Here is a 115,343-nt window from a genome sequence, read left to right as displayed (position 1 = left end):
TTAGTTAGGTTGTCAGCATAGCGTTTACGGTAGTCTTCGCTGTGCAGTAAACCATAGACATAGTAGAAAATATCTTCTTTGCTGATCTGCTCGTTAGGATAGGCTTTTTGAAAATGAGCCAAACCTGCATCGCTGATACCATCTTTACGTACCAACTTTGGCTGTTCACTTTGTGAATTTTGTTCTGATGATGTATTGAATAAATCATCTTGATAGTTTTGATTTTGCATTAGTTGTTCTCCTCTGTTTCGTAAAGATAGAGAGGAAAACACTGTGCATCGCCAATCAGGTGTAAGTCTGGAATCTGATCTGTAATTAGGGCAGAAAAGCTTTTGTTTCCTGTAATTGATAAGCAAATTGCTAGATTCATTGGTTGCCCCCCTCGTTCGTTTCGTACAGATAAAGCGGGAAGCATTGACCGTTGGCTTGTAACTGTACATCTGGAATGCTGTCGGATATAAGGACTGAGAATTCTCTGTTTGCCATTGTGGATATACAGATAACAAGATTTTGATTTGATTGAGTTTCTGTTGTATAATGTTGCGTTGCGTTGCGTTGCGTTGCGTTGCGTTGCGTTGCGTTGCGTTGCGTTGCGTTGCGTTGCGTTGCGTTGCGTTGCGTTGCGTTGCGTTGCTCAACAAATAATCACTAGAGCTGTCTAGTTCTTCATAAATAGATAGTGGAAAACATTGTCCTTTTGAAATCATTTCAAGGTCTGGTGTTTGATCTGTTATTAATGCTGAAAATTCTTTTGTCGCGCCTCTACCAGTTACAGAAATAACCTTGTTCGCACCACTACTATCATTGGGGAAAATTTTAGGGATTTGCCCTACACGGTGTATCAAATTATTCGAAAAATATAATTTTTGCTTGGTAAATGGACGATATAAAGCTTCTCTCACTTCAATGGGTGAAAACGTTATATGTACACCATTCTCTAGGTGTTTTTTTAAGCTTGAAGTCCAACTAATCTTCGTGTTGTCCGTATTGATGAATTTATCTATTGATAAGGATGTATCCGCAAAATTACTTAACTGCTCTTGGTAAAAATCGATCATCTTTTTAATATTATATGCAAGTTTTTTAGGGCTACTATTATAACTCCAAGCATCACGCCCACTTTCAGCACCCCGAGAGTAATTTAAGAACAAGCTAGTGTCATTTTTGTCTTTCTTATCACCTAAATTTATAAATGCGCTGAAACTATTATCACGCTGATTTAACCAATCACCATGTTCATCAGGCGTAATCTTCGACCAAGCATTTGCTTTCGTAATATTGTTCATACTCTGAAATTCAGAAATTTTATTGAGTTTTTCCTCACGACTTAGATAATCACCAATATCATGAAAATAAATCTCACCCTGTTTCTGAGAGTTTGGATTTTTCACTAGAATTGAAATTGCAATTGGCGCACGACTTCCACTACCGAAGATTTTTCCGCCTTCCTGACGTGACTTTTCTCCTGATGTTCGTTGATTTCCACGTAAGTGGAAGATGTAAAGACTACTAAACTCTTCAACTAAGCACTTACGCAAACCATCTGCTGTATTGGCATCAATCCAACCAGCATTTGTGACAAAACCTATAATTCCTTGGGTTTTTATACGATCACTTGCCCATCTAATTGCCCGAATATATGAATCATAAAGCGCATTTTTATTTGTTGCGACTGAACGCTCTGCATAAGTTTGGCGAATTTTTTCATCTAAAGCAGGGTATTTTATATTGGCGTTATTATCATTTGCAGAATCTTGACCAGCCGAATACGGTGGATTTCCAATAATCACCTGAATATCCAAAGACTTCTGACGTTTACGGCGTGCACTGTTATCTACAAGCACTTGATCAACCAAATCTTCTTTTTCATACATTTGGAAAGTATCGGTTAAACAAATACCTTCAAATGGTGTGTACTCGTCAATAATTTCGCTGTGGTATACAGCTTCAATATTGATTGCTGCAATGTAGTAGGCTAGCAATACAAGCTCATTAGCATGGATTTCATTCTTGTATTTATAGGTCAACTTCTTCGGTGGAATTAAACCGCTTTGAAGTAAACGAGAAATGAATGTCCCTGTTCCCGTAAATGGGTCAAGAACGTGAACACCCTCATCCGCAAAGCTCTTGCCGAACTCTTGTTGAAGCACATCATTGACACTGTGAATGATGAAGTCCACCACTTCAACAGGCGTGTAGACGATGCCTAGACGCTCTGTCATACGAGGGAAGGCATTACGGAAAAACTTGTCATATAACTCAACAATGATCTTCTGTTTACCTTCAGCACTATCAATACCTGATGCGCGTAGCTTCACACTGTCATAGAATCGTTGTAATGCTTCTGTTTCACTGTCGAGTTGGTGCTGATCTAAAACATCCAGAACCTTTTGCATGGCTTTTGCCATTGGGTTGTTGGCGGCAAAACTATACTCATCAAACAAAGCATCAAAGACAGGCTTAGTAATAAGGTGCTGCGCCAACATTTCAATGATTTCAGCATCCGATACCGCATTATTTAAATCATCACGGATTTCAAAAGCAAACTCTTCAAATACGGCACGTTCTTTGTTGCATTCAGGACGCTCTAGAATGTCCGTAATCAGCTTGATATGCGTTTGTGCAATCTGGGCAATATCATTCGCCCAATCTTCCCAGTGATGACGATTACCCACTTTCTGAACCACTTTAGCAACGATGGCGCGTTCAATCTCACCTGATTCAAAGCTAAAGGAGTGTTGAGTATCTTCGACTTCATCCTTTTTCTTTTTAGTTGGGGTGCCAATCGTTGAACCACCTTTACCAGCACCTTTCTTTTTAGCTTTAGCCGCTACTTTGTCTGTGATGGCAATCACTTCCATCTTCGAGCGATCAATACCTGTCAAATCCATTTTATTGATCATGGCATCAAAACGGTCATCGTGAGAACGTAGTGCATTTAGCACTTGCCAAACCACTTTATAGGTCATGTTGTCATCAAGAGCTTTGTTCGCGTCTACGTTAGGCGGAATCACGACAGGCAAAATGACATAACCGCGCTTTTTGCCTTCTGCAAGACGCATTACACGGCCAACGGACTGGACAACATCGACTTGAGAATTGCGAGGTGTCAGGAACAGCACTGCATCGAGTGCAGGCACGTCAACACCTTCCGATAAACAGCGTACATTACTCAGGACACGACAAATCGGGCGTTCTGTACCATCTTCATCTTGTTGCTGTTTAGGTATTGCCTTTAACCAATTGAGCTTTTGCTCTTTCTTATCCGCCCCCATTCCACCATCAACATGATCTGCTTCACAAATCAGGCGGTGTGATATTTCATTACCTTCTTTGATCTCGGCATTTTGATAGGCTTCAACAACAGTTTGAAAAATATTAGCTATGCGCGTTGAACTGACTTGGTGTTTTCTAGCTTTTTCGGATTGATCAATCACCTGACAGAATGCTAAAGCGCGTTGCATAGGCGCGGTATCTTCTTCAACGTCAGCATGAATACCTTGTTTTGATAAGGCTTTCCAACAGCCAACAATACGAGCTGCATCATCGACTACAATATCCTTGTTATCAGTAATTGTTGCCCCGATCTTTTCGATGATTGTGTCAGAGTCAACCGTCAATACAATGACCTTGTAATCGACCAATAGACCACGTTTTACTGCTTCGGAAAAGTTAATAGTGTAAAGCGTCTCACCAAATAACTTTTCATTGTCCATTGAAAACAAAGTATAGTCGGTCGCATTGTTCTTCACATCATCAGAGAAAATACGCGGGGTTGCCGTCATATACAGGCGTTTTTTACCCAAGATAAAGCCAGCATCATGAATCTTGACGAAGTTTGAATCATCTTCGCTATCATGTGTTGAACCTGTTGTACGATGTGCTTCATCACAAATGATCAAATCAAACTCTGCCATTTGATAATCATTTTGTGCATCAGAGACTGTATTAATCGAATGGTAAGTTGAGAATACGACAGTCATGTGTTCACTATCGTGGTGCTTTTCTACGTTCTCAGCTAATCTTGCTGCGTCTGTGGTCGCAGGGTATTGCAATTCATGCTCTAATGTTGTGACTGCATCAATCGCTGTAGAATTCTTCTTTTTACCAATTTCGTTATCAGAACATACAGCATAACTATGTAAAGGTGTGGTCGACTCTTGCGTCCATTCCGTTAATGTCTGTGACAGTAATGACAAACTTGGGACAAGGAATAATACGCGCTTTCCTTTGCCTGCACATTCTTCAGCAATTTTCAGACTCGTAAAGGTCTTGCCTGTACCACAAGCCATAATGAGCTTGCCGCGCTCTAATTGTCTATCATAAAGACCGATTCTTGTAGAAGTAAGTGCTGCTTTTTGATGGTCACGAAGATATTTCTTTTTCTTAAAAATAACCTCTTTCTTTTCCGCAAATAAAGACCAATCAATTGCGCTTTGCGCTAAAGTATCAAGGTCAATCTTGGTAACAGGTGGGTCTTGGTTCTCAAGTGTTGTGAGAGCATTATCTGACCATCCATGTGTGGTACTGACGATAATACGGCGTTTAAAGTAGGTCTTTGATGCTGCTGATAGGAAGCTATCAATTTCGGCTTTAGTAACTTTACGATCTGCATCGTATAGCTTGCACTGAATAGCATAAAATTCGCCGTCTTTAGTTGTAGCGACAAGATCAATACCCGTATCTTTACCCGACAAACCTTGTGCTTTTGCCCATTCGGTATAGGTTTGAACATCTGCAAATAAATCAGCATAGAATGGTTCATTTTTAAAATATTTAATGCAAAGCAACTCAAAATAAGTGCCTTTTTCGCGTTCCGTTTTTGCTGTTCTTCTATATTTGTTTATTAGGTCAAAAAAAGATGACATTTTTATAAAGTCCAAAGTATCCAATTGCATTCAGCTATCTTAAGTAAACAATCATAAAACTCAAGCCTAAAGTAATGAAATATACTGAGTGAGAAAATTAGATGTCTAAATTATTGGAAAAGTAACTTAACACTGCTTAAAGTTGTAATGGTATTCCCATCTTGATCAAATAGCGAAAAATTTAGTCCTGCTAAACAAATGATGTGATACAACAAATAAGATAATAAATGATAAAGATCAGATACTACTGACAACTACGAGAAAGCATTTTAAAATTAGTTAAACGTTAAGCTTGGCTGCTACAAAAAATGGATAGAAGAATTAATCAGAAAGATAATTTACCGCCAGCATTCGAAATTCATAAATATGATGAAGTCGCTAATTTTACTGCTATAGATTGGTGGTTCGCTATAAAAATGAGGATTAATCTGTTAAATACTATTAAAGAGCCATTTTTTTATAAAGAAGAGAAAACTATAGATAAAAAAGTGTTTGAGTTAGCATTTGATCAATTACTTAACAATCCATTGGAGAGTGATTTATATGTCAAATTTGAAGATGATACTTTTATTTTCTTTGATCAAGGTAGATATACGATTATAAATGATGACTATGGTTTGGCTGTGAATCATTTTCCTGATGAAATGATTGTACCAGTTGAGAATTTGCCAAAATTCATTAGAGATGAACCTCGTAGACTAAATGAGAATGATTTTTTAACCATAAAATCACCTGAGTTAACACATAAAGCAGAATGTCCTTTTGTGGTTAATATTAGTTATCCTGATAAAATTATTTTAGAGCAATTCAAATACTTTCTAAGAAAGGCAAGAGAAGAGCAGGGTTTCAAAAGTATTAGAACTATAGATGATTATGATTTATTAAGATGGGTTGATTATAAATTTTTGGCTTATATAGATTTAAAATTATGGTGTTTTTTCTGGGGTGCAAACATCACAAACAAGGAGTTTCTGAAAATTCTTTGTTTAAATAATAGGTATGATGAGGACACAATAAGAAAAACGATTGAACCATTAAGGCAAGAACTTATGGATGGCTTAACTTATGAAGATGGTGGGGAAGATAAAGATGGTTTAGCAAAGATCAACCAATTAAAGAATTTAGCGTATAAAAAACAAGAAAATATGTTGGGTGTGATCACACATGAACTAAAGAGTGAATATCCTTATAACATGATCGAACCAAAAATACAGGAGGAGCGAAAGGCTCGTCAATTAAAACAACAAGTAATAGATACATTCATGAGCATAAGAAAAAATCAAGGGAAATAGAAATAAAACTATTTACCTCCACTTAGGTAAACAAAAGATGAAAACTATTCGTAACGCCACAATACGGTAACAAACGAGATAGTTTTATGTCTATTCAAAATCAAGTAGTTCACCACACATCACCAAAATTTTATCGAATGCGTGACCTCGCTACGACAGCGGAGCGTAAGCCACGTACCTATACCACTAAAGATGGTATGACCAGAACTATTAAAGGTCGCCCAGCTCGTCAGGGTATTTTACCAATGGGCGAATGTACGATCTGGGATAAAGTCCGTGATGGTTCATTCCCAAAGCCAGTTAAACTTTCTGAGCGCGTGACTGCATGGCGGTCCGAAGATATTGACGCATGGATGGCTTCTAAGGGTTTGGAGATGTCACCATGACCCCCACCTTAAAAAATACAATCTCTTTGGTTTTGCTTGGAATACTATTACTTTTGCTTGTTGCGTCATGTAGTAATCCATCGTATGCTACGGTCGTCCAACAAAAAACAGTTGGATTAGCTTTGGTCGGCTATCAAGATTACATAGGCGCATATAGTCCGCTTCGGGCTTTTTTTATGCGTACTATCTCTATGCATTCGCATGTTATGGCGAAGCTGGAGAGGGACATCTTCGGATGTGCTGGTTTCCTATGTCACCAGTCGACCAACCCTTTACAGCTTTGCCACCCTCATTTGGTCGTGAATGGCAAAGCTCTCATTAAGCATATAGGAGAGCATGCTCATGCCTAACTCAATAAGTCTTGTTCGTGCAACAGTGACAACTCACCGTAGTAATAGTGCCGCATCATTTTTTGATCGTCCGCAGGATGCAACACCACAGGATTGTAAGGAAATTTCAGGCAAACTCATTTGCCAAGCCCAAGCGATTTTAGGTGGTATCAATTTAAATACTGATCAGGATATGACTCGTTTACAGTTGGAAACGATTACGAATTTATTGGTACAAGCCAACTATGCCAATAACATGATTAATATTGCTCAAGCTGTTCTTATGGCACAACGTGAGGAGGTTTAATCATGGAGAATTTAACAACAGTTGAACTTGTCTGTAAATCAGGGACATATCTTAATCATGTATCGGCATGTTTGCTGCGTATTAATACTAGCTATGGTGTGTGTGGAGTAGAAGATCACAAGATTAAAGCTATGTTGGCTGTATGCTTGCTGCCCATATCTAATGCCTTAAAATTATTAGAACAGGCTCAGCAACAAGAACTAGAATTAGATTTTCAACCCGCTATAACTCTTCTTAACGGCATGCATTATATGTTAGAGGAGTTAATAACTTTAGATTTGAATCGCGAATATAACGCTGTCTGTATAGATGCACTTATGCATGTTGCTCAAAATTTTGTTGAGACGTGCGTGGAAGAGTGGGGGGACTTATGAATATAAAATCCTCTTGGGATACAACCCCTGATATGTTTAAGGAATCCCAAAAACACAAATGCTCGTCTGAGGGGACGAGCATTGATGCAAGTGAACAAATAATTGAAGCACTTGAAGATAAAACAGCCCCATTATTTAACAACAATCTATTACATGGTGCAATGGTTAATATGATGGGTGGTTGCCCACCTGAAATACGCCGTTCAGTGATTGATAATGCCACCCAACATGGTGAAGCTGATGATAATGCCCTATATGGTTTAGCAGTATTCGATCTATACAGCGAAAATTTATGCCCTATTGGTGCAGTGTTTACCAATCCTATAGTGAATGGATTTAAAGACATTGTGTTCGGGCAGGGGGGCTTGTATTTCAATCGGTCAAAGCTAGAACAATTACCATTGCTTGTGACGGATGATATTCACCTTGCATTTAAAACGGCGTATCCAATTTATGCACCGTATAGTGACAGCAAGATTAATGTCTATACCCTCAAAGCATTGATGAAAGCACATCCTGATTTATGTGTGATAGCTCCATTGCATCAACAGGATGATATACAACGCCGTTACACTGACCTTGATGTAAAAATGGCATTTATCCCTGAACCACCTAATCTTGCCATGCCACAAGATGAATTGGATAACATGATTCAGGTGGAAATAAGTAAGGCGAATGTTGCTGAATGGGGGAAGATTATTCCATTGGAGAACACAACCACCAGTAAAGCAACCCTCTACCCAATACAGGCATTACCACCATTATTACAAGATGCAGCGCAGGCAATTGCTGAATATGTACAAGCCCCAATTGCTATGACAGCGCAATGTGTTATCGGTGCAATTTCCCATATTGCCCAATCCCATGTAAATGCACCGCATCAATTCAATACACTGGGTGAGCCATGTAGCTTGTTTCTACTGACAGAGGGACAAAGTGGCAGCCGTAAAAGCACCAGTAAAGGACTGGCAGATAAAGCCATTATGGAGCATGAGCGAGAAGCTTATGAACAGTATAAGGGTGCTATGCAACAGTGGAAAGCCCAGCAGGCAGGGCTACCCAAAGCAGATCGAGAAGCATTCCTTGCAGAGAATCTACCGCCTACTGACCCTAGCACTATGTTTAGTGATGGCACACTTGAAGCGATTGCAGGCTTACTCATTGATGGCACATTGAGAAATGCATCCATATCGAGTGATGAAGCAGGACAATTCTTTGGTGGGCATACCATGAAAGGTGACACCCGAACCCAAGCACTAGGCAGCTATACCAAGCTCTTTGACGATGGTTCTATTCAACGTACACGTTCTAAATCGAACCTTAACGGCAGTGGGCGGGCTTATGACGTTCGGCTCACATTCAATTTACAGGGGCAGCATGAGGTGCTATCCGATGCTCTGAAAGATGATGTATTGAGAGAGCAAGGATTCTTGCCACGCTTTATTTTAACTGTTCCTGAAAATTTGGCAGGTACACGTCTACAGTGCGCTGAATTTGAGCAAAAGAACGCAAACCTAGACTATAGGCTTATCGCCTACTGGGAGCGCTGTAGAATGCTATTAGATCCTTGTCCTATGGTATTAGTGGATGGGCAGAAAGTAGATCAACGCCGTGTTATACATTTGAGTGATGAAGCCTGTAAGATCAATCTTGCTTTCTATAATGATTGTGAAATTGAACAAGCCAAAGGCGGTAAATATGAACACATACAGCCCTTTGCGAGCCGTGCAAGTCAATTAGCGCGCCGTTTAGCCACTGTCTTTGCATTCTTTCAAGGTGAGTCTGAAATATCTGCCCAGACCATGCAGGGAGCGTGTGACATTATCCGACATTCATTAGGTGAATGGTTACGTTATGCAGAGATTGAGAGCAAAAAGGAAAGTGATGCACAGCGTTTATTGAATTGGTTAGTGAAGAAGTGTATCGACCAATGTACGGATAAAATTCAATATTCGACCATGCAGACCTCATGTCCTAGACCAATGAGCAAAAATAAGCAGCTATTGGAAGCGACAGCACAGCAACTTGAGGACACGAATCACATCCGTATAGATGCCCTTATTAAAAAGCGTCTAGTTGAATTAAATCCTATTTTACTAGGAAAAGTGTCTAAACGTCTAAATGACACTTAAAAGCCCTGTACTGTATAGCTTTAGCTTGTTTAGACACTATTTTAGACGTGTCTAAGTGTCTAAATAGGCTTGAGGGATAAATGATTTTGTTTAGACATTTAGACAGTTTATAAAAAGCATCTAACTAAACTAAGAATCTTATATAACAATTCTTTCAGACCGAGTTTAGACAATTAGACGCTTTTCTAGTGAAGTATATATTTAGTCAGTTTTTGGAGAACATAGAATGAAATGTGGTGCGAAAACAAAATTTGGTAGCAAGTGCCAACATGTTGCAGGGCATCGAACCCATCATAAAGGTACGGGTAAATGTTACCTACATGGTGGTGCATCGAAAGGTGCGTTAAAGGGCAATAAAAATGCTTATAAACATGGTCGTTATGCGAAAATTGTATCGAATGATGTACCGTTACCGTTTGAAGATATATCTAAGCTACAGGAAATAAAGGAATCTAACACCATTGAACCTGAATTAGATCTATTCAATGAAATGTATCGGTCACGTTCAAAACCAGCTTGATGGTTACAAAGAAAAAGGTCAGCACTTAATAAACGCCTTTGGACTTCAATTGTCCTCAAAGCTGCGTTGATGATGCTAACCTTTCTTATGACAATATAAAACAAATATGGATTTAGTCAACTAAGAACATTAACTAGAAAGTATCTCTTCGATGTAATCCAACTGGATGCATGTTAATAGCATAAACATGTGAAAATGAAAATATTTCCATATCGAATTTCGAATAAGATTTAATCATTTCTGTAATAAAATGCCAATAAAAAGACTCGAAAACTCAATATTTGAAACGATTCATAGAGCTGTATTTTGATGATTTTAGGATGTAATAAAATGTCAGTTAAAAATTGATGAAAATAAGCATTATTATTAGCTGAAAATAAGCAAAGTTTTGAACAATATATTTTGAGGATAGTTGCTATGGCACTTAAATGTGAAGCCAAGAAAAAGGATGGTGGGCATTGTCAGAACTCCGCAGGGCATGGGACAGATCATGTTGGCACTGGTCGATGCCGTTTTCATGATCGGGGCGCAAAGGCAAAAAATAAGAATGCACAAAAGCATGGTATGTATGCTCGTGTTTTTTCAGATACAGATATTCAAGAAGCATTAGAATTGCAAGGTAATTTGAAATATGAACTGGCAATTACTCGGTCACAACTGATTAATCTATTAAAAGCCCAAAAAGAAAATAACCAACAGGGACTTGTACTGGAAGAAATCAGTGAAAGAACAATTGCACATGAAAATAGTGAAAATGCGGTAAAGGAAAGCCAGCCATTTGAGCGTAAGCGTATATTTAAACGCCTTGATTTTACTAATGAATTTTGTCGTTTGGTGTCATTGATTACCAAGTTGGAAATCGCAATTTTGGATATGCAGTTGAAGCAGTTGGCGATTGATGAATTGAAACGCCGAAAAGAGCCTAAGCAGGGGCAGAATGATCTTGATCACATGACGGATCGGGAATTGGATGAGAAAATTATGGAGTTATTTTCTTAGTTTTGTCATCGTTAAAATGTAAAAGGTCAGCACTTTATTACTTACTGATGGCTTCAATTGCCAAAGGTTTTACATAACGATGCTGACCATTCTACCTTTCATATAAAGAATGAGGGTCTAGTTAATCATTGGATTGAGAAACTACCTTTACTCTTCAATTACATAGATTGCTGTGCCTGATACCACAGCATCATTGGCTCTGCTAGTAATCACGGTATTGCCAATGATCTGCCCCACTCCAGTATTTGCAGCTACGCTGTTAGCAGATTGAAGTAATATTCCATTTGCACCTAAAGCAGCAGCTTCTTTCCTCATACGCTCTATAGCTGCATCCATTCTTGTTTGTTCACTTACAAAAGCATGACTAGCTTTACCTGATACTAGTCCTAATGTTCTATAGTTTTTGGGTGATTGACTATAGAGTTTTACTTGCTCACTTGTCATTTTTGGCATCATTTCGCCAGTACGAATATGAGTTCCCGATTTAACGATGCATCCACTTAAAGTAATTGCTATGCTTAAAATTAGTATTTTCTTCATATTTACCTAAAATTCAGATTTATATAATCATTTATATTTGAGAGTATAAATTTAACATAGCTTCATAATTTTTCGTTAAACTAGGTTTAATAAAAAAATATAGTTTTTCATTTTGCTATTTTGGCAACCGCAACTGACAAGATGCTAGCAAATGCTAGTTTAATTTAACTTCTTGCTGACTGAGGTTTGCTATGTTTTTTCATATCTTTAATTCCACGATATATTTTTTTGAGAGGTATTTTTCTTCTAAAAAAATATTAGATCAACCTAAACTGATAGTTACTTTTCCTCAGTTCTTCTTTGTTGGGGAGGACTCATCATGTCTTGGGTAGCGGCAGGAGTTGGGGCAGTAACAGTAGTTGGTGGTCTTGTAAGTGGTAGTAAAGCCGCCAAACAACAAAAAGCTGAGATGGGATTACGCCGTGAAGCTTTGGATTTTAGTAAGCAACGTTACAACGAAGCTAATTCACTGTATGGTGATTCAATTAATGGGCTTGTCTCTTTAGCGAATCAGGATATTAAGCCTGATCTAGGTGGTGTCACCAGTCGTGCATTAGCTGATGTGACGACTCAGTTTGGAAATAGTCAAGAAATTATTGAGCGTAATAATGCACGAATGGGTGTAAATCCAAATAGCGGTGTAATGCAAAGTCAAATGAGGCGTGCTTCATTATCTGAAGCTTTAGCTAAGGCTGGAGTTACTACGGCTGCAAGAGAACAAGAGCGTTTAAATGTTGATAATAAGCATTGGAATCGTTTAAATACAGTCGCAACGCTTGGGGTGAATCAAATGAATGGTACTGCTGCTGGAATAGGTCAGGCTACGGGTGATTTAGCGAACTCATATGGTCGTAATGCTGATTATCTTAATAATGCTGCAAGTAATGCGATAGGTAGTGGTTTGGGGATGCTGGCAAGTGTAGATTGGAGTAAATTCAATACACCAAAAAATACAACAACCCCTACCAACTCACCTAATGCCTTTAATACACCTCAAGGGGCATTATTTGATAATGCTCCTTTAACAAACTCAGGTACTTTATTAGGTTAGACGAATGGAGTAGAAAGGAAACTTTTGTTTTAAGGATAAGTAAAAAAGCCAGCATAATCACTACCTTTAGGCTTCAATTGCCGCGGGATTTTACGTGATTGTGCTAACTTTTCTTATTCCTATGTTAGCTGAAAGATGAACTAAGTCAACTCAAGGCTATAATGGTTTTTGATTTGACAAAATTGCTAAGCACAATTACGCTCTGATTAGAGGCTAAAATATTTTGCACCGCACCTAGCAATTGGTGTGTGGGCGATCGTGTAAGTTTTTAGCTTTTATAGAAAGCTTTGCCATGTACTACTCCCACAAGGGTTATTTCTGATTACCCTAAGAGGTGGGGAAGCGTATTTGTGATGCTTTTAACAAACCCTACGATCTACTACTCCTTGCAATTGGTGCGGGGGAAGCGTCAGATTATAGGGTTTTTCTTTATCTGTATTATGTTTCTTAATAATTAGCGAGGGGGCTATAGGATAAGTTCTTATCTTTCATATCCTCACAAAGTCATCCCCATGTTTTTCGTTTAATTGGATGTTTACCCAGTTTTAGTGAAGGTGATCAGATTATCATTATCAGGCTTAAATACTGATACATCACCACCTTGTCTCAACGTATCAAGATAATCTGCCCATAATTGCATGAGTTGACGGCGGTGACGTAAAAAACTGGTACGGTCATATGCTGTGCCGTTTGCATCTTTAACTTTATGCGCCAATTGATGTTCTACAGCATCCTGCTTGAATTCAATTTCTTCTTTTAATATTGTTTTCGCTGTGGCTCTAAAACCATGCGCAGTGTGTTCACCACCATAGCCAATACGTTTTAATGCCTCACCAATGGTACTGTTACTCATAGAGTTATCAGCACCACCTTTGGCAATTGGGAATACATATTTAGATGTTGTGCGTAAAGCTTCAAGTTGTTTAAGAATGTCATAGGCTTGACGAGATAGGGGAACGATATGCTTTTGATGAGTTTTACTTGCCACGAAATTTAATTGTGCATTGTCAAAATCTACGGACTCCCATAATAAGCCCCGTACTTCATTAGGACGTTGGAAAATATAGACAGACAGTTTTAACGCAAGCTCGCTTTGAATCCTTGCTTGTGGGAAGTCTATTTTATACCGCCACATTTTTTTTAACAGTTCGGAAAGTTCAGCTTCATGTACGATTGCATTGTGATTCCCTTTAGTTGGTTGAGGGGTCGTCACGTCATAAGCTGGGTTATGGGAAATAATGCGCTTCTTACGTGGCAATTCTAAAATCATTCCCATAATAGATCGAACACGTCTAGCGGATTCTAATGCCCCACGGCCTACAATACGGTTTGTGACTTGATCTTCCAGCAATTCAACGGTCAGGGAATTTACTGGCATGTTTCCGATAAATGGCAAAATATCTTTGTTTAGTCTACGAATATTTTCACTATCAACTTTGTTTTCAAGCTCTCTTAAACGCAGCCATTCTTCAGCGAACTTTTTAAAAGTATTTTCAGCATTGGCTCTATTTTGCTGTTTGGATTGGTTGCGCTCCTCTGCTGGATCTATACCATCAACAAGCATCTTTTTTACTTCATCACGCTTTATACGTGCTTGTTCGAGTGTAATTTGAGGATACATACCAAGAGCTAAGGTATTTCGTTTCTGAGTGATTGGACGGCGGTAATCCATACGCCAGTATTTCGAGCCATTTTTATGGGTAAATAAATATAATCCACCACCATCCGAATATTTATTGCTTTTATTTTCATCAAACTCTAAGTTTTTTACAGTTTTAGCCGTTAATTTATTAGATTGCTTTGCCATGAGACGCTCCTCATTGACGGTATAATTTTTTGTTTTCAGAAAATTTGTTGCCGAGACATGCAAAATTTGGCTTATACCGACATATATACCGCCAAAGTTGTCGGTATACTATTGTAGTTCTCCGTAGTGCATAGTGCAATAAAAAAGGCTTAAACCTAATAGATTCAAGCCTTTGATACTGCGATAAACTACCGTGAAAGACGAATGTGGCGGTGAGAGAGGGATTCGAACCCTCGATACGCGCAAACGTATACACACTTTCCAGGCGTGCTCCTTAAGCCACTCGGACACCTCACCAAGGTGTGCGATAGTAACTAAAAAAAAGCAGACTGCCAAGTTGTAGTCGAACAGATTTGCAGAAAAACTTCTTGGCTAATGATAATATTAAGGAATATAACGTTCTATATTGAAGACAATATATGCAAAGTACTGCAAAAAAAGCAGCCTTACCTGCCACTGCATTGGCAGCATTAGGGGTGGTGTTTGGAGACATTGGAACCAGTCCTCTGTACGCTTTGAAAGAATCCTTCCATGCTGCACATGGCTTAGGAATTCAACCTGAAAATGTATTAGGAATCTTGTCGATTATTTTTTGGTGTTTAATGCTGATTATTAGTATTAAATACATCGCGATTGTTATGCGTGCGGATAACAATGGTGAAGGTGGAATCATGGCTCTACTTGCTTTGAATCTACGCAAAGCAAAAATATCCGATAGTAAGAAGATTTATTTAATTGCGATTGGTTTTGTTGGGGCATCGCTATTTTTTGGTGACGGTATTATTACGCCTGCAATCTCAGTACTTTCCGCTGTTGAAGGTCTATCAATTGCCACCAATGTACTTGATCCGTTTATTGTGCCAATTGCAATCGTGATTGTAACGACATTATTTTTAATGCAAAAACACGGAACCGCGTTTGTTGGTAAATTCTTTGGGCCAATTACGTTACTCTGGTTTTTGTCATTAGGGATCTTGGGCGTCATTAGCGTCGTACAAACACCAATCGTACTTGGTATGGTTAGTCCTCATTGGGCAATTCAGTTTATTTTCACTCATCCTGTACAAGCATTTTTTATTATGGGTGCTGTTGTTTTAACGGTCACAGGTGGTGAAGCTTTATATGCAGATATGGGACATTTTGGACCACGTCCAATTCGTTTTGGTTGGTTTAGCGTCGTTTTGCCTTGCCTTGTATTAAATTATGCTGGACAAGGTGCGCTGTTACTTCGCAACCCTGCGGCGATTGAAAATCCATTCTATTTATTAGTCCCAAGTTGGGCTTTGTACCCAATGATTATCTTGGCAACGATGGCAGCTGTGATTGCATCACAGGCCGTTATTTCTGGGGTTTTCTCATTAGCCCGTCAAGCAATCCAATTGGGTTATTTACCACGTTTAGGCATTAAACATACTTCTGATTCTGAAGAAGGACAAATTTATGTGCCATTTCTGAATTGGTTATTGCTGATCGCGATCGTCATCTTAATTTTAATTTTTAAAACCAGCTCAAACCTTGCAAGTGCTTATGGCTTGGCTGTGACCTTAACCATGTTATGCGACACGATTTTGGTTGCTGTATTCATATACTATGCATGGAAATGGAGCTTACCAAAGGTGATGTTGTTGATTATTCCATTCTTTATTTTGGAATCCGTACTGGTCGCAGCAGCATCATTAAAAATGTTCTCAGGTGGTTGGGTACCGTTATTGATCGGTGCAGTCGCGGTTATGATCTTGATGACGTGGAAACGTGGGCGTGAGCTTACTTTTGCTAAGCTTGAACATGACACTCTGTCACTCGATTTATTTGTAAAAAGTATTGGGGACAATGTTCATCGAGTACCTGGTGATGCAGTCTTTTTAACAGGAACACCTAATGTTGTTCCGCATGCGATGCTACATAATATTAAGCACAATAAAGTACTACATGAGCGTAATATTTTAGTCACTGTTGTGATTGAAGATGTTCCATTTGTTCCTCAAGAGGAGCGAATTAGTGTTGAAACGTTGAATGAACATTTCTATCGCATCAAAATCTTCTACGGTTTTAAAGATGAGCCAAATGTGCCAAAAGCATTGACTCAAGCCTATGAAGAATTAGAGTTTGAATACGATCTTATGCAGATCAGCTTCTTTATCTCGCGTGATCGTATTGTACATAGCGTTGGTGATGGCATGTCACCATGGCGTGAACGTCTATTTATTTCAATGCAACGGAATACCAGCCCTGTCAGCGATTTCTACCAAATCCCAACCAACCGTGTTGTGGAGTTGGGGAGTCAGATTGAAATTTAAATAACATAAAGCGATTCAAAATGGCACTTTAGAGTGCCATTTTTATTATCTGCTGATCAAGTGAACAGTTTTGCGACATAAAGTGTCGTTCTTCGCTTTATCTGAATATACACGTGAGTCTGGAATTGCTAAGCTTCGCGCTCATATTGATTTTGATATAGTTATGGCGAAGAAAACAACTAGAAAGAGTAAAACACAATTTGCTTTTTTGAGCCAAAATGTTGGAAAAATTGTACTTGCTTTGATTGCAACTGGAAGTTTTGCGATTGCATTTGGCAATGAGAAGATTAGTAAATTAAAGCCTACAGCATCTAATCATGATGCTTGTTTACAACAGTTTTATCGTGATGTTCCTCCCTTACTGACCAAAGAAAGTTTGAAGAAAGACAGCTATGCACTGTGCTTCACTGATTTTAATGTCATGTATTCGGGTATTTCAAAAACACCACTTTGGTCAGCAGAATATCTGACGCCTGAGCGTTTAAGTGTCAAAATTAAACGTGAAGACAGTTTCCATGAGGAAACACGGGTACAGCTTGCGCATCGTGCTTTGTTATCGGACTATCGTGGTTCTGGTTATGATCGTGGGCATATGGCACCTAACGGTGATATGAATAATACTGCAGCGCAACATGACAGCTTTTCTTTAGCCAATATGGTGCCGCAATCACCCAAGAATAATCAGGAAGTCTGGCGTAAATTAGAGGAAGCAGTGCGTTCTATCGTGACTAAACAGCATAAAGATGCCTATGTTGTTACAGGACCGATCTTTGAAGATAAGCGTTTAAAAACCATTGGTAATGGCGTGATAGTTCCTACAGCGGTATACAAAGCCGTGTATTTACCTAAACAAGGTATTATTGGTGCGTATTATGCGCCGAATAATGATTCGCTACAGGTTAAAGTCGTAAGCGTGTGCTATCTAGAAGAAAAACTAGGGATTAATTTATTCCCGCAGCTTACAGAACAACAAAAGCGTAATATTTATCAATTACCAACATCAGCACAACAGGTTAAAGCCAATAAAGACATTAGCTATGTCAAATGGGATGCGCAAAGTCAGTGTGCGGAAGAAGCCACAACAGAAAGTATCCAAGCGCAACAGCAGCAATTTGCTTCAGGGCAATCACAACCGATTGAAAGTAAATTACCGCAAGTAGATGAAGAAACCAAACAGGCTTTAATCAAGCAATTGATTGAAGCATTGGTTCAGTATTTTTTACAATTATTGCGATAATATCGCAGCTATCCTAATGTGATTATGCTTAACTCAAATAGGCTAAAACAGAAAAGAACAATGAGAGGAAAAGATGTTTAAACCTTTTGAACAAGGCGATCAGTCTTCGGCAATTTATGATCTGACTTTGGAAAATCAAGTGGACTGTGTCAGTTTATATGGCAACTTACAAATTACCAAAGATCAATCAGGTTTGAAAACAGCCAAAGCATTACAAAGTTTTATCAATGATGTGGTGGCAGCATTAGAAAAACAAAGCCTACCTGAACAGATTGAACGAAAGCTTGAGCGAGAAATTGAAAACCCATTTTTTTAAATGAAAACAGCCTCTTGAAAAGGCTGTTTTTTATGGGAATGTGAGCTTAGCTTTTCTCGTTGCCGACCACTTTATAAATAAGCGCCCCAATGATTGCCCCAATAATAGGTGCAACCCAGAATAACCATAATTGGCTCAGTGCCGCAGTTTCAGCAAAAAGCGCCACCGCTGTACTACGTGCAGGGTTTACCGATGTATTGGTTACAGGGATACTAATTAAGTGAATCAATGTTAATGCTAAACCGATAGCAATCGGTGCGAAACCAGCAGGCGCACGACGATCTGTTGATCCTAAAATCACAATCAGGAAAAATGCGGTCAGTACCACTTCAATTAAAAAGGCGGAGATTAAAGAAAAATGGTTAGGTGATAAATCCCCATAGCCATTACTTGCAAAGCCGCCAGTACCTGCAAAGCCTGTTTGACCTTGTACAATAATGTAAAGTACCAAAGCTGCGATTGTTCCACCAATCACTTGCGAAATAATATAAGGTGCTAATTCTTTGGCTTGAAAGCGTCCACCAACCCATAAGCCTACACTGACAGCAGGGTTAAAGTGACCCCCTGAAATATGACCAAATGCATAAGCACCCGTTAAAACAGTTAGACCAAAAGCAAGTGCCACACCTAAGAAGCCGATCCCAAGTTCTGGAAATGCAGCGGCAAGCACAGCACTACCACAACCACCAAAAACCAGCCAAAAAGTCCCGAGAAATTCTGCTAAATATTTGTTCATTGTTATTACCCGATTCGTTATAAAAATAAAAAAGTATGCATCCAAGAATTTATTATGGATATGTGTAAGCCTTGTGAAAAAGTGTGAATTAATTCACACAGGTACATAGGCTCTTGTATAAGTGTTGTGGAAAAAATGATCAGTTGTGAAAGCGTTAGTTTGTCTCTAGTTTTATTAAGGATTGTAAGTTGTGTTGTTATTTCGCCACTGCTGCGGGGTTTGGTTGGTCCAAATTTTAAATGCACGTTGAAAAGCACTTTGTTCCGAATAGCAAAGTAGCAATGCAATTTCTTGTAGGCTCAGATGCGGATCTTTTAAGTATTCGGTTGCCAACATAAAGCGAATTTGTTGTACCCGTTCCTGAAAGGTGGTGTTTTGCTGTTGTAAGTGGCGTTGTAATTGTCTTACCGATAATCCTAATTTTTCGGCAATAAAATCGATTTGATATTGGTTTTTCTGTAATCCTGTCAAAATGGCATGTTGCAGACGTTGATCAAGTTGAGTGGAATTTGGCAGCTTGTCCAATAATGCTTGGGCTTGTTGCAATAACAGTTGTTGTAAGGTGTGATCACCTGTTTTTAATGGTTTAAAGGCTTCAGTAACGGGTAGGAGTAGTTGAGTTTTTGGCTGATCAAATCGGACTTTACAGCGAAAATATTGCTCATAAACGCTAATATTCTTCGGTGCAACATTCACAAAATGGACTTCATGCAGATTGATATTTTCACCTGACATAAATAACTTGAGGAATTGCACCATTAAGGCAATTGCAATTTCATCCGTTAACTGGGTTGGGTGGGGTTCGGGAGCTTCCCAACGGATTGATGCATAAGGATGATTAAATTCCACAACCAAGGGACTGCCATCATAAATCAGACGATGAAAATCATGATAACGTGCCAATGCTTCACCCAAGTTTTCACATGACAGTGCGAGGTAAGCAATAATTCCTAAATGTTTGGGTTGTACGTGCTCTGCAATTTCTAAGCCCAAACCTGTCTTTGGATTTAAATGATTAAGGTCTTCAAGTAGGTCTCGCCAAATCACATAATCAAAGCGTTCCAGATTTTGAACTTGTTGTAATTGTTCAGGAACAGCAATATGTTGTGCTTCACAATAGGCTTTTAATAAATGCCCCAATCCACCATAAACAGAGCCTGTATAGTTCTTGAGTTGAGACATCCTGTCTATCCTTATTTTGTCGTGTTTTGTCAATATAAATATATCGCATCGTCAATACTTCGCCTACAAAAATTTATATATTTAATAAAAATAAGGAAACATTTGGAGAAAGCCATGTTAAAGGGTTTTATTGCAGGTTTGGCTGTTGCAAACGCATTTGAATGGTTTGCACATAAATATATTTTACACGGTGTACATCGTCCAGGTCAGCCACGTTACAGTCCTGTACCAAAAAGTATGGAATCGCATTGGGCACATCATCGTGAGGTTCGTAAGCAAGAGTTTTCTGATGATTGTTATGTTGAAGGTTTGGATAGCTGGCGTACTCGAAATGAATTAATGTCATTGGCTGTTGCGGCAGGTGTAGCTAGTGTCGTGTTTTATCCCTTTTCAAAAGGGATGTCGTTGGCAGCAGTTTATAGTGCTGGAAATTATTATTATGTACATCGCCGTGCACATTTAGAACCTGATTGGGCAAAGCGTACTATCCCTTGGCATTACGATCATCATATGAATTCGAATCAAGATGCGAATTGGTGTGTAACGCGTCCATGGTTTGATTATGTGATGGGCACACGCGTGGTTTCATCGGCTGATTTAAAAGAAGCCAATCCACTCGGTTTACCTTTACCTGCACCACTTTCCAAAGTGTTAACTCAAGCGATTGAATCGGTTTTCCCAGCGAAGTGGGTTGAGCAAAAACCAAAGTTAGTGACGCCACCTGTAGCCGATGCGGAGCAACAAGAATCAGTTGCTTAGTGGAAAATGCGAAGTGTGACAATAAAGCACCAAGATTTTGACGAATCACGACAATACTTCAGTTGTTCATGTCGTGAATTGTCAATAAAATCTGTTTTTAATGTCAATATTTTTGTCTAGTTTATGGCTATTTTGATTCAAGCATTTTAGATGCTCAGAATTTGCAAAAATGACAAAATTCACGTTTACCCTCTAGCGTTGTATAAACGCAGTTTCCATACCTTGCTCCGCAAGGTATTTTTTTGTCTGATGAAAATGTTGAGTGAACAAAAAACCTCTCAAAAAATGATTTTGAGAGGTTGGTTTTTTGAGTAATACTAGTGTTTAAAGACGCATCTCAATCCCTTGATCAGCTAAATATTGTTTAGCCTCGGGAATGGTATGTTGACCAAAATGGAAAATAGAGGCAGCCAGTACCGCATCTGCGCCACCTTTCAAAATCCCGTCAGCCAAATGTTGTAAATTGCCCACGCCACCTGATGCAATGGTCGGAATATTGACACGATCATTGATCTGACGCATCAAGGCAATGTCATAACCTGCTTTAGTTCCATCTGCATCCATACTGGTAATCAGTAGTTCACCTGCACCGAAGTCTGCCATTTTCACAGCCCATTCAATTGCGTCGATGCCTGTTGGCTTACGACCACCGTGGGTAAAAATCTCCCACTTATTTTCGCCAGTTTTTTTCGCATCAATCGCCACCACAATACATTGCGCGCCAAAACGTTGAGAAGCTTCTTGAACAAACTCAGGCGTAAATACCGCTGCCGAGTTGATACTGACTTTGTCTGCACCTGCATTTAGTAATAGGCGAATATCTTCAACTTTACGGACACCACCACCTACAGTTAAAGGTACGAATACGCTTTCTGCCATACGTTCTACCGTACGGTAAGTCGTATCACGTCCATGATGGGTAGCAGTAATATCTAAAAAGGTAATTTCATCGGCGCCTTGTTCGTTATAGCGACGTGCGACTTCGACAGGGTCACCTGCGTCACGAATATCAAGGAATTGAACGCCTTTGACGACTCGACCATTATCAACATCTAAGCAAGGGATAATACGTTTTGCGAGCATAAAATTTTCCAAAAAATCGCCAATAAAGAAAGGGGTGCTACACCTTCATGGAGGGAACAGGTATTCTATCAAACTTCACAGCTATTTTTTGCAGGTTTTCCATGTCGGTTTATACCCCGTTGAGTTTAGAAGAAGTTCAAGCATTCGCTGAGCCTTATGGTTTAGCGATCATTGAGCTAATTCCAATCCAAGGCGGTATTCAAAACACCAATTATTTTCTGGTGGATCAATCACAACAACACTATGTTTTAACGGTTTTTGAAGAATTAGATGCTGAGGGGGCAGGTGAACTCGTCCCAGTACTGGATTGTTTGGGTAAGGCAGGTGTGCCTGTGGCTGTACCATTAAAATATGATGGTCAGGCGATTCACAGCATTGCAGATAAACCTGCTCAGATTGCACCGCGCTTGATGGGGGAACATCCTGAAGAAGCCAGCATTGAACAAGTACAGGCGATTGCCCAAGCGCAGGCAAAATTGCATTTGGCTTTGCAGGGCTTTCCTTTGGAACGTGATTTTAATCGCAATCATCAATACTGGTCAGAAGTAGCAAGCCAATTACGTCCTCAATTGATTCAAGCAGATCAACAACTTTTAAATCAGGTCTTTCAGTTATTTACAGTGATTACGCAAGCCTACCCAAACCGACCAACGGGCTTTATTCATTCCGATTTATTTCGGGATAATACCTTGTTTGAGGGCGATCAATTACAAGGCATTCTTGATTTTTATGAACTGAATCAAGATGAGTGGTTGTTTGATATTGCGATTAGTATCAATGACTTCTGTACCGCTTATCCACAAGCCCATTTAGACATGGAAAAAGCTGAGGCATTTTTAAGTGCTTATCAAAGCATTCGTCCACTGACATCAGATGAATTGGCTTGTCTGGATATTTTCCTAGCAATGGCTGCTTGTCGCTTTTGGAGTATGCGTTTACAGGTCGCACAGAAAAATACAGCAGAAGGGCGGACAGGTGACGATATTTCGCAAAAAGACCCCGTGGAAATGCGCATGATGTTACAAAACCGTTTACAACAAGTTTTAGGTTTAGGGTAGGAATATGCGAGATCAAGGGCGTTTAGTTGAATGGTTCGATGATAAAGGCTATGGCTTTATTCAACCCAATGATGCACATAAAGATCGTGTCTTTATCCATATCAAAGACTTTGCTCGGACAGGGCCACGTCCAATCGTGGGGTGTGCCTTGGAATATTTAGTCATTTTGGATGAGCGCGGTCGTTATCGCGCTCAGCAGGCAACTTATTTAAAAGCCTCACAAGTAATTGAACATCGTCGGAAACCGAATACGCCTTCATCATCTAAGCGTTGGTCAGCGATGCAAATTGCGATTGTGATTTATATTGTATTTATGCTGATTGCAAGCTTTAGTAAGTTATTGCCGCCGTATACTTTGCTGTTTGTTAGCTTGATGAATGTCGTTAGTTATTGGTTATATGCGCAAGACAAAGAAGCGGCACAATTGGGGAATCGACGTATTCCAGAGCAGACTTTGCATATCGTGGATTCTTTGGGTGGTTGGTGTGGAGGGTGGCTTGCTCAGCAAAAACTGAGACATAAAACACAAAAACAACCGTTTCGTAAGATTTATTTCTGTACCATAGTCTTTCATATATTGTTGATATGTTGGCTAATTTCTCCACTCAATGTGTTTTATTGATTGAGGGAGTGAGTTTTTGGAGATAAATAAAAATGAATTATTCCGTTGATCAAGATCCAAACCGTACCTTAACGTTGGTTCTCTATGTACTTTATATCATTGCGATTTTTAGTGGTGGTTTGTTGGCGATTATTGCTTTGATTATTAACTATGTAAAACGTCGTGATGTACAAGGTTCGATTTTTGAAAGCCATTTTACTTGGCAGATTCGGACTTTTTGGTGGTATTTGGCTTGGAATATCATTGCATTTATCCCCTTTTTCTTTCTGTTTTTTACAGGTGATAATGCTAATGCTTTTGCAGGTGTCGCACTGTCAAGTACGATATTTTGTGGGTTAGTGATTTTTGCTGCATGGGTGTGGATTGTATATCGAGCAATTCGTGGTTTAATTGCATTAAATGATAATCAACCTATGTATCAATAAATAGGATAAAACATGATTATTGAGCATGTACATTTAAATATTAAGCCAGATCAAAGTGAAGATTTCGAATTAGCCTTTCAAACTGCGAAAGAGATTATTTATCCAATGGAAGGTTTGAATGCTATTCAGCTCATTAAACATGTCGAAGACCAGCATCGCTATATTTTGATGGTCTTTTGGGATCGTATTGAAAATCATACTGAAGGTTTTAGGAAATCTCCTGAATATCAGCAGTGGAAAGCATTATTGCATCCATTCTATGAACAGATGCCAACGGTTGAATATTATCAGCCACAGATGTTGTTAAAAAAGAAAGCACCCTACATGATAAAAAGAGAGCTATTCAGCTCTCTTTTTTCTTTTCTAATAATTTGAATTTTAATTCACTGACTAAAACACCAAGCACCACTAAACACCCACCGAATAAAGCCAATAATGGTAATCGCTCGCCTGCGATTCTTCCAAACACACCTGCCCAAACAGGTTCACCTGAATAAATAATTGCAGCACGGGTTGGATCAACCATTCGTTGTGCCCAATTCATTACAAATTGAATCAGCGCACTGGCTAAACCTAGACTGAGTACTAGAATGCTTAATTGCCATGAAAAATCAGGAATATTGCGTTCACCAACGATGGGCATACTGACAAAAGATAAGCACGAAGCAACCGCAAGCTGAATAACTGTGACTCGTCTTAAATTGACTTTCCCTGCAAAATAACCAATCAAAATAATTTCTAGCGCAATCACAAAGGCACAAATTAAGGTTAGTGTTTGTCCATAGCTTAAACTGATATTGGAGATGCCATTTCCAGTTAAAAGCACTAATCCAATAAAAGCGAGTGCAGTCCCTAACCATGTCATCAGAGAAGGTCTTTTTGGAAAATAAGCCACATCAGAATGGGGACGAGAGGAACGTAAAGAGCAGTTAAAAAGGCAGACTCACTACTTAGAATCGTTTGTAGCGCAATGGTTTGTGTACCATAGCCAATCGCGATCACAACACCAATTGCTGTTCCTGCAAGTATTTCTTTTAAAGTTAATCCACGCATTGATTTGATTGAAATGAGCAAGATAGCTAAAGCTGCAACAGCAAAACGACAGCCCACAAAAAACATGGGACTACTAAAATTCAAGGCGTATTGCACGGCTAAGAAAGTCCCACCCCAAATCATGGTAATGAAAATGAGTGCAAATTGAGCCGCTTTGGGGGATTGAGATAAAGATGTCACAACAACAAACCTAGTAAATAAGTGCAGTATATTGCACATATTGTATTATTTGAGAGTTTTGTGCAATATATTGCACGGATATTAATTTGATTGCTAATGTAAATGAGCCAAGCTGACACTGTTCTACAATATGTAGGAAAAAATATTCGTTTTTTCCGCGATCAATCACAACTCAGCCAACAAGAGTTAGCGGATCGTGCTGGTGTTAGTCGGCGTACTATTGCTGCCTTGGAAACAGGACAAGTGAATATTAGTTTAGCTAAATTAGATGCGATTGCTGCTGTTTTGGCTGTCGATTTTAAACGTATTGTGAGCGCCCCTGAGCTGAGTGAATCGGCTATTGTGGATACGCTTGCTTGGCAAGGAAAAGATCAAGATAGTCATGCTACGCTTTTGGCTGCTGTACCAACACATACCCAAACTGAGTTATGGCGGTGGTCACTTGCGGTAGGAGAGGAATATTGTGCTGAAGCTGATTCAAAGGGTTGGCAAGAACTTATTTATGTTTTAGAGGGTGAATTAAGCCTTGAATTTGAAAATGAAACTCGTGTGATTTGTGCAGGTCAGTCGATTCTTTTTAAAAGTGATGTGCTTTATCGTTATGTTAATCGCGGCACATGCGTATTAAAATTTATTCGTAATGTGTTGTATTAAAATAATACTTCTGCAAAGAGATATTTATACAATTGAGTAGAAAATAGAAAAAATAGAGTACACTTAATCGATAAAAAATATTGAGTTATAAATACATTTTAGATCAAGGGGTAAAAATGGATGCATTGGGGTGGTATTTTCAATATTTCTCAGTTTTTGGGGTCGGAATTCATGTCATTATTGCACTCTGTTTTGCAATTCATGCGATTCGTAATGGTCGGCCTTATATTTGGCTATGGATTTTATTTATTTTCCCTTTTTTAGGAAGTATTGTTTATTTTGTTGCTGAGTATTTACCTCATTCGCGTATGCCATACCAAGTAAATACATTAAGTAAAAAAGCCTTACATGTTCTACAGCCAAATCGTCAATTAAATCAACTTAAAGAAAATTATGAGCATTTACCGAGTGTTGAAAATGCGGTTCATTATGCGGATGCTTTAGTTTCATCTGGGAAAGCGGAAGAAGCCATCATCATTCTTGAACAGAAAAATAATGGATTCTGTGCTGAAGATCCGGCATTTTTAGAGAAGTTTGCACGTGCATTATTACAAGACCAACAGTCACAACGTGTATTGGAAATTACTCAAAAAATTAGAAATCTACAACCCAATTTTCGAAGTGAAGAAATTGCTTTATTACGGGCCTTAAGCTATCACCAATTGAATCAAGAAGACTTGGCGCAACAAGAGTTTTCATTTGCGATTCGCTCTAAAAATATTTCAATTTTGAGTGAATATATTTTTTGGGCGATCCAAACAAATCAACCTTCTTTAGCACATGAAATACGTGCCGAGATGCAACGCAGTTGGGCTATTTGGTCAAAGTATGCACGACGATTGCATAAACCTATTTTTACTGAGGTCGATAAGGCTCTAAAGCAAATGGATAAAAACGTAAGAACATCGTGAAAACAAAAAAGTGAGCGTAAGAACGCTCACTTTTTACTTAAGATAAAGTCTTAAAGACGATTTTCATCTAGTAATAACTGTGCTTCACGAAGATTTAATGTGCCTTCATAGATTGCACGACCTGTAATAGCACCTAAAATACCTTGCTGACCTTTTAAGTTGCGAACATCATCGAGATTGGTCACACCACCTGAAGCGATCACAGGTAAGCCAGAGTATTGTGCTAAATGAACAGTTTGCTCAACGTTAACGCCTTGCATCATGCCATCACGTGCAATATCGGTATAGACAATGCTTGAAACACCGGCATCAGCAAAACGTTTTGCCAAATCAGTTGCCTTCACGTCAGTTACATTTGCCCAGCCATCTGTCGCAACCATACCATTAATTGCATCAATACCGACAATGATATGACCTGCAAAGCGTTTGCACGCCTCTTCAACAAACTCAGGCTCTTTTACTGCCTTTGTACCGATAATCACAAAAGATACACCCGCTTCCAAATAGTGCTCAATCGTTTCTAGTGAACGAATACCACCACCAATTTGAATTGGAAGTTCTGGTTGTGCGCGTGCAATCGCTTCGACTACAGGTTTATGAATTGGCGTACCCGCGAAAGCACCATTCAAATCGACTAAATGTAAACGACGTGCGCCTTCATCAACCCAGTGTTGTGCAGTTGCGACAGGATCATCAGAGAAAACGGTATCGTCTTCCATACGTCCTTGTTTTAAACGAACACATTTACCATCTTTCAGGTCAATTGCAGGGATGATTAGCATGCTTTCGCTCCTAGCTTCATCATAAAGTTTAAATTGGCGATATATTAACAAAGTATTGATCAATCGCTAAGCCTTGTCTGCTGAACCTTGAAGTATTCTCATGATTTGTTGCTGTAATTGCGGTGTGAGTAACTGTTGTTGATTAAGTTGTTCAAAACTGCGAAGTGCTGCATAAGCATCTGCTGCTGCGTAGCTGATTTGTTGGGGGCTAAGATTCTTGACTGCCCAATTCGATGTGCTGATTTTTTTACTTTTGACAAAATAACGTTGAAAAAGCAGTGCTATTGCCGTTTGAATGCCAACTTGATGGGTATAACCAAAACTTGAAAAACTTTTAGAAAGATCGATCATAGATTGTGGATTGATTTCTTTGCGACGAAAGCTGCTGGCGTCATTTTTTAAACCAAAACCAACTTTGAGTTGATGTTCATTTTCTAAAATAGGCTTTAAAAAATTAAGAATGTCAGGCTTTACTTGGAACAGATAGGCTTTTTCATGTGTTGAAAGTTGAATTAAATGCGGACCTGTGGATTTCTCACCGACTTTGAAGGTCGGTTTGGATTCGGTATCAAATCCGAATATAGCAATAGCGTGAAGTTCAGTTTGAATTGCCATGCATTGTTCGAGTGTTTGAATCACTAAAATATTTTCAGCACTTAGGTTTTGAAATGCAGGTAATGTACGGATTTGTTCTTTGCTTAAAAGCGCTGTTGCTTGCTGCATTTCCATTTTCTGAAACTCAAAACTTTTGCTTGAGCTTAAACGGTTTTGTGGCAATGAAAAAGCCAAGTGAGAAAACTTGTCTTTTAAATGTTATGGATTCAGTTTGATTGAACTTTATCCGATCTAGGTTGGTTCATTTTTTGAAAACTAATGAGGAGCAGACATTGATGCAAGCGACATCAGAATGTTAAGAATCAAACCTAGAGGGAATAAAACGGCATAAATCGAACCTAGGACTTTTTCCCAACCTCTGGTTTCTCGAACTGGTCCAAAATTATTAGGACCTTCTGTACCCTTGGCGCATAATAAATAGATCATAAAAAATAAATTGATGACAGGGATGATGATCAATAGCCCCAACCACGCACTTCGATTGCAGTCATGTAGGCGACGAATCAGGAAAACAATTGAAAGATATAGAATGTTAGCCCAGTAAAACCGCATATAAGCATAAATAAAACAGTATATTTAGCGAATGCATCTGGATCAAAAGAATTTGCTAAAATAAGTATAGGGATGCCTATGGCAACGAATAATATAAGGTTCATTAAGAATGACCATCCCAAATAGGACAGTCGACCAAAACGACCTAGTAGGCACAAAGGGTTATCAGCGATTGTTTGTTGAATAGATGAATTTATTGTATATAACCTAAATGAAGTGTTTTTATACGATTGTTAAAATTTAAAATATGTATTCACATGAATTATAAAAAATAAATTAGAAAATGATAGTTGTTCTTATTTGAAACAGATCAAACGGTACACGACGTTTGATCTGTAATCGCGCGATGAGTTAGATCTTCCACTCAACAAAGTTTTTTAACAATTGCAAACCAGCCGTATGACTTTTCTCAGGATGGAATTGGGTCGCGAACAAATTGTCTTTATGAATTGCAGTACAAAAGTTCACGCCATAATCACAAGTTGCCGCAGTGATGGCAGAGTCTTTTGGTTCTACATAATAGCTATGTACGAAATAGAACCGTGCATCTTGTTCAATGTTATTCCACATTGGATGGCTTGGATCAAGTTGGTGTACTTGATTCCAGCCCATGTGAGGTACTTTTAAGTTTGGAATTTCAGGAAAGTGTTTCACAACACCCTCAAAAATACCCAAAGCATCTACGCCACCATTTTCTTCAGATGTTTGTAGAAGAGCTTGCATCCCAACGCAAATCGCTAAAACAGGCTTGTTAAATGCTGCTTGATGCACCACTTCATCAATGCCTGCCTCATGCATGCCGTGCATACAATCACGCATTGCACCCACACCAGGAAATACAATTTTATCCGCTTTGGCGATCAGCTTTGGATCATTGGTCACATCAACTGTTGCACCGACATGTTCTAAAGCTTTTGCTGCAGAGTGCAAATTACCCATACCATAGTCAAGTAAAGCAATACGCGTCATTACAGGCTACCTTTTGTTGAAGCAATGGTATTTTCTGCGCGTGGATCAATCTCACATGCCATACGTAATGCACGAGCTAATGCTTTAAAGACACTTTCAATCTGGTGATGACTATTTTTGCCTTTCAAGTTATCAATATGCAATGTCATTAATGCATGATTGACAAAGCCTTGGAAAAACTCTGAAAATAAGTCGACATCGAATGTTCCAATGCGAGCGCGAGTAAATGGAATATCCATAAACAAGCCTGGGCGACCTGATAGATCAACAACAACACGAGAAAGTGCTTCATCTAATGGTGCATAAAAATGCCCATAACGACGTAAGCCTTTTTTATCACCTAAAGCTTGTGCAAAGGCTTGCCCCAAGGTGATTCCACAATCTTCAACTGTGTGGTGATCATCAATTTCTAGATCGCCATCGCAATGAATATCGATATCAAATAGACCATGGCGCTTGATTTGATCAATCATATGGTCTAAAAATGGAACTCCAGTGTTCAGTGTGCCTTGACCTGTACCATCGAGATTGAGACGAACTCGAATTTTGGTTTCGTTGGTATTTCTTACCACTTCACTGATACGTTGCGTCATGGACACGTTCCTCAAAAAACGTCAAAAATGATTGAATTAAAAACCAATATTTCGCTGTGACGAAAAAGTGACAGCATCATAGTTTGCTCAGGAGGGTTAATCAATGCCTATTACCGTACATGCTTACAGTTCTCTAGATAATCTAGGAATTCGTACTCAGCTCGAGCGACTCTACGATACCAGCCCAGAGTTTGGTGATGGGCAAGATGCAATGGAGCAACTTGCACAAAATCTACAACAATATACCACAGTTTATACTGCTGAATTTAACACCAAAATTATAGGTGCAATTTGGGCAACAGGACAAGGTGAAAGCCGAGTTTTGGAATATATTGTGGTACATCCGTCTAACCGTGGACGTGGAGTTGCAGAACGCCTAGTTGAAGAAGTTTGCCGTATGGAAGAAGAACAAGGGGTGAAGCAATTTGAGCCAGGCTGTGGTGCAATTCATCGTTGTTTATCACATCTAGGCAAAATCTAGAATTAAAGTCTGATGGGTTTGCGATTTGCATCAAAATTAGACGTTTGATAGAAAAACCCAGAAATTTGCTTGACGGGCTTAGGTAAACATTGTTTAATACGCCCACTTTGGCGCGATAGCTCAGTCGGTAGAGCAACGGATTGAAAATCCGTGTGTCCCCAGTTCGATCCTGGGTCCCGCCACCATAAATTTGTATTTTCAATCCCTGATCCCATCAGGGATTTTTTTTACCCAAAACTCATTGCATGAAAAATGGGCAATCAAATCGAAAGTTCATGATAATTATTGACTATTGGGCTGAGATACGGCTTAATACACTCCATTGGCGCGATAGCTCAGTCGGTAGAGCAACGGATTGAAAATCCGTGTGTCCCCAGTTCGATCCTGGGTCCCGCCACCATATTTGAAAAACCCTAAACTTTAGTTTAGGGTTTTTTTATGCATGAATCAAAATAGGGTGTGTTTTGATCATAAAATTTGTTTATGAATAAAAAGAATATGCTTCTCAAATTAACTTAGTTATCTGAATAAAAGAAAAACAATATACTTACATATATATTATTTTTACTGAAGATAAGTTATGCAAAATTTGCTTGGGTTTGCACTTCCTACATTATTTTTATCCGCTTTATCGTCATCAGCATTCGCGACAACAGGTTATTTCATGCATGGTTACGGGGTTAAAGCTCAAGGAACTGCTGGGGCCTCTATTGCGGCATTTAATGATGCTTTGACGATTGCGAATAATCCTTCTGGATTGGCTTGGTTAGACAGTCGTGTCGATATTGGTGCGACCATATTTAACCCTAAGCGTTCTGCTGAAATTGAAGGGAATTTGGCAGGCGCCAACGGTCAATATAGTTGCAATGGGCGTGAATATTTTGTTCTACCGGAATTTGCGGTAAATAAAAAAGTAAATGATACGGTTGCTTTGGGTTTAGCGATTTATGGTAACGGCGGAATGAATACCTCGTACAAGAAGAACCCGTATGCAGCTTTTGGGAATACAGGTGAGGCAGGGGTAGATTTAGCGCAGATTTTTATTTCTCCATCTGTGGCTTGGCGTTATAGCGAAAACCAATCCATCGGTATTGCGACCAACATTCTCTATCAAAGATTTGAAGCTAAAGGAATTTCAGGTTTTGCACCATTTTCTATTGATGGGCAAAAACTGAGTAATAATGGTAAGGACTCTGCTACAGGCATAGGTGTTAAAGTCGGGTGGAGTGCGAAGCTAAATGATGTCGTAACTGTTGGTGCAAATTATTCTTCAAAAATTAAATCGGACAAATTTGACCAATATCGCGGTTTATTTTCACAAGCTGGAGGTTTTGATGTGCCAGAAAGCTATGGCGTAGGAACAGCTTTTCAATTGACGCCTGCATTAACTGTATTAACCGATATAGAGCGTATTAATTATTCTGATGTAGATTCAGTTGGAAATCCTTTTAGCCTAGCTTCGGTGATGGCGGGTAATGGTTTTGGTTCAGAAAAAGGTCAGGGTTTTGGTTGGAAAGATATCAACGTTTACAAGATTGGTGCGGCATATCAAGTCAATCCACAAGTGACGATAAGAGCTGGATATAGCCATAATGATCAGCCAATTCCCCAAGATCAAACGTTCTTGAATATTCTTGCACCTGGTGTAATTCAGGACCATCTCAGCGTGGGGGCGACGTGGAACATTGATCGTACACAGGAGCTCAGTGTTGCATATACCTATGGATTGAAAGAAACCGTAAAAGGAAGTCAATCTATTCCTTTGAACTTTGGAGGTGGTGAAGCTAACCTTGAAATGGATCAGCATATTTTAGGTATTTCATATGGTCTGAAATTCTGATCAAAACTAAAAAGGCTGAATCAAAGAGATTCAGCCTTTTTAAAGATGTGAAGCAAAAAATTAAGCAGTTTTTGCTAATTTTTCGTTTGCTAACATATGACCAGTTTCTTCGAAGTTCGCATGCCATGACAGCGCTTCACGAAGAATATGCGGCGTATGTCCACCACGTTCACATGCACGATCAAAGTAGTCATTGAGTGCAGCTTGGTAAAGTGGATGTACACAGTTATCAATAATCACACGTGCGCGCTCACGCGGTGCTAAACCACGTAAATCAGCTAAACCAACTTCTGTTACCAGAATATCGACATCATGCTCATTATGATCAACATGGCTGACCATTGGTACGATTGATGAAATATCGCCACCTTTCGCAATGGATTTGGTTACGAAGATAGCTAAGTGCGCATTACGAGCAAAGTCACCTGAACCACCAATACCATTCATCATTTTCGTACCGCAAACATGAGTTGAATTGACGTTGCCGTAAATATCAAACTCTAGTGCAGTATTAATTCCGATAATACCCAAACGACGTACGATCTCAGGATGGTTTGAAATCTCTTGTGGGCGTAATACCAGTTTGTCTTTGTAGTGTTCCAAGTTACCAAATACACGCTCACCACATTGTGCAGAGAGCGTAATTGAACTACCTGATGCAAATTTCATTTTTCCTGCATCAATCAATTCAAAGGTACAGTCCTGTAGGACTTCTGAATACATCACAAGATCTTCAAAGTTCGAATCTTTAAGACCAGTCAAAACGGCATTGGCAATAGACCCAATACCCGCTTGTAATGGACCTAAGTTCTTCGCTAAACGACCTGCTGCCACTTCTTGTTCAAAGAATTTAATCAGGTGGTTGGCAATGCCTTGAGTTTCATCATCAGGTGCAGTGACTGTTGATGGAGAATCAGCAGTATCATTAAAAACGATACCCACGATTTTTGCTGGGTCAATTTGAATCGCCGTTGAACCGATACGGTCATCCACTTGGGTTAATGGAAGTGGAGTACGGGTTGGACGATAAGTCGGGATGTAAATATCATGTAAACCTTCAAAGTTTTCGCTGAGAGAGGTGTTGATTTCTACAATCACTTTTTCCGCAAAAATTGCAAAACTTGCTGAGTTACCTACAGATGTTGTTGGTACGATATGACCATCTTCTGTAATTGCAACGGCTTCAATAACAGCAATGTCAGGGCGTTTGAGCTGCTGATTACGCATTTGCTCTACAGTTTCAGATAAATGTTGGTCAATGAACATCACTTCGCCGTTGTTAATTGCACGACGTAATGTGTTATCAACTTGGAATGGCATACGACGAGCAAGTACACCTGCTTCGGTCAATTGTTTGTCTAAGTCGTTACCGAGGCTCGCACCTGTAATTAACGTGATTTTTAACGGATTTTTCTTGGCTTGTTCAACCAGTGCTTGCGGAACAGCTTTTGCTTCTCCAGCACGAGTAAAACCACTCATGCCAACCGTCATATCATTTTCAATAAAGCGAGCAGCTTGCTCTGCGCTCATCACTTTGTCATGTAGGGTAGCAAGGCGAATACGACTTAAAGACATCATCCATTCTCAATATACTTTTTAGTTCGATATTGATTTTAGCGTCAAAACTTGAAAAGGGAATTGGACTACGGCTAAGGTCTAATATGTGAAATTCGTGATATTTTTTTAGAGAGAAAAAGTGACATTTTGCGATGCCACTGATTGATTTAGAAATGCCCAGTGAGAGTCTGTTTGATTTTATCAAGTGTATTGCTTTGAGGTTCTTCAGGATTTTCACTATTCAGAGGGAGAGAAATAACAACCTCTAAGCCACCCTGATCTCGATTGCGAATATTGATTTGCCCTTGATGAATATCAACAATACGTTTCACAATTGCTAAACCGAGTCCACTGCCTTGAATGGTACGAGCTGAATTACCACGCACAAAAGGCTGCATCAATTCTTCCACTTGATCTGGTGGAATACCTTCACCATGATCAGCCACTGTAATCAGAATATGATCATCCACATGACTGGCAGATAACTCAATTGGCTCTGCACCATAACGCTTGGCGTTATTGACTAAATTGGCAATCAAACGTTTCAGCGATAAGCTACGAGCAGGAATAATAGGTAGTTCCTGAGCATCAAAGCGAATATCTAAAGGCTTAAATTGCACGACCACTTCTTGCAGTAAAGTGTTTATATTGGTTGGTGTAATTTCCTCATCAGATCCATCTCGCATATAAGAAATAAATTGATTCAGAATGGCATCCATATCATCAACGTCATAGATTAAACCTTCACGGAAAAACTCATCAGGGAGCATTTCTGCGGTGAGGCGAATACGAGTCAATGGTGTGCGTAAATCATGTGAAATGCCAGCCAACATGATTTGTCGATCACGTTCTGTTTGCTCAAGTGTATATACCATATGGTTAAAGGCTTGGTTTACTTGGCGAATTTCAAATGGACCATGATTGGTATCTAGATAAGGGGCTTTACCTATTTTGCTGTAATTGTTGGCAGCATTTTGTAGGCGACGTAATGGTCGATTCATTTGCCGAACTAGAATTAAAATAATGATTGAGGAGAGTATAGGAACGCCAAAAAGCCATGCGGCAATCAGTTCAACACTGTAATTGGTATAGGTTTTTAATGGCTCACGCACCCAGTTGCCATTCATTTCTGGGGTTTGAATCCAAATGCGTGGAATCGGTTTGAATTTGAAGTAAACGGTAACTTGCTGAACTCCTAACTCTTTGGCGAGTTTGGTTTCAATTTGATCAGTAAATAGCTCAGCAAGGAATTTATTTTCGATTACAGGAAATTCTTTGGGATCGGTAATGTATTCAATCCCAATTCGATTTTTGAGCCATGTATCAATATCGACTTCAGTATCACGATGCAAAATTCGAATATCAGGATTGTTGACAAGCTCTAATTCGATCGAGAGATAACGTGCATGTTGCTGTAATTCTGGTAAATATAGAGTCCGCCAAAAAAACCATAAAGACATAAACAGGCTAAAAAAAACCGTAAATAACACCAATATCGTTGTACGCATGGCGGCAGAACGCGGTTTAATTTTATCGAGAAAACGCTCCCATTTGGTTCGTGGCCTTTCAGAGTAAGCCACGAAATCAGTAAATGCTTGCGGATCAATAGGTTCTAGTTTCAACAGTTTATTTCCTGAGCTTACTCTGCACCATCTGGAACAAATACGTAACCGACACCCCAAACTGTTTGAATGTAACGGGCGCGTGCAGGATTGTCTTCAATGAGGCGGCGTAAACGAGAGACTTGCACATCAATCGAACGTTCCATCGCTCCCCATTCACGACCACGCGCCAAGTTCATCAGTTTATCACGTGTGAGTGGTTCACGTGGGTGTTGAACCAAGGCTTTTAATACAGCAAATTCACCTGTCGTTAAAGTCACCACTTGACCTTCACGGGTTAAGGTACGTGTAGAGAGATCTAACGCCCAAGGACCAAAACTGACGACTTCGACTTGTTGACTTGGCGCACCCGGCACTTCACGTACTTGACGACGTAACACGGCACGAATACGTGCTAACAGCTCATTTGGATTGAATGGCTTTGGTAAATAGTCATCTGCACCTGCTTCTAAACCTGCGATGCGGTCAGAGTCGCTGCCACGTGCAGTTAGCATAATAATAGGCGTGTCGATATTAGACTGACGTAAACGACGGCAAATACTTAAACCATCTTCAACAGGCAACATAAAATCTAAAACGATAAGCGAAAATAATTCACGTTGTAGTAAACGATCCATCTGTGTTGCATCGTGGGCTGTTTTCACCACGAAGCCTTTGTCTTCTAAAAAGCGTTGTAAAAGCGTACGCAAGCGCACATCATCGTCGACAACTAGAATACGTTCGACTCGATCTGTTTCATGATGTACGGTTTCCGTCGATTCGGCAGGTACAACTAAACTCATGATGTGCTCCTTTATCGTTTATTGTCGTCATTCATGCAATGCTTTGGAGTATACGATTCATTGCACAGTTTTGGCTATGTTATAAAGCAACAAATATTGCCAATAAAATCAAGAGATAGATACCAAATGTATACAGGTAAAATGATGACAATCAATCTATTTTTCAATATTTAGCTGAAAAAATCTTGGTATTTTATAAGTATTTATCAATTAGCATAATCTACTCGAAAAATATTCAAAAAAACAATAGTGGATTTTATAGTCACGGACTTTATAATCAGTGCTTTTAGACTTAACCCTTGTGGAATCAATCACGATGACTGACTTAGTTCAGCAGTTGGCAAATGAAATTGCCGTACGTCCAAACCAAGTAGAAGCTGCTATTCGTTTAATTGATGAAGGCGCTAGCGTTCCCTTTATTGCACGTTACCGTAAAGAAGTCACGCAGGGCTTAGACGATACGCAATTACGTCAACTCGATACACGTTTAACTTACTTACGTGATTTATACGAGCGTCGTGAAAAGGTGATCCAATCTTTACAAGAACAAGATAAATTAAGCGATGACTTATTGGCGCGTGTCAATGCAGCAGAAACCAAGAATGCCTTGGAAGAAATTTATGCGCCATATCGTCCAAAACGTACCAGTAAATCATTTAAGGCAAAAGAAGCAGGTCTTGGTGCTATTGCTGAAAAAGTGATTGCAGATCAAATTGACCCAAGCGAAGCATTGGTTGGTTTTAGTCATGAAGACTACCCAGATGTAGAAAGCCAACTTGATGCAATTCAGCATATTTTGATTGATGATTGGGCGCAAAATATTGGATTAACCACTGAATTAAAACAAATTTTCTCTAAAACAGCAGTGTTGAAAAGTAGTGTTGCTTCTGAAGAGAAAAAAGAAGTTGGTAAGAAATTCCGTGATTATTTTGAATTTTCAGAGAATTTAAATAAATTACCATCACATCGTTTATTGGCGATGTTACGTGGTCGCCAAGAAAATGTCTTAGGCTTAAAAGTTGATGGTGAAGATGATACACCTCTGTCACGTATTGAGACAGAATATAATCTTGATCAAATTCAGCCACAGACTCGCCAAGATTATTTAAAGCAAACTGCAAAATTATTTTGGCTAGGTAAGATTCGTCCGCAAATCGAGCATTCATTATTAACAGACAAACGCTTGGTTGCTGAAGCGGAAGCAATGGATGTGTTTGCTGAAAATTTACGTCATTTACTCCTTTCTGCACCTGCTGGTGGTCGTACCACTTTAGGTGTCGATCCTGGTATCCGTACTGGTGTAAAGCTTGCTGTGGTGAGCGATGCAGGTGATGTGCTTGCATATAGTACGATTTATCCATTTGCGCCAAAAGAAGATAAACAAGGTTCAATTACTGAGTTGGCTCGTTTATGTCGAGAGTTCCACGTGGAACTTATTGCGATTGGTAACGGGACTGCAAGTCGTGAAACTGAAGCCGTTGTTGCAGAAATGATGGCTGCTAATGCTGACTTGAAACTGACGCGTATTACAGTCAGTGAAGCAGGTGCATCAGTTTATTCAGCAAGTGAATTGGCTTCACAAGAGTTGCCAGAGTTAGATGTTTCAATTCGTGGCGCGGTTTCAATTGCTCGCCGTTTACAAGATCCATTGGCTGAACTTGTTAAAATTGATCCAAAATCAATTGGTGTAGGTCAGTATCAACATGATGTTAATCAAACTGGTTTAGCAAAAACATTAGATGCTGTGGTTGAAGACTGTGTGAATGCAGTTGGCGTAGATGTGAATACTGCATCTCCAGCAATCTTGGCTTATATTGCGGGTTTGAATAAATCAATTGCACAGCAAATTGTTGAATATCGTAAAGAAAATGGTCGTTTTGATAACCGTCAAGCCTTGAAAAAAGTGCCACGTTTAGGCGAGCGTACCTTTGAACAATCAGCAGGCTTCTTACGTGTGCAAAATGGTTCTGAGCCATTAGATGCATCTGCAGTTCACCCAGAAAGTTATGGTGTGGTGGAAAAAATTGTTGCGGCAAAAGCGACAACAATAAAAGACATCATTGGTAATACTGAAATCATTCGCCAAGTCAAAGCCGATGAGTTTGTTGATGACAAATTTGGTTTACCAACGATTCAGGATATTTTAGCCGAACTTGAAAAGCCGGCGCGTGATCCACGTCCAGAGTTCCGTACAGCAAAATTCCGTGAAGATATTACCGAAGTTGCTCAACTCACTGAAGGGATGCAACTTGAAGGCGTCGTTACCAATGTCACAAACTTTGGTGCGTTCGTGGATGTGGGTGTACATCAAGATGGTTTAGTGCATATCTCTGAATTAGCGAATGAATTTGTTTCTGATCCACATAAAGTTGTGAAACCAGGTCAAATTGTACAAGTACGTGTGATGCAGGTTGATGTAGAACGCAATCGTGTGAACTTGAGTATGCGTGCTGAAGGTTCTGCACCAGCGAAAGCACCACGCCAACAACAGCGCCCACAGCAAGATCGTACTGAACGTTCAGAGCGTAAACCTCAAGGTCAACGCCCACCACGTAAAGAAGGTGATTTTAAACGTCCGCAGAATAACAAGCCAAAAACTGAAAAACCACAAGAGCAAAAAATCGGTGGTTTAGGTGCATTGTTATTACAAGCAGGGATTAAAGGGTCTAAATAAGTTTTAGCGCTTTATCCTTAAATAAAAAAACCTCCATTCAGAATTGAATGGAGGTTTTTTTATTCTTTTCTATTGGACTCAATGTGCTTAAAGGCATGTATTTGCTGTTCTTTAAATTCTAATAGGACGAGGTCTTTTTCACTGGATGCCATTTTTAGAACATGAATCTCTTTTAAAATATTATCCAAAAAAGTTTGGTAGTCTTCTGGGTTGAGCATGCTTTCCACGATGAGTAGCCCATCTGTTTGTACTTTATAATTTAAACTTATTTTACGAAGTATATTTAAAGCAAAAGGTGGACATAACAAAACATCGAGTAAGAATTGGAATAATTTAGACCACGACAGTTTTAATACTTTGCGCTGTATGCTAATGGTAATGAGCGTCATTATATTGAGTAGATAAATCAAAATAATTGTAATGGCAAGAAGGGTATATCCACCTTGAAACCAAAAAATAACAGGAAGACAAAATAGCGTTAACATGAATAATAGAATATTAACGAACTGAAGGGGTTTAAGTATTTTACTGATTGTATTTATAAAGTGGATGTCATCAACATGCATCAAAAGCTCTAATTTTTTGACATTCCAAGTGCATTTGAAAGTCAAATGATGAGGTAAAAAGAGATTGGGAAGCACTAAATATCGATGCAGGAAATTTAATTTTTTGGAAGATGGTTGTGCATTAAAGTGCTTGAAAAGCCCTTTAGTCAAATTGAATTCATTATAAAAATAGAGATAAGCCGAGTCATAGATATAAAACCCGACTATCCCAATAACGACTAATATTTCAAAGGGTAAATGCATTTAAGATTTATTTCTTTTAAATAAAGAGCTAATCCATCCACCAAATGCAACAACGCCAACGGCAATAAACTTCCATGTTGCTGCAAAGAATGTAGCAATCACTGCCCAAAACCCTTTCTTGGTTGCCACAACTGCTGCACCACCAGCGATTAATGCCGCTAAACCGTATTCAGCAACTTTATCACCTTCGCGATATTCAGCATATTTTTCACCAAAGTTATAATCAAAACCTTTTAGGCTTGTCTTGAACTCATCAATGTTATGCGTAAGGCTTGTTTCATCTGAAATCAGTGTTGCACTGGTTACCCCAGTTCGTCCTAAAATCCGAATGGTATAATTGATCACTTCGGAGTTATCTTGATCGCGAACTTTTAATGCCCATTCTAAACGTTTGGTTTGGTTATCATAATGTGGCGGTACAGCCCAACCAACCGTATAAAGTTTTGGTAAACCTAAACGAGTGCGTTCTTCATTTGAAGGAGCATCAGAGTCTTTTAGTTGTTTTAATAATGCATCCGCATCAATTTTTTCATCATCTTTAACATAACCAGATGGCTCAAAATCAAAAGTTGCCCACCAACTGTTATCTGGTGCAACTAAGATATTGGTATTACCACTAGGAAGGTTTCCAGTAAATTCCAAAAATTTATCTGAATTGCTTGGATCTAAATATCCTTCATCTTTCTGTGTATTTAATGTGGCAATATTGGCGATATTCTCTTTCTTTGGTCCTATGTGCCAATCGAGTTTTGATATTGGATTTGCTTCAGCTTGAGAGGTTGAAGCATTATTCGGTACTGTTTCTTCGGCTGAGGCATATGTATAACTTGGCATGGTCATTACACCAAGCATAGCAATACTCAGTGCAATTGCATGACTTAAAGCTATTGGTTTTTTTGAAGATAAAGGATTTAACATGAAATTCTCACAATAATTATTAACTATTCGTTTTATTACAATTTATAGATAAATTATGTGTGCATTCTAAAATATTTTTATCAGAAGTGAAATTTATTTTTAAATTTATAATATTTATTTATACCATTATTTATTTTAAATTCAGATAGGGTTTTAACCATAGGTTTATATTGAAGTAGATTTTAGGGCACTAATTCTTAATAACTTTTGCTGTTGTGCAATTTTTTAGAATAGTGAGGTATGATTTTTAATAAAGTAGCAATTTTCTTCTATAAATTTCGCTAAATCACGTTAACCTGAGCAGATGCAAAAATCAAAGGAGGTCGTGATGTCGCGTAGACCTCGTGAACAAGTCGATTACTTACACCTTGAAGAGCTTGGTGGTTTGGAAATGTTGAAAGCCAGTTACTTTCAGCAGGAGTTTTCACGACACGTTCATGAAGGATTTTGCATTGGAGTGATCGAAGAGGGCGCACAACGTTTTTATCGGACAGGTGGGCATCATGTTGCACCCCAAGGCGATATTATTTTGGTCAATGCTGATGAAGTTCATACAGGTTCTTCTGCGGTTGATACTGGTTGGTGCTATCGCGCTATTTATCCCACACCTGAGATTTTTAATGAGTTAACACGTGACTTAACTACGGTAAATGGTACTGCGCCGTGGTTTAGAGATGCGGTCTTGCATGATGAAGGCTTGGCACAGCAATTTCGCTTACTCTTTGATTTGTTAGAGCAACCTAACAATACCTTACTCAAACAAACTTTATTTCTGTCAACGATTGCTTGGCTCGTATCAAAGTACAGTCAAGTCAAGCCACTCGCAACAGATCTCAGTCATGCCAAACAACGTATTCTAAATATTAAAGAATTGATGGCGAGTATGCCTGAACAAGAGTTTTCTTTGGTTCAATTGGCAGAAATCGCCAATCTGAGTCAGTGGCACTTTTTACGTCAGTTTAAAAAGCATGTAGGTCTGTCACCCCATGCATGGTTAGTGCAGGCACGTTTGCAAAAATCACAAAGATTATTAAGACAAGGATTGAACTTATCTGAGGTTTCACAACAGTGCAGCTTCTCGGATCAAAGTCATTTTAGTCGGCATTTTCGTCAAGCTTTTGGCATTACCCCAGGCGGTTATATCGCTTATCTCAAATAAAATAGCAATTTTATACAATCTTCATTTAGCAATTTTTGGCATAGTCAGAATGTCTTTGATAATAAATTGTGGTTTTGATGTTAGGTGAGAGCATAGATGACACGCCGATGAGTGAAACACGGGCATTTTTAAATGGAGTGATTAAAATCTTGCCTCTGTGTTTTGCCGTATTGCCTTGGGGCTTGTTGGCAGGTTCAATGGCAATCCAAGCAGGATTGACGACGCTACAAGCGATTGCGATGTCTGCGTTGGTTTTCGCGGGAGCGGCTCAATTAATGACGCTTGGGTTGGTGATGGCAGGAACGCCCGCGCTCACAATTATTATTTCTGTTTTTCTAATTACCACACAGCATTATTTATATGCATTGTATTTACGCGAAGATATTTCCAAACAACCATTAAAATATCGGTTGATGCTAGGTTTCTTGCTGACCGATGAATTATTTGCCGTCAGTATTAAAAGGCAACAACACTATATTTATTATCTGCTAGGTGCAGGAAGTTGTTTTTATCTATGTTGGGTATTGTTTAGCGCCTGTGGTGTATTTCTCGCATCTGCGATACCAAACTTAGATCAATATCATCTCGATTTTTCGATTGTGGCAACTTTTATTGCCATCGTGATTCCATTCATTAAAAACCTAAATACCTTGGTGGGTGTACTGGTTTCGGTGATTTTAACTGTGATCTTTCTGGGTTTAGGTTTTAAAAGTGCAGCGATCATGGCAGGTGTGATTGGGATGTTGGCAGCCACTTGTTTGCAAAATTTTCGGGAGCGTAGCGCATGAGCTGGTTTATCCTGATTATTCTGGCATTGGTGGTGTTTATGAATCGCTATATCTTGCTTGAACCTAATCTTCCTTTGCGCTTACCGAAATGGTTTCAGCAGTCTTTGCAATATTCTGCGCCGTGTTTACTGACGGCAATTGCGACTCCGATTGTGTTTATGGATGAGCAGGGGGCATTTCGTTCGACTTTACTGAATCCGTATTTTCTCGCCACGATTTTAACGATTGTAATTGCTTATAAAGTGCGACATACCTTGTTGACGATTATTTTGAGTTTGGCTTGTTTTTATGGATTGGTGTTTGTATTGAAATGAATAGATGAAATGACGTGCGTGTTGAAGTTATTGTGAAATCCTATATCAACAAAACCACAGTTGAGAAAGTAAATGTAGTTTTGTTGATACTCGATTTATTTAATGATCATGTTCCAAATATTCAGGCTTTTTCGGTAATGCCAAACTACAGAAGAAACAAATAATCAGCATGATAATCACGTAGACGAAGAAAGAGTTTTCAATCCCTGCATCTTTAAAGAGTAATGCGACAGAGGGTGCCGAACCACCAAATAATGCATTGCCTACAGCATAAGAAAAACCGACACCTAAGGCACGGACATGAGTTGGGAACATTTCAGCTTTGACTAAACCACTGATAGAGGTATAGAAGCTGAGTAACATCATTAAGAAAATGAGTAATAAGGTAATGATGACAGGTGAATCTGCAAAATTACGCATACCTGTCACCATCACTGGGTAAATAAAGATGGCACTCAGTAAGCTAAAAGCGAGCATCGAGGCGCGTCGACCAATTCGATCCGAGAGCATTCCAAAAAATGGTTGAGCAAGCATAAATACAAATAGGGCAGTGGTCATGATGAAGCCGACAGTTTTGCCATCCATACCAATATTGGTGAGATAGGTTTTTGAATAAACCGTTACCAAATAAAAGGTCAGTGAACCTGCCGAGGTATAACCGACCACCAATAAGAATGTTTTCCAGTGTTGTTTAAGTAAGGCGGTTAAACTGCCCGATTCTTCGTGTTTTGCATCTTCATGTGATAAAGTTTCTTCCAAACGGCTACGCGCTGCAAGAGAAAGTAAGGCAGCAACACCGCCAATCACAAATGGAATACGCCAACCACCATCATTCAATTGTTGTTCACTCATAAAACCGAGCAAGATCACACCAAGTAAACTCGCCAGCAATTGTCCGCCTGATAACGTCACATATTGGAAAGAAGCGAAGAAACCACGTTGTCCTTTTAAGCCAAGTTCACTCATATAGGTGGCAACAGCACCGTATTCACCCCCAACGGAGAGACCTTGAAGTAACCGAACCATAAGGAGTAAAAATGGGGCAAACATACCCACTTGCTCATAGGTTGGTAAGGCTGCGAATAAAAATGAACTGAGTGCCATTAAGCAAATTGAAATGACCATAGATTGCTTACGTCCATGACGATCTGCAATGCGTCCAAATAACCAACTTCCGATTGGGCGCATAAAGAAGCTAGCGGCAAATACTCCCCAGACATAAATTGCTTTGGTGGTGGCTTCCATGTCGGGCGCTGTGAGTGCATGGGTAAAATAAGCAGCAAAAACTGCATAAATATAAAAATCGAACCATTCCACCAAGTTCCCTGAAGCCGCACCAACAATCCCTTTTATACGGCTGGTTCTTTCTGCTTTACTATAAGTTTGATTCATCGCTACTCCTTTCTTAAGCCGTAAGATTCTGTAATTAAATCTTTACTGAATGTTATATACCGCTTAAAAAACATGAAAATGACACTAATTTTGTATGTTTTTATAGCGATATTTTTTACATAGGATGCATTTAAGTAGCGTTGGCGTAAGGGGGGAACAAGTTTGGAATTGGCAATAAGGTCACATGTCATTTCTTTAGTTTTTGAAAAATAACGAGGGCTATTGGCACTTCAGCCATGTATTGCACTGGTGGATAAAACAACGCCCCCTTATCAAATTTTAATTTAAGTCAGGGATCGGGCAATCCGTTCTGAGTGGGCATGCCTCACCTTGTGTAAATCGGCTTAACATGGTTTTGATATTCATCAACTGTTCAATTTTTTCATCAATCATATTCAGTTTGTCTTGGAAAATGTCTTGTACTTGAATGGCTGGAATTTCCCCTTGTGTGGTCAGTGCTAAAATTTGTTTAATCTCATTGAGTGAAAACCCTAGATTTTTTGCAGTTCGTATTAAGTGTAATTGTTGTAAGGTTTGTTCAGGGTAATCTTTATATCCGTTATTACGAGTGATGGACTGAATCAGCTGCATTTTTTCATAGAAACGGATGGTATCCCGACTGAGTTCGGTTTGTTTTGCGAGTTGTCCAATTAACATCATAGTACCTTTATTGTTATATAAAATTTGATTAGAAATGCCTTGACCATTGAGTGTACTCCATCCTTTAGCCTATTCCTATCTTGAAAAAATAAGGCATACACAATGGAAAATAAGCAAACAAAATTTCATCAACAACAGGTTGCTTTGGTTGCAGGCGCAACAGGATTTGTCGGTCGATTTTTAATTGCCGAATTATTAAAAAGAGGGCATCACGTTTTTGCCTTATTGCGTAATCCAATACAGCAGCAAGCTATTTTAGAACAGTGGTTGAGTCTCAAGCAGGTCTCAATTCAAAGGTTGAGCTTTATTCAAGGTGATGTGACTCAACCAAAGCTTGGAATCAGTGAGCAAGATTGGGAAAAATTAAGTTCAGTGAATACGCTGTATAACAGTAGCGCGCTTTTTGCGTGGAATCTCAGTATGCAACAAGCTCGTGCTGTGAATGTCGATGGTGCATTAAACTTACTTCGTTGCGTAGTGCAACATTGTGATCTACAGCGTGCGGTACATGTTTCAGGTTATATGCTGACGATTCTCTCGCATTTGCAACAGGCGGGTGTGTGTTTAGAACAACCTGATCGAACCAATTGGTCAGCTGTGTATCAACAGTTGGGAGCGTATGAAGCTTCCAAAATAGAGGCACATTTTGCTTGGATACAACAGGCTGAACATTTGGCGATTGATTGGACGATTATTCATCCTGCGACGGTCTGTGGTGATGCGGTTTCAGGTGAGATACCAAACAATCAACCGATTGCACAAATGATTGATCTATTGAAACGTCGGAAAATGAGCGCAATTCCTGCGACACCACAGCATTATTTACCTTTGGTGAGAGTGGATGATTTATGCCAAGTCATGGCACAAGCTGCAACGGATATAAACTTATCGAATCAGGCATTGTTGGTTGCCGCAGAACAAAAGATTCCACTTTCTCAATTGACACAGATTATTGCTCAGCAACTTCATGTTTCTGCACCGAGGCAGCATGTACCCATAGGGATCTTAAAATTGATATTGAAATGGCAATGGTTGGCGGATCAATTAGAAATGTCAGCCGAAATGTTGAGTTTTCTCAGGACAGAACAACTGGAGTTAGAGCCACTCAAACAATTTAAACAACGTTGGAATATGCAAACGGGTGATTTAAAGATGGCTATTGCTAAAACTGCGGATTGGATTAATCAGACAGCACCTTCATCGATTGTGTAACCCATAAAAAAAACAGCGTATCCATTGATACGCTGTTTTGACATTCTAACTGAATTGAAAAGATTACCAGTGTTCACCTGGGAACAAACGAGCATAAGCACGTTGCATGATATTCAATTTCTCTTGCTCGCCTACAGATGCCGTAGAACTTGGGAATAAGTTGAAGCCGATAGACATCAAAATATTATTTACATCTGGTGCAATCGCATAAGTAATTGATGCAAGACGACCTAAGTTGGTTGCAATCTTTTTCGGACGTTTCACAATCGCATAAGCAATCAAATCTGCTGCTTGTTCAGGAGAAAGCGTCGGTACATATTTATAGATTTTGGTTGGTGCAATCATTGGCGTACGCACTAACGGCATGTAAATCGAAGTGATTGCAATTTTGTGCGAGTGAACTTCAGCAGACAAACAACGACTGAATGCATCAAGTGCCGCTTTAGACGCCACATAAGCCGAGAAGCGAGTTGCATTTGCAAGTACGCCAATTGAGCTGATGTTAATGATTTGACCGTCTTTACGTTGCATCATGTGTGGCAAGATATTCAATACCAAACGTACTGCACCGAAGTAATTCAATTGCATTGTACGTTCGAAATCATGGAAACGATCAACGGATTCATGTACCGCACGACGAATTGAACGACCTGCGTTATTCACTAAAATATCGATGTGATCAACGGCAGCTAAAATCTCTTTTGAAACAGCATCAATTGATTCCATATCATTAAGATCACATGGAAATACCGAAGCCTTTCCGCCTTCAGCTTCAATCTCAGCTTTGACTTCGTCTAATTTTTCTTTAGTACGAGCAAGTAACAAGACATGAGCGCCTGCTTGAGCAAGATATTTTGATACCGTTAAACCAATGCCACTTGATGCACCAGTGACAACGATTGTTTTCCCGTCGACTTTTTGTTGAAAAAGTTTTTTGAGTTTTGCGTTCATGTAAGTTACCTACATTAATCAAGCTGTTGTTTGCAATGCTTTTTTATTGCGATTAAACACTGCACTTTATTTTGTACTAATATTAACCGATATTTTTTGTTTGTCTAGTGTAAATATTTGAAATATAATAAATTTTTTAGAGTAAAAACTCTAAAACCCAATATTGCAATAGTTGAAAAAGCAATAATATTTTTAGAGTATAGAACAAAAAAACAGCCCCTAAAAGAGAGGCTGTTTGATTTTATTCAACTTAAACTTGGGCAAGGGCTTGTTCAAGATCTGCAACTAAGTCATCAATGTGTTCAATACCAATTGATAAACGCACAAGGTCTTCGCTAACCCCTGCTGATTTGAGTTCTTCAGCATTAAGTTGTCGATGTGTTGTGGTTGCAGGATGACACGCCAAGCTTTTGGCATCACCAATATTGACCAAACGTGTAAACAGTTGTAGGGCATCAATAAAGCGTGTGCCGCCTTCTAAACCATCTTGTACACCAAAAGAAAGGATGGCTGAAGGTTTACCTTTCACATACTTTTGTGCCAAATTATGCTGTGGATGGTCGGTTAAACCTGCATAATTAACCCATTTTACTTTTGGATGTTGTTTTAAATATTCTGCAACTTTGCGGGCATTTTCAGTATGACGTTCCATTCGGAGGCTCAAAGTTTCTAAGCCTTGTAAAATGAGAAATACACTGAGAGGGCTAATCGCAGCCCCAGTATTCCGTAATGGAACTACGCGGGCACGGGCGATATACGCTGCTTCACCGAGCACTTCAACATAATTGACACCGTGATAACTTGGATCAGGTGTATTTAATGTTTTAAAACGCTCAGGATATTTGCCCCAAGGAAATTTACCACTGTCGACAATTGCCCCCCCAATACTATTGCCATGTCCGCCGATGTATTTCGTGAGGGAGTGAATGACAATATCTGCACCAAATTCAAATGGTTTTAATAGAGCAGGAGTCGCAACAGTGTTATCGACAATCACAGGCACACCATATTCATGTGCAATTTTTGCAATCGCTTCTAGGTCAATAATATTACCAAGCGGATTACCAATTGATTCAACAAAGACTAACTTGGTCTTATCATCAATAATAGAGCGTAACGCTTCGGGATTTTGATAATCAAAGAAACGTACTTCGATGCCTTGTTTTGGCAAAGTATGTGCAAATAAGTTATAAGTTCCGCCATATAAAGTGGATACAGATGCAATATTGTCGCCTGCTTCAGCAATGGTCTGAATCGAATAGGTAATTGCCGCCATACCTGAAGCTAAAGCCAGCGCACCGATACCACCTTCGAGTGCTGCAAGGCGTTGTTCAAGTACCGCAGTGGTGGGGTTCATGATACGGGTATAAATATTCCCCTGTACTTTCAAATCAAATAAGTCCGCACCATGTTGTGTATTATCAAAGGCATATGAAGTGGTTTGATAAATCGGTACGGCAACCGCTTTGGTGGTTGCTTCTGGAGAATACCCCGCATGAATCGCTAAAGTTTCATCTTTATAGGTCATGATTACATCATCTACGTGAGTTAAATAGTGACCGAGTGTAGCTTAAAAGCTATCCAAAATGGTGCATAATTTATGAGATTTATTGCGTTTTTATTCATATGAATAGAATGTCGGTCTATTTTGATTTGTCATCATGACCACATGCTTGATGGTGTAATGTCTTGAAAAATAAAATCCTTGGATTGGCGTAAACAAATATGATCTTAACTTCATGTTAATCGGGTTTTCGGCGTATAATACGTGCGATTATTTTTCGCTTTTTGCGATTTATTGGTTTTTCAATTGAGGAGTCCTGCGTGGCCCAATATATTTATACGATGAATCGAGTGTCAAAAATGGTTCCGCCGAAGCGCGAAATCTTAAAAGACATCTCTTTATCATTTTTCCCAGGCGCAAAAATTGGTGTGCTTGGTTTGAACGGTGCTGGTAAATCTACCTTACTCCGTATTATGGCTGGCGTAGATAAAGATTTCTCAGGTGAAGCACGCGCACAACCAGGAATCAAAATCGGCTACTTAGAACAAGAACCGCCATTAGATCCAAGTAAAGATGTTCGTGGTAACGTTGAAGATGGTCTACGTGAGCCGCTTGATGCGCTTGCTCGTTTAGATGAAGTTTTTGCGGAATATGCAGCGGAAGATGCAGATTTTGATGCACTTGCAAAAGAGCAAGAAAAATTAGAATCAATCATCCATGCTTGGGATGCACACAACCTCAATAACCAAATGGAACAAGCAGCAGGTGCATTAAACCTACCCGCTTGGGATGCAGATGTATCATTGCTATCTGGTGGTGAGCGTCGTCGTGTTGCTTTATGTCGTTTATTGCTTTCTAAGCCAGACATGTTGCTATTGGACGAACCAACGAACCATTTGGATGCAGAATCTGTTTCTTGGTTAGAGCGTTTCTTGAAAGATTTCCCTGGTACGATTGTTGCGATTACGCATGACCGTTATTTCTTGGATAATGTGGCTGAGTGGATTCTTGAACTTGACCGTGGCATGGGGATTCCTTACCAAGGTAACTACTCTTCTTGGTTAGAACAAAAGAATGCGCGTTTAGAACAAGAGAACAAGCAAGAAGAATCTTTTGCGAAAGCATTGAAAAAAGAACTTGAATGGGTTCGTTCAAATGCCAAAGGTCAGCAGAAGAAAAACAAAGCGCGTATGGAGCGTTTTGAAGAACTTAACTCACGTGAATTCCAACAACGTAACGAAACTTCTGAAATTTATATTCCACCTGGCCCACGCCTAGGAAATAAAGTTGTAGAAGTTGAAGGGATCAGTAAATCATTCGATGGCCGTTTACTTTACGAAAACTTAACATTTACTGTACCTCCTACAGCGATTGTGGGTATCGTGGGTCCAAACGGTGCGGGTAAAACCACGCTATTCCGTATGATGACTGGCGAACAGCAACCTGATACAGGGACAGTAACTTTAGGCGAATCGGTTAAAGTGGCGTATGTGGGTCAGATCCGTGACACCTTAGATAACAACAAAACCGTTTGGGAAGAAGTTTCTGGTGGTTTAGATATCTTAAAAATTGGTGATTACGAAATTGCATCACGTGCTTATATCGGTCGCTTTAACTTTAAAGGTCAAGATCAGCAAAAACGTGTAGGTGAATTGTCTGGTGGTGAGCGTAACCGTTTACAACTTGCGAAAATCCTTCAGATGGGCGCAAACGTCATCTTACTGGATGAGCCATCGAACGACTTGGATATCGAAACACTACGTGCACTTGAGGATGCAATTCTTGTATTCCCAGGTACAGTAATGGTGGTATCGCATGACCGTTGGTTCCTTGACCGTATTGCAACGCATATCTTGTCATTTGAAAATGAGCAACCTGAGTTTTACGAAGGCAACTATGCTGAATATGAAGCATATCGTCAGTCACGTTTAGGTGATGCTGTAACGACCAAACGCGCTAAATATAAGAAAATTACAGGTTAATTTTTCGTAAATAAAAACCAGCTTTCGAGCTGGTTTTTTATTGCACCATCGCTTTAAGTTCCAAAATGAGCCACGTTGTATGACACGGTCTTTGTAGCATGATATTGTTTTAGTTTGTCTAATGTAATTTTATTACATGTCGCTTAGATGCTATAGTGACGCAAATTTTGAACAATTGGTGAAACGTGCAACGTTCCGCTGTATTTATGACACTCTTGCTGAGTTTGTTCATGTTCCAAAGCTTTTGGAATGTGGCGGCAGCTTTTTGTGCGCATGAACAGCCAAGTGAATATAGCACTTTGACGCATTTTGGTCATCATGTTCCAGAAACCTTAGATGTCTCTGTAAAACATTCAGTAGCGGTAGATCAAGATGCTTCTGATTTACCCATGCCTTTAAGTTTGCAAGATCATCATGATCATTTGCCATCTTGTTTTCATGTGGTCGTGATTGAAGCACAACAACAGCTAGATGAACCTATTCTGCGCACCCTAGAGTCAGAGCCAAAATATCACTGGTCTAATTCTTATCAATCCCCGCATTTATCAGGATTAAATCCTCCTCCTGTATTAACCCCGCTATAGGTGGGGTAGCCGAAAAATAGCCCACCGCATTCTTATTACTTTGCGGGGCTTTATATGTCTTCTAGTTTAAATCAGCGTATTCATGCAGTTGAGCAGCATACGCGAAAAAATCGTACTCAATTGTCATTGAAGTGGTCAGTGTTGGCACTTGCCTTAAGCACTGCTATTTTGAGTCCATCCATTGCCGCAGAATCTTTACTTGATGCAAATCAGCCTGCAACCAAGGCTGCACAACGTAATCTGAATTTTGAGCAAATCTTGCAGGATGTGAAGCAATATCAGGCAGGCACAGGGGTGTGGCAAACGCAGCAAGGAATCGCTGAGGCCAATGTGAAACAAGCCGGGTTATGGTCGAATCCAAGTATTTCTATTCAGCAAACCGACTTTAGGTCAGGCAAAGACAAAGAGTTGGAATTTGGTGTTTCACAAAAATTAGACATTTTTGGTCAACGTCGTGCTGCGGTTAAGCTTGCCGATGTACAAGCATCTCAAGTGGGCCTTAATCAGGAACTCTACAATGCGCAACTTGAGTTAGCCGTTAAATATCTATGGTCGCAAGTCGTGGTGCTAGAGCTGGAACATGATGTGGTTCAGGCACAGTTAAAAACCAGTCAGGACACTTTGGATGCAACTCGCTTAAGACTCAAAGCGGGCAGCATTGCGCAGGTCGATTTAGATCGTACCTTGATGGCGCATATTGAAAATCAACGGTTGTTTCAACAAACCGAACTCTCTTTAGCCACTGCAAAGCGTCAATTGGCAAATCTGTGGGGCAGTACCGATAACCGCTTCTCTACTCAGGCAAGCAATGTCTGGCCACAACAAAATGATTTGCAAGATTATTTGCAGAACAATTTATTTGAGCGTGCTATTCAACTCGATATCGTGCGTCAAAAAGCCAATATCGATTATTTAAAAGTATCCAACCGACCAAATCCAACCGTCAATTTAGGCATGGTGCAAAGTAAAAGCGCAGAAACCAATTCGACCGATAACAAGTTCCGAGTGGGCATCGATATCCCGTTGAATATTTTCAATCGTCAACAGTATTCATTGCGAATTGCCAATGCCAAACAAGATTTACTGGTCAAACAGCAACAGTTTTACAAGCAGCAGAACTTGAATGCGATTCAGACCTTAACAGCAGAGTTGGCGGGATTGAAACAACAGTTCGATCTCGTCAATCAACGACAAATTCCATTGTCTGAAACGGTACAAGAGAAAATGTTGCTCGGTTTCAAAGTCGGTAAATATGCCATTACCGATGTGCAGCAAGCCACCATGCAATTGCAGGATCAACGTTTAAATAAAGTGCAGTTACTCAAGAGTGCATGGCAAAAGCAAATTGATGCAGAAAGTTTAGCACTAGGAATTGAGCCGAGTATGGTGAGTTCAAGTGATGCCTTAAATCAGATTAATCAAACCCTCTGGAAAGATACCAATAACCTTCCCGCTGTAGTAGGAGCAGAATAATGTCGACAAATAAATCTAAAAAGCAGTGGTTCTGGGTCATTCTGGTTATTGCCGTTGGCTTAGTCCTGAGCGCGTTATTATTTTTCACGGGCAAGAACAAAGCCAGCAGTGATGCAGCAGCTGATAGTCATGGCGAAGGTGAGGAAGGACATACAGAAGGTGAGGCTGGGCAGGCGGAAAGTGAGGAAGGTAGCTTAAATCTCAGCCCAAAACAGATGACTGAATATGGGGTTAAGCTGGCTCAGGTTGGTGTGGGTGAAGTCGGACAGCAATTTGCTTACCCAGCAAAACTGGTGACCAATACCGATCAGCAAGCGCATGTTTCAGCAACCTTTGCTGGGCGTGTGGAAAGTGTCAATGCGCTACTCGGTCAACAAGTCAAAAAAGGGCAGGTTTTAGCCACTCTATTTATCCCTGATCTGGTAGATCAGCAGGCTAATTTAAGTATTGCCCAAGAAGCTTTAACCCTTGCACAGCAAGATTATCAACGTGAAAAACAACTTTGGGAACAAGGGGTGTCTGCACGTCAGGATTATCAACGTGCCTACAATGCCTATCGTCAGGCACAGATTCAGGTACAAGCTGCACGTAGCCGCTTATCTGCCTTGGGCGCATCCAGTGGCAGTCAGGGTCGCTATGTCTTGACCGCACCTTTAAGCGGTGTGGTGAGTCTGAAAGATATTGTGGTGGGTGAACAAATTACCGCAGATAAGCAGTTATTTGTGATTGATCAGCTGGATCAACTCTGGATTGAGTTTATTTTACCAAGCGTCAATAACATCAATGTCCAACCGGATCAGCAGATCGAGTTTAAGTCGCTGCAAACCAATAATAGCTTTAAAGCACAAATCCAGACTTTGACCACAGCAGCAGATACGCAGACAGGTCGTTTGCAGGTGCGTGCCAAGGTGTTAACCCCAGCCAAAGAACTTCGACCTAATTTGATGGTAAACGTGTTATTAGATGGCACGGACAAGAAGCCTGTGCTTCGTGTTGCCAAAGGGGCGATTCAGCAGATCGAGGGTAAAGCCACGGTTTTTGTCGCTAAGCAAGAGAAAGACCAAATGCATTTCACTCCAACACCTGTACAACTGGGTAATTACTCAAGTGATGGGCAGTGGGTGGAAATCCAATCGGGTCTGACTGAAAAGCAACAATATGTCAGTCAAGGCAGTTTCCTTTTGAAATCTGAGATCGAGAAGGGAGAGGCTGAGCATGGACACTAAAGATAAGTTGCAGCTTCCTCCTGCGGAAGGTCTGTTTGATCGGATTATTCAGTTTTCAATCCGCAATGCGATTTGGGTCATGCTGTTTGTGGTGGCATGGATCGGGGTCGGTATTTATAGCTACCAAAAACTGTCGATTGATGCCGTACCTGACATTACCAACGTGCAGGTACAAATTAACAGCCAAGCAGGGGGATTCACTGCCCCTGAGGTTGAACAACGCATTACTTATCCGATTGAAAATGCCATGTCGGGTATTCCGAACTTGGAACAAACCCGCTCGATCTCCCGTTACGGCTTATCCCAAGTCACGGTGATCTTTAAAGATGGTACCGATATCTATTGGGCGCGCCAGCTGATTAACCAGCGCTTACAAGAAGCCAAGAGTGCTTTGCCTGATGAGATTGATCCACAAATGTCACCGATTTCAACCGGTCTAGGCGAGATCTATCAATGGGTGATCAAGGCTGAACCGAATGCCAAAAAAGCAGATGGTACGCCATATCAGGCCATGGACTTGCGTGAAATTCAGGACTGGATTGTTCGTCCTCAATTACAACGTGTGCCGGGTGTTGCTGAAATCAATACCATTGGGGGATATAACAAGACCTATGTGGTGTCTCCCGACCTGAAACGTTTGCAACAACTGCAAATTCCCTTATCCGATTTGCAAACTGTACTCACTGAAAATAATGAAAACCGCGGTGCGGGTTTTATTGAAGAAAATGGTCAACAGCTTACCGTACGTATTCCGGGGATGTTGAAAACCGTACAAGACATTGAGAATGTCACGGTCAGCACCAAGAATGGTTTGCCGATCCGTGTTGCCGATGTTGCAACAGTTTCGATTGGACATGATCTGAGAACAGGGGGTGCCACCTATAACGGTGAAGAAACCGTACTGGGTATTGCGATGATGATGATGGGTGAGAACAGTAAATCCATCGCTCAAGCACTCGACAGCAAAATGCAGGAAATCAAACGTTCATTACCTGAAGGGGTGGTGGTCGAAACGGTATATAACCGCAGTAACTTGGTTGATAAAGCCATTAAGACGGTGGCGAAGAACTTGATTGAAGGTGCAATCTTGGTGATTGTGATCCTGTTTGTGTTCTTAGGTAACTTCCGTGCGGCATTGATTACCGCCTGTATTATTCCCTTATCCATGCTGTTTACCCTGACAGGGATGGCGGAGCAGAAAATCAGTGCCAACCTGATGAGTTTAGGCGCATTGGACTTCGGGATTATCGTCGATGGTGCGGTGGTGATTGTCGAAAACTGTATCCGACGGCTGGCAGAGGCTCAACACCATAAAGGTCGACTCCTGACCCGTTCTGAACGCTTTACCGAAGTCTTCTTGGCGGCAAAACAGGCACGACGTCCGCTGATTTTTGGACAAATCATCATTATGGTGGTGTATTTGCCAATCTTTGCACTTGCAGGTGTTGAAGCGAAAATGTTCCATCCAATGGCAATGACGGTGGTCTTGGCCTTGATCGGTGCCATTATTTTATCCGTAACTTTCGTTCCTGCTGCGGTGGCATTATTTGTTACCGGTGAGGTCAAAGAGAAAGAAAGCCGTTGGATGGCGGCATTAAAAAGCGGTTATAAATCCTTGCTGGATAAAGCCTATGCTTTCCGCTATGTGGTTGTGGCTGGTGCGGTGACTATTTTGGTACTCACCGCTGCGATTGGTTCGCGTGTTGGTAGTGAGTTTGCGCCACAACTGAGTGAGGGTGACTTTGCTTTACAGTTGATGCGTGCACCAAGTACAGGAATTGAAGAATCACTGAAGATTCAGGAAAGTGTTGAGAAGCAATTGCTCGCAGAGTTTCCAGAAATCAAAGCGATCTTTGCCCGTACAGGTACGGCCGAAGTGGCAACGGATGTGATGCCCCCTAATATTTCTGATGCAATCGTTCTGTTAAAGCCGCGTGATCAATGGCCTGATAAATCGGAAACCATCGACGAGCTTCGAACCAAAATGTTGGCTTATGTTGAGAAAATTCCAGGTAACAACAGTGAGTTTTCACAACCGATTGAATTACGTTTCAACGAACTGATTTCAGGCGTACGTAGTGATATTGGGGTGAAAATTTTTGGTGATGATATGCAGGTATTGAACCAAGAAGCAGAAAAAGTTGCTCAAACCTTGAGAACCATCACAGGTTCGAGTGAAGTGAAGGTTGAGCAAACTGATGGTTTACCTTTACTTAATGTTGATATCGACCATGCATTGGCTGCGCAATACGGTTTATCCGTGAAATCCATTCAGGATTTGGTTGCTGCAAGTATTGGTGGACAAAGTGTTGGGCAGATTTTGCAGGGTGACCGTCGTTTTGATTTTGTGGTGCGTTTGGATGATGGGATGCGTACACCACAGCAATTGGCCATGCTGCCGATTCAACTACCGAATGGTGGTTTGATCAAACTGCAAGACGTAGCAAAAGTGGAGAATATTCTCGGCTTGGCACAAGTCAGCCGTGAAAATGGCAAGCGCCGTGTTGTAGTCACCACCAACGTTCGCGACCGTGATTTGGGCTCATTTGTGGGTGAGATGCAGCAGAAATTATCTCAGCAAAAATTACCAAGCGGTTATTGGCTTGGTTATGGCGGTCAGTTTGAAAATCTGGCCTCGGCAAAAGCCAGAATGCAGATTGTGGTGCCATTGGCATTGCTGATGATCTTTGTTCTGTTGATGGCGGTGTTTAATAACTTTAAAGAAAGCTTGCTGGTATTTAGTGGCGTGCCATTTGCCCTATCAGGCGGTTTGGTGGCGCTGTGGCTACGCGATATTCCCTTGTCGATGTCGGCAGGTGTCGGTTTTATTGCGCTCTCTGGTGTCGCAGTGCTGAATGGTCTGGTGATGCTGAGCTTCATTAAAGAGCTGCGTGAGCAATATGATGTTCACTATGCCACTTGGCATGGTGCGGTATTACGCTTACGTCCTGTCTTGATGACTGCTTTTGTTGCATCGCTTGGCTTTATTCCAATGGCGATTGCCACAGGTACAGGGGCAGAAGTTCAGCGCCCACTGGCAACCGTGGTGATTGGCGGGATTATTTCATCCACCTTGCTGACCCTGCTGATTTTGCCCGTGGTGTATCGTTGGATGAATGAAGCCAAACAGGACAAAGGTCAGGAAAGTGCAATTTAATCTGTTTATGCTATCTTCTTAATGAAGCACTTTATTAAGAAGAATCTGAACCAGCCAAAGCGATTTTCGCCTTGGCTGACTTTAAGACTGCAACAGGTCTTATTCAATTATGATAAGGAGTCCAACATGGGTGGACATCAAGGGCATGACCATAGCCATGCCGCCGTCACTGAAGGCAATGCGAAAAAGTTAACCATTGCGCTAATACTGACCACTACATTTTTAATTATTGAATTTATAGCGGGTTTAATCACGCAAAGTTTGGCATTACTTTCTGATGCAGCGCATATGTTTACCGATGCTGCTGCATTGGCGATTGCTTTGGCAGCGATTAAAATTGCGAAACGTCCTGCAGATAATAAACGCACCTTTGGTTATCAACGGTTTGAGATTTTAGCGGCATTATTTAATGCATCAATGCTGTTCTTTGTCGCGATCTATATTTTGTATGAAGCCTATCAACGGTTTACTCAACCACCTGAAATTCAAAGTGTGGGTATGCTGATTGTGGCTTCAATTGGTTTGGTCATTAATTTGGTTTCAATGAAAATTTTGATGTCGAGTGCAACCGAAAGTTTGAATATGAAAGGCGCATATTTAGAGGTGATGAGTGATGCATTAGGTTCAATTGGTGTCATCATCGGCGCGGTGATTATTTATTACACACAATGGTATTGGGTCGATACGTTAATCGCCGTTGCAATCGGCTTTTGGGTGTTACCCAGAACATGGATTTTACTTAAACAAAGTATCAATATTCTTTTGGAAGGTGTGCCTGAAGAAGTTGATATTGAAAAGCTACGCAATGATTTATTGGCACTTCAAGGTGTCGAAAGCATTCATCAATTAAAAGTCTGGGCGATTACTTCAAAAAATATTCACCTAACCGTTCATTTATTTGCACCTAACGCAGATCGCAAACAACTACATCAAGCTGCTACAGAAATGCTATCGCATGAACATGGGATTGCCGAGGTGACCTTGCAAATTGAGGATGATGCAAAAATGAATTGCCAGCATACGCATCACCATGATGAAGATGAGGAACATGGTCATTCACATCAGCATTAAGCTGATGTGAAGCCTATGAGTTTTGCGTGGTTAATTCTGCCATTCATGATTGCAGTCACGGCATTTCCAGTGCTTTTGTGCCTGCATAAAGGCCTGCATGGAGATTTTAAAATCTGGCAGGTCGCGCCAGAACAGAACACCTGCAATCACACAAACACCAAATACTGCAACGGTTGCGATTTGCAGTGTTTGTCCTGCACCATTACCAAAAATCCACATCCCAACACTGATCAGCACCAAAACCAGTAAAATAAAAATGGCGGGAACGAGAAGCACCAGGCTTTTTGGCACATTTGGACGAGGGCTATTGGTACCCTGACTGACAGGCATAATTTTCACGCTTTGACATTTAGGGCAACGGTATTGCATAGAGGTTTCCTATAGTATTTTGTTTATTTTACCGAAAATTCTGCAAAAGCTAAAATCTTGAATTGTTCAAATATATAAACTTATTTATTTTGTGTATTGCTTAAATCGCTGAGTAGGTTCATAAAAAGAGGTAGACAGCTTATTACAGTTCGTCTAAACCTGTTCGCTAAAGCAGTATTAATCATGTTAATTTGATTCACGAATTTGCTCAATAATTCGCAAGGAATTACATGCTGCCCACCAAAATTCTAAAATTACGTTTAGCACGTATTGCAAAGGGAGAAGGTCATCTTTCTACCCAAGATAAACTCATGCTGGTCAGTATGGAAAGCCCTGATTTAAGTGCAAATTTCTTTTTAAGGCTGTTTAAAGTGTCATTGCCGAAACAATGGACGTTTCAGCATGAAACAGATGAAGAACTTTTATATATATCACAATTAATTCAATTGATTGAAAATGAATTTATTCCGAGCTATGAATCACATGCTAGAAAATATGCATGGTATGAACAGTGCTTGATGTATAAACTCAATTTTTTAGTCCCTCAACCGACGCAACAACAGATCAATACCTACCTACGCCAGCTCGATCGTTGTTTGGATCAACAGCCTAAAATTGATTTACTACATTATCTTCAAGAAAAATACCCAAGTGCAAAACATGCAGTGGCTTTGGCTAAAGCCTATGCAGGGGTAGAACAATATACACAAGCGATTGAACAGCATGAATGGGCATCACAACAGTCGATACAACGCAGTGAAATCGCGTTTTATGCCTATATTGAGTGCTTGGTGAATCGTCGGCAATCTGAATACATGCCGTATGTTAGCGATATTGAGTATGCGATTGATTTGTTATCTAAATTTGAGAAACCGATTGATCAGAAGACATATCTGAAAACATTGCAAGCTGCTGTGAATGCTTTATTGCCTCCCGTTATTTTGCAAACTCAGGCAATAGAGACCAATATTTTGGCGGATGTGGGACGTGGTTTAAGTTCACTGGGTAAATCTCTAGGTGGAATGCTTGGTGGGCGAGAGTTTCATCTTCCATATAGTAAAGAGGTTATTGCAAATGCACCGCAACTCCTCACTGATCACCTTGTCTGTGTAGGTTTGGCAGAGTCGAGTGCGATGCAGAATGCGGTGTTACGGATTTTTAACAATCATGAGATAGAGCAAGTTGAGCCACTCTTGATGCGTTTATGGTTGGCACTTCAACAAGATATTGAGATGTTGGGGTTGTTGATTGAGCCGAAACAACGAGATCAACTGCTACTTTATTTATCTAAGTTTGAAATAAAACCAAATTCAGTGATGAGTGTGGAACCGATACAAATGATCCTAGAACAAGGGATTAATGCGTATTTGGGAGATTTTCGTCTTGATAAGCAACACCCTGAAAGAAATGATTTGTATGAGCAACGAGATATTGTTGTCAATGAAATGACGACTTTTGCACTGGAGTTCCAAAAGAATATTTTAGAACCCTATTTAGTGAATAAGCGTCAATGTTTACAACAGTTGCAATCGCGGTTACTTGGTCAGTTAGATGAAATTGCACTCTCGAGTGGATTGTTGGCTTATCAGTTTGAAACAGAGCAACGTGCGCAGGATTTATTTGATTGGATGCAGGAGAAACTGGAGAAAGGTCATGATTTTGAGAAAATGCAAGCCGCATGGGTGGCTTTACGAGAAGTGATCCATTTGGACATTGCAAATATTGAGGAAAGACTTGCACCCATTCAACATGCTTTGGAGAGGTATAAAGATATTCGTCTTCATCAAGTGTTTTTGAAACAAGAGATGAATGAGACAGTACCGTTGAAAGAAAGTGAAATGTAATGTTTTCTACGTGAAGGTTGCAAAATGAAGACATTAAATAATTTAAAAGTGTGCAACAAAAAGACGCAAATTGCTTTAGATAGCATGCTAATCTACATAAAAATAGCAAATAAGTTTATAAAGTAGATTGTTACTCATATGAAGAATTGAGTTGCTAAGAAGGGAATAGGGAGAACATCTTGAATCGACAAGATGATAAAAAGGCAATGTTCGATATTATGCCTGCAGATATAGAATCATCTGATGGAAAACCGTCTTTATCACGTCGGTTAATCAACAAGACACTGCAACATGCACAAGATGCTGTGGAGTTTGCAAGTGACACCTCTCGTAATATTGCAGGGGTGGCAGATGCTGCATTAGATGCCTTAGATCAAGTCACCCATCATACCAAACGTGGTGTTGAGGGGATGCGTAATACTGTTCGCGATATGGTATCAGAAACCAGTGAAGCCGCACGTCAGGTTGCACTGGCAATGGCTCGCGCATCGTTAGGTAAAAGTAGTTTAACTTTATATTTACCTGAAATGCTGCTGAATAACCAAATTCGAAAACGCATGGATCGTTCTGAAATAGATGATATTCGAATTGAATGTGGCAATGATCGTTTCCATATTGAGTTAGATGGGCACTATCGTCGTTTTCTTTATCGTCTTTCCTTAGAGTTTAATGTTTTAGAATGTCGTATTGGACAGGAAAAATACTTACGCTTATGTCAGGTTGATGAGCATCTTGATCTACAAATCCGTCATGGTGGTACTTTGACCAATTGGGCTGCACGGAGAGTTGGCAATATTAGTTTTGAGTTGATTAACTCTTTACCTATTCCATTTCTGATTAATCATTTGATTCGCGATGTACCTGGTATTCAAAAAGAAGGGCATCGTTTGTGGTATATCGACCTAGAAGAAGCAGGCTTTATTGATTTCATTAATAATCGTTCATGGATGGTGGATAAATTATTAAGCTTGACCGATTTTAGTATTTTACCCGGTCTGAATATCTTGCAAGAAAGTCGTGATTTAGTACAACAGTTGGTAGACCAATTTGAGATTCGTGGTTTACGTGTTCAGTCTGGGCGTCTGGAAGTCCAAGTTGGAATTGGCACTGAATAAGCAATAAAAAAGCCACTGTTATTTCAGTGGCTTTTTAGATTTTGGCGTCCCTACGGGGATTCGAACCCCGGTTACCGCCGTGAAAGGGCGATGTCCTAGGCCTCTAGACGATAGGGACGTTTCAGAGGTGGGCGTATATTAGGGTGAATTAGGTAGGGTGTCAAACACTTTTCTCAAGAAAATCTAAAAAAAGTTTATGAGTGTCTAAAAATAAAACATATCGTTGAATAAATAATCAAGATGAAGCATTTAAGCAAAAAATACCCAATGAACTGTTTTCGATTGCGCTAAAAAATGCAGCTTAAGCTGCATTTTTATCTTCAAAATTTTTATTTACGCTCGCGATAAAAAATGTAATGGCTCAAATAACAAGCTGCGATAAAGATTAAACAGCCAATAAAGCCCGCATACATTTCTGGATCGGCTGCCATACTTAAACCAGTAATCAAGCAGAACACAAATCCTAAAATAGGGACAATTGGATAAAGTGGTGCAGCAAACTTTAAGTCTTTTACAGTGTGCCCAGCTTTATACCACTGACGTCTAAAATTAAATTGACTCAAGCAAATGCTCATCCACACAATAACCATGGTGAATGCAGCAACACCCAATAAATTTTTGAAGATAGTTTCAGGTGCAAAATGTTCTGATAAAAGCCCTGGAATTGCACCAAACATCGTGACGATAAGCGCAATAATTGGCGTGCCACTCTTAGAGAGTTTTGAAAATATGCTTGGCAGTTGGCGTTGATCAGACAGAGACCACATCATTCGTGATGCTGCATAAAGCCCTGAGTTTGCAGCAGATAATAGAGCTGTAATAATCACGAAGCGGATAATATCATCGGCATAAGGGATACCAATATATTTAAACACGGTTACGAAAGGGCTACTACTGACACCTTCACCACCCAAGCCCGCCACTTGAAATGGCAGTAGGGCACTGATCACGATGATGGTACCAACGAAGAAAATAAGTAAACGCCAAATTGCAGCATTGATCGCTTTAGGGACATTTTCTGCTGGGTTTTTGGTTTCACCAGCCGCAACACCAATCAGCTCAGTCCCAGAAAATGCAAAGTTAACAATTAACATGGTGGTGAAAATTGGAACTAAGCCCTGAGGGAACCAACCATGTGCAGTTAAATTGTGAAATAACGGTGCTGATTCTGAACCATGAAAAGGAATTAAGCCGAAAATAGCCAATAAACCGAGGATAATAAATGCAATCACGGTAATGACTTTAACAAGGGCAAGCCAAAATTCAGATTCGGCGAAAATACGGGTCGAACTGATGTTTAGCCCGAAAATAATGATGGCAAAAACAATAGTCCAAATCCACATCGAAATGTGTGGAAACCACTCTTGCATGAGTAATGCCGCAGCCGTAAATTCTGTACCGAGTGTTGCTGTCCATGTAAGCCAATACAGCCAAGAAATGGTGTAACCCGTACTTGGGCCAATATATTTTTGAGCGTATGCACCAAAAGATCCTGCAACAGGCATGTGTACTGCAAGTTCGCCTAAACAAAGCATGACCATGTAGGCGATGAGACCACCTAATATATAAGCGATAATTGCACCAATAGGGCCTGTTTGAGCGATGACTTCGCCAGAACCTAAAAATAGGCCTGTACCAATTGCCCCTCCTAGAGAAAGCATAACAAGGTGGCGAGTGCTCATTGCACGTTTTAAAGTCTTTGATTCTGACGTCGCATTTGAGTTGGAAGATTGCATACGACAATTTGCCCAAGCATTGAGAAGCGGCTATTTTAGGGGAAATTTTAAAATGTGCAATTTAATTGATATATATTTATAATTATCAAAAACTTATGTCTTAAAAATAGGCCTAAAATTAATGGAAATTTGTAGGTGTTGAGAGGGTTTTAATCGGTTTAAACAAAATGTTGAAATTTCAGTAAAAAATAAATTTTTAGCAAAATATTGGTCAATATCTTGTTAAAAGAAACGATACTTTTGCTTTATTGCCAACATATTCATAGCCATTTATAACTCTTTTTATGGATGGGCTCAGTGATGGAGCTTGATCAATTTTATATTTTGCCGAATTTGAACAGTTTGCCAGAAAGCGATGATTGAATGCAGCAGTAGGTAGATCAATTCGAGCTGTGAGTCAGCAATCAGCATTTAAAAGTACGAATTGAAATTAGAAGCGAAGAGGCAATAAAAAAGCCACTGTCAGTGCAGTGGCTTTTTAGAATTTGGCGTCCCTACGGGGATTCGAACCCCGGTTACCGCCGTGAAAGGGCGATGTCCTAGGCCTCTAGACGATAGGGACTTATCGAGGCTTTTTGTGCAAAAACGTCTTGCACATTTTGTAGAGCTTTACTTTGCTTGCGCACAGCAGTTCACTTTAAATTTTAAGAAAAAATCTTAAAGTGATACTTTAAGTTCTCTGTTCTTAAAATTTGGTGGAGCCAAACGGGATCGAACCGTTGACCTCTACAATGCCATTGTAGCGCTCTACCAACTGAGCTATGACCCCAGTCTGTGTGAGCGCAATATTAGGATGATTGCACTCGCACGTCAATCATTAAACTCAATTAAGTCTCACTATTTGCATCATTTTTCGGCAATTTTAGTGATTCATTCAGTTTTTCCCAAACTTTTAATTCTTTCTTGCTTGGTCCACCAACAAGTTCTAAGGCGTGGCGTAAACGAGCAAAGGTTAAATCTGGGCCAAGTGTGACCATCGACTGCATCACAGGGGTCGAACTGGTTGAACCTGCTATCGCAATAAAGAAGGTAGGCATGAAGTCACGGAGTTTAATTTCCATTTGATTTGCCAAGTCCATCAGTGTTTGGCTAACGGTGTCATTATTCCACGTAAACTGACTTTCTAAACGCCAAATTGCAAATTGTAAGCTTTGACGAACTTGTTCTTCGGTCAATTTTTTACTTTCAAATTGTTCTTTACTGATTTGTGGCATGTGATTGAAATAGAAACCAGCCCAATTTACAGCTTCAGAGAGTAAGTTAATTCGCGGTTGAATTGCAGCAGCGATATATTCAAGGGTTTGACGATCACTTTTCCATGACAATAAACGGTCTAAAAGTTGTCCAGGTGTCAATCCTTTGATCCATTGACCGTTGAGCCAATTGAGTTTCTCAACATCAAAGATTGGGCCACCAAGAGAGACACGTTGTACATCAAAGTTTTCGATCATGTCCTGTAGGGTAAATACTTCACGTTCATCGGGCATTGACCAGCCCATACGACCTAAATAGTTCAATAGTGCTTCTGGTAAAACACCGATATCGCGATAGTAATTGATTGAGGTTGGGTTCTTACGTTTAGATAGTTTTGATTTGTCTGGGTTACGCAATAATGGCATGTGACAAATCGTTGGCATTTCCCAACCAAAGTATTGGTAAAGTAATTGGTGTTTAGGTGCGGAAGGCAACCATTCTTCGCCACGTAATACATGGGTGATTTCCATTAAATGGTCATCAACGACATTGGCAAGGTGGTAGGTCGGTAGACCATCTGTCTTTAATAGCACTTGCATGTCGACTTGAGCCCAAGGAATTTCCACCTCGCCACGAAGTAGGTCATTGATTTTACAAATACCGTCTTCAGGTACTTTCATCCGAATGACATGTGGTTCACCCGCAGTAAGACGTTGTTGTACTTCTTCTTGTGAGAGTTTTAAACCACGACCATCATATTTGGGTGTTTCACCGCGCGCTTGTTGTTCAGCACGCATTTGGTCAAGTTCTTCTGCGGTTGCAAAACAGTAGAATGCATGACCCTTTTCAATTAGGTCTAAAGCGTATTGCTTATAAATTCCCATACGTTCTGATTGGCGATAAGGTGCATGTGGGCCACCGACATCTGGGCCTTCTGACCAGTTCAACCCCAACCAACGTAATGAATCTAAAATCATTTTTTCAGATTCAGGCGTTGAACGGAGTTGGTCTGTATCTTCAATACGTAAAATAAATTCACCGCCGTGCTGTTTGGCAAAGCATAAATTGAATAATGCAATATAGGCAGTACCTACATGCGGAAAACCTGTAGGGGAAGGTGCAATACGAGTACGGACTTTCATAAGTGATCGGAGATTAAATTAAAATTGAAACTATTATAACGAAAAAGCCTAGTCACAGCATGACTAGGCCCATTTAAACATGTGAAGGATTACATATTTAAAAGTTTAAGACGTATGTGGTTGGAATATGGTTTGAACAAAACGTGAAAAACGTTCATGTTGGCTTGCGAGAAAATTTTGAGTTGGCGTTGTGCGTATTGCGTTCAACATTTTTAACTCATCATCAGTCGAGGGTAACATCGCTGTATTGCGCTTTTGTTGATCAAGTGCTTTGACAATTAAAGACGATGATTTATCAATCGTTTTCATGTTATTACTTTCTTTAATTGCTGCGGCATGTCCAACTTGAACAGAACAAACTAAAAATAAGCTTAAGCATAATGTTTTTTTAAATTTTGATGCTTGCACTGTTAACATCCCCTTCATGACATTGAGTCTACAAGACTAACCAAATTACTATAGTATTGCTTTAATCCTACGATTTAAACATAAATCTTAATGTAAAAGCACAACTAAATCACATTTTTTACAAAAATATAAGAATAAATCACTATTTGTGTGTTGTATATTCTGTGGCTAGTTTATGTACAACTTAAATTTAGCAAGTAAATGTGTAGAAAAAGTGGAGAATGAGAATTTTTCTCAATTTTAAATCATGGGTACAAAGGCTTAGCACTTTTAGTGTCATCCATACGCATCATTACGATATCTTAAAAAGAGAATATTTATTAATTTATTGATATAAGCATATGATTGTAAAATGTTTTTAATAAAATATAGTGGTTGTAATTGGTATGGTATGAGCAAACAATAAATGAAAATAGTGATCGCAGCGGCATTGCTCACTTTAGGTTTAAATAGTGTGGCGCAAGCAGCAACAACATTTCTGAATGTATCCTATGATCCAACACGTGAATTTTATCAAGAATATAATCAAGCATTTGGTCAGTATTGGAAACAAAGAACAGGTCAAGATGTAGACTTTAAACAATCACATGGCGGTTCAGGGAAACAGGCGCGATCGGTGATTGATGGCTTACAGGCTGATGTTGTGACTTTAGCATTAGCGAATGATATTGATGAAATTGCCAATACAGGTCTCATTCGTAAAGATTGGCAAAAACAATTTAAAAATAATTCTGCACCTTATACATCAACAGTGGTATTCCTTGTGCGTAAAGGCAATCCAAAAAATATTCGTGATTGGAGTGATCTCACCAAAGAAGGTATTGAGATTATTACCCCAAATCCGAAAACAGGGGGCGCACCACGTTGGATTTACCTATCGGCATGGGGATATGCGTTGAAACAACCGGGTGGTAATGATGCTAAAGCCCGTGATTTAGTGAAAAAGTTATATCAAAATGTCAAAGTACTCGATTCTGGTGCACGTGGTTCTTTAACCACATTTGCTGAACGTGGCATTGGTGATGTCCTACTATCGTGGGAAAATGAAGCTCTATTGGCAACCCAAGGCTTGGGTAAAGATAAATATGACATCATTTATCCGTCAATTTCGATTTTAGCTGAGCCATCAGTGGCAATCGTGGATAAAACCGTGGATAAAGATGGCAATCGTAATTTAGCACGGGGTTATTTAAATTTCCTTTATTCACCATTGGGACAGGAACTTGCGGCAAAACATTATTTTCGCCCGCGTAACCCGCAGGTTGCAGCTAAATATGTAAAACAATTTCCGAAGATCAAATTATTTAGCATTCATGATGTATTTGGCGGATGGGCAAAAGCACAAAAAACTCACTTTGTGAATGGTGCTATTTTTGACCAGATTTATGCGGAAAAGCCATAAATTTAGCCGATATAAAACAGGTAAAGTGGTACAAAAAAGCAAATACGCAGCGTATTTGCTTTTTTGTTGCATAAAAAATGATAAGAAAACGGTTTTATCTATGAAAAGTTAAGAATTCTCTACAAAAAGTCGTTTGGTACTGGCATAAAACAAGGTGATAATGTGCAGTTACATTTTTAGCTGTTGATCCCATTCCTATGTCGCATATTTCTGTCTTACTTCATGAAACCGTTGATGGCGTATTGGCAGGTCGCGATACTGGTGTTTTTGTCGATGCAACTTTTGGTCGAGGAGGGCATACCAAGCTCTTACTTTCAAAATTGGATCAAAATGCGCGTGTTTACGCCTTTGATAAAGATCCGCAAGCACTTGCAGTCGCAGCACAATTAGAACAAGAAGATTCACGATTTAAGATTATCCATGCCAGTTTTGCTGATCTTCAATCTGAATTAGCTAATATTGGGATCACAGAAGTTGATGGCATTATGGCGGATTTAGGTGTGTCATCGCCACAGCTTGACCAAGCTGAACGTGGTTTTAGCTTTATGCAAGATGGTCCACTAGACATGCGCATGGATAATTCTCAAGGTTTGACTGCGGCTGAGTGGTTATTAAAAATTGAAGAAGAAAAATTAGCCAATATTATTTTCCAATATGGCGAAGAGCGTTATAGCCGTCGTATTGCCAAAGCGATTAAATTGGCAGGTGAAATTACGACCACTGCCCAACTTGCAGAAATTGTCAAAGTCGCTCATCCAAAATGGGAAAAGCACAAACATCCTGCAACACGTACTTTTCAAGCAATTCGTATTGCAATTAATAAAGAACTTGATGATATTGAAACATTTTTGCCGCAAGCCGTAGAGTTGCTGAAAGTACAAGGACAGTTGGCTGTGATTAGCTTCCACTCTTTGGAAGATCGTTTGATTAAACAGTTTATCCAAAAAGAATCAACTTTAGCGGAAGATCATGGTTGGGGGATGCCTCAAGCACGGGTTGATACGCGACGTTTAAAGAAAGTGTCTCGTATTCGTGCGAGTGAAGCAGAAGTAAAAGTAAATCCTCGTTCACGTAGTGCTTGGCTGCGTGTGGCGGAGCGTTTAGAGCAGAAAGGCTGATAATGAACAATAAGAGTGATGATGTTTTATCTAGCAGTAAAAAGGGACTGAAAAAAGTTGTGGTGTATGCTGTACTTCTTGCAATGGTGTTCACAAGTGCAATGATGGTGGTCTTTCAAGTATTTGAATATCGTCATGATTATCGTGATTTGAGTGGATATATGCGTGAAAAAGATGATTTAAATGCCGAATGGGGGCGTTTATTGATTGAGCAACAAACCTTTGGCGCGACTGCACAGATTGGTTCTCGTGCTGTGACACAGTTACGCATGTTTTCACCGCCTGCTGCGCAAACCGTCGTAATTTCTTTACCTATGACTTCAAAGCAAGACAAATAAGGCATGCTGTATGGCAGATAAGCGAAGCAAACCAATACGAAAAAAACAGCAGTCCATTTCTGAAAGACCAACACTTGCTTTGGATATGTGGCGATTTTATTTGCTTTGGGGAACAGTGCTCCTTTGCTTTATTGTCTTGGTCGCGCGCGCCTTTTATGTGCAAGTGGTCAATAAAGACTTTTTGCAGAACAAAGCCAATGCCAATATTTTACGTACCGAACGCTTAGAGGCGATGCGTGGGGTGATTAGTGATCGTCATGGTGTGCCTTTAGCGATTAGTACACCGATTATGAAAATCGTGATTGACCCAAGAGATTATTGGGAGACTAAAAAGCAGTATGATGACATTACGGCAGAACTACAAAAAGACCCAACCAACCGTAAACTCAAACGTCAGTTGCCAGATAAGAATCTAAATTTAGATGAATTGGCAGATGCAGTGGGTGTTGATCGTAATGATTTGAAGAAACAAATGAGTGATCGACCACGTTCACGTTATTTGGTATTGCAAAAGGAAATTCCACCTCAGCAAGCTGATTTAATTACCAAGCGAAACTTTCAAGGGGTTTATGCCGAGAAGAGTTATAAGCGTTACTATCCACAACCACAACCGAATGCACAGATTATTGGTTTGACCAATAGTGAAGGTGTTGGGGTCGAAGGTCTAGAAATGCAGCTGAATAAGCAGCTCTCTGGTGTCGATGGTGAACAAAAAATTATTCGTGATAAAAAAGGTAATCGTCTTAAAGTTTCTGAAGTGGTTAAAGAAGTTGAATCAGGCGAAAACGTTACACTCAGTATTGATTCACGTTTGCAATATATTATGTATCGTGAATTGACTGCGGCAGGTGTCGCGAATAATGCACGTTCTGCCACTGCAATTGCAGTGGATGTAAAAACGGGCGAAATTTTGGCAATGACCAGTTGGCCATCGTATAACCCGAATGATAAAAATGGTTTAGCCAACAAAGATGCAATGCGTAACCGTGGTGCAATTGATATGTTTGAGCCTGGTTCGACCATGAAACCATTTACGGTTGCCGCAGCTTTAGAAAGTGGGAAATATACTCCGAATACCATCGTCAATACTTCACCAGGTTCAATGAAATTGGGATGGCATACCATCCGTGATACGCATAATTATGGCGCATTGACCCTGACAGGAATTATTGTTAAATCATCAAACGTTGGTTCAGCCAAACTCGCACTGTCGCTCCCTAAGGATGCGATTCCTTCTTTCTTCCGTCGTGTTGGTTTTGGGCATCGTTCAGATGTGAAGTTTCCCGGTGAAAGTGCAGGTCTGTTGTATTCGGGTGAGAAATTAAATCCATCTCAGTTGGGTACGATGGCATATGGTTATGGCCTGAATGCGACAATTCTACAAGTCGCACAAGGTTATGCCATGTTGGCAAATCATGGTATGGAAATGCCATTAAGTCTACGAAAATTAGATCAGGCACCCCAAGGCAAGCAAGTACTTGACCCTAAAATTGCAGATCAAGTGCTACTGATGCTTGAACAAGTTACGATGCCAGGTGGTACAGCAACACAAGCAAATATTCCAGGTTATCGTGTCGGTGGTAAAACAGGTACGGCACATAAATTACGCGCGGATCGTAAAGGTTATTCGAGTAATGAGTATCGTGCTTTATTTGCTGGGGTTGCTCCAGTAAGCGATCCTCGTTTGGCGATGATTATTGTGGTTGAAAATCCACAGGGTCGTTATTACGGTGGTCTAGTCGCAGCCCCCGTTTTTGCAAGAATTATGCAGGAATCTTTACGATTATTGAATGTGCCCTTAGATAAACCACTTGATACTTCTATAAAATCCAATCCGTAGGTAGATTATGTCGATTAGTTTTCAGCAGATACATCCGATCAGCATCGATGCGGCTTGGCATACTCAGCCTTTTCAGGGTTTTTGTTTGGACAGTCGCAAGATTGCAGTCGGGCAAATTTTTATTGCTTTAAGTAGCTATAGTCAACCTGAAAAAACCCGTCAATTTGCACAGAATGCGCTGAATGCAGGGGCATTGGCGGTTATTAGTGAAACGAGTTTGGGGCTCACAAATGAGTGGGTTTGTCCTAAAGTGCGTTATCTCATGGGTGAATGGCAGAAGCAGTATTTGCTAGCGGTCGATCCTGTACAGCCATTACGTGGTATTGCGGTAACGGGTACAAATGGAAAAACCACCATTTCGCGTCTGATTGCAGAATTAGTCAGCTCACAAGCGAAGGGTTGTGCAGTGATGGGAACAACAGGGAATGGTATTTTGCCAAACTTAATCCCGTCAACTCATACCACTTTGGATGCATTGCAATTACAGCAAGCGTTACATGACTATGCTAAACAAGGGGCAAGTTTTGTCGCGCTAGAAGCCAGTTCGCACGGTTTAGAGCAAGGTCGTCTCAATGGTTGTGATCTGGAAATTGCGGTTTATAGTAATTTAAGTCGTGATCATCTAGATTATCACGGTACTTTAGAAGCTTATGCCGAAGCAAAAGCTTTATTGTTTAAATTTACCACTTTAAAAGTCGTTGTGATTAATTTGGATGATGCACATGCCAGCGTGATGTTGACTGCTGCGAAAGAGAATCCATCACAACCAAAAGTTTTGACTTATTCTTTGACTCAGATGACAGCGGATTATCATATTGCTGATTTGCAATATCGCTTGAGTGGTGCAAGTTTTACCTTAATAAGTCCAACAGGTTCATATGCTGTGCAAAGTCCATTGCTTGGGCATTTTAATGTAGAGAATTTATTAGCAAGCTTGATTGCAGCAGAATATGCGGGTTTTTCCCTTGCTGCTTTAGTGCAGTTTGTTCCGCAACTTCAGGGCGCTCCAGGGCGCATGCAAGTGATTCAAGATGCGGATCGTTTATTTGTCGTCGATTATGCCCATACCCCTGATGCCTTGATTCAAGTCTTAACCACATTAAAGCGTCATGTCACGGGACAGCTTTGGGCAGTGTTTGGTTGCGGCGGTGATCGCGATCGTGGTAAACGTCCGCTGATGACTCAGGCTGCGCTAGATCATGCCAATCCTGTAATTCTCACATCGGATAACCCACGGACTGAAAACCCTGAACAGATTTTTGCTGATATGAAGCAGGGAATAGATTTTTCAGAACATATCGTGCATGAAATCCATGATCGTCGTGAAGCGATTAAGTTTGTGGTTGCTCAAGCTCAAGCAGGCGATATTGTGGTGATTGCGGGCAAAGGTCATGAAAACTATCAAGAGGTGGATGGCGTTCGGCACTGGTTTGATGATGTGGTCGAGGTACAGTCTGCGATTAATGTGCAAGCCCATTCAGTCGATTCAGCTTATCCTGCGCAATAAGGTTAAAAGGTAAATAAAGCGTATGCATACTTCAACCACCAGCACCGTTCCACTAGAACCTTGGACAGCAGAGCAATTACAACAAGCGACTCAAGGTGAGTGGCATAATCATAAAATTCCACAAAGCGAAATCAAGCGTATTTTAACGGATTCACGTCATGCTGAAGCAGGTGATGTTTTTCTTGCTTTAAAAGGTGAACGTTTTGATGCACATAACTTTGTCGCCCAAGTGGCGACGCAAGGTTGTGAGATTGCCATCGTAGAGCACCCGATTGATGCAGATATTGCGCAATTGATTGTCAAAGATACACGTTTGGCTTTAGGTTATCTCGGTGCTTATCGCCGTCAACAAAATCCGCAGTTGAAAGTGATTGCGTTAACAGGCAGTAGTGGTAAAACCACGACGAAAGAAATGTTGGGTAGTATCTTATCTCGTTTAGCGCCAACCTTGATTACGCGTGGTAATTTGAATAACGACTTGGGCGTACCGATGATGTTGCTTGAGTTACGTTCAGAGCATCAATACGCTGTGATGGAGTTGGGTGCGAGTCATCAAGGTGAAATTGACTATACTTCTCATCTGGTTCAACCGCATGTGGCTGGAATTTTGAATATCGGTACGGCACATTTAGGTGAATTTGGTGGGCGTGAAGGAATTTGTCGTGCCAAGTCAGAGATTTATGCACATATTTTGCCTGACGGAATATCGGTTGTTCCCGCTGATGATGACTTTACAGCGACTATTCGTGAAAATGCTCAAGCTCATTCAATGTTGAGTTTTGGTCATGGTGGCGATGTGTTTGCGACAGAGGTTGAATTACATCCTCAATCAGTAAAATTTAATTTACATACTCCACAAGGCATACGTGCAGTGGATCTCCCGTTTGCAGGTGCACATAATGTGCAAAATGCCGCTGCTGCGACTGCCTTTGCACTAGCTATTGGCATTGCACTTGATGATATCGTACAAGGCTTAGAGCAAGCGCAGGGTGCTAAAGGACGTTTGAATTTTATTCAACGCCAAAATTACTTATTTATTGATGATACTTATAATGCTAATCCAACTTCGATGCGTGCCGCAGCGGAGGTTCTTGCTCAACAAGCGGGGATTAAAGTGATGGTGATTGGAGATATTGGTGAGCTTGGCAGCACAGCAGCACAGCAGCATTATTTGTTGGGTCGAGATTTAGTTTCGATGCAAGGGGTTCATTTTGTGGTGGCAGTGGGGGAGTTTTCACCTGCAACACAAGAGGGTGCGAGAAGCACGCAGTACGGTAAAAAATTACAAGCTTTTCTGAATCAGGAACAAGCTTTGTCATTTTTGATTAGTTTGGTAGAGACACATCAACCACAGTACATGAGTTTCCTATTTAAAGGTTCTCGTTATACCCATATGGAAACGTTGATGGCTGATTTGATGGAGAACATTTAAATGTTGTTATGGTTATTTGAACAATTGGCAGGCTATAACAGCTCTTTCCAAGTGGTTCGCTACTTAACATTACGCTCTTTATTAAGCGTATTGACTGCTTTGACGATTGGCTTGGTTTTAGGGCCAGTGATGATCCGTAAATTACAAGCCTTAAAATATGGTCAGGCGGTGAGCTCTTTTGCTCCTGAAAATCATGCCAAAAAGATGGGTACGCCAACCATGGGGGGGATTCTAATCCTGCTCTCCATCGGTATTAGTACTTTATTGTGGGCTGATTTATCAAATCCTTACGTCTGGATTGTCTTGGGTGTCATGGTGGTCTTTGGTGCTGTTGGTTGGGCAGATGACTGGATCAAAGTTCGTTATAAAGATAATGCTGGTTTGCCTGCACGTAAAAAATTCTTTTGGACTTCTGTCGCATCATTAGGTGCTGGTATTGCCTTATATGTAATCGCCAAACAACAGGACAATCCAGTGAATACGGCAAACATGCTGGATTTGCTTATCCCATTCTTTAAAAATCTCTCGATTCCACTCTCAGCGGTTCCGCTTGGTTTAGCATTTATTGGTTTTACTTATTTGGTCATTAATGGTGCGTCTAATGCAGTCAATCTGACGGATGGTCTGGATGGCTTGGCCATTATGCCAATTGTCATGGTTGCAGCAGGTTTAGGGGTGTTTGCCTATTTGTCGGGTGATATTCGTTTCGCTAATTATCTACATATTTCCTATGTAAAATACACGTCTGAATTGGTTGTGGTGTGTTCCGCAATGGTTGGCGCGGGTCTGGCATTCCTTTGGTATAATGCCCATCCTGCCCAAGTATTCATGGGCGATGTCGGTGCTTTGGCACTCGGTGCAATGCTTGGTACAATTGCAGTGATGGTACGTCAAGAAATCGTATTTGCGATTATGGGTGGTGTCTTTGTGATGGAAGCGGTTTCGGTATTTTTACAAATCGGTTCATTGCGTATGCGTAATAAGCGTGTGTTCTTAATGGCGCCTTTACACCATCATTATGAAAAACAAGGTTGGAAAGAAACCCAAGTCGTCATTCGCTTTTGGATAATTACCATTTTCCTTGTTGTGTTAGGCTTAATGACCTTAAAGTTGCGTTAAACCATGATTCAAAAAGAAGCTGGTGATCACCAGCTTTTTTTATGTTTGGAGAAAATAGATGAATTTGTTGATGTGTCCTGTTTGTCGCCAATCATTGAATTTGATTGCAAACTCTTGGCATTGTGAAAAAGGTCATCATTATGATGTTGCCAAACAAGGCTATGTTAATTTGCATGTGGTGCAGCATAAACACAGTAAAACACCAGGGGATACCGCGGAGTCTGTATTGGCTCGTCGTGAGTTTTTGCAAACGGATGCTTATCAACCGCTACAACTTGCAGTCGTTGAGTTATTGCAGCAATTAAAACCGAAAGCTGTTTTGGATATCGGTTGTGGTGAGGGATATTATACCAATGCCATGCAAGCACATACGCAAGATTGTATCGGTGTTGATATTGCTAAAGCTGCTGTGCAAAGAGCAGCTAAACTCAATTCAAGAGTGACATGGGTCGTCGGAACGGGCGCGACATTACCCGTACAAGATCATTCAATTGATGTGTGCAGCAGTTTATTTAGCCCAATTCCACAGGATGAAATCATACGAGTACTTCGGGATGATGGACATTTGATTGTGGTAACACCTGCACCAAGACATCTTTATGCGTTGCGTGAAGCGTTATTTGAACAAGTGAATTTACACGAACCGCAGAAATTTGTGCAACAACTAGATGCTCAATTTGAGTTGAAGCAACAACAAGTGGTAGAAACGCAAATGGTGTTGGATCAGCACGCATTAAAAAATTTGATTGCTATGACGCCTTATGCATATAAAGCGAATCCTGAGCGAAGAATGGCTTTGGAGCAAGAGCAGCAATTTTTGGCCACGGCTGCTTTTCAAATTTATGTGTTCCAAAAAAGAAAGAAGCCATCAATTTGATGGCTTCTTTCTTTTTGTATTATTGAATATCATTAATTAGATTTTCGATACCATCATGTTCTCTTTGGGATGGCGTAGCTCCCATTGCAGGAGGTTGTTTTTTCGCTGGCACAATAATTTGTTCTTCATCAGATGGCGTTGTATCTGGTAAATCTGAAAAATCAGTTTGTGCAGAACGAGCAGGTACAACTGGTGCAGGACGATAAAGCGGACGTGCTAACGGTGGAGAGGCACGATATTCTTTTTGCCCCTCTTTTTTCTCTAATTGTAATTGGTCGAATGAGATTGGATCTTTGGCATCTTTATCGAAATGGACCCAAGCTGATGGTGTGTCTTTAAGCGATTCTGCCATAAAATTTGTCCAAATCGGTAAAGCGGCAACCCCACCATACTCACGACGACCGAGTGTACGAGGTTGATCGAAACCAACCCATGCAATAGCAACTAACTTGCCATTAAACCCAGCAAACCATGCATCTTTCGCATCATTGGTGGTTCCTGTTTTACCACCTAAATCATCACGACCAATTTTAAGTGCCGCGCGACCAGTACCATGTTGAATCACATCACGTAAAATGTTTGCCATATCATAAGCAGAGCTAGATTTTAAAATACGTTGCGCTTGACGATAATTACTATTTGTTGTTGTGGTTGTTTGAGCTGTCGTGACTGTAGCTTCAGATGCCGCAGTTGTATCATCCAAGGTTTGATTGGTGATTTGATTTATCGCATCTCCCTCTTTAGAGTCATCTGCTGCATAGGCATTTGGATCGCTAATGCATGGAATGCAGGCATATTCTGGATTAGCTTCATAAATGACTTTGCCATTCGCATCTTCAATTCGTTTAATAAAATGAGGTTGAATACGATACCCCCCATTTGCAAAAGTGGCATAGCCTGTTGCCATTTGTACAGGAAGGACTTGTGGAGTTCCTAAGGCAATGGTGTAGTTACGAGGAATCTGATCTTCTTGTAAACCAAAATCCATAAAGAGTTGGCGTGTGCGTTCAATGCCTACATTTTGTAATAAGCGTACGGATACCGTATTTCGTGATAAATACAAAGCGCGGCGTAAGGGAATCATACCAAGGTAGCGCCCATCTGAGTTTTTGGGAGACCACTTACCAATACTGATCGGGCTATCATTAACCATGCTGTAAGGGGTCATGCCGCGTTCAAGTGCAAGCGCATAAACAAAGGGTTTAATCGTTGAACCGGGTTGTCTCCAGCCTTGTAGAGCACGATTAAATTTGGATTGATAAAAATTATATCCGCCAACAACTGCTTCTATTGAGCCGTCATTTGGATTTAAAGCAATTAATTGGCCTTGGACTTTGGGGATTTGTATTAAAGACCAAGCGGTTTTATTTTCATTTGGGCGTAAACGAACAATGTCTTTAACTTTCACGATTTGTGCGGCATTTGATGCTGCACCACCGACACTATTGGCATTGCGATATGGACGAACCCATGACATTCCTGTCCAATTTACGGTGACTGTCGTGCCATCCTGCATCACTACATCAAAAGAATTATTATTCACTTTCATGACTTGTGCTGGATAGGTATTAGCATAAGCCATAAATTGATTGAGTGGCTTATCATGTGCCTCTGGACCACGCCAACCATGGCGGCGGTCATATGCCTCTAAACCATCTTGAATAGAACGCTCGGCGTAGCGTTGGCGGTTGCTATCAATGGTTGTATAAACTTTATAGCCAGAATCAACTGCCTGTTCTCCAAAATTTTGGACTAACTCAGAGCGAACCATTTCCCCTATATAAGGAAATATATTACTCACAGAGCGGTCAACCATATTTAAATTGATTGGTTCAGCAACGGCTTTTTGGTATTGGGTTTGATTGATATAGCCAAGTTGTAGCATCCGCCCTAAAATCCAATTGCGTCGTTCAAGTGCGCGTTCAGGGTTGACGACAGGGTTGTACTTTGAGGGTGCTTTAGGTAGCCCTGCAATCATCGCCATTTGTGCAGTGCTGAGTTCATTGATATTTTTGTTATAATAAATGCGTGCAGCAGCAGCGATCCCGTATGCATTTTTTCCTAAAAAAATCTTATTGACATAAGAGCTTAAGATTTCTTTCTTGGTTAGATTTTGCTCAATTTTTCGAGCGAGAAATACTTCTGTAAGTTTGCGTTTAAGTGTGCGCTCAGGGCTTAGATAGTAGTTTTTAGCCACCTGCATGGTAATGGTTGAACCACCCGTTTGTACATCTGACCCTGTAATAGACTCAGTTAATGCACGCCCTAAACCTTTGAAACTAATGCCATTGTGCTCAAAAAATGACGAGTCTTCAGCGGCTAAAAAAGCATGAATAAATGTTGGTGGAATTTGCTCATATTTCACCGGGATAGAAAGTTTGCCACCATACTCTGCGATTAATTTATTGTCAGCTGTATATACCTGCAATGGTTTTAATAAAGGCGCCTTTTTTAACGAACTCATATCTGGCAATGATGGTGCGAGATAGAGATACATGCCATAAAATCCCATTGGAAGTGAGACTAGGATAATAATAACGATCAAAAAAAAGGGGCGAACAATACCAGAACTGGATAGCTTTTTCATAATAAGTAAGTTTTAATAAGAGCGAATGGCAAACTAATTGTGGTCAGTATATCCTTTAGACATACGGATTGTTAGATGAGATATTGTATCCGTATCAATTAAAGACCAAAACAAATTAGTGGGTTGTATTTTTGGGGATAAAAAAATAAATAGGAAAGTACTGTGCTCAGGTTATATCGTAAACCAAATAAGGGGTTAGTAGGGGTCGACATTAGTTCGACAACTGTTAAGTTATTGGAGCTCTCTGTAAAGAACGGTAGGTATTGGGTTGAAAGTTATGCTGTGATGCCGCTGCCTGAAAATAGTGTGGTTGAAAAAAGCATTTTAAATCCAGAAGCTGTAGGTGATGCACTTGAAAGAGTCGTTAACTTAGCTAATCCACACACGAAAAATGTGGCGATTGCAGTACCCACATCTATGGTTATTCATAAGATTATAGAAATGGATGCCGATATGACGGATGAAGAACGTGAAGTTCAAATTCGTATGGATGCTGAGCAATACATTCCGTTCCCATTAGATGAGGTGAGTCTTGATTTTGAGGTTTTGCCGGATAGTTTAGCTAATCCGAATCGAGTCAATGTGCTTTTAGTTGCAACACGAACAGAAAATGTGGATACGCGTGTTGAGGTACTAGAGCTGGCAAATTTAACTGCAAGAATTGCTGACGTAGAAAGTTATGCGATGGAACGTGCTTTCAGTGTGTTTGCAGATACCTTGCCAATGGGTGCAAATACCGTTGGTATTCTTGATATTGGTCATACCATGACGACCTTATCTGTGATGCAGAAAGGCAAAATCATTTATACACGTGAACAAGTATTTGGTGGTCGACAGCTAACTCAAGATGTACAAAGTCGGTATGGTTTATCTTTTGAAGAAGCTGGGCGAGCTAAAAAGGAAAGAACACTTCCAGATGATTATGATACAGAAGTGCTTGAGCCATTTTTAGATGCTGTTGTACAACAAGCAGCGCGCTCTTTACAATTTTTCTTTTCTTCATCTCAATTTAACGAAATTGATCATATTTTGTTGGCTGGCGGTAATGCGAACATCCCAGGCCTAGCAAAATTGTTACAGCAAAAATTAGGTTATCGAGTCACCATTGCTAATCCATTTTTACAAATGGGCTTTTCTCCTCAAATTGATATTAAAAAAATTGAAAATGATGCCTCATCTTTGATGGTGGCATGTGGTTTAGCATTGAGGAGTTTTGATTAATGGCAAAGATTAACTTACTCCCTTGGCGTGATGAGCTAAGAGAACAAAGAAAGAAACAATTTATTGCATTTTGTGTTGGGGTTGCTGCCTTAGGTGTCGCATCAGTATTTTCTGGTTGGGTGTACTTTGATTACAAATTAAGTGACCAAGAACAAGCGAATCAATTAATTGTCAGTACTAATCAGAATTTGGACATTCAATTAAAGTCATTAGACGGTTTGCAAGAGCGTCGCAACGCGATTATTGAAAGAATGAAACTGATTCAAGGTCTACAAGGTCAACGTCCTGTGACTGTTCGCTTAGTAGATGAATTGGTTCGTGTCACACCTCCAACAATGTATCTGACTAAATTCACACGTACGGGTGACAAGTTTTCAATTGAAGGTAAAGCTGAAAGCCCGAATACAGTTGCTGAATTACTACGCAATCTTGAAGCATCTCCTTGGTATCGCAATGCCTTTATGAATTCGTTCTTAGCTGCTGAAGAGAAAAAAGATAAAGTAGCAAGTTCATTGGTTCCTCGTGTTGAAGAAAACTATGGAAGTTTTGTGGTAACTGTGGATTTAGGTGAAATAGGGACAACGGCTGAAGCTGACCCAACTTCAGAAGCAGCAGCATCAGGAGTAGTGGGGGTGAAAAAATGAATTTAGAGAAATCGGATGATTTGAATCAAGATGCTGTTGTCACAAAGAAAAAGAAAATGACAGTAGAGCAGTTTTTCCAACAGTTTAATACTTTGGATATGAATAATTATGGTGCTTGGTCATATTCTGTAAAAATTACTTGTTGGATCTTTGTTTTCTTAGCTGTGGTGGCGTTGGGATATTTTGTTGTCATTAAAAAGCAACTTGATGATATTACAAGCGCGCAAGCACAAGAGCAGAGCTTGTTGAATGAGTTTAAAGAAAAAGATTCTAAGCTGCGCAACTTACAACAATATCAAGCACAATTACAAGAGATGGAAGCGAACTTTAACCAGCAGTTAGAACAGTTGCCTAAGGAAACGGAAATCCCAAGTTTGGTTGAAGATATTAATTTAACGGGTGTGAATTCAGGTTTGAAGTTTAAGAATATTCGTTTGGAAAATGAAGTTAAACAAGAAATTTTTATTGAACAACCGATTAGTATTGAAGCAACAGGAGATTACCATGCTTTTGGTGCATTTGTTACAGGAATTGCAGCACTACCTCGAATTGTAACCTTACACGATTTTGTGGTTGAAGCTTCGACTATAGAAGATAAAGCAAAGAAAACAGATATTCCTACAGTTAGTTATTCTATAAAAGCAAAGACTTATCGTTATATTGCAGCTGAGGATCAGGCGAATGTTGGTGGTGTTTCTGAAGCTCCGCCACAGTCAACTACTCCACCTACTCAAGGAGGAAAATAGTAATGAATCAATATAAATTATTACTTTGTTTCTTGGTTGTAACTGGTTTGGTTGGATGTGATTCTCGTATTGATGCTGTTAATCAGCAAATGTCTGAAATACGTAATCAGCAACCTTTATCAATTGAGCCAGCACCAATTTTCACTCCTGTACCACTGTTTAATTATTCGGCTCATCAGCTTAAAAGCCCTTTTATGCCAAGTTCGCTGGCTGCTGAGTTAACGATTATGGCCGGTAAGCGCGTATACCCCAATTTTAACCGTCAGCCTCAGCCTTTGGAAAGTTATGCACTCGAATCATTAAATATGAAAGGTAGTATGCGTGGTAAAGGAAATGAGACTATTGCGTTGATTCAAACGCCAGATAGACAGATTGAGCGTGTGCAAGTGGGAAGTTATCTGGGAATGAATCAGGGGCGTATTGTTAAGATCAGCCCAACTCAGATAGATGTGGTGGAAATTGTGCCAGATGGGCGTGAGGGTTATGTAGAAAGACCAAGAACACTCGTTTTAATTGGGCCGGCGCCGTAAGATTAAGGGAATAACAATGAAAAAACAGTTTAAAGATTCTTTATTTGGGGAAGCGAAGACCATGAATCGTGCATTCCGTCAATTTTCTATGGGTGCTGTAGCGATTGCGATTATGCAAGTTGCGTCAGCGCAGGTCAGTATGACCAATATCGTACCAATGAGCCTAGCAGATCAAGGGACGGAGATTAGAGTCATGTTTAATGGCTTACCTCCTCAACCACAAGCATATCAGCTTGAAAAACCTGCACGTCTAATTTTAGATTTTGATAAGACTCAACAGAATTTGAAACAAACAGTCATACCAGTTTCAACCAATGAGGCGAGTTCTATTGATGTTGCTGCGGATGATCAACGCTCTCGTCTTGTTGTGAATCTGAAAGAAGCTGGGGCATTTACAACTCGTGTTGAAGGTAATACATTTGTATTGAAGATTAATTCAGTTCAACCTGTTGCAAACACTACGGTACGCTCAGTAGCACGTCAAGTTCAGCAAGGTGTTTCAAATATCGGTTTTCAGCGTGGCAATCAAGGTGAAGGTTTGGTTGTTGTTGATTTGTTGGGTAATGACACACCTGTTGATGTGCAACAGCAAGGCAGTAAAGTTGTTATTAGAACAATGGGGAATAAGATTCCAGCACATTTGGCACGTCGTTTGAATACCAATGATTTTGCAACGCCAGTGGCAAGTATTGATGCCTATAATGATAAAGGTAACGGTGTAATAACGATCCAATCCGCGGGTAGTTATGAGTATATGGCTTATCAGGCAGAAAATAAGTTAACCATTAGCTTAAAACGTCCTGAAGACAAATCACCAGCTAAGGCCAAAGCACAAACTTATTCAGGGAATAAAATTTCTCTAGATTTTCAAGATATTGAAGTCCGTCGAGTATTGCAATTGCTTGCTGATTTTACAGGCATCAATATGGTGGCTGCAGATACGGTGCAAGGAAATATTACTTTACGCCTTAAAGATGTACCTTGGGATCAAGCTTTAGATATCGTATTAAAAACGAAGAATCTTGATAAACGTCGTAATGGAAATGTGATTTGGATTGCGCCTATTCCAGAGCTGATTAAGTCGGAAGATGATGAGGCAAAAGCGATTGCTCAAAGTATTAAGCTTGCACCAATTCAATCAGAATATATTAAATTAAGCTATGCAAAAGCAGCTGATATTTTGAAATTAATAGAAGATTCACGAGATAGTAAAGGTGCGATGGCTAACCGGACTGCGAGTTCTGATTCACTCGCATTAGAAAGCTTATTGAGTTCACGTGGTAGTGCTGTTGCAGATACACGAACAAACACCTTAATTATCAATGATACGGCGTTGAATATAGATAAAATTCGTAAAATGATTGATTTGCTTGATGTTTCTGTAAAGCAAGTAATGATCGAGGCCCGAATTGTTCGTGCAAGTACTGATTTTACTAAAGAAATGGGTGTGAAATGGGGGATATTGTCTCAAGGTATCACCAATAATAGTGATTTGTTGGTTGGTGGTAGTGATACTACTTTGTGGGATTTAAGAAAGCCAACTAAAGATTCTGACACTGGTGGCTGGAAGTATGAAATTGAACGTCCAGATAATTTAAATGTTGATTTGGGTGCTGTAACACCAGGTGCAAGCCGTATTGCATTTGGTTTAATTAGTCTATCTGATTTTATGTTAGATCTAGAATTGTCAGCAGTTCAGGCTGATGGTTATGGCGAAGTTATTTCAACGCCTAAAGTGATGACTGCAGATAAACAAGCTGCCAAAATTGAATCGGGTACAAAAATTCCATACACTTCTTCGACAGGTGGTGGGGCAAATGCGGTGCCTAAAACAGAGTTTATTGATGCAACACTTAGTTTGGATGTGACGCCAAGTATCACGCCTGACGGTAAAGTGATGATGAAGTTAAATATTACTAAAGATGCGCCTAGTACACCAACTCCTACTGGTCAATTGACAATCAGTAAGAACTCGATTGACACTAATGTATTGGTTGATAATGGTGAAACGGTTGTGTTGGGTGGTATTTTTGAACAAGAAAATATTAGCTCACAAACGAAAGTACCATTTCTTGGTGATTTACCTTATATAGGGAGATTGTTCCGTAGAGATTTGAAATCAGATAATAAACGTGAACTGCTTATTTTTGTGACACCTAGAATTGTTAATGACACTTTGACAAGAAATCATTAATATATTTTGAATAATTGTAATTAATATAGGTGGCGCGTTGCCAAGCAAAGCGTTTGAAACCCTACCAAATGTTTATTTGGTAGGGCCAATGGGGGCAGGTAAAACAACAGTTGGTCGGCATTTAGCAGAGTTGTTGGGGCGTGAGTTTATTGATAGTGATCATGAAATTGAGCGTAAAACAGGTGCTACAATCCCTTGGATTTTCGAAAAAGAAGGTGAAATAGGCTTTCGCTCGCGTGAAACCAATGTATTGAATGAATTGACTGCACGTTCTTCACTGGTTGTCGCAACAGGTGGTGGTGCTGTAACCCAGTTAGAAAATCGAGAATTTTTAAAACAACGAGGTATCGTTGTTTATCTTTATACTCCTGTAGAACTTCAACTACAGCGAACTCATCGCGATAAGAATCGCCCATTACTGCAAGTCGATAACCCTGAACAGAAATTAAGGGATTTGTTAACAGTACGAGACCCTTTATATCGAGAGATTGCTCACTTTATTGTCGAAACCAATCAGGGTGCTGCACGCGATCTTGCGCAAAGAATTCTGAACCTTATTTTATCCCAACAAATCAACTGATTCTCTTATTTGGTCTAGTTTTATGCAAACGTTACATGTTGAATTGGGTGATCGTCGCTACCCTATTTTTATTGGAAGTCATTTAAATCCGAAAATATTACTTGAGCCATATATTCATGGGCGACAAGTGATGTTGGTTTCCAATACAACGGTTGCTCCTTTGTATTTGCAGCATTATGTTGATGCCTTGGTACAGTTGGATAAACAAGTTGCACAATGTATTTTACCTGACGGTGAGCAATTTAAAGATATTCAACATTTGAATTTAATTTTTGATGCACTGTTGGAAGCAGGATTTAATCGTGATTGTACGGTGCTGGCTTTAGGTGGTGGTGTCATTGGTGATATGGCGGGATTTGCGTCAGCATGTTTCCAGCGTGGGGTGAATTTTATCCAAGTACCCACAACATTATTGTCTCAAGTAGATTCAAGTGTTGGTGGTAAAACAGGCATTAACCACCCTTTGGGTAAGAATATGTTGGGCGCTTTTCAACAGCCCCAAGTTGTGCTTGCAGATATGGCACAATTAGATACTTTGCCAGATCGTGAGCTTTCAGCAGGTCTGGCTGAAGTAATTAAATACGCATTACTGGGTGATGTGGATTTCTTAGTTTGGTTAGAGCAGAACATGGATGCGCTGGTTGCTCGTGATGCGGCTTTATTGGCGGAAGCAGTTTATCGTTCATGTGCACATAAAGCTAGGATTGTTGCAAATGATGAAAAAGAACAGGGTGAGCGTGCTTTATTAAATTTGGGACACACTTTTGGACATGCAATTGAATCCTATTTGGGCTATGGGGTGTGGTTACATGGTGAGGCTGTTGCTACAGGGATGGTCATGGCAGCGGATCTTTCATATCGCTTAGGCTGGATTTCTACTGGAGACCTTGAGCGTACAAAAAGAATTATTCAGCGTGCCCATTTACCGATATCATGTCCTGAAATTCCACTCGATGAATTTTTGGCTTATATGTCACATGATAAAAAAGTCCTAAATGGTCAATTACGTTTGGTTCTGCTTAAGAAGTTAGGACACGCGGTGATTACTAAAGATTTTGATGTTGATTTGATGAAGCAAGCGATTCTTGTAAATCAATCAGCATAATCAATATATTGAGAAAAGCATGCTCATTTCTAGATCGATTTTGCAAAATATTCAACAGTACAGTTGGCTTACATTTGCAATTGTATGTTTGGTTGCTGCATTAATTTTCTGGGGGATTACTGATAATGATGCTCTTGTTGAAGTGGAGCAACCTGCTAAAACTGAGATTCAGATTCAACCTGAAAAAGTAGCTACAACGAGTCATTTGGGGGCACTTTCGGAGGAAGTTCAGCCGTTGAATTTAACTACGAGGGTTGTGGTATCTAATGAGCATGCATCTGAGTTTCGCGGAACTAAATTTATTAAAGAAAACCAACGACAATGGATTATGGAAGTTTTCCGTAGTTCAGATGAGACTATTGTAAAGAATTTTTTGTTGAGTCGTGCGGATAGAAAGAAGTTTTTTTATTTCCGTTTAAGTGGACAAGATCAGGCAGAGCAATATGTTTTAGCTTATGGTGTGTTTCCTAATATGGAAGAAGTAAATCGTCAATTTTCTCAATTGAATTTGATACTTCCTCAATCAGTTCAGCCAAAACCCCAGCAGTTATCAGTATATGCTGAATTTGTGAATGATTTGGGTTCAGATGAGTTAAAAACCGCAGCTAATCAGCTCTATGAGGTGCAATTAAAACCTGCCGCTCTTCCAAAGGTGGATGAGACTTTATTAATGGGAGCAGCGAGACCGTTAAAAACTGCGGTTGGAGGGAATTCTGCGCAAATGGTGGTTGATCCAAGTACAGCGACTCAAACAACAGTGACGCAGCGTGATGCTCAAGGTAACGTGATTAATGTTAAGCAGAGTCGGTCTACAGTACAAAGAGTAGAAAAATTAGAAGAAAATTCCGATTCTGTGAAGAGGATAGAAGGAGTTCCTTTGAATTAGTTTTGATCTTATTTGGTGCGTGATTAGTTCTTTTTTAAAGCATATTGATCTTATTTGGTGCGTTTTTCTATTTAACTATAAACATTTACTCAATTATAATTTGAATTTATTTTAGTTTTTTTAATGATTTAGTAAATTTTAGATTAATTGGCATATTCTTTGCTTTGTTGTGGTGCTAATTTATCTGCTCATTGCTCTTTTTTACACTAAATGATTCATTAATTTAGTGAAATAGAAAGTTTTTGTGCTTTACAAACATTTGTTAAGGTGTAATAACTGAAAACACTTTATCTGTTGGATTGCGCTGCTTCTCGTCAAAGAAAGGCGTATATTTGCAAATCCGCCAGTAAAAATGTTTTCGCGAAGCATTGAACTTTATATGAGTTGATCGGCAATATCGCAGAAAATGAATTGATTGTTTGTTGCTCGAAAGAGCCATGTTGAAAGAAGGGTACGCTATGCACATGCCATCGCCTAATACTGTAGCTCCCGCTCAAGGTCTATATCAGCCTGATGAGTTTAAGGATAACTGTGGTTTTGGTCTGATTGCCCATATGAAGGGTGAATCAAGCCATCATTTGGTCGAAACTGCGATTCACAGTTTAAGTTGCATGACGCACCGTGGTGGTATCGCCGCGGATGGTAAAACAGGAGATGGGTGCGGATTGTTATTGGCGATGCCAAAACAATTTTTCCGTGAAGAAGCTCAGAAATTAGGAACGAACCTAACTGAGATTTTTGCTGCTGGTACAGTATTTCTGAATATTGACCCTGCTTTAGCTCAAAATGCAAAAAATATTTTAAATAAAGCAATTGCTGCTGAAGGTTTAACAGTTGCAGCATGGCGTGTTGTACCAACAAATAATGATGCTTTAGGTGAAATTGCATTACAATCACTCCCAGCATTTGAACAAATTTTGGTTAACTGCCCAATGGGTTTGACTGAGGTTGAGTTTAACCGTAAGTTATTTTTAGCACGTCGCCGTGCAGAACAACAATTACAAAATGATCCATTATTTTATGTGACAACACTTGCAACGACTGTTATCACATATAAAGGTTTAATGATGCCAGCAGCGATTGCTGACTTCTATACTGACTTAGCAGATGAACGCCTAAAATCGCATATCGTTGTATTCCATCAACGCTTTTCAACCAATACGTTGCCGCGTTGGCCATTGGCTCAGCCATTCCGCTATCTTGCACATAATGGTGAAATTAACACGATTACAGCAAACCGTAATTGGGCGTTGGCACGTACACCAAAATTTGAAAACCCATTGCTACCAGGTTTAACTGAGTTAAATCCGATTGTAAACCGTACGGGTTCGGACTCATCAAGTTTAGATAATATGCTTGAAATCCTTGTTGGTGGCGGTATGGATTTATTCCGTGCATTACGTATGCTTGTTCCACCAGCATGGCAAAACGTTGAAACTTTAGATGCTGATCTACGTGCATTCTATGAATTTAACTCTAAGCATATGGAAGCTTGGGATGGCCCAGCGGGTCTTGTGATTCAAGATGGTCGTCATGCGATTTGTATGCTAGACCGTAATGGTTTGCGTCCAGCACGTTGGGTCATCACGAAAAATGATTACATTACCCTTGCATCTGAGATTGGTGTATGGGGTTATGAACCAGAAGATGTTGTATCGAAAGGTCGTGTTGGCCCAGGTCAGATATTAGTTGTTGATACTTTGACTGGTAAAGTGCTTGATACGAAAGATGTGAGTAACCATCTTAAAAATATGCGTCCGTACCGTGAATGGTTACGCGACCATGCGATTCGTTTACAAGCTAATCCTGAACTTGAAGAGCAATTGTCTGAGCAAGGTTTGACAGGTGATGCGCTTAAATCTGCTCAGAAAATGTTTATGGTGACATTTGAAGAGCGTGATCAAATTTTGCGTCCAATTGCAGAAAGTGGTCAGGAAGCTGTAGGTTCAATGGGTGATGATACGCCAATGGCAGTATTATCTCGTCAAGTTCGCCATGTAACGGATTATTTCCGTCAACAGTTTGCGCAAGTAACCAACCCACCAATTGATCCATTGCGTGAATCAATTGTGATGTCATTGGAAACCTGTTTAGGTCGCGAACAAAACGTTTTTGAACAAAGTTCTGAACATGCAGACCGTATCATTATTTCAAGCCCTGTATTATCACATTCGAAAATGCAGCAGCTTCGTGATGTTGAAAAAGAACGTGCGGGTTATGCGGTTGTTGATATTAACCTGAACTATCCAGAAGCTGAAGGTTTACAAGCTGCAGTTGCACGTATTTGTGAAGAAGCAGCACAAGCTATTCGTGATGGCAAAACTTTACTTGTTTTGACAGATAAAAACATTCGCGAAGGTTTCTTACCTGCAAACTCGGCATTGGTAACAGGTGCAGTACATCACTACTTGATTCAAGTTGGTTTACGTACTGATGCAAATATTTTGGTAGAAACTGGTTTTGCACGTGATCCGCATCAATTTGCAGTATTACTTGGTTTTGGTGCAACAGCGATTTACCCATATTTAGCGTATGACGTGATCAATGATTTGGTTGCGAAAGGTGAATTGTTGGGTGACCCAATTTATGCACAAGCAAACTTCCGTAAAGGGATTGAGAAAGGCTTATTAAAAGTTCTTTCTAAAATGGGGATCTCGACGGTTGCTTCTTATCGTGGCGGTCAGTTGTTTGAAGCTGTTGGTTTATCGTCTGAAGTGGTTGATAAATGTTTCCTTGGTGTACCAAGCCGTATCCAAGGTGCGACTTTTGCTGATTTAGAAAATGACCAGAAAAAATTGGCAACGACTGCTTGGCAAAACCGCAAAGCAATTGATCAAGGCGGTTTGCTCAAATTCGTATTTGGTAAAGAGTACCATGCGTTCAACCCTGATGTGATTAATTCATTGCATAAGGCGGTTCGTTCAGGTCAATACCAAGACTTTAAAGAATATGCTGAGCTGGTAAACAACCGTCCAGTTGCTACGATTCGTGATTTATTCAAGTTGAAAACAACGGATTCAATTGCATTGGATCAAGTTGAGACGATTGAAGATATTCTTCCTCGTTTTGACTCTGCGGGGATGTCTTTAGGTGCATTATCACCTGAAGCACACGAAGCAATTGCAATTGCAATGAATACGATTGGTGGTCGTTCGAACTCTGGTGAGGGCGGTGAAGATCCTTCACGTTACGGTACGATTCGTAACTCAAAAATCAAGCAAATTGCATCAGGTCGTTTTGGTGTAACGCCAGCATATTTAACCTCGGCTGAAGTTCTACAAATTAAAGTAGCGCAAGGTGCAAAACCAGGTGAAGGTGGTCAGTTACCAGGTGGTAAAGTGAATGGCTTAATTGCACGTTTACGTTACTCAGTACCGGGTGTGACTTTGATTTCTCCGCCTCCACATCATGATATTTACTCGATTGAAGATTTGTCACAATTGATCTTTGACTTGAAACAAGTCAATCCTCAAGCAATGGTTTCAGTAAAATTAGTATCTGAACCAGGTGTAGGAACAATTGCTGCGGGTGTGGCAAAAGCGTATGCAGACTTTATTACCATTTCAGGTTATGACGGTGGTACAGCGGCATCTCCACTTTCATCAATTCACCATGCGGGTTCACCATGGGAACTCGGTTTGAGTGAAGCGCATCAAGCCCTTCGTGTAAATGATTTACGTGGTAAAGTTCGTGTTCAAACCGACGGTGGTTTAAAAACAGGTCTAGATGTCATTAAAGCTGCAATTTTAGGTGCGGAAAGCTTTGGTTTCGGTTCTACACCAATGATCGCATTAGGTTGTAAATATCTTCGTATCTGTCACTTAAACAACTGTGCGACAGGCGTTGCGACACAACAAGACCATTTACGTCAAGAGCATTATATTGGCGAACCAGAAATGCTGATCAACTTCTTCAAGTTTATTGCTGAAGAAACCCGTGAATGGTTAGCTGCGCTTGGTGTTTCATCACTGAAAGATTTGATTGGTCGTGTAGATTTACTTGAAGTTTTACCAGGTGAAACTGATAAACATGCGCATCTTGATCTCAGTGCATTATTAACCTCGCATCCTTCTGCTGAAGGTAAGGCGCAGTATTGCCAAGTTCAAGGGAATGCACCATTTGATAAAGGTATCTTGGCTGAGAAAATGGTGACAGAAATGTTACCAGCAATTGAAGCAGGTACAGGTGGTTCGTTTAACTTCACTGTGGGTAACTGTGACCGTTCGATTGGTGCGCGTATTTCGGGTGAAATTGCACGTCGCTATGGCAACTTGGGAATGGAAAATAGCCCAGTTGTGATGAACCTTATTGGTACAGCAGGCCAATCACTTGGTGTTTGGAATGCGGGTGGTTTGCATATCAAACTGGAAGGTGATGCGAACGATTACGTTGGTAAAGGTATGGCGGGTGGTCGTGTCTCGATCTTCCCACCAAAAGGTTCACCATTCCAAACGCAAAATACAGCCATTATTGGTAACACCTGTTTGTATGGTGCAACTGGCGGTAAAGTTTTTGCAGCAGGTACAGCAGGCGAGCGTTTCGCAGTGCGTAACTCAGGTGCATTTGCTGTGATCGAAGGTGCAGGCGACCATTGTTGTGAATATATGACAGGTGGCGTGGTGACAGTACTTGGTAAAGTGGGTCATAACTTCGGTGCAGGTATGACGGGTGGTTTTGCTTATGTACTTGACCTTGATAATGACTTTGTTGACTACTACAACCATGAACTGATTGACCTCAATCGTATCTCTACAGAGGCGATGGAAGATCATAAAGAGAACCTTCTTCGTATTCTTGATGAACATATTCAAGAAACAGGAAGTGCTTGGGCGTATAAAATCCGTAATGAGTTCGACTTCTATAGTCGTAAGTTCTGGCTTGTAAAACCAAAAGCTGCTAATTTGCAATCGCTTTTGAAAACAACCCAAGCTGATCCACAATAATTCCACGACTGCAAAGACACAGGCAGGTGCAGAGGTGAAGGACATCACTGCGCCTACCCACGGAGAGAGACATGGCAGAACGCCTCAATAATGACTTTCAATTTCTGGATGTAGCACGCCAAGATCCAGAGAAAAAAGATATTACTGTCCGCAAAGCAGAGTTTGTGGAAATTTATAAACCGTTTACTGCGGAAGTGGCTGCGAATCAGACCCACCGTTGTTTAGGTTGTGGTAACCCGTATTGTGAGTGGAAATGTCCAGTACATAACTACATTCCAAACTGGTTAAAGTTGATTGCGGAAGGTCATATTTTCCAAGCAGCTGAACTGTGCCATCAAACCAATACCTTGCCAGAAGTATGTGGTCGTGTATGCCCACAAGATCGCTTGTGTGAAGGTGCATGTACTTTAAATGATGGTTTTGGTGCAGTGACCATTGGTAATGCAGAAAAATACATTAATGACACCGCGTTTGCTTTAGGCTGGCGTCCAGATATGTCTGGCGTCAAATGGACAGATAAAAAAGTTGCGATCATTGGTGCGGGTCCTGCGGGCTTAGGTTGTGCAGACATCCTTGCGCGTGGTGGTGTGAAACCAGTTGTATTTGATAAACGTCCTGAAATCGGTGGTCTTCTCACATTTGGTATTCCAGAATTTAAAATGGAAAAAGATGTGATGAAGCGTCGTCGTGAAATTTTCACGGGGATGGGCATTGAGTTCCGTTTAAATACTGAAATCGGTGTTGATGTAACGATTGAACAACTCCTTGCGGAATATGATGCAGTCTTTATGGGTATGGGAACTTATACCTACATGAAAGGTGGTTTCCCTGGTGAAGACCTTGATGGCGTTTACGATGCCTTAGATTTCTTAATTGCTAACGTAAATCGTTGCCAAGGTTGGGAAAAAGACCCAAGCGAATACATCAGCGTAGATGGTAAGAAAGTGATTGTTCTTGGCGGTGGTGATACTGCGATGGACTGTAACCGTACTTCATTACGTCAAGGCGCACACGATGTGACTTGTGCTTACCGTCGTGACGAAAGCAACATGCCAGGTTCTGCGCGTGAAGTGAAAAATGCCTATGAAGAGGGTGTTAAATTCCTGTTCAACCGTCAGCCTATTGAGGTTGTGGGTGAAAATGGCAAAGTCACAGGCGTTAAGTTTGTCACTACGCAAATGGGTGAGCCTGATAGCCGTGGTCGTCGTAGCCCTGAACCAATTCCAGGTTCTGAGGAAATCTTGCCGGCAGATGCTGTTTTGCTTGCGTTCGGTTTCCGTCCAAGCCCTGCTGATTGGTTCGGTTCTGCAAATGTCGGTTTGGATGGTTCAGGTCGTGTCGTTGCGGTTGAACAACAAGAATTTAAATTCCAAACGTCTAATCCAAAAATCTTCGCAGGTGGAGATATGGTGCGTGGTTCTGACCTTGTTGTGACTGCAATTTGGGAAGGTCGCCAAGCTGCTGAAGGTATTTTAGATTACCTTGGTGTTTAACTAAACATCCTGTAAATCGTATTTGAACAAAGCCTGCTTTATGCAGGTTTTGTTTTTTTACACATTATCGTTTTGGTAGTTTTAGCAAATCTTATAAGCTTTTTTGCCCTGTCCTTGATCATTTTTCAGCATGATACTCGAAGACCAATCAGAAAATTGTGTAGGCAATAAAGATGGCTCTTGCAAATGTGAATGCTGAAAAAACCTATTTAAATCGCCCAAAAGCTTTGGGTATTACGGTACGCCGTTTGCAGTTTAATCCAAAAAAAATTAAACGACATTATTTTGCCAATTCACCTTTGATGTCACATCTTTTGACTGCACTTTCCTCGACCTTTCCAATCGGTGAACAATATTTTGTTAATAGTGTGCGGAATGCAAGAGATAAAGTTCAAGAACCACAGCTGCAAGCCCAGATCGCCGCATTTATTGGGCAAGAAGCGATGCATTCTAAAGCGCATACCGAGTTTAATGATGCGTGGCGAAGAGAAGATTACAATCTTGATCGTTTTCAGGCTTGGCTTGCAAAGCGTGATGATGCGCTTCGAAATATTCATCCCAAATTACAGCTCGCTTTAACTTGTGCCTTTGAACATTTTACAGCGATGTTGGGAGGCTATATTTTGAAACATCCAGAAATTCTAAGTACCTTAGATGATGATGCGATGAAGCTTTGGGTTTGGCATGCGATTGAGGAAATTGAGCATCGTTCAGTTGCCTTTGATGTCTATCAAGAAGTCTATGGTGATGACCGAATTCGTCGACTGTTGATGCGTAGCGTGACTACAGGGTTTGCAAGTTTAACCTTTTATGCAACGTCACGTTTGATTTGGCAAGATAAGTGGAAAAGTTTGCCGAAAATCGGAGGGAATCTATTTGGAATGTATTTGCTTGGAAAAATGTTTATTCAACTGATTCCTGAATATCTATCTTATTATCAAGCGGATTTTCATCCTGCGAAACATGACTATACGAAGTTGGTGAATTATTGGAAAGCACGTATGGCGGATGAGTACGGTATGGTCAGTTTCCAAGAAGAGACAGTCTCAACACGATATAGCTAATTTGCGTTAGAAAACTAAAAAGGGCATTACTCAAGATTGTTGGGTGATGTCCTTTTTATTTAAATGGCGACCAAGCAACTTTAATAAATGTTACACAGCAAACAAAAAATCTTACTACAATGAATTATTGCAAAAATATAAAGAAAGATTTGAGGGTAAATTTTTTATGAAAATGATCAAACAAACCGCTCTCGCAACTGTGTTGGCAAGCACGTTATTGTTCACGGGTTGTGGATATAATACCTTGCAAGTGAAAGATGAGGCCGTAACTGCTTCATGGTCTGAGGTACAAAACCAATATCAACGACGTGCTGACCTTGTTCCAAATCTTGTCAATGTGGTGAAAGGTTATGCCAAACATGAAGAACAAGTGTTGGTCGAGGTGACACAAGCACGTTCTAATGTTGCGGGTTTAAAGGTGGATAAAGAGGTTTTGGAAGACCCAGCGCTATTTGAAAAATACCAACAAGCACAAAGCCAATTAACAGGGGCATTGTCTCGCTTGTTAATGGTGCAGGAGCGTTATCCTGATCTCAAAGCCAATGAGCAATTCCGTGATTTACAAGCACAATTGGAAGGGACAGAAAATCGTATCGCCGTTGCTCGTAATCGTTATATTACGACAGTACAGGACTATAACTCCTATGTTCGTCAATTCCCACAAGCGATGACGGCAAAAGTGATTGGAATGAAAACCAAAGAGAACTTTAAAGCGGAACAGTCGGCTCAGCAAGCACCAACAGTATCATTTAATTAAGATCGGACTGTTAGGAGTGGTCGTATGCTAAGGGTGTATAGGCAATATCTGAAACAACAAGCTTTACCTGTTTTAATGATTGTTTTGGCAACACTATTTCTTCAGCATACGGTTTGGGCTGAGAGCACTACAACGACTGATCAAAGTGATACGATTGTTGCAACTCAAATCATCCAACAGCAGCAAAACCAAACCTCAACGACATCTAATAATCGCCAAAACTTTGAAACAGCAGCTTTACCACAAGTTGCTCATGATATGGCAGATGGTGAATCCATACGGGGTCTACCGACTTTAAATCAACCCATTATTGATCAGGCAAAGATATTAACTGATGCTGAGATACAGCAGCTTAATCAGAAAATATTAAGTCTTTACCAACAAGGAAAAGCCCAAATCGGGGTGATTATTGTCCCAACGACAGGACAAGAATCCATTTTTGATTTCGCTCTGCGCGTGGGTGAAAAATGGCAACTCGGTTCAGCCAAACGAGACAATGGCTTATTAATGGCGATTGCAATAAATGATCATAAAATTCAAATCTTGACAGGCTATGGTCTCGAAGGCATTTTACCTGATGTGGTTCTCAGCCGTATTATTCGTAATCAAATCACCCCCTTGTTTAAACAAGGTCAGTATGCACAAGGCATTTCATCTGGTTTAGATGAGATTACTCGGATTGTGAATCTAGACCCAGAAATCGCACAACAGGCAGCTCAGGAACTCAAAGAACGCCACGAACAAGCATTACGGGAGCAACAAGCCAAGGATAATACCCTTTCAATGGCGTTATTTATCCTTATCGCAGGTGTTGTGGGTTCATTTATTGTCGGTAAGCGTTTAAGTGCTGCCACGGCTGGTGTAACTGCGACAGCAGCAGGTCTGTTGAATGGTGCAGGTCTGGTCATGAGCGTATTGCTTGGGTTTGGTATTTTCTTTTTACTCATTACTTCACTTGCTCAACTGATTTTCCAAGCCTTCTTATCTGGTGGGGGGCGTGGAGGCGGTGGTAGTTTTGGAGGAGGTCGTGGTGGTGGCTATAGTGGCGGTGGTGGTCGCTTTGGAGGAGGGGGGGCATCAGGCTCATGGTAACCAAGACAGATACAACACAGATTATTACCCAGCCAAAACTAGATGAGTCTGTAGAGCCAAGTTTAAAACGTTGGCTTAAACATTTCTTTTATGTTTCTTCTGCACATCGCTATTTCAGTAAACAAGATCGGCTTGAGATTGCTAAAGTAGTACAACAAGCTGAACATGGTCATGTCGGCGAGATTCAGGTTGTGATAGAAGGACATATACCATGTTCACAGGCTTATCATCAAAATACACGATTACGTGCGCAGCAACTCTTTGCTGAACTGGGTGTTTGGGATACAGAGCTAAACAGTGGCGTATTGTTATATTTGAATCTTTGTGAGCATAAAGTCGAAATTGTAATTGATCGTGGTTTAAAGAATGCAACCCAAGTTGAAACTTGGAATGAAATCTGTCAAGGCATCGTCAGGCTATTGGCTCAAAAACAATATTTGCAAGCTGTAAATCATGGCGTAAATGAGATTGGGCAAATTTTAGATCATTATTTGATCAATAATAAAAATAACTATGAAAATGAATTACCTAATGAACCTATTATTTTAAATTAACAAGAAGTTTATCAGTTAATCAACTTTGATTGACTGATTTGTATCAGATATGTGCATAAAGAAAGCTCCATAATTTATCATTTGTAAAAATATGCCCTTTTATCTTCCGATGAGCGGTTGAATGAATCGCTATATTTTTTGTGTGATTTATGTCGCTCAATTTGAGCTCTCTTCGATAAAAATCATGCTTAATGGGTGATAAAGTTGAAAATTAGTCGTGAAAGATGACGAATATTGTCACATATTGTCACATATTGGAATAATTGGGTTGTTTATCACCAATAATAATATTCTTTTAAGTCTCTGTTTTTTTGAGTTAAAATTGGCTAAGCTAAGGATTGGCATAGAACATGCTAAATACAAAGTAGCTGAAAAAAGGCTTATAAAAATTTATACCATTGGAGAAATGTTATGAAATCAATGCAAAAAGGTTTTACTCTTATCGAATTAATGATCGTTGTAGCGATTATTGGTATTTTGGCTGCAATTGCAATCCCAGCTTATCAAAGTTATACGGTGCGTACAAAAGTAACAGAAGGTTTAACGTTGGCTAATGCTGCTAAAACTGCTGTTGCTGAAACATTTGCAACTCGTAATACTGGTCCTATTGCAGCTTATGCTGGTACAGGCGCATCAGTTGCTGGTTCTTATGGTTATGAATACACAGCAGGTGAAAACGTTGCTTCAATCGCAATTGCAGCAGTTGGAAACGTAGTTGCGCCAGTGGCTAATGATGGTACTATTACAATTACTTATGCTGGTCAATTAGCTACTTCATTGGCTTCTACTATTCGTTTAATTCCTGGTAGTGGTGTTGTTCAAAGTGCTACAACTGGTATACCTGCTTCTCCTCTTGCTCAAGGTGCTCCAGTAGTTTGGGGTTGTACATTAGTAACTGGCGCAGAAGCATCATTTAAATATGTACCTGCTAACTGTCGTTATGTAAACTAATATTTAGTCTGATCAATAAAAAACGCATCTTCGGATGCGTTTTTTATTGATCAGAGGAAAGGTAAGATCGGTGAGTAAATTGTAATATTTTGACAATAATTGTTAGTTAACCATTGGTCGGTATGCTTTAAGTTGTTGTTATAAAATAATAATATAGTTGGCATTAAAATTGTAGTATTAAAATAATTAAAGAATAGAGGGAAATAAGCTTATGAAAGCGATAAGAGGTTTTACTTTAATTGAGCTAATGCTTGTGGTGGCGATAATTGGTATTCTCGCAGCTATTGCAATTCCTGCTTATCAGAATTATACGGTCAGAACTAAAGTTTCAGAAGGATTAGTGCTTGCGAGTGAAGCTAAGCTGGCTGTGGTTGAAACATTGGGATATATGATCAGTGGTACTATTATTTCCTATAGTGGCACAGGCGCCAATCTTCCGGGATCATATTTTTTCCAATTTACGCCAACTGAAAATGTGAGCAGCATTAGTATTGCAGGTGTTACTAGTTTAGCGACGCCTGTTATGAATGAGGGGCGGATTGAAATTCAGTATAGTGGATTAATCAATACTAGTCTAAATTCGAATGTTGTGCTTACACCTGGTTCTGGAAATGTAAATGGTTCTGCTCGACCGAGCGCTGCCATTATGCCAGGGCAGCCGATTGTTTGGGGTTGTGGCGTGCGTTCAACCAATGCATATAAATATATCCCAAGTAATTGTCGCTATCCACTTTAAAGCATAAAATACCTTATCTTAATAATGGAGCATTAAGACTCGTTATGTCTATGCGTATTAAAGCATTTTTGATTCATGGATTGGTTTCGATCAGTGTCGCTTTGTTGGTTATTGGGCTTGTTTTTTTTATTTGGTATCCATCACCGCTAGCAAAAGCCGTCGGTGTGACGCATATTTTTTTAATGATGCTGGTGATAGATGTTATCTTAGGACCTTTATTGACATTGCTTGTCTATAAGCAAGGTAAGAAAACGCTACTTTTTGATTTAACAGTGATTGTCTTATTGCAAATTTCTGCTTTGGGTTATGGATTGTGGACTATTTCACAAGGGCGTCCTGCTTGGTTGGTTTTCAATGTAGATCGTTTTGATAACGTAAGAGTGAATGATATAGATAACCGTAATATTAAAAAAGCACAGCAGGCGTATCAAAATCCATCTTGGTTCTATCCTCAATGGGTTGCAGCGACGTCTCCGAAAGATGTGGAAGAAAATAATAAAGTAACATTTGAGGCAGTTTTTTCTGGTGTTGATATTGCTCAACGCCCTAATCTATATTCACCATTAATTAATCAGAGGAAGCAGTTGCAGAAAAAAGCTTTAAATATTAAAGAGTTGTATAAATATAATGATAAAAAATTGGTACAAGAAATCTTGGGGCAATATCCACAGGCAGATGCTTTCGTCCCATTAAAGGCGAATGCTGTCGATATGACAGTTTTAATTGATAAAGAAAAAGGTGAGGTGGTTAAAATAGTTGACTTGCGCCCATGGAAATAGATCTGAATTCTATTGATGAATAAAATTTGTTTAAAAGAGCTTCGATGTATAATTAGATCAGGCTCTTTTTTTTATTTGAATATGAAAATTTTATGTTTAGTAATTGCTGCGCTGTTAATCAGTTTCGCTTGGCTATCACCATTTCACACCTATCCCTGGGTCACCTTTTCCAGTGAGTTGGCAACTTTCGCTGCTGCGCTAACGCTATTTACGCTTTTTCTCAATCGAAATATTCAGATACCCAAACTACAACTTTATATATTGCCAGTTGCTTTTATCCCATTGTTGCAATGGAGTGGTGGTCTGGTCTCTGATTTTAGTGTTGCCTTATTGAGTACAGCATATTTATTTGGTTTTTGGGTCATGGTGGCGATGGGATATAACCTGTCCTCTACATCTGAAAATCGTCAACGCTCTATGCAAGGGTTGAGTTATATCGTACTGAGCGTTGCTTTTATAAGTAGTTTGATTGCGATTGTTCAATGGTTGAATCTAGAGTCAAACTTTAATTGGGTTATTCAGCTCAAAGGCAACCGCCCATATGCCAATTTTGGTCAACCCAATAATTTAGCTACATTTTTGATTATAGGTTTAATGGGTGCATTGTTCTTATATGAAAAGCATAAAGCATCTTTATGGCTGCTTATTCCATCAAGCTTATCTATCTTATTTGCAATTAGCCTGAGTCAGTCTAGAACGCCTTGGATTGTATGTATTTTTATTTTCGGTTATTGGGTTTATAAACAGCGTAGAAATCAACCACGATTTAGTTTTTATAAGTTATTGTTATGGTCGGGTAGTTACTTTTTGATAGCAGCCTATTTCTTACCGTTTATAACAAAATTAATTGCGTCAAGCGCAGATGTTGTTCATACCGCATCAATTGCTCAGCGTGCTGGGTCTGGGCATGAACGGCTTGGGATGTGGGCACAAATTTTACACGCAATTCTCGAGCGACCTTGGTTTGGTTATGGATGGAACCAAACGAGTATCGCTGTTGTTGAGAGTATTCATTTTAATACTGTACATGTTTGGTTTAACAGCGCACATAATGTTTTGCTAGATGTTCTTGTTTGGAATGGTATTCCTCTTGGCATTTTAATTATTGGCTACATACTAATCTGGCTCTTCTGGTTGCATAAAAATGCAAAAGATACCATTTCGGTTGTGGCAATTTTGATGGTAACTGCAATTTTAATTCATGCAATGTTAGAGTTCCCTCAGCGTTATGCCTACTTTTTATTTCCGATGGGTTTCTTGTTAGGACTCATTCAAGCGCAAACACCTAATTTAAAGGGAATCAATATTTCTCGCAGTGTAATTCGTTGTGTTTGGCTGGCTGCTGTGGTCGTGTTATTGATTGTTTGGAGAGATTATAGGCTTTTTCAATGTAATAGCCCTTTAGTGTTTAAAGGTCAGCAACCGACTGAAAAGATTTTGGGGAGTTCTAGGATTATGTTGTTGACGCAGTTTCAGCAACGTTTAGATTGGGTTGCATTAAAGCCCCAAACATCTATGTCAGATTCAGATTTGATACGGCTTGGGGAAATGGTTAAGAATAAGGCAACACCTTATAATCTAAAAAAATATGCACAATTGCTTGTTTATAATCATAAGCTTGTGGAAGCAGAGCAGCAATTATTTGTATTGCAGCAATTGCATAAGCAAAAAATAAGTTTAGCAGAAATTTTCGAATTAAATAATAGAACAAAGCACTAAGAAAAAGCTCCTTACTTTGACCTTGTTATAAAGTTAAAGTAGGGAGCTTAATGGCTAAAGTTTAAATTTGGCTTTGAATGTAGTTTTCGATACCAACATTTTCAACTAGGTCGAGTTGTGTATCGAGCCAGTCCCAATATTCTTCTTCTTTCTCTAAAATTTCTTGTACCAAATCGCGAGTAACATAGTCTTGCTCTGCTTCCGCGAGTTCAACGGTTTGTTTGATCGCTTCGATATTCTCTTTTACTTTACGGATATCACAGTTCAAGACTTCAACTGTATGTTGTCCAATATATAATTTTCCTAGGTGCTGTAAATTTGGTAAGCCTTCTAAAAATAAAATACGCGCAATCACTTTATCTGCATGCTTCATTTGGCGAATTGATTCTTTGTATTCAGCAGAACCAAGTTGTTCAATTCCCCAGTCATTAAACATACGCGAGTGTAAAAAATATTGGTTAATTGCAGTTAAATGGTGATAAAGCACCTGATTGAGCTGGTTAATAACTTCACGATTGCCTTTCATTGCATTTACTCCATAACAACAAATGATGCCCTAGTTGTTAAGGCAATTTATATGATTTTAATCAACAAATCGGTATCTGGCGAGTAATTTATAGAACGGCAAATGAAAATCACAATCAGAAATATGATGCGTGTTTTAAGCTTCACAGACAAATAATTATTATCATAAAAAAACCGCTTAAATGTGGAATGGTTAAAGTTCTACAAGAAGCGGCGGAGTCGTAAACCGAAAATTAAAGATATAGATATTATAAATTTGGAGAAATCAGGCAGCAACAGAAATACGGGCGGCAATTTCTGCTAACTCATCGCTAATAATTGAACGTGCTTCAGGTGCACAGCGACCACAGCAAGTGCCTAAGTCGAGTAAATCACGAATTTCACGATAGCTTTCAGCACCGTTTGCAACAGCGTCTTTGATATCTTGATCTGTGATTCCACGGCATAAACAAACATACATGGGAGTGATCCACAAATATTAATGCGATAATTGATATTATTGATAATTGTTATCGTTTGTCAATGAATTTCATTCTAATAGCGAATGTATTCTTATTGAGAATTTGAATAAAAAAATACCACCTGATCGGTAGTATTTTTTTAAATATTTATCTATTTGATAATTAAGGTTTTAATTTTATATCGAAATGATAACAATTCCATCCATTTCAACTAAAGCACCTTTAGGTAGGCTTGCTACGCCTAGGGCTGCTCGAGCAGGATATGGTTGAGCAAAGTATTCGCCCATAATTTGGTTAACGAGCTGAAAATGAGACAGATCAGTAAGGAAAATATTCAATTTAGCGATGTCTGCTAAGCTACCACCCGCAGCTGTACATACTGCTTTAAGATTGTCGAATACACGACGAATCTGAGCCTCAATGCCTTCTACAAGTTCCATACTATATGGGTCTAAACCAATCTGACCTGAAAGGTAGAGCGTGTTGCCAACAAGGATTGCTTGAGAATATGTTCCGATAGCAGCAGGGGCGTGTTCAGTATGAATAACTTGACGTGACATTAAGCTCTCCTATGTCATTGTTTCTATCTTAAACAATGCGACTTTAACACAAAAATTTAACCGCAAGACGGTTGAATACTGTTTAGTCGCTATTGTTTAGAATGATTCTTGGTATTTTATTTTTATAGAATTTTCCTAATTGAGACTTGAGTACAAAATGCCTGATTAAGCTGTTAGCTGACTTTAGCTACTTCGGGTTGAGCAATCGGTATGTTTAAGCGCTCAATGCGAGGAAAACCAAAGTGCATTCGCAAATCTCTAATAATTTTAGCAATTTGATTTCGATTGCTGACCACGATATTGACATAGGTTTTTTGGTCTTGTGAGTGAACCATTTCTACCCCTGTTTTTGCTTTTCGGCATTGGTAAATCAAGTCAGAAATTTGCTCATCGTTCATTGTCATATGAATACAAAGGTAAGCACTGAAACGAATATCCTCGATTTCTTCAGACTGCCAATGAAGAGGCATAATATTTTCAGGATGTAGATGCTGTTCGTGCAATAAATTACGGCAGCGAGCACGATGTACGATTAAACCGCGACGAGATAAATGGCCCTGAATTGGATCACCTAATACAGGATTACAGCAATGTGCATATTTAACATCGATTCCTTCTGTACCCAGAATTAAGCGGTCAGAATTTTCATGATGTTGTGATTGATAGTCTTGTGCAAATAGATGATTAGCAACCAATTGCGGTAAAAGATCGCCAACAGCAATTTGTTCAAATAGCGTGTCTTTACTGCTTAAATGTCGCCACTCTAAAACGCTGATCCAGTCAGCAGGAGAGAGATCGTCGATTGAGCGATTGAATAACTTTAATGCGCGATTGAGTGCTTGTTGTCCGACTAAACGCTGTTCATCAATATCTTGTTCTCTCAGCATATTTTGTAATGCACGACGTGCTTTTTGCGTATTAATAAAACTGAGCCAATCTGGATTGGGTGTTGCTAGAACATCTGTGATGACTTCAACCACTTGACCACTATGGAGTGGGGTTGAAAGTGGGCGAATTTCTCCATCAACTTTTGCCCCAACGGCATGGTTTCCTAAAAATAGACTAGCTGAGTAGGCAAAATCAACAACCGTTGCACCTTGTGGAAGTTCATGTAATTGACCGTGAGGGGTATACACCCAAATTTTTTCTTGATGTAAGTAATCAAGTAAATCGCTAAAAGTGGTTTTTGCACAATCACTATCAATAAGGGTATTTAAATTCTGCATTGAAGCTTGAATTGCTGAGCGGCATGCTTGAGGAGCATTCTCTCCAAGTACCACACCAAAGCGTGCAGCTTTACGCATAAGCTCAGTTTGAATGGTAAGCGATAGTGTTGTTTTTTCACCTTTAAGTTTAATCATTAAGGATTGGTTGCCACCAGGCAAGGGGCGACGAATATAATCTTTATATTGTAAAACTTGAAAGTTTGCTTTTAGAGCTTCTACTAAACGATCACAATCAGCAATACTTTGTAAGATGATTTCAAAGGCATGGCTGTGGCTAAGTTCATTTAGGTCTATTTCACTTTTTACAAAGTGACGTAGCAATTCAATATTATTATTTTTCTTTTTAATACGACCTTTTAAATCATAGGCTTTTAATAACTCGGAGAGTTTTTGCTCCCAAATTGTTTGATATTCGCAACGTTTAGGTTTTGTTTCTAAGAGTGCTGTTTGTACGTCATTAAACATGTCTAAATCAAGATTTTGATAACATAAGTGTTCTAAGTTATCTGCCATCTCATTCATGCCTACAAGACGTGCCATAGGTACAAAAATATCAAAGGTTTCTTGAGCAATACGTGCGCGTTTGTCTGGTCGTAGCGCACCTAATGTGGTCATATTATGATAGCGATCTGCAAGTTTAATAATAATGACACGCGGATCTTGTAAAGTCGCTTGTAGAATTTTGCGGAATGAAGCAGCTTTGTTATATTCTTTATCGCTAGAGTGGCTGAGTTTGGTGACACCATCAACTAGTTCAGCAACGACTTCTCCAAACTTTTCGCCAATTTCACCTTTAGTAAATTCAGTATCTTCAATGACATCGTGTAATAAGGCTGCCATAAGTGTATCGGCATCAAGACGCATGTGTGCCAAAATACAACTCACAGCAATTGGGTGGAGAACATAAGGTTCGCCACTTTTACGAGTGATGCCACTATGTGCTAAATCGGCAAAATCACAGGCAGCAAGCACGTGTTGAATGTCGCTATCTTTAAGATAGGCTTCAATAATGATTTTGAGCTGCTGCTTGGCTTGGCTGACCTCTTCGCCTGGCATAAAACACCTTTTATAACATAAATTCAGTAATGAATACCTTGAGCTTCTAATGAAAAGCAAATTGCTAAAATTGTCAATTTGTTCATTATAAAAACTCATAATTTTTTTCAATGAATCATATTGATTTTACCAATATAAAATTTATTTTGTTAATAAACTAAACAAAAAAGCCCAGTGTATTCACAATGGGCTTTTAAGCTAAGAAAACTTTACTTAAAAAGTAAAACCTTCTAAATTTAATGAGTTCGATGACAATACCATATCAAGATTTGATGTTTGGTAATCTTGATCACGTTGTTTCAAAATTTCTTTAGTGACATGACCTGCTGCGATTTCACGTAATGAAACCACTGTTGGTTTGTCATTATCCCATTCTACAGTAGGTTCTATACCTTGACGTGCTAATTGACGTGCACGTTTACTCGCGACAAGTACCAACTCAAAACGGTTATCTACATGGTCTAAACAATCTTCAACGGTTACACGTGCCATAAGTTATCTCGTTTGAGTATCACATTTGAAAGACTAAATAGTATAAAAGGCTTTTCTGCAAGACTCAAGTTATTCACGATGTAGAGTAATTAAGTTTTCAATAAGCTGCCGATGACGAGCACTTTGCTGTAAGGTAACTAAGCGATTTGCCGTGATAATTGCCTCTAAATCATGTACAGCTTTGTTGAAATCATCATTAATAATAATGTAATCAAAGTTTGCGAAATGACGCATGTCTTCCACAGCACAGCTTAAACGATGTTCAATCACTTCAACTGAATCTGTACCACGATTCGATAATCGTTGCCTTAAATCATATTGTGTTGGTGGCAAGATAAAAATTTGTTTTGATTCAGGAAAAAGTCGACGAACTTGATCAGCACCCTGCCAGTCAATTTCGAGTAGTACATCATGCCCTTGTTGAAGTTGTTCTTGTACTTTGGCTTGAGATGTTCCGTAGTAATTACCAAATACTTCTGCGTATTCAATAAAACCACCTTGTGCGACTTGGTCTAAAAAAGTTTCGGTGTTGGTAAAATGATAGTGAACACCATCAAGCTCACCAGAACGTTGACCACGTGTCGTATGTGAGACAGAAACATGTAAATTGCTGACTCGATCGAGTAGGGCTTTAACTAGAGATGTTTTGCCCGTTCCTGATGCCGCAGAAACGACAAACAATAGACCCGACATGATATTTTTCCTGATATGATAAAATATCTTGGCTATTGTAGTGTAGCGTGCCATTAAACGAAATAGTTTGGCATAAATATTCAGGTGATAAGAGAGGATGTTATGGAAATTGTGTTGGCCAATCCACGAGGCTTTTGTGCTGGTGTTGACCGTGCTATAGCAATCGTTAATCGGGCACTAGAATGTTTTAATCCGCCAATTTATGTGCGTCATGAAGTGGTCCATAACAAGTTCGTGGTTGATGATCTGCGTCAGCGCGGCGCAGTTTTTGTAGATGAGCTTGACCAAGTGCCTGATGATTCGATTGTAATCTTTAGTGCGCATGGCGTGTCTAAAGCGGTACAACAAGAAGCAGATCGCCGTGGTTTAAAAGTTTTTGACGCGACTTGCCCTCTAGTGACCAAAGTGCATATTGAGGTAACTAAATATGCAAGAGAGGGAACTGAAGCAATTTTGATTGGACATGAGGGGCACCCTGAAGTTGAAGGTACGATGGGGCAATATGATAAATCGAGTGGTGGTCGGATTTATTTGGTAGAAGATGAAGCAGATGTTGATGCTTTGGTTGTTCAACATCCAGAGAAAGTGGCATTTGTAACGCAAACAACATTGTCGATTGATGATACTGCAAAGGTCATTGATGCTTTGAGAACGAAGTTCCCGAAAATCCAAGGACCAAGAAAAGATGATATTTGTTACGCTACCCAAAATCGCCAAGATGCAGTCCGTGATTTAGCTGAACGATGTGATGTAGTCTTAGTTGTAGGATCACCGAACTCATCCAATTCAAATCGCTTGCGAGAGCTAGCAGAACGTATGGGGAAGGCCGCTTATTTGGTTGATAATGCAGATCAGCTTGAAAAAGAATGGTTTAATCTTGGGAGTAAAATCGGTGTGACTGCGGGTGCTTCTGCACCTGAAATTCTGATTAAGCAAGTTATTCAACGTTTGCAAGATTGGGGCGCAACACCACCTAAAGAGTTGCAAGGACGGGAGGAAAATATTACGTTTAGTCTCCCGAAAGAACTTCGTATACAGGTGATACAAGCCTAATTCTTATAAAAAAATGTGAACTTAAAACGGATAGATTACATTCTATCCGTTTTTTTATGTTTCTTATCTGCTTTGTATTGGTTCTGTAAGATATAGGTTTAATATTATTATAAGGAAAAGTTTTTTTAGGTGTAAAGCGATGGGGACAAATCGAGGATTCACCTTAATAGAGTTGATGGTGACATTATCAATTGTCGTGATTATAACGATCATGGCTGCGCCCTCATTTGGGAATATGATGACCAGACAAAAACTTGATACATCGGCGCGTGATTTTATGGCTGTTTTAAATCAAGGGCGATCACAAGCAACGGTGTTGAGATCAACAGTTGCAGTATGTCCAAGTAAGTTAGCAACAGATGCAAATTTTACTAAAGATAAATGTGCACAAGCAGCTATACCGGAATACACAGCAACAAGTGGTTTACCGCCAGTCGCTAGTTTAACACCGGCTCAAAAAGCAGAGATTTTAAATAACCGTGTCTTTTTAGTTGATCTTGATCCTAAAATTAATGTTGAATCTACAAGTGCTTCTTTTATTCTATTTAATGCAACTGGAGGCATTGCTGCGGAAAAGAATTTCAAGATCTGTAGCTCTGGAAATAAGTATTCAATAACAATAACTCGTTTAGGTAATTTGACCCAAGCAAAAAGTACGGGTGTATGTATATGATAAATAGAAAAAATCAACGAGGTGTTGGCCTTGTGGAAGTGCTAGTCTCTTTGCTGCTACTGGCTGTTGGGGTATTGGGGTATAGTATTTTGCAATTCAGAGCGATAGATGCTTCAAGTGAGGCTTTAACGCGTTCTCAAGGAGTGTTGGTTTTACGAAGTCTTGCGGAAAGTATTCGTGCAAACTCTACTGGACAAGCAAACTATCCAGCAGCTGTGCGTAATTATACCAATATAACCGCTCTACCTACTGCACCAACAACATCTTGTTTCAATCCTGCAGTGATGTGTACTCCAGTACAAATTGCGACTTATGATGCTTATTTTGCGGCTAAAACAGCATTTGAATTAGGTATGAATATTACTATGACAGCATGCCCAGGAACTGCTGGGGCACCCGTTCAGCGCCAATGTCTTTTTGTGGCTTGGGGTGATACAGCATTAAGTGTTAGTGGTGCAACGGCTAATATTAGTCAGTGTATGTCAGCAGCAGGTATATACGTTAGCAATTCTAAGTGTTTGATGATGGAGGCTTATTAAAATGAATAGTCTTCTTAAGCGAAACAATTATTACTCCAGCCAACAAGGTTTTACTTTAATTGAGTTGATGGTCGCATTAGCGTTGGGTTTATTGATTACTGCAGCAGCGATTCAATTGTTTACAGGCAGTCTCTTATCATCACGTATGCAACAAGCAAATGATGAATTACAGAATAGTGGTATTTTTGGTTTAGATTATATTGTTCGCGATATACGTTTAGCAAACTATGCAAATACGAACAATCCTGAATTGAATGAGCAAACTCCATGGGGTGGCATAGTCCTTACTGCAAATAATGGAGTATTAACAAATACTAATCTTCCTATTCCAGCATCAGCACCATTTATTGCTCAAGGTTTACTAAGTCATAGTGTTGGAACTGGTGAGGCAGTGAGCTCTGTTCAAAATCAATGGCAAGGTTTGTCGAATGTAGATATACAAAGTGACCAATTAACAATTCAATTTGTTGCTCCGAATGCAATGGTGAATTGTGAAGGTGCAAATGTACAAGCTCGTGATTATGTTATTCAGCGTTATTTTTTACGTCGTGATCCTGCAACCGCAACTTCAGGAGTTGATTATGGCTTAGCTTGTGATGCCAATACACCTACTCCTGTAGGGACTGCTGCTGTTTCTACACCAACAACATTATTAGGTTTTGGGGATGCTGGTGAAATGATTATTCCACGTGTTGATCATTTTACGATTCAGTTAGGTGCGCGTTCAGCAACTGGAAATTTTGCTTATTATACAATTAATCAATATCGTCAACTTGCTATTAGCGCAAGAGCAACGACACCTCCTGGTATTCCACCGAGAATCGTGTCTGTGAAGTTTGCGGTATTAGTCAGATCTTTGGATAACACAAAAAATGCAGCGATTGATCTTTCTAAAAAAATAGATGTATTGAACCAGAATGTTGATTTGACAGATAAAACTACCAAGTATGCTCGTCGTGTGTATACGACAACGGTTGCGCTCCGTAATGCACTAGGAGAGAGAATATGAGATTAGGTTATCGTCGACAACGAGGAGCTACGTTAATTGTGATGTTAATTTTATTATTGTTCATCACAATTATGGGAATTCTTGCTATTCGTACAGCTATGACATCTTTAAATATTGCTACCAATAGCCAGATTGGTCAATTGTTGGTTCAAACAGGTGATACTCCAACAAACCAGTTTCTGAATGTCGCTACATATGATGCACTGAAAAAAGCAGACATTGTTATTGGTGCGGCACTTTTAGAACATAAAAATGCACCTGGTAAAGAGTTTATTTTCTGTTATAGACCGACATCTGGTCAACAAATGGGTGCTGCATTTGATGCAACAATATTAGTTCCTCCTGCACAAACAGCAGCTGCTGACACTAAAGCAACAATTGATTCGACCCAATCAAACCGCAGTGGATTTTGTGATTTACAACAAGATTTTGGTAGTGCTCGTGAAGCAGTCGTAACACAAGTTGCAGTCAGAATACCAACAGATTCCGCAAATGCTGGAGTTGGTGCTTATTTAGAACGTAATTCTGATTTAAGTGAAAACTCTATTGTAAAAAATAGTAAAGCTGATGATTCTCGAGTCCGTATTACGATTACCTCGATCTTACCAAATTATTCAACAGAAGACTTAGCAGTTGTACAAGCGGAGTGTATCGGTTCAGCTACAGCAGTAGGGTATATCAATGACACTCTTGATGAGGATGTTGCTGGTAAAAAAACAATGGCAGATTGCTTAACTGGCTATGGTATACCAGTGAATACACAGGTACAGGAGATAGTTCTTCGCCAACGTGATAAGCAAATAGCTGCCCCGATTCCAGCACCTTAATGAAAATGGGAGAATGATGATGAAAAAACTAAAAAATAGGTTAAATTCCCAAAATCACACTCATCATATTCAATATGGTGTGTCATTTGCATGGGCGTTTACAGGAACGATGTTAGTTGCATCTTCAGTAGTACAAGCAAGCGATATGCAAATCTATGCTGTACCAACTGCAGGCAAAAAAACGATTGTCATGATGTTGGATACATCAGGTTCGATGGGATATTCGCTCAGCTCAGGTTATAGCTTGTATGATGACTACGGTTTAACAAGTAGTTCTTGTAGTGTAACTTCAGCGACAAGCTCTACTACGCCATCCTACACACGTTATTATTGTTCAGTAGCAGCAAGTACAACAAATGCGAAGGTTAAAGATGCTTCTTCAGGCTGTGAGGTTCAAAGTGGTGGCGGTTATCGTTGTTATGACCGATTGACTCGTCTGAAAGATGGTATGTTCACTTTCTTAAATAGTAATAATCCAACATTAGATAATGTTCGTGTGGGTTTGGGGCATTTCTCAGGTTATGACGCAGGAACAACGACTGGTGATGGTTCAACAGGTGAGATTTTAGTCGCAGCGAAGGTGCTAGGAGCTCCTGGCTCTACGCAGCGAACGGCGTTAAAAAGTGCTGTTGCAGGTTTGGTGGCGAGTAAGGGTACGCCATCTGCACATGCATTCGCTGAAGCAGCAGCTTATCTAATGGGAACCTCAACATATTCTGAAAATCGGGTATATCGAGATATTGCGGTAGAAAAACAAAGATTAATTCGTAGTTATACAACCCAACGAACAGGGACTTCAAGTTCTAACTATCGTTGGAAATATACTTATACTTATAGTTTTAACAGTAGTTGTACAGCACTTAATGCTACTAACTTTGGCTCTTATGTTCAAACCTGTGCTACTTGGAATGCAGCATCAAACACGAGTTATACTGACCCAAGCTTTGCTGCAACCAGCGCAACCAGTCCCGTATGGACTAATCAGCCAGCACTAGCCTCATATGACTCCACGAATCCAACTTCGGTACCCAACAACCCAGGTGCTAGTACAAATCAAACGATTATTTATAGGTTAAATGAATCTCAGCTTTATCAGATTATTGCGGATGCAAATAGTGGTGTTCCTAAATCAAAAAGTCGAGATACAACTTCAAATCCAGATATTGTAACGGACCGTACAGCAGCTGATGTTAATGCCATATATAAATCACCATTACCAGCAGTTGCTGATAGGGTTTCATGTGATGGTCAAGGTATCTATTTCTTATCAGATGGTGCTGCGAATAGTTCAAGTACATCAGAAGCTACACAAGTGATGTCAAAAGCTTTAGGTAGCAATGGTACGGGTTTTAGTTGTACTGGTGGTTTAAGTAATACAGGTAGTGACTCTGCTTGGGATTGTATGGGGGAGTTTGCAAAGAAATTATATGATGGTACAAAGAACCCTACAGGTGTTTCTATTCAAACAGCCTTCGTTGGTTTCGGTTCTGTAATGAATAACTTAACCGCTACTAGTGGTGCAGATGATGCTAGAAATGCTTGTCGAGTGAGTTCTCGTACTCAGAGTGATCGGACGAGTGATGATGCTTGTTCGCCAGGCCAAGGAACTTATGCTGTTAATAATCCTGGTTATGGTAATGGTGGATTTTTCCCAACACAAAGTGCTGCTGGAGTTACCGACAGTGTAATTGCGTTTATTAATAACCTAGGTAAAGCGCCTTTAGAGCCATTAACTACTGGTGCAATTTCTGTTCCAGTAGATGATTTGGATCCAACAGGTTTACAGCCACATGGTTATTTACGTGCTTTAGAGCCAAACCCACAAAGTAATAAAGTAATATGGTCAGGTAATCTAAAAAAATATAAGGTTGCTTTAACTGGAACAAATACTGGTGCATTTACTTCTGTGAATGGTACTACGCTTGTTTATAATAAAGATGGTGGTTTTAATACAAATACTAAAGATATTTGGAATAATGCAACTGTATATCAAAATACAAGTTATGATGATGGTGGTATTGTTAATTTAGGTGGAGCATATTCAAGGGTACCAATGCCGATCTTGGGACAAAATCAAGATCTAAATAAAAAACCAAAAGAATATGCGTTAACAGCAACACCAAATGCATTAAGAACATTATTTACGGATGTTGCTGTGACAAGTGGTGGAACCTTGGCAGGTATTAGTAATAATGGTGCTAGTTTATTACGTATTCCAGAGGGTCCATTACCAAACACGAATGTTGCTTCATATGTACTAGGTAAATTTTCAACTCAGCTAGGTTTAAAAGATTTCCCATTACTTGTTAAACAAAAACTATTAAATTATTTGGGATACAGTGTTCCTTTAGATGAGACTGCAACCATTTTACCTACTTCATTGATTACCCCGAATGCTCCTAACCTTGCGATGGGAGGTAGTATTCACTCATATCCAGTTCAATTGACTTATTCAGGTACTTTAGATTCAACTGGTAAGTTAACAAGTACACGAAGTCAGTCTGTTTTATATGGCACGATGGATGGTGGTTTGCATATTGTTGATAGTGAGACAGGCGCAGAACAGATGGTTTTTGTTCCTGCCGAGTTATTACGTAATACTGTCAACTCTAAAGCATTAGTAAAAGGTCAGGATGATAATGATGCACCTGTTCAAGGCGTTGATGCCGCATGGGTTGCAGATGCTGCATACACTACACAGAAGTCAGCTTCTGCTGGAGTAAGCAGTCTTGTTAAAGCGCGCCAAATGAACGTATATGGTGGGTTGCGAATGGGCGGTAGTAGTTACTATGGATTAGATGTTTTGGACCCTAAAGCGCCAAAATTCCTTTTTAGAGTAGGTGCTGATCAATCTGCTTATTCACGCATGGGGCAGTCTTGGTCTAAGCCTGTGTTAGCTAATATTCGTTATAATAATCAAATTAAACGAGTCATGATTGTCGGTGGCGGTTATGATCAATGCTACGAAAATCCAAAATTTGAGTTTGGAAAAGTGTTGTCATATACCAATGTAAGTGGCGTGAACGTACCAACAGATTATCCTGATGCTAGTTGTGATAACCGTACAGAAGCTAAAGGTAATGCAATTTATATCATTGATGCTAAGACTGGCGATAAATTATGGTGGGCAAGTAGTTCATCAGGTGCGAATATAACAAATACTGATATGAAGCATAGTATTGTTAGCCGTATCAGTGTTATTGATAGAGATGCAGATGGTTTGGTTGATCATTTATATTTTGGCGATTTAGGTGGTCAGGTTTTTCGTGCGGATCTCAACAATACTTCGGGTACCACAGCTGCAAATTTAGGTAAACGAGTAGTTCGTTTAGCAAATCTTGCAACCACAGCTACAGGAACAGGATTGGCTGATGGTAAGAATCCTCGTTTTTATGAGGCGCCTACAGTTACAATTCATGATCAAGGTTCCACCACGTTTATTTTAGTTGGAGTTGCATCAGGGAACCGTAGTACCCCATTAGATGTCTATCCATTAATTGGTCGTGATGGTATGTTGCCTAAAGATGCCTTTACTGATCGATTACTTAATAATGTCTATGGTGTCATTGATCGTGATTTTATTAAAAGTGATTTGATTAGTGGATCACCAACATTATTATCACAGAATAAAACCTTACTTACTTTCCAAAAGAACCCTCAGACATTAACAGGTAATATTCCTGCGGTGTTTATTGGTGCAACTGCAACAAAAGATGGTTGGTATCGCTCACTATCAAGTAAAAGTGATGGTACAGAAGTTTCAACGACTTCAACTGGTCTTAGACGAATAGCTGGAGGGATGAAAGCATTTGAGGAACCACTTGCGATTACTGGCAACTTAGTTATTCCTGTTTATGATCCTCAAGGAACGGGTATCGCGCCACAGAATCCATGTCTACCAAGAGTTGTTGGTGAAACAGATCGCCAATTATATGGTTTACCATTTGGTGTGTATATTAAATCAGATGGAACAGTTGATAGTGGTAGCAGTGGTATGGAGCAATATTCTGGTTTTCAAACTACAACACAAAACTGTGCAGATGGTGCAGCAGAATGTAATGCTAACCCGATTGGTACAGGTATTCGTGGAGTTGCTTTAGTTCCTAAGACAAACACGTCATCATCTTGTTCGGGGAAAACTATTTCAGGTCCATTAAAAGGTGTTGGGGAATGGGGGTGTGATTCGATTATTAATCCAACTCGGTGGTATGAAAAATGGGTGAAATAATCAATACGTCAAATAACTTTGGGAAAATTGCTCTGTTTAAAAGTAATTTTTCCCAAAGAAAATCTGAAAGGGGATTTACCTTAATTGAACTTATGATTGTCGTGGCTATAATCACAATTTTTATGGTCATCGCTATCCCAAGTTATCAGGAATATATAAGGCGATCCGATGCATCTATGGCTCAGCAAGAAATGCAAAAAATTGCTGAGCAGTTAGCACGCCATAAAGCCAAAAATTTTACTTATCGTGGATTTGATACTGGTTATTTATATAATGAAAGTAGTCCCATGGCATCTGTTACTCTACCAAGAGGAGCAACAGTAAATGGGATTAAATATACAATTACCATTCGTGATGCAGATGATACTACTAAGTTATTAACAGCTGTAGATACGGGAACACCACCAAGACCAACTGTTCGTGGTCGAAATTGGGTTATCAAAGCAAGTTCACCTGATGTTAGAAATTATGATCTTTTAATGACGAGCACAGGGATTAGATGTAAGAATAAAACAAAGGCAAATGTAACATACACTGATTGCGGAACAACAGTAACGGGTAAAGAGGATTGGTAATGAAATATCAGCAAGCTTTTACTTTAGTTGAATTAATGATTGTTGTGACAATTATTGGAATTTTAACCGCAATTGCATATCCATCTTATACTGCTTATCAGATCCGTAGTCAGCGTGTGGATGCTCAGTCTGAAATGCTAGTGATTGCAAGAAATTTAGCAAATTATAAATTAGCGAATTATAATTATGCAGGTAGAACTGTTTTAAATGCTTATGGTAGCTCGACTATACCGCAAAATAAGCCATTGTATGATATTGCTTTGACAGATGTAAATGGTATTCCTTTAACATCTACAAGTGCTAATGTACGGAGTTGGTTATTAGTTGCGACTCCAAAAAGTGGTACTCATCAATTTGGCAATGGTGTGATTTGTCTTAATGATCAAGGGCAAAAGTTTTGGGCTAAAGGCGCTACAACATGTGCTTTATCTATGAGTTCAGTGTGGGATACACGTTAAATAGATTCATTTACAAATAAAAAATGCAAGCATGAATGCTTGCATTTTTTATTTGTAAATTTTGAAAAACTAATCATTAGATTTCTATAGCTCTAATTTAGAAATACTTATATTAACCCGAATCCTGTTTAAGCCACTGATTCCATAATTTGAATTTTTGG

The 115,343-nt window shown here is 39.8% G+C and carries 98 protein-coding genes, 6 tRNA genes and 2 pseudogenes (1 of these 106 running past the window's edge); 70 read left to right on the top strand and 36 right to left on the bottom strand.

Annotated features, from left to right (window positions below):
• Positions 1-4,868 carry the 5' portion of a DEAD/DEAH box helicase gene (locus C502_RS0111085; protein ID WP_154650417.1) on the bottom strand. The gene continues 481 nt to the left of window position 1, outside the view, so 4,868 of the gene's 5,349 nt are visible here — the first part of the coding sequence; its start codon is at positions 4,866-4,868; its stop codon lies off the left edge, out of view.
• Positions 4,869-5,176: 308 nt separating this feature from the next.
• Between C502_RS0111085 and C502_RS0111080 the strand changes: the two genes are divergently transcribed.
• The 8 genes from C502_RS0111080 to C502_RS0111045 all read left to right on the top strand — a co-directional run bounded on the left by C502_RS0111080 (position 5,177) and on the right by C502_RS0111045 (position 11,207).
• Positions 5,177-6,160 carry a DUF6387 family protein gene (locus C502_RS0111080; RefSeq protein ID WP_018678887.1) on the top strand — a complete coding sequence of 328 codons (984 nt, stop codon included), beginning with the start codon at positions 5,177-5,179 and terminating at the stop codon, positions 6,158-6,160.
• A gap of 86 nt (positions 6,161-6,246) precedes the next feature.
• Positions 6,247-6,546: a helix-turn-helix transcriptional regulator gene (locus C502_RS0111075; protein WP_018678886.1), complete on the top strand. Its 300-nt coding sequence runs from the start codon at positions 6,247-6,249 to the stop codon at positions 6,544-6,546.
• Entirely contained in the window at positions 6,543-6,896 is a 354-nt protein-coding gene (locus tag C502_RS19520; RefSeq protein ID WP_018678885.1) for a hypothetical protein, read from the top strand. The genes C502_RS0111075 and C502_RS19520 overlap by 4 nt, the downstream gene beginning before the upstream one ends.
• On the top strand, positions 6,889-7,182 hold the full coding sequence (locus C502_RS0111065; RefSeq protein WP_018678884.1) for a hypothetical protein: 294 nt from the start codon (positions 6,889-6,891) through the stop codon (positions 7,180-7,182). Before C502_RS19520 ends, C502_RS0111065 begins: the two co-directional genes overlap by 8 nt.
• A gap of 2 nt (positions 7,183-7,184) precedes the next feature.
• Entirely contained in the window at positions 7,185-7,556 is a 372-nt protein-coding gene (locus tag C502_RS0111060; RefSeq protein WP_018678883.1) for a hypothetical protein, read from the top strand.
• The gene (locus C502_RS0111055) at positions 7,553-9,688 is read left to right on the top strand and encodes a DUF3987 domain-containing protein (RefSeq protein ID WP_018678882.1); all 2,136 of its coding nucleotides are present in this window, start codon (positions 7,553-7,555) and stop codon (positions 9,686-9,688) included. Before C502_RS0111060 ends, C502_RS0111055 begins: the two co-directional genes overlap by 4 nt.
• Positions 9,689-9,914: 226 nt before the next feature.
• Positions 9,915-10,208, top strand: coding sequence for a hypothetical protein (locus C502_RS18290; RefSeq protein ID WP_018678881.1), 294 nt, complete (start codon positions 9,915-9,917; stop codon positions 10,206-10,208).
• Positions 10,209-10,625: 417 nt separating this feature from the next.
• Positions 10,626-11,207, top strand: coding sequence for a hypothetical protein (locus C502_RS0111045; RefSeq protein WP_018678880.1), 582 nt, complete (start codon positions 10,626-10,628; stop codon positions 11,205-11,207).
• Between the two features lie 147 nt (positions 11,208-11,354).
• On the opposite strand, the gene C502_RS0111040 is transcribed toward C502_RS0111045, so the two are convergent.
• Positions 11,355-11,651 (bottom strand): DUF4156 domain-containing protein, encoded by a 297-nt coding sequence (locus C502_RS0111040; protein ID WP_228129335.1) that lies wholly within the window; start codon positions 11,649-11,651, stop codon positions 11,355-11,357.
• 415 nt (positions 11,652-12,066) lie between these two features.
• Here C502_RS0111040 and C502_RS0111035 point away from each other — a divergent pair, with 415 nt between their 5' ends.
• Positions 12,067-12,798 carry a hypothetical protein gene (locus tag C502_RS0111035; protein WP_018678878.1) on the top strand — a complete coding sequence of 244 codons (732 nt, stop codon included), beginning with the start codon at positions 12,067-12,069 and terminating at the stop codon, positions 12,796-12,798.
• 535 nt (positions 12,799-13,333) lie between these two features.
• Here the strand turns inward: C502_RS0111035 and C502_RS0111030 are convergent.
• Both C502_RS0111030 and C502_RS0111025 read right to left on the bottom strand, forming a co-directional pair.
• Entirely contained in the window at positions 13,334-14,605 is a 1,272-nt protein-coding gene (locus C502_RS0111030; RefSeq protein WP_018678877.1) for a tyrosine-type recombinase/integrase, read from the bottom strand.
• A gap of 207 nt (positions 14,606-14,812) precedes the next feature.
• Positions 14,813-14,902 (bottom strand) — tRNA-Ser (locus tag C502_RS0111025).
• 122 nt (positions 14,903-15,024) lie between these two features.
• On the opposite strand from C502_RS0111025, the gene C502_RS0111020 reads away from it, so the two are divergent.
• The 3 genes from C502_RS0111020 to C502_RS0111010 all read left to right on the top strand — a co-directional run bounded on the left by C502_RS0111020 (position 15,025) and on the right by C502_RS0111010 (position 18,455).
• Positions 15,025-16,902, top strand: coding sequence for a potassium transporter Kup (locus C502_RS0111020; RefSeq protein ID WP_018678876.1), 1,878 nt, complete (start codon positions 15,025-15,027; stop codon positions 16,900-16,902).
• 163 nt (positions 16,903-17,065) lie between these two features.
• On the top strand, positions 17,066-18,139 hold the full coding sequence (locus tag C502_RS0111015; protein ID WP_018678875.1) for a DNA/RNA non-specific endonuclease: 1,074 nt from the start codon (positions 17,066-17,068) through the stop codon (positions 18,137-18,139).
• A 73-nt stretch (positions 18,140-18,212) separates the two neighbouring features.
• A complete protein-coding gene (locus tag C502_RS0111010; RefSeq protein ID WP_018678874.1) occupies positions 18,213-18,455 on the top strand; it encodes a hypothetical protein in 243 nt (80 codons plus the stop codon).
• 46 nt (positions 18,456-18,501) lie between these two features.
• Here C502_RS0111010 and aqpZ read toward each other — a convergent pair whose 3' ends face one another.
• Both aqpZ and C502_RS0111000 read right to left on the bottom strand, forming a co-directional pair.
• A complete protein-coding gene (aqpZ, locus tag C502_RS0111005; RefSeq protein ID WP_018678873.1) occupies positions 18,502-19,191 on the bottom strand; it encodes an aquaporin Z in 690 nt (229 codons plus the stop codon).
• 174 nt (positions 19,192-19,365) lie between these two features.
• Positions 19,366-20,373, bottom strand: coding sequence for an AraC family transcriptional regulator (locus C502_RS0111000; RefSeq protein ID WP_018678872.1), 1,008 nt, complete (start codon positions 20,371-20,373; stop codon positions 19,366-19,368).
• A gap of 114 nt (positions 20,374-20,487) precedes the next feature.
• Between C502_RS0111000 and C502_RS0110995 the strand changes: the two genes are divergently transcribed.
• Positions 20,488-21,132 (top strand): sterol desaturase family protein, encoded by a 645-nt coding sequence (locus C502_RS0110995; RefSeq protein ID WP_018678871.1) that lies wholly within the window; start codon positions 20,488-20,490, stop codon positions 21,130-21,132.
• A gap of 324 nt (positions 21,133-21,456) precedes the next feature.
• Here C502_RS0110995 and hisF read toward each other — a convergent pair whose 3' ends face one another.
• Complete coding sequence (gene hisF / locus C502_RS0110990; protein ID WP_018678870.1) at positions 21,457-22,215, bottom strand: imidazole glycerol phosphate synthase subunit HisF; 759 nt, start codon at positions 22,213-22,215, stop codon at positions 21,457-21,459.
• Between the two features lie 101 nt (positions 22,216-22,316).
• Here hisF and C502_RS0110985 point away from each other — a divergent pair, with 101 nt between their 5' ends.
• Genes C502_RS0110985 through C502_RS0110970 form a run of 4 tightly spaced genes read left to right on the top strand, consistent with a single transcriptional unit; the run spans position 22,317 to position 24,695 of the window.
• Positions 22,317-23,273, top strand: coding sequence for a homoserine kinase (locus tag C502_RS0110985; protein ID WP_018678869.1), 957 nt, complete (start codon positions 22,317-22,319; stop codon positions 23,271-23,273).
• A 4-nt stretch (positions 23,274-23,277) separates the two neighbouring features.
• Positions 23,278-23,895, top strand: coding sequence for a DUF1294 domain-containing protein (locus C502_RS0110980; protein ID WP_018678868.1), 618 nt, complete (start codon positions 23,278-23,280; stop codon positions 23,893-23,895).
• Between the two features lie 32 nt (positions 23,896-23,927).
• Entirely contained in the window at positions 23,928-24,320 is a 393-nt protein-coding gene (locus C502_RS0110975) for a DUF4870 family protein (protein ID WP_018678867.1), read from the top strand.
• A gap of 12 nt (positions 24,321-24,332) precedes the next feature.
• Entirely contained in the window at positions 24,333-24,695 is a 363-nt protein-coding gene (locus C502_RS0110970; protein ID WP_018678866.1) for an antibiotic biosynthesis monooxygenase family protein, read from the top strand.
• Here C502_RS0110970 and C502_RS18285 read toward each other — a convergent pair.
• A pseudogene (locus C502_RS18285) lies at positions 24,664-25,592 on the bottom strand (DMT family transporter). The gene C502_RS0110970 and the pseudogene C502_RS18285 sit on opposite strands and share 32 nt — an antisense overlap.
• A gap of 63 nt (positions 25,593-25,655) precedes the next feature.
• On the opposite strand from C502_RS18285, the gene C502_RS0110960 reads away from it, so the two are divergent.
• Together C502_RS0110960 and C502_RS0110955 are read left to right on the top strand one after the other, a co-directional pair.
• The gene (locus C502_RS0110960; protein ID WP_018678865.1) at positions 25,656-26,207 is read left to right on the top strand and encodes a helix-turn-helix domain-containing protein; all 552 of its coding nucleotides are present in this window, start codon (positions 25,656-25,658) and stop codon (positions 26,205-26,207) included.
• A 116-nt stretch (positions 26,208-26,323) separates the two neighbouring features.
• Positions 26,324-27,118 (top strand): hypothetical protein, encoded by a 795-nt coding sequence (locus C502_RS0110955; RefSeq protein ID WP_018678864.1) that lies wholly within the window; start codon positions 26,324-26,326, stop codon positions 27,116-27,118.
• A gap of 50 nt (positions 27,119-27,168) precedes the next feature.
• Here C502_RS0110955 and hisA read toward each other — a convergent pair whose 3' ends face one another.
• From hisA to hisB, 5 genes are all read right to left on the bottom strand, one after another.
• Positions 27,169-27,900, bottom strand: coding sequence for a 1-(5-phosphoribosyl)-5-[(5-phosphoribosylamino)methylideneamino]imidazole-4-carboxamide isomerase (gene hisA / locus C502_RS0110950; protein ID WP_018678863.1), 732 nt, complete (start codon positions 27,898-27,900; stop codon positions 27,169-27,171).
• Positions 27,901-27,966: 66 nt separating this feature from the next.
• Entirely contained in the window at positions 27,967-28,629 is a 663-nt protein-coding gene (locus C502_RS0110945; RefSeq protein WP_018678862.1) for a 3'-5' exonuclease, read from the bottom strand.
• A 141-nt stretch (positions 28,630-28,770) separates the two neighbouring features.
• Positions 28,771-29,067 (bottom strand): DUF805 domain-containing protein, encoded by a 297-nt coding sequence (locus C502_RS18880; RefSeq protein ID WP_023274699.1) that lies wholly within the window; start codon positions 29,065-29,067, stop codon positions 28,771-28,773.
• A gap of 351 nt (positions 29,068-29,418) precedes the next feature.
• On the bottom strand, positions 29,419-30,036 hold the full coding sequence (hisH, locus tag C502_RS0110935) for an imidazole glycerol phosphate synthase subunit HisH (RefSeq protein ID WP_018678861.1): 618 nt from the start codon (positions 30,034-30,036) through the stop codon (positions 29,419-29,421).
• Entirely contained in the window at positions 30,036-30,629 is a 594-nt protein-coding gene (gene hisB / locus C502_RS0110930) for an imidazoleglycerol-phosphate dehydratase HisB (protein WP_000194096.1), read from the bottom strand. The genes hisH and hisB overlap by 1 nt, the downstream gene beginning before the upstream one ends.
• Before the next feature lie 103 nt (positions 30,630-30,732).
• Here hisB and C502_RS0110925 point away from each other — a divergent pair, with 103 nt between their 5' ends.
• From C502_RS0110925 to C502_RS0110910, 4 genes are all read left to right on the top strand, one after another.
• On the top strand, positions 30,733-31,110 hold the full coding sequence (locus C502_RS0110925; RefSeq protein ID WP_018678860.1) for a GNAT family N-acetyltransferase: 378 nt from the start codon (positions 30,733-30,735) through the stop codon (positions 31,108-31,110).
• Between the two features lie 109 nt (positions 31,111-31,219).
• Positions 31,220-31,295 (top strand) — tRNA-Phe (locus tag C502_RS0110920).
• A 139-nt stretch (positions 31,296-31,434) separates the two neighbouring features.
• Positions 31,435-31,510: transfer RNA gene (locus tag C502_RS0110915), tRNA-Phe, on the top strand.
• A 180-nt stretch (positions 31,511-31,690) separates the two neighbouring features.
• Complete coding sequence (locus C502_RS0110910; protein ID WP_018678859.1) at positions 31,691-32,950, top strand: OmpP1/FadL family transporter; 1,260 nt, start codon at positions 31,691-31,693, stop codon at positions 32,948-32,950.
• Between the two features lie 60 nt (positions 32,951-33,010).
• Here the strand turns inward: C502_RS0110910 and C502_RS0110905 are convergent, their stop codons facing one another.
• The 3 genes from C502_RS0110905 to ompR form a co-directional block, all read right to left on the bottom strand.
• A complete protein-coding gene (locus C502_RS0110905) occupies positions 33,011-34,525 on the bottom strand; it encodes an acetyl-CoA hydrolase/transferase family protein (RefSeq protein ID WP_018678858.1) in 1,515 nt (504 codons plus the stop codon).
• Between the two features lie 149 nt (positions 34,526-34,674).
• On the bottom strand, positions 34,675-36,129 hold the full coding sequence (locus C502_RS0110900; protein WP_018678857.1) for an ATP-binding protein: 1,455 nt from the start codon (positions 36,127-36,129) through the stop codon (positions 34,675-34,677).
• 17 nt (positions 36,130-36,146) lie between these two features.
• Complete coding sequence (gene ompR, locus C502_RS0110895; RefSeq protein ID WP_004678831.1) at positions 36,147-36,911, bottom strand: osmolarity response regulator transcription factor OmpR; 765 nt, start codon at positions 36,909-36,911, stop codon at positions 36,147-36,149.
• A gap of 316 nt (positions 36,912-37,227) precedes the next feature.
• Here ompR and C502_RS0110890 point away from each other — a divergent pair, with 316 nt between their 5' ends.
• Complete coding sequence (locus tag C502_RS0110890; protein ID WP_018678856.1) at positions 37,228-39,585, top strand: Tex family protein; 2,358 nt, start codon at positions 37,228-37,230, stop codon at positions 39,583-39,585.
• Between the two features lie 59 nt (positions 39,586-39,644).
• Here C502_RS0110890 and C502_RS19515 read toward each other — a convergent pair whose 3' ends face one another.
• The gene (locus C502_RS19515) at positions 39,645-40,070 is read right to left on the bottom strand and encodes a hypothetical protein (protein WP_228129334.1); all 426 of its coding nucleotides are present in this window, start codon (positions 40,068-40,070) and stop codon (positions 39,645-39,647) included.
• 324 nt (positions 40,071-40,394) lie between these two features.
• A complete protein-coding gene (locus C502_RS0110880; protein ID WP_018678854.1) occupies positions 40,395-41,312 on the bottom strand; it encodes a DUF2167 domain-containing protein in 918 nt (305 codons plus the stop codon).
• Positions 41,313-41,640: 328 nt separating this feature from the next.
• On the opposite strand from C502_RS0110880, the gene C502_RS0110875 reads away from it, so the two are divergent.
• The 3 genes from C502_RS0110875 (at position 41,641) to C502_RS0110865 (ending at position 43,573) form a co-directional block, all read left to right on the top strand.
• Positions 41,641-42,471 carry an AraC family transcriptional regulator gene (locus C502_RS0110875; protein ID WP_018678853.1) on the top strand — a complete coding sequence of 277 codons (831 nt, stop codon included), beginning with the start codon at positions 41,641-41,643 and terminating at the stop codon, positions 42,469-42,471.
• Positions 42,472-42,548: 77 nt separating this feature from the next.
• On the top strand, positions 42,549-43,259 hold the full coding sequence (locus C502_RS0110870) for an AzlC family ABC transporter permease (protein WP_018678852.1): 711 nt from the start codon (positions 42,549-42,551) through the stop codon (positions 43,257-43,259).
• A complete protein-coding gene (locus C502_RS0110865; RefSeq protein ID WP_018678851.1) occupies positions 43,256-43,573 on the top strand; it encodes an AzlD domain-containing protein in 318 nt (105 codons plus the stop codon). The genes C502_RS0110870 and C502_RS0110865 overlap by 4 nt, the downstream gene beginning before the upstream one ends.
• Before the next feature lie 99 nt (positions 43,574-43,672).
• Here C502_RS0110865 and C502_RS0110860 read toward each other — a convergent pair whose 3' ends face one another.
• Together C502_RS0110860 and C502_RS0110855 are read right to left on the bottom strand one after the other, a co-directional pair.
• Entirely contained in the window at positions 43,673-44,965 is a 1,293-nt protein-coding gene (locus C502_RS0110860) for an MFS transporter (RefSeq protein WP_018678850.1), read from the bottom strand.
• Positions 44,966-45,244: 279 nt separating this feature from the next.
• Positions 45,245-45,622: a heavy metal-responsive transcriptional regulator gene (locus C502_RS0110855; RefSeq protein ID WP_018678849.1), complete on the bottom strand. Its 378-nt coding sequence runs from the start codon at positions 45,620-45,622 to the stop codon at positions 45,245-45,247.
• Between the two features lie 105 nt (positions 45,623-45,727).
• On the opposite strand from C502_RS0110855, the gene C502_RS0110850 reads away from it, so the two are divergent.
• Positions 45,728-46,837 carry an SDR family oxidoreductase gene (locus C502_RS0110850; RefSeq protein ID WP_018678848.1) on the top strand — a complete coding sequence of 370 codons (1,110 nt, stop codon included), beginning with the start codon at positions 45,728-45,730 and terminating at the stop codon, positions 46,835-46,837.
• A 63-nt stretch (positions 46,838-46,900) separates the two neighbouring features.
• Here the strand turns inward: C502_RS0110850 and C502_RS0110845 are convergent, their stop codons facing one another.
• The gene (locus C502_RS0110845; protein ID WP_018678847.1) at positions 46,901-47,788 is read right to left on the bottom strand and encodes an SDR family NAD(P)-dependent oxidoreductase; all 888 of its coding nucleotides are present in this window, start codon (positions 47,786-47,788) and stop codon (positions 46,901-46,903) included.
• A 250-nt stretch (positions 47,789-48,038) separates the two neighbouring features.
• Positions 48,039-49,316: an O-acetylhomoserine aminocarboxypropyltransferase/cysteine synthase family protein gene (locus tag C502_RS0110840; RefSeq protein WP_018678846.1), complete on the bottom strand. Its 1,278-nt coding sequence runs from the start codon at positions 49,314-49,316 to the stop codon at positions 48,039-48,041.
• Between the two features lie 296 nt (positions 49,317-49,612).
• On the opposite strand from C502_RS0110840, the gene ettA reads away from it, so the two are divergent.
• From ettA to C502_RS0110810, 6 genes are all read left to right on the top strand, one after another.
• The gene (ettA, locus tag C502_RS0110835) at positions 49,613-51,274 is read left to right on the top strand and encodes an energy-dependent translational throttle protein EttA (RefSeq protein WP_018678845.1); all 1,662 of its coding nucleotides are present in this window, start codon (positions 49,613-49,615) and stop codon (positions 51,272-51,274) included.
• Positions 51,275-51,459: 185 nt separating this feature from the next.
• Positions 51,460-51,858, top strand: coding sequence for a cation efflux protein, CzcI-like (locus C502_RS0110830; RefSeq protein ID WP_212749419.1), 399 nt, complete (start codon positions 51,460-51,462; stop codon positions 51,856-51,858).
• Positions 51,859-51,912: 54 nt separating this feature from the next.
• Complete coding sequence (locus C502_RS0110825) at positions 51,913-53,331, top strand: TolC family protein (protein ID WP_005317618.1); 1,419 nt, start codon at positions 51,913-51,915, stop codon at positions 53,329-53,331.
• Positions 53,331-54,557, top strand: a complete 1,227-nt coding sequence (locus C502_RS0110820; RefSeq protein ID WP_018678843.1) for an efflux RND transporter periplasmic adaptor subunit — start codon at positions 53,331-53,333, stop codon at positions 54,555-54,557. The genes C502_RS0110825 and C502_RS0110820 overlap by 1 nt, the downstream gene beginning before the upstream one ends.
• Positions 54,547-57,714, top strand: coding sequence for an efflux RND transporter permease subunit (locus C502_RS0110815; RefSeq protein ID WP_018678842.1), 3,168 nt, complete (start codon positions 54,547-54,549; stop codon positions 57,712-57,714). The genes C502_RS0110820 and C502_RS0110815 overlap by 11 nt, the downstream gene beginning before the upstream one ends.
• A gap of 126 nt (positions 57,715-57,840) precedes the next feature.
• A complete protein-coding gene (locus C502_RS0110810) occupies positions 57,841-58,785 on the top strand; it encodes a cation diffusion facilitator family transporter (RefSeq protein WP_018678841.1) in 945 nt (314 codons plus the stop codon).
• 30 nt (positions 58,786-58,815) lie between these two features.
• Here the strand turns inward: C502_RS0110810 and C502_RS0110805 are convergent, their stop codons facing one another.
• Positions 58,816-59,154: a zinc-ribbon domain-containing protein gene (locus tag C502_RS0110805; protein ID WP_018678840.1), complete on the bottom strand. Its 339-nt coding sequence runs from the start codon at positions 59,152-59,154 to the stop codon at positions 58,816-58,818.
• Between the two features lie 230 nt (positions 59,155-59,384).
• On the opposite strand from C502_RS0110805, the gene C502_RS0110800 reads away from it, so the two are divergent.
• Both C502_RS0110800 and C502_RS0110795 read left to right on the top strand, forming a co-directional pair.
• Positions 59,385-60,998, top strand: coding sequence for a hypothetical protein (locus C502_RS0110800; RefSeq protein WP_018678839.1), 1,614 nt, complete (start codon positions 59,385-59,387; stop codon positions 60,996-60,998).
• 179 nt (positions 60,999-61,177) lie between these two features.
• Positions 61,178-62,113, top strand: a complete 936-nt coding sequence (locus tag C502_RS0110795; RefSeq protein ID WP_018678838.1) for a hypothetical protein — start codon at positions 61,178-61,180, stop codon at positions 62,111-62,113.
• A gap of 42 nt (positions 62,114-62,155) precedes the next feature.
• Here the strand turns inward: C502_RS0110795 and C502_RS0110790 are convergent.
• The 6 genes from C502_RS0110790 to C502_RS0110765 all read right to left on the bottom strand — a co-directional run bounded on the left by C502_RS0110790 (position 62,156) and on the right by C502_RS0110765 (position 66,611).
• Positions 62,156-62,231: transfer RNA gene (locus C502_RS0110790), tRNA-Glu, on the bottom strand.
• Between the two features lie 211 nt (positions 62,232-62,442).
• Positions 62,443-63,849, bottom strand: coding sequence for an amino acid permease (locus C502_RS0110785; protein WP_026315788.1), 1,407 nt, complete (start codon positions 63,847-63,849; stop codon positions 62,443-62,445).
• Positions 63,850-64,335: 486 nt separating this feature from the next.
• Positions 64,336-64,411 (bottom strand) — tRNA-Glu (locus tag C502_RS0110780).
• A gap of 131 nt (positions 64,412-64,542) precedes the next feature.
• A tRNA-Ala gene (locus tag C502_RS0110775) sits at positions 64,543-64,618 on the bottom strand.
• Between the two features lie 58 nt (positions 64,619-64,676).
• Positions 64,677-66,185 carry a glutamate--tRNA ligase gene (gene gltX, locus C502_RS0110770; RefSeq protein ID WP_018678836.1) on the bottom strand — a complete coding sequence of 503 codons (1,509 nt, stop codon included), beginning with the start codon at positions 66,183-66,185 and terminating at the stop codon, positions 64,677-64,679.
• 105 nt (positions 66,186-66,290) lie between these two features.
• Positions 66,291-66,611 (bottom strand): hypothetical protein, encoded by a 321-nt coding sequence (locus C502_RS0110765; RefSeq protein ID WP_023274745.1) that lies wholly within the window; start codon positions 66,609-66,611, stop codon positions 66,291-66,293.
• Positions 66,612-66,999: 388 nt separating this feature from the next.
• Here C502_RS0110765 and C502_RS0110760 point away from each other — a divergent pair, with 388 nt between their 5' ends.
• The 8 genes and pseudogenes from C502_RS0110760 (at position 67,000) to C502_RS0110725 (ending at position 76,226) form a co-directional block, all read left to right on the top strand.
• Entirely contained in the window at positions 67,000-67,995 is a 996-nt protein-coding gene (locus C502_RS0110760; RefSeq protein ID WP_018678834.1) for a sulfate ABC transporter substrate-binding protein, read from the top strand.
• A gap of 197 nt (positions 67,996-68,192) precedes the next feature.
• Positions 68,193-69,113, top strand: coding sequence for a 16S rRNA (cytosine(1402)-N(4))-methyltransferase RsmH (rsmH, locus tag C502_RS0110755; RefSeq protein WP_018678833.1), 921 nt, complete (start codon positions 68,193-68,195; stop codon positions 69,111-69,113).
• A gap of 2 nt (positions 69,114-69,115) precedes the next feature.
• On the top strand, positions 69,116-69,451 hold the full coding sequence (gene ftsL / locus C502_RS0110750) for a cell division protein FtsL (protein WP_018678832.1): 336 nt from the start codon (positions 69,116-69,118) through the stop codon (positions 69,449-69,451).
• Positions 69,452-69,461: 10 nt separating this feature from the next.
• A pseudogene (gene ftsI / locus C502_RS0110745) lies at positions 69,462-71,295 on the top strand (penicillin-binding protein PBP3).
• Between the two features lie 3 nt (positions 71,296-71,298).
• The gene (locus C502_RS0110740; RefSeq protein WP_018678830.1) at positions 71,299-72,798 is read left to right on the top strand and encodes a UDP-N-acetylmuramoyl-L-alanyl-D-glutamate--2,6-diaminopimelate ligase; all 1,500 of its coding nucleotides are present in this window, start codon (positions 71,299-71,301) and stop codon (positions 72,796-72,798) included.
• A gap of 22 nt (positions 72,799-72,820) precedes the next feature.
• Complete coding sequence (locus tag C502_RS0110735; RefSeq protein WP_018678829.1) at positions 72,821-74,230, top strand: UDP-N-acetylmuramoyl-tripeptide--D-alanyl-D-alanine ligase; 1,410 nt, start codon at positions 72,821-72,823, stop codon at positions 74,228-74,230.
• On the top strand, positions 74,231-75,349 hold the full coding sequence (gene mraY, locus C502_RS0110730; protein ID WP_018678828.1) for a phospho-N-acetylmuramoyl-pentapeptide-transferase: 1,119 nt from the start codon (positions 74,231-74,233) through the stop codon (positions 75,347-75,349).
• A gap of 58 nt (positions 75,350-75,407) precedes the next feature.
• A complete protein-coding gene (locus C502_RS0110725; protein ID WP_018678827.1) occupies positions 75,408-76,226 on the top strand; it encodes a putative RNA methyltransferase in 819 nt (272 codons plus the stop codon).
• Positions 76,227-76,245: 19 nt separating this feature from the next.
• On the opposite strand, the gene ponA is transcribed toward C502_RS0110725, so the two are convergent.
• A complete protein-coding gene (gene ponA / locus C502_RS0110720; RefSeq protein ID WP_026315785.1) occupies positions 76,246-78,813 on the bottom strand; it encodes a penicillin-binding protein PBP1a in 2,568 nt (855 codons plus the stop codon).
• Positions 78,814-78,975: 162 nt separating this feature from the next.
• On the opposite strand from ponA, the gene C502_RS0110715 reads away from it, so the two are divergent.
• From C502_RS0110715 to C502_RS0110625, 18 genes are all read left to right on the top strand, one after another.
• On the top strand, positions 78,976-80,034 hold the full coding sequence (locus C502_RS0110715) for a pilus assembly protein PilM (RefSeq protein ID WP_023274746.1): 1,059 nt from the start codon (positions 78,976-78,978) through the stop codon (positions 80,032-80,034).
• Entirely contained in the window at positions 80,034-80,678 is a 645-nt protein-coding gene (locus tag C502_RS0110710) for a PilN domain-containing protein (protein WP_018678824.1), read from the top strand. Before C502_RS0110715 ends, C502_RS0110710 begins: the two co-directional genes overlap by 1 nt.
• Positions 80,675-81,424, top strand: a complete 750-nt coding sequence (locus C502_RS0110705) for a type IV pilus inner membrane component PilO (RefSeq protein ID WP_018678823.1) — start codon at positions 80,675-80,677, stop codon at positions 81,422-81,424. The genes C502_RS0110710 and C502_RS0110705 overlap by 4 nt, the downstream gene beginning before the upstream one ends.
• A 2-nt stretch (positions 81,425-81,426) precedes the next feature.
• A complete protein-coding gene (locus C502_RS0110700; protein WP_018678822.1) occupies positions 81,427-81,954 on the top strand; it encodes a pilus assembly protein PilP in 528 nt (175 codons plus the stop codon).
• A 61-nt stretch (positions 81,955-82,015) separates the two neighbouring features.
• Positions 82,016-84,148, top strand: coding sequence for a type IV pilus secretin PilQ (gene pilQ, locus C502_RS0110695; RefSeq protein ID WP_409360635.1), 2,133 nt, complete (start codon positions 82,016-82,018; stop codon positions 84,146-84,148).
• A 10-nt stretch (positions 84,149-84,158) separates the two neighbouring features.
• Positions 84,159-84,728, top strand: a complete 570-nt coding sequence (gene aroK, locus C502_RS0110690) for a shikimate kinase AroK (RefSeq protein ID WP_154650416.1) — start codon at positions 84,159-84,161, stop codon at positions 84,726-84,728.
• Positions 84,729-84,750: 22 nt separating this feature from the next.
• Positions 84,751-85,833 carry a 3-dehydroquinate synthase gene (aroB, locus tag C502_RS0110685; RefSeq protein ID WP_018678819.1) on the top strand — a complete coding sequence of 361 codons (1,083 nt, stop codon included), beginning with the start codon at positions 84,751-84,753 and terminating at the stop codon, positions 85,831-85,833.
• Positions 85,834-85,852: 19 nt separating this feature from the next.
• Positions 85,853-86,719 (top strand): hypothetical protein, encoded by an 867-nt coding sequence (locus tag C502_RS0110680; protein ID WP_018678818.1) that lies wholly within the window; start codon positions 85,853-85,855, stop codon positions 86,717-86,719.
• A gap of 464 nt (positions 86,720-87,183) precedes the next feature.
• Positions 87,184-91,662, top strand: a complete 4,479-nt coding sequence (gltB, locus tag C502_RS0110675; protein WP_018678817.1) for a glutamate synthase large subunit — start codon at positions 87,184-87,186, stop codon at positions 91,660-91,662.
• A gap of 71 nt (positions 91,663-91,733) precedes the next feature.
• Entirely contained in the window at positions 91,734-93,155 is a 1,422-nt protein-coding gene (locus C502_RS0110670; RefSeq protein WP_018678816.1) for an FAD-dependent oxidoreductase, read from the top strand.
• A 173-nt stretch (positions 93,156-93,328) separates the two neighbouring features.
• Entirely contained in the window at positions 93,329-94,219 is an 891-nt protein-coding gene (locus C502_RS0110665) for a metal-dependent hydrolase (protein ID WP_018678815.1), read from the top strand.
• Between the two features lie 166 nt (positions 94,220-94,385).
• Positions 94,386-94,976 (top strand): LemA family protein, encoded by a 591-nt coding sequence (locus C502_RS0110660; protein ID WP_023274748.1) that lies wholly within the window; start codon positions 94,386-94,388, stop codon positions 94,974-94,976.
• Between the two features lie 24 nt (positions 94,977-95,000).
• Complete coding sequence (locus C502_RS0110655; RefSeq protein ID WP_018678813.1) at positions 95,001-96,068, top strand: TPM domain-containing protein; 1,068 nt, start codon at positions 95,001-95,003, stop codon at positions 96,066-96,068.
• Entirely contained in the window at positions 96,062-96,622 is a 561-nt protein-coding gene (locus tag C502_RS0110650; RefSeq protein ID WP_018678812.1) for a TPM domain-containing protein, read from the top strand. Before C502_RS0110655 ends, C502_RS0110650 begins: the two co-directional genes overlap by 7 nt.
• A gap of 420 nt (positions 96,623-97,042) precedes the next feature.
• Entirely contained in the window at positions 97,043-97,573 is a 531-nt protein-coding gene (locus tag C502_RS0110640; RefSeq protein WP_409360634.1) for a pilin, read from the top strand.
• A 211-nt stretch (positions 97,574-97,784) separates the two neighbouring features.
• The gene (locus C502_RS0110635) at positions 97,785-98,309 is read left to right on the top strand and encodes a pilin (RefSeq protein ID WP_018678809.1); all 525 of its coding nucleotides are present in this window, start codon (positions 97,785-97,787) and stop codon (positions 98,307-98,309) included.
• A 44-nt stretch (positions 98,310-98,353) separates the two neighbouring features.
• The gene (tfpZ, locus tag C502_RS0110630; protein WP_023274749.1) at positions 98,354-99,088 is read left to right on the top strand and encodes a TfpX/TfpZ family type IV pilin accessory protein; all 735 of its coding nucleotides are present in this window, start codon (positions 98,354-98,356) and stop codon (positions 99,086-99,088) included.
• Between the two features lie 81 nt (positions 99,089-99,169).
• Positions 99,170-100,807 carry a PglL family O-oligosaccharyltransferase gene (locus tag C502_RS0110625; RefSeq protein WP_018678807.1) on the top strand — a complete coding sequence of 546 codons (1,638 nt, stop codon included), beginning with the start codon at positions 99,170-99,172 and terminating at the stop codon, positions 100,805-100,807.
• 61 nt (positions 100,808-100,868) lie between these two features.
• Here C502_RS0110625 and bfr read toward each other — a convergent pair whose 3' ends face one another.
• The 6 genes from bfr to gmk all read right to left on the bottom strand — a co-directional run bounded on the left by bfr (position 100,869) and on the right by gmk (position 105,820).
• The gene (gene bfr, locus C502_RS0110620) at positions 100,869-101,333 is read right to left on the bottom strand and encodes a heteropolymeric bacterioferritin subunit Bfr (RefSeq protein ID WP_018678806.1); all 465 of its coding nucleotides are present in this window, start codon (positions 101,331-101,333) and stop codon (positions 100,869-100,871) included.
• A gap of 264 nt (positions 101,334-101,597) precedes the next feature.
• Entirely contained in the window at positions 101,598-101,792 is a 195-nt protein-coding gene (locus C502_RS0110615; protein WP_004660183.1) for a bacterioferritin-associated ferredoxin, read from the bottom strand.
• A 177-nt stretch (positions 101,793-101,969) separates the two neighbouring features.
• The gene (locus C502_RS0110610) at positions 101,970-102,353 is read right to left on the bottom strand and encodes a RidA family protein (protein WP_018678805.1); all 384 of its coding nucleotides are present in this window, start codon (positions 102,351-102,353) and stop codon (positions 101,970-101,972) included.
• Positions 102,354-102,526: 173 nt separating this feature from the next.
• Complete coding sequence (locus C502_RS0110605) at positions 102,527-104,635, bottom strand: RelA/SpoT family protein (RefSeq protein ID WP_018678804.1); 2,109 nt, start codon at positions 104,633-104,635, stop codon at positions 102,527-102,529.
• A gap of 213 nt (positions 104,636-104,848) precedes the next feature.
• Positions 104,849-105,127: a DNA-directed RNA polymerase subunit omega gene (gene rpoZ, locus C502_RS0110600; RefSeq protein ID WP_018678803.1), complete on the bottom strand. Its 279-nt coding sequence runs from the start codon at positions 105,125-105,127 to the stop codon at positions 104,849-104,851.
• A gap of 69 nt (positions 105,128-105,196) precedes the next feature.
• Positions 105,197-105,820: a guanylate kinase gene (gmk, locus tag C502_RS0110595; RefSeq protein WP_018678802.1), complete on the bottom strand. Its 624-nt coding sequence runs from the start codon at positions 105,818-105,820 to the stop codon at positions 105,197-105,199.
• Between the two features lie 102 nt (positions 105,821-105,922).
• On the opposite strand from gmk, the gene ispH reads away from it, so the two are divergent.
• The 8 genes from ispH (at position 105,923) to C502_RS0110555 (ending at position 115,182) form a co-directional block, all read left to right on the top strand.
• A complete protein-coding gene (ispH, locus tag C502_RS0110590; protein WP_018678801.1) occupies positions 105,923-106,873 on the top strand; it encodes a 4-hydroxy-3-methylbut-2-enyl diphosphate reductase in 951 nt (316 codons plus the stop codon).
• Between the two features lie 139 nt (positions 106,874-107,012).
• Positions 107,013-107,546 (top strand): GspH/FimT family pseudopilin, encoded by a 534-nt coding sequence (locus C502_RS0110585; protein ID WP_018678800.1) that lies wholly within the window; start codon positions 107,013-107,015, stop codon positions 107,544-107,546.
• Positions 107,543-108,085 (top strand): type IV pilus modification protein PilV, encoded by a 543-nt coding sequence (gene pilV, locus C502_RS0110580; RefSeq protein ID WP_026315783.1) that lies wholly within the window; start codon positions 107,543-107,545, stop codon positions 108,083-108,085. The genes C502_RS0110585 and pilV overlap by 4 nt, the downstream gene beginning before the upstream one ends.
• 1 nt (position 108,086) lies before the next feature.
• On the top strand, positions 108,087-109,094 hold the full coding sequence (locus C502_RS0110575) for a PilW family protein (protein WP_018678798.1): 1,008 nt from the start codon (positions 108,087-108,089) through the stop codon (positions 109,092-109,094).
• On the top strand, positions 109,091-109,921 hold the full coding sequence (locus C502_RS0110570; protein ID WP_018678797.1) for a pilus assembly PilX family protein: 831 nt from the start codon (positions 109,091-109,093) through the stop codon (positions 109,919-109,921). Before C502_RS0110575 ends, C502_RS0110570 begins: the two co-directional genes overlap by 4 nt.
• 19 nt (positions 109,922-109,940) lie before the next feature.
• Positions 109,941-114,149: a pilus assembly protein gene (locus C502_RS0110565; RefSeq protein WP_023274751.1), complete on the top strand. Its 4,209-nt coding sequence runs from the start codon at positions 109,941-109,943 to the stop codon at positions 114,147-114,149.
• The gene (locus C502_RS0110560) at positions 114,137-114,724 is read left to right on the top strand and encodes a type IV pilin protein (protein ID WP_018678795.1); all 588 of its coding nucleotides are present in this window, start codon (positions 114,137-114,139) and stop codon (positions 114,722-114,724) included. The genes C502_RS0110565 and C502_RS0110560 overlap by 13 nt, the downstream gene beginning before the upstream one ends.
• Positions 114,724-115,182, top strand: a complete 459-nt coding sequence (locus tag C502_RS0110555; RefSeq protein WP_018678794.1) for a type IV pilin protein — start codon at positions 114,724-114,726, stop codon at positions 115,180-115,182. Before C502_RS0110560 ends, C502_RS0110555 begins: the two co-directional genes overlap by 1 nt.
• Positions 115,183-115,343: the final 161 nt, after the last annotated feature.

It is taken from the genome of Acinetobacter tjernbergiae DSM 14971 = CIP 107465 (assembly GCF_000374425.1).
In the GTDB taxonomy this organism is placed as follows: Bacteria; Pseudomonadota; Gammaproteobacteria; order Pseudomonadales; family Moraxellaceae; genus Acinetobacter; species Acinetobacter tjernbergiae.
Note: the sequence above shows the minus strand (reverse complement) of the source record. Positions and strands in the feature narration are given on the sequence as shown.

Excerpts from the sequence above, each read along its gene's own strand:
- ompR (WP_004678831.1), bottom strand. The coding sequence starts at position 36,911 with ATGAGTTTAGTTGTACCTGCCGAATCGACGGAAACCGTACATCATGAA.
- C502_RS0110845 (WP_018678847.1), bottom strand. The coding sequence starts at position 47,788 with ATGAACGCAAAACTCAAAAAACTTTTTCAACAAAAAGTCGACGGGAAA.
- hisF (WP_018678870.1), bottom strand. The coding sequence starts at position 22,215 with ATGCTCGCAAAACGTATTATCCCTTGCTTAGATGTTGATAATGGTCGA.
- C502_RS0111035 (WP_018678878.1), top strand. The coding sequence starts at position 12,067 with ATGTCTTGGGTAGCGGCAGGAGTTGGGGCAGTAACAGTAGTTGGTGGT.
- C502_RS0111015 (WP_018678875.1), top strand. The coding sequence starts at position 17,066 with ATGGCGAAGAAAACAACTAGAAAGAGTAAAACACAATTTGCTTTTTTG.
- C502_RS0110985 (WP_018678869.1), top strand. The coding sequence starts at position 22,317 with ATGTCGGTTTATACCCCGTTGAGTTTAGAAGAAGTTCAAGCATTCGCT.
- C502_RS19520 (WP_018678885.1), top strand. The coding sequence starts at position 6,543 with ATGACCCCCACCTTAAAAAATACAATCTCTTTGGTTTTGCTTGGAATA.
- C502_RS0110875 (WP_018678853.1), top strand. The coding sequence starts at position 41,641 with ATGTCGCGTAGACCTCGTGAACAAGTCGATTACTTACACCTTGAAGAG.
- gltX (WP_018678836.1), bottom strand. The coding sequence starts at position 66,185 with ATGAAAGTCCGTACTCGTATTGCACCTTCCCCTACAGGTTTTCCGCAT.
- C502_RS0110820 (WP_018678843.1), top strand. The coding sequence starts at position 53,331 with ATGTCGACAAATAAATCTAAAAAGCAGTGGTTCTGGGTCATTCTGGTT.
- C502_RS0111080 (WP_018678887.1), top strand. The coding sequence starts at position 5,177 with ATGGATAGAAGAATTAATCAGAAAGATAATTTACCGCCAGCATTCGAA.
- C502_RS19515 (WP_228129334.1), bottom strand. The coding sequence starts at position 40,070 with ATGTTAACGCTATTTTGTCTTCCTGTTATTTTTTGGTTTCAAGGTGGA.
- aroB (WP_018678819.1), top strand. The coding sequence starts at position 84,751 with ATGCAAACGTTACATGTTGAATTGGGTGATCGTCGCTACCCTATTTTT.
- ispH (WP_018678801.1), top strand. The coding sequence starts at position 105,923 with ATGGAAATTGTGTTGGCCAATCCACGAGGCTTTTGTGCTGGTGTTGAC.
- C502_RS0110735 (WP_018678829.1), top strand. The coding sequence starts at position 72,821 with ATGCATACTTCAACCACCAGCACCGTTCCACTAGAACCTTGGACAGCA.
- C502_RS0110565 (WP_023274751.1), top strand. The coding sequence starts at position 109,941 with ATGAAAAAACTAAAAAATAGGTTAAATTCCCAAAATCACACTCATCAT.
- C502_RS0110925 (WP_018678860.1), top strand. The coding sequence starts at position 30,733 with ATGCCTATTACCGTACATGCTTACAGTTCTCTAGATAATCTAGGAATT.
- C502_RS0110855 (WP_018678849.1), bottom strand. The coding sequence starts at position 45,622 with ATGTTAATTGGACAACTCGCAAAACAAACCGAACTCAGTCGGGATACC.
- C502_RS0110655 (WP_018678813.1), top strand. The coding sequence starts at position 95,001 with ATGCTAAGGGTGTATAGGCAATATCTGAAACAACAAGCTTTACCTGTT.
- C502_RS0110825 (WP_005317618.1), top strand. The coding sequence starts at position 51,913 with ATGTCTTCTAGTTTAAATCAGCGTATTCATGCAGTTGAGCAGCATACG.
- C502_RS0111055 (WP_018678882.1), top strand. The coding sequence starts at position 7,553 with ATGAATATAAAATCCTCTTGGGATACAACCCCTGATATGTTTAAGGAA.
- rsmH (WP_018678833.1), top strand. The coding sequence starts at position 68,193 with ATGTCGCATATTTCTGTCTTACTTCATGAAACCGTTGATGGCGTATTG.
- C502_RS0110610 (WP_018678805.1), bottom strand. The coding sequence starts at position 102,353 with ATGTCACGTCAAGTTATTCATACTGAACACGCCCCTGCTGCTATCGGA.
- ftsL (WP_018678832.1), top strand. The coding sequence starts at position 69,116 with ATGAACAATAAGAGTGATGATGTTTTATCTAGCAGTAAAAAGGGACTG.
- C502_RS0110740 (WP_018678830.1), top strand. The coding sequence starts at position 71,299 with ATGTCGATTAGTTTTCAGCAGATACATCCGATCAGCATCGATGCGGCT.
- aqpZ (WP_018678873.1), bottom strand. The coding sequence starts at position 19,191 with ATGAACAAATATTTAGCAGAATTTCTCGGGACTTTTTGGCTGGTTTTT.
- mraY (WP_018678828.1), top strand. The coding sequence starts at position 74,231 with ATGTTGTTATGGTTATTTGAACAATTGGCAGGCTATAACAGCTCTTTC.
- C502_RS0110650 (WP_018678812.1), top strand. The coding sequence starts at position 96,062 with ATGGTAACCAAGACAGATACAACACAGATTATTACCCAGCCAAAACTA.
- C502_RS0110870 (WP_018678852.1), top strand. The coding sequence starts at position 42,549 with ATGTTAGGTGAGAGCATAGATGACACGCCGATGAGTGAAACACGGGCA.
- C502_RS0110995 (WP_018678871.1), top strand. The coding sequence starts at position 20,488 with ATGTTAAAGGGTTTTATTGCAGGTTTGGCTGTTGCAAACGCATTTGAA.
- hisB (WP_000194096.1), bottom strand. The coding sequence starts at position 30,629 with ATGACGCAACGTATCAGTGAAGTGGTAAGAAATACCAACGAAACCAAA.
- C502_RS0111045 (WP_018678880.1), top strand. The coding sequence starts at position 10,626 with ATGGCACTTAAATGTGAAGCCAAGAAAAAGGATGGTGGGCATTGTCAG.
- C502_RS0110670 (WP_018678816.1), top strand. The coding sequence starts at position 91,734 with ATGGCAGAACGCCTCAATAATGACTTTCAATTTCTGGATGTAGCACGC.
- gltB (WP_018678817.1), top strand. The coding sequence starts at position 87,184 with ATGCCATCGCCTAATACTGTAGCTCCCGCTCAAGGTCTATATCAGCCT.
- C502_RS0110860 (WP_018678850.1), bottom strand. The coding sequence starts at position 44,965 with ATGAATCAAACTTATAGTAAAGCAGAAAGAACCAGCCGTATAAAAGGG.
- C502_RS0110800 (WP_018678839.1), top strand. The coding sequence starts at position 59,385 with ATGCTGCCCACCAAAATTCTAAAATTACGTTTAGCACGTATTGCAAAG.
- C502_RS0111065 (WP_018678884.1), top strand. The coding sequence starts at position 6,889 with ATGCCTAACTCAATAAGTCTTGTTCGTGCAACAGTGACAACTCACCGT.
- bfr (WP_018678806.1), bottom strand. The coding sequence starts at position 101,333 with ATGAAAGGCAATCGTGAAGTTATTAACCAGCTCAATCAGGTGCTTTAT.
- C502_RS0110700 (WP_018678822.1), top strand. The coding sequence starts at position 81,427 with ATGAATCAATATAAATTATTACTTTGTTTCTTGGTTGTAACTGGTTTG.
- C502_RS0110970 (WP_018678866.1), top strand. The coding sequence starts at position 24,333 with ATGATTATTGAGCATGTACATTTAAATATTAAGCCAGATCAAAGTGAA.
- C502_RS0110890 (WP_018678856.1), top strand. The coding sequence starts at position 37,228 with ATGACTGACTTAGTTCAGCAGTTGGCAAATGAAATTGCCGTACGTCCA.
- C502_RS0110640 (WP_409360634.1), top strand. The coding sequence starts at position 97,043 with ATGCAAAAAGGTTTTACTCTTATCGAATTAATGATCGTTGTAGCGATT.
- C502_RS0110910 (WP_018678859.1), top strand. The coding sequence starts at position 31,691 with ATGCAAAATTTGCTTGGGTTTGCACTTCCTACATTATTTTTATCCGCT.
- C502_RS0110725 (WP_018678827.1), top strand. The coding sequence starts at position 75,408 with ATGAATTTGTTGATGTGTCCTGTTTGTCGCCAATCATTGAATTTGATT.
- C502_RS0110765 (WP_023274745.1), bottom strand. The coding sequence starts at position 66,611 with ATGAAGGGGATGTTAACAGTGCAAGCATCAAAATTTAAAAAAACATTA.
- C502_RS0110785 (WP_026315788.1), bottom strand. The coding sequence starts at position 63,849 with ATGCAATCTTCCAACTCAAATGCGACGTCAGAATCAAAGACTTTAAAA.
- C502_RS0110810 (WP_018678841.1), top strand. The coding sequence starts at position 57,841 with ATGGGTGGACATCAAGGGCATGACCATAGCCATGCCGCCGTCACTGAA.
- C502_RS0110705 (WP_018678823.1), top strand. The coding sequence starts at position 80,675 with ATGAATTTAGAGAAATCGGATGATTTGAATCAAGATGCTGTTGTCACA.
- C502_RS0110575 (WP_018678798.1), top strand. The coding sequence starts at position 108,087 with ATGAATAGTCTTCTTAAGCGAAACAATTATTACTCCAGCCAACAAGGT.
- C502_RS0111010 (WP_018678874.1), top strand. The coding sequence starts at position 18,213 with ATGTTTAAACCTTTTGAACAAGGCGATCAGTCTTCGGCAATTTATGAT.
- C502_RS0110555 (WP_018678794.1), top strand. The coding sequence starts at position 114,724 with ATGAAATATCAGCAAGCTTTTACTTTAGTTGAATTAATGATTGTTGTG.
- C502_RS0110905 (WP_018678858.1), bottom strand. The coding sequence starts at position 34,525 with ATGTCTTTAAGTCGTATTCGCCTTGCTACCCTACATGACAAAGTGATG.
- C502_RS0110665 (WP_018678815.1), top strand. The coding sequence starts at position 93,329 with ATGGCTCTTGCAAATGTGAATGCTGAAAAAACCTATTTAAATCGCCCA.
- C502_RS0110955 (WP_018678864.1), top strand. The coding sequence starts at position 26,324 with ATGGATGCATTGGGGTGGTATTTTCAATATTTCTCAGTTTTTGGGGTC.
- C502_RS0110815 (WP_018678842.1), top strand. The coding sequence starts at position 54,547 with ATGGACACTAAAGATAAGTTGCAGCTTCCTCCTGCGGAAGGTCTGTTT.
- C502_RS0110865 (WP_018678851.1), top strand. The coding sequence starts at position 43,256 with ATGAGCTGGTTTATCCTGATTATTCTGGCATTGGTGGTGTTTATGAAT.
- C502_RS0110880 (WP_018678854.1), bottom strand. The coding sequence starts at position 41,312 with ATGTTAAATCCTTTATCTTCAAAAAAACCAATAGCTTTAAGTCATGCA.
- hisA (WP_018678863.1), bottom strand. The coding sequence starts at position 27,900 with ATGCTAATCATCCCTGCAATTGACCTGAAAGATGGTAAATGTGTTCGT.
- C502_RS18880 (WP_023274699.1), bottom strand. The coding sequence starts at position 29,067 with ATGCGGTTTTACTGGGCTAACATTCTATATCTTTCAATTGTTTTCCTG.
- C502_RS0111030 (WP_018678877.1), bottom strand. The coding sequence starts at position 14,605 with ATGGCAAAGCAATCTAATAAATTAACGGCTAAAACTGTAAAAAACTTA.
- C502_RS0110635 (WP_018678809.1), top strand. The coding sequence starts at position 97,785 with ATGAAAGCGATAAGAGGTTTTACTTTAATTGAGCTAATGCTTGTGGTG.
- gmk (WP_018678802.1), bottom strand. The coding sequence starts at position 105,820 with ATGTCGGGTCTATTGTTTGTCGTTTCTGCGGCATCAGGAACGGGCAAA.
- pilV (WP_026315783.1), top strand. The coding sequence starts at position 107,543 with ATGATAAATAGAAAAAATCAACGAGGTGTTGGCCTTGTGGAAGTGCTA.
- C502_RS0110840 (WP_018678846.1), bottom strand. The coding sequence starts at position 49,316 with ATGACCTATAAAGATGAAACTTTAGCGATTCATGCGGGGTATTCTCCA.
- C502_RS0110625 (WP_018678807.1), top strand. The coding sequence starts at position 99,170 with ATGAAAATTTTATGTTTAGTAATTGCTGCGCTGTTAATCAGTTTCGCT.
- C502_RS0110710 (WP_018678824.1), top strand. The coding sequence starts at position 80,034 with ATGGCAAAGATTAACTTACTCCCTTGGCGTGATGAGCTAAGAGAACAA.
- C502_RS0110960 (WP_018678865.1), top strand. The coding sequence starts at position 25,656 with ATGAGCCAAGCTGACACTGTTCTACAATATGTAGGAAAAAATATTCGT.
- pilQ (WP_409360635.1), top strand. The coding sequence starts at position 82,016 with ATGAATCGTGCATTCCGTCAATTTTCTATGGGTGCTGTAGCGATTGCG.
- C502_RS0110680 (WP_018678818.1), top strand. The coding sequence starts at position 85,853 with ATGCTCATTTCTAGATCGATTTTGCAAAATATTCAACAGTACAGTTGG.
- C502_RS0111060 (WP_018678883.1), top strand. The coding sequence starts at position 7,185 with ATGGAGAATTTAACAACAGTTGAACTTGTCTGTAAATCAGGGACATAT.
- C502_RS0110560 (WP_018678795.1), top strand. The coding sequence starts at position 114,137 with ATGGGTGAAATAATCAATACGTCAAATAACTTTGGGAAAATTGCTCTG.
- C502_RS0111000 (WP_018678872.1), bottom strand. The coding sequence starts at position 20,373 with ATGTCTCAACTCAAGAACTATACAGGCTCTGTTTATGGTGGATTGGGG.
- C502_RS0110585 (WP_018678800.1), top strand. The coding sequence starts at position 107,013 with ATGGGGACAAATCGAGGATTCACCTTAATAGAGTTGATGGTGACATTA.
- C502_RS0110570 (WP_018678797.1), top strand. The coding sequence starts at position 109,091 with ATGAGATTAGGTTATCGTCGACAACGAGGAGCTACGTTAATTGTGATG.
- C502_RS0110980 (WP_018678868.1), top strand. The coding sequence starts at position 23,278 with ATGCGAGATCAAGGGCGTTTAGTTGAATGGTTCGATGATAAAGGCTAT.
- C502_RS0111040 (WP_228129335.1), bottom strand. The coding sequence starts at position 11,651 with ATGACAAGTGAGCAAGTAAAACTCTATAGTCAATCACCCAAAAACTAT.
- rpoZ (WP_018678803.1), bottom strand. The coding sequence starts at position 105,127 with ATGGCACGTGTAACCGTTGAAGATTGTTTAGACCATGTAGATAACCGT.
- C502_RS0110660 (WP_023274748.1), top strand. The coding sequence starts at position 94,386 with ATGAAAATGATCAAACAAACCGCTCTCGCAACTGTGTTGGCAAGCACG.
- C502_RS0110760 (WP_018678834.1), top strand. The coding sequence starts at position 67,000 with ATGAAAATAGTGATCGCAGCGGCATTGCTCACTTTAGGTTTAAATAGT.
- tfpZ (WP_023274749.1), top strand. The coding sequence starts at position 98,354 with ATGTCTATGCGTATTAAAGCATTTTTGATTCATGGATTGGTTTCGATC.
- C502_RS0111020 (WP_018678876.1), top strand. The coding sequence starts at position 15,025 with ATGCAAAGTACTGCAAAAAAAGCAGCCTTACCTGCCACTGCATTGGCA.
- hisH (WP_018678861.1), bottom strand. The coding sequence starts at position 30,036 with ATGACGCGTATTGCTTTACTTGACTATGGTATGGGTAATTTGCACTCT.
- C502_RS0111075 (WP_018678886.1), top strand. The coding sequence starts at position 6,247 with ATGTCTATTCAAAATCAAGTAGTTCACCACACATCACCAAAATTTTAT.
- C502_RS0110975 (WP_018678867.1), top strand. The coding sequence starts at position 23,928 with ATGAATTATTCCGTTGATCAAGATCCAAACCGTACCTTAACGTTGGTT.
- C502_RS0110615 (WP_004660183.1), bottom strand. The coding sequence starts at position 101,792 with ATGTATGTTTGTTTATGCCGTGGAATCACAGATCAAGATATCAAAGAC.
- C502_RS18290 (WP_018678881.1), top strand. The coding sequence starts at position 9,915 with ATGAAATGTGGTGCGAAAACAAAATTTGGTAGCAAGTGCCAACATGTT.
- C502_RS0110850 (WP_018678848.1), top strand. The coding sequence starts at position 45,728 with ATGGAAAATAAGCAAACAAAATTTCATCAACAACAGGTTGCTTTGGTT.
- C502_RS0110945 (WP_018678862.1), bottom strand. The coding sequence starts at position 28,629 with ATGGAAATGCAGCAAGCAACAGCGCTTTTAAGCAAAGAACAAATCCGT.
- C502_RS0110605 (WP_018678804.1), bottom strand. The coding sequence starts at position 104,635 with ATGCCAGGCGAAGAGGTCAGCCAAGCCAAGCAGCAGCTCAAAATCATT.
- C502_RS0110805 (WP_018678840.1), bottom strand. The coding sequence starts at position 59,154 with ATGCAATACCGTTGCCCTAAATGTCAAAGCGTGAAAATTATGCCTGTC.
- ponA (WP_026315785.1), bottom strand. The coding sequence starts at position 78,813 with ATGAAAAAGCTATCCAGTTCTGGTATTGTTCGCCCCTTTTTTTTGATC.